The organism is Pseudomonas putida, from assembly GCF_028682455.1.
Taxonomy (GTDB): Bacteria; Pseudomonadota; Gammaproteobacteria; order Pseudomonadales; family Pseudomonadaceae; genus Aquipseudomonas; species Aquipseudomonas putida_AA.
The window spans coordinates 974486-1085024 of the sequence record NZ_JANHLD010000002.1 but is presented as its reverse complement, the minus strand read 5'-3'; the positions used below and the strand labels follow the sequence as shown (position 1 = coordinate 1085024).

Annotated in this window: 111 protein-coding genes (2 of these 111 cut by a window edge); 67 read left to right on the top strand and 44 right to left on the bottom strand. The window is 63.7% G+C overall.

The window, feature by feature from the left end:
- The 4 genes from NPS58_RS15465 to NPS58_RS15450 form a co-directional block, all read right to left on the bottom strand.
- Positions 1-706 carry the 5' portion of an SDR family oxidoreductase gene (locus NPS58_RS15465; RefSeq protein WP_274116226.1) on the bottom strand. Its footprint begins 62 nt before the window's first position, so only the first 706 of its 768 coding nucleotides appear in the window; it begins with the start codon at positions 704-706; its stop codon lies beyond the left edge, outside the window.
- Between the two features lie 22 nt (positions 707-728).
- Positions 729-1796, bottom strand: coding sequence for a phosphotransferase family protein (locus tag NPS58_RS15460; RefSeq protein ID WP_274116225.1), 1068 nt, complete (start codon positions 1794-1796; stop codon positions 729-731).
- A 196-nt stretch (positions 1797-1992) separates the two neighbouring features.
- Positions 1993-2310 carry an SCP2 sterol-binding domain-containing protein gene (locus tag NPS58_RS15455; protein WP_028941938.1) on the bottom strand — a complete coding sequence of 106 codons (318 nt, stop codon included), beginning with the start codon at positions 2308-2310 and terminating at the stop codon, positions 1993-1995.
- A 56-nt stretch (positions 2311-2366) separates the two neighbouring features.
- Positions 2367-3077, bottom strand: a complete 711-nt coding sequence (locus tag NPS58_RS15450) for a histidine phosphatase family protein (RefSeq protein WP_274116224.1) — start codon at positions 3075-3077, stop codon at positions 2367-2369.
- Positions 3078-3273: 196 nt separating this feature from the next.
- Here NPS58_RS15450 and sohB point away from each other — a divergent pair, with 196 nt between their 5' ends.
- Complete coding sequence (gene sohB, locus NPS58_RS15445; RefSeq protein WP_274116223.1) at positions 3274-4290, top strand: protease SohB; 1017 nt, start codon at positions 3274-3276, stop codon at positions 4288-4290.
- 78 nt (positions 4291-4368) lie between these two features.
- Here sohB and NPS58_RS15440 read toward each other — a convergent pair whose 3' ends face one another.
- Both NPS58_RS15440 and NPS58_RS15435 read right to left on the bottom strand, forming a co-directional pair.
- On the bottom strand, positions 4369-4863 hold the full coding sequence (locus NPS58_RS15440) for a DUF934 domain-containing protein (RefSeq protein ID WP_274116222.1): 495 nt from the start codon (positions 4861-4863) through the stop codon (positions 4369-4371).
- Positions 4847-6499 carry a nitrite/sulfite reductase gene (locus tag NPS58_RS15435; protein WP_274116221.1) on the bottom strand — a complete coding sequence of 551 codons (1653 nt, stop codon included), beginning with the start codon at positions 6497-6499 and terminating at the stop codon, positions 4847-4849. Before NPS58_RS15435 ends, NPS58_RS15440 begins: the two co-directional genes overlap by 17 nt.
- 217 nt (positions 6500-6716) lie before the next feature.
- On the opposite strand from NPS58_RS15435, the gene NPS58_RS15430 reads away from it, so the two are divergent.
- Positions 6717-7799, top strand: coding sequence for an ABC transporter substrate-binding protein (locus tag NPS58_RS15430; RefSeq protein WP_274116220.1), 1083 nt, complete (start codon positions 6717-6719; stop codon positions 7797-7799).
- A 261-nt stretch (positions 7800-8060) separates the two neighbouring features.
- Here NPS58_RS15430 and NPS58_RS15425 read toward each other — a convergent pair whose 3' ends face one another.
- The gene (locus tag NPS58_RS15425; RefSeq protein ID WP_274116219.1) at positions 8061-8279 is read right to left on the bottom strand and encodes a DUF2970 domain-containing protein; all 219 of its coding nucleotides are present in this window, start codon (positions 8277-8279) and stop codon (positions 8061-8063) included.
- 208 nt (positions 8280-8487) lie between these two features.
- Here NPS58_RS15425 and NPS58_RS15420 point away from each other — a divergent pair, with 208 nt between their 5' ends.
- On the top strand, positions 8488-9252 hold the full coding sequence (locus NPS58_RS15420; protein WP_274116218.1) for an N-acetylmuramoyl-L-alanine amidase: 765 nt from the start codon (positions 8488-8490) through the stop codon (positions 9250-9252).
- 68 nt (positions 9253-9320) lie between these two features.
- Here NPS58_RS15420 and metH read toward each other — a convergent pair whose 3' ends face one another.
- Positions 9321-13028: a methionine synthase gene (metH, locus tag NPS58_RS15415; RefSeq protein ID WP_274116217.1), complete on the bottom strand. Its 3708-nt coding sequence runs from the start codon at positions 13026-13028 to the stop codon at positions 9321-9323.
- A 156-nt stretch (positions 13029-13184) separates the two neighbouring features.
- On the opposite strand from metH, the gene NPS58_RS15410 reads away from it, so the two are divergent.
- The 4 genes from NPS58_RS15410 to NPS58_RS15395 all read left to right on the top strand — a co-directional run bounded on the left by NPS58_RS15410 (position 13185) and on the right by NPS58_RS15395 (position 17875).
- The gene (locus tag NPS58_RS15410; protein WP_274116216.1) at positions 13185-15485 is read left to right on the top strand and encodes a fatty acid cis/trans isomerase; all 2301 of its coding nucleotides are present in this window, start codon (positions 13185-13187) and stop codon (positions 15483-15485) included.
- Between the two features lie 111 nt (positions 15486-15596).
- Complete coding sequence (locus NPS58_RS15405) at positions 15597-16631, top strand: acyltransferase family protein (protein ID WP_274116215.1); 1035 nt, start codon at positions 15597-15599, stop codon at positions 16629-16631.
- A gap of 57 nt (positions 16632-16688) precedes the next feature.
- A complete protein-coding gene (gene nfuA, locus NPS58_RS15400) occupies positions 16689-17273 on the top strand; it encodes a Fe-S biogenesis protein NfuA (protein ID WP_028941949.1) in 585 nt (194 codons plus the stop codon).
- Positions 17274-17371: 98 nt separating this feature from the next.
- Complete coding sequence (locus NPS58_RS15395; RefSeq protein WP_274116214.1) at positions 17372-17875, top strand: VOC family protein; 504 nt, start codon at positions 17372-17374, stop codon at positions 17873-17875.
- A gap of 42 nt (positions 17876-17917) precedes the next feature.
- On the opposite strand, the gene NPS58_RS15390 is transcribed toward NPS58_RS15395, so the two are convergent.
- Positions 17918-18790, bottom strand: a complete 873-nt coding sequence (locus tag NPS58_RS15390; protein WP_274116213.1) for a LysR substrate-binding domain-containing protein — start codon at positions 18788-18790, stop codon at positions 17918-17920.
- A gap of 113 nt (positions 18791-18903) precedes the next feature.
- On the opposite strand from NPS58_RS15390, the gene phnD reads away from it, so the two are divergent.
- The 15 genes from phnD to ureG all read left to right on the top strand — a co-directional run bounded on the left by phnD (position 18904) and on the right by ureG (position 31769).
- A complete protein-coding gene (gene phnD, locus NPS58_RS15385; protein ID WP_274116212.1) occupies positions 18904-19773 on the top strand; it encodes a phosphonate ABC transporter substrate-binding protein in 870 nt (289 codons plus the stop codon).
- The gene (gene phnC / locus NPS58_RS15380; protein ID WP_274116211.1) at positions 19770-20567 is read left to right on the top strand and encodes a phosphonate ABC transporter ATP-binding protein; all 798 of its coding nucleotides are present in this window, start codon (positions 19770-19772) and stop codon (positions 20565-20567) included. Before phnD ends, phnC begins: the two co-directional genes overlap by 4 nt.
- Entirely contained in the window at positions 20567-21391 is an 825-nt protein-coding gene (gene phnE / locus NPS58_RS15375; protein ID WP_274116210.1) for a phosphonate ABC transporter, permease protein PhnE, read from the top strand. Before phnC ends, phnE begins: the two co-directional genes overlap by 1 nt.
- Positions 21392-21614: 223 nt before the next feature.
- Positions 21615-22706 (top strand): iron-containing alcohol dehydrogenase PsrA, encoded by a 1092-nt coding sequence (gene psrA / locus NPS58_RS15370; protein ID WP_274116209.1) that lies wholly within the window; start codon positions 21615-21617, stop codon positions 22704-22706.
- 117 nt (positions 22707-22823) lie between these two features.
- Positions 22824-24119: an MFS transporter gene (locus tag NPS58_RS15365; protein ID WP_274116208.1), complete on the top strand. Its 1296-nt coding sequence runs from the start codon at positions 22824-22826 to the stop codon at positions 24117-24119.
- A gap of 41 nt (positions 24120-24160) precedes the next feature.
- Positions 24161-25033 (top strand): LysR substrate-binding domain-containing protein, encoded by an 873-nt coding sequence (locus tag NPS58_RS15360; protein WP_274116207.1) that lies wholly within the window; start codon positions 24161-24163, stop codon positions 25031-25033.
- Positions 25034-25114: 81 nt separating this feature from the next.
- Positions 25115-25942 (top strand): phosphonoacetaldehyde hydrolase, encoded by an 828-nt coding sequence (gene phnX / locus NPS58_RS15355; RefSeq protein WP_274116206.1) that lies wholly within the window; start codon positions 25115-25117, stop codon positions 25940-25942.
- 286 nt (positions 25943-26228) lie between these two features.
- Entirely contained in the window at positions 26229-27062 is an 834-nt protein-coding gene (locus tag NPS58_RS15350; RefSeq protein WP_274116205.1) for an urease accessory protein UreD, read from the top strand.
- 9 nt (positions 27063-27071) lie between these two features.
- Positions 27072-27374: an urease subunit gamma gene (locus NPS58_RS15345; protein ID WP_274116204.1), complete on the top strand. Its 303-nt coding sequence runs from the start codon at positions 27072-27074 to the stop codon at positions 27372-27374.
- 9 nt (positions 27375-27383) lie between these two features.
- A complete protein-coding gene (locus tag NPS58_RS15340) occupies positions 27384-27701 on the top strand; it encodes an urease subunit beta (protein ID WP_274116203.1) in 318 nt (105 codons plus the stop codon).
- Positions 27698-29401, top strand: a complete 1704-nt coding sequence (gene ureC / locus NPS58_RS15335) for an urease subunit alpha (protein WP_274116202.1) — start codon at positions 27698-27700, stop codon at positions 29399-29401. Before NPS58_RS15340 ends, ureC begins: the two co-directional genes overlap by 4 nt.
- Before the next feature lie 10 nt (positions 29402-29411).
- Complete coding sequence (ureE, locus tag NPS58_RS15330; protein WP_274116201.1) at positions 29412-29891, top strand: urease accessory protein UreE; 480 nt, start codon at positions 29412-29414, stop codon at positions 29889-29891.
- Positions 29892-29912: 21 nt separating this feature from the next.
- Positions 29913-30458: a HupE/UreJ family protein gene (locus tag NPS58_RS15325; protein ID WP_274116200.1), complete on the top strand. Its 546-nt coding sequence runs from the start codon at positions 29913-29915 to the stop codon at positions 30456-30458.
- Positions 30458-31132, top strand: coding sequence for an urease accessory protein UreF (locus tag NPS58_RS15320; RefSeq protein ID WP_274116199.1), 675 nt, complete (start codon positions 30458-30460; stop codon positions 31130-31132). The genes NPS58_RS15325 and NPS58_RS15320 overlap by 1 nt, the downstream gene beginning before the upstream one ends.
- 10 nt (positions 31133-31142) lie before the next feature.
- The gene (gene ureG, locus NPS58_RS15315) at positions 31143-31769 is read left to right on the top strand and encodes an urease accessory protein UreG (RefSeq protein ID WP_274116198.1); all 627 of its coding nucleotides are present in this window, start codon (positions 31143-31145) and stop codon (positions 31767-31769) included.
- A 12-nt stretch (positions 31770-31781) separates the two neighbouring features.
- Here ureG and NPS58_RS15310 read toward each other — a convergent pair whose 3' ends face one another.
- A complete protein-coding gene (locus NPS58_RS15310) occupies positions 31782-34007 on the bottom strand; it encodes a C1 family peptidase (protein WP_274116197.1) in 2226 nt (741 codons plus the stop codon).
- A gap of 74 nt (positions 34008-34081) precedes the next feature.
- On the bottom strand, positions 34082-35134 hold the full coding sequence (locus NPS58_RS15305; protein ID WP_274116196.1) for an NAD(P)-dependent alcohol dehydrogenase: 1053 nt from the start codon (positions 35132-35134) through the stop codon (positions 34082-34084).
- A gap of 183 nt (positions 35135-35317) precedes the next feature.
- Here NPS58_RS15305 and NPS58_RS15300 point away from each other — a divergent pair, with 183 nt between their 5' ends.
- Positions 35318-36211 carry an AraC family transcriptional regulator gene (locus NPS58_RS15300; protein WP_274116195.1) on the top strand — a complete coding sequence of 298 codons (894 nt, stop codon included), beginning with the start codon at positions 35318-35320 and terminating at the stop codon, positions 36209-36211.
- Between the two features lie 61 nt (positions 36212-36272).
- Here the strand turns inward: NPS58_RS15300 and NPS58_RS15295 are convergent, their stop codons facing one another.
- Complete coding sequence (locus NPS58_RS15295) at positions 36273-36596, bottom strand: cupin domain-containing protein (protein WP_274116194.1); 324 nt, start codon at positions 36594-36596, stop codon at positions 36273-36275.
- Between the two features lie 73 nt (positions 36597-36669).
- Here NPS58_RS15295 and NPS58_RS15290 point away from each other — a divergent pair, with 73 nt between their 5' ends.
- From NPS58_RS15290 to chrA, 5 genes are all read left to right on the top strand, one after another.
- On the top strand, positions 36670-38574 hold the full coding sequence (locus NPS58_RS15290; RefSeq protein ID WP_274116193.1) for a M14 family metallopeptidase: 1905 nt from the start codon (positions 36670-36672) through the stop codon (positions 38572-38574).
- Positions 38575-38670: 96 nt separating this feature from the next.
- Complete coding sequence (locus NPS58_RS15285) at positions 38671-39651, top strand: helix-turn-helix transcriptional regulator (protein WP_274116547.1); 981 nt, start codon at positions 38671-38673, stop codon at positions 39649-39651.
- A gap of 82 nt (positions 39652-39733) precedes the next feature.
- Positions 39734-41476 (top strand): amidohydrolase, encoded by a 1743-nt coding sequence (locus tag NPS58_RS15280; protein ID WP_274116192.1) that lies wholly within the window; start codon positions 39734-39736, stop codon positions 41474-41476.
- Between the two features lie 113 nt (positions 41477-41589).
- Positions 41590-42330, top strand: coding sequence for a TorF family putative porin (locus NPS58_RS15275; RefSeq protein ID WP_274116191.1), 741 nt, complete (start codon positions 41590-41592; stop codon positions 42328-42330).
- Between the two features lie 78 nt (positions 42331-42408).
- A complete protein-coding gene (gene chrA / locus NPS58_RS15270) occupies positions 42409-43596 on the top strand; it encodes a chromate efflux transporter (RefSeq protein WP_274116190.1) in 1188 nt (395 codons plus the stop codon).
- 19 nt (positions 43597-43615) lie between these two features.
- Here chrA and NPS58_RS15265 read toward each other — a convergent pair whose 3' ends face one another.
- Entirely contained in the window at positions 43616-44086 is a 471-nt protein-coding gene (locus tag NPS58_RS15265; RefSeq protein WP_274116189.1) for a GNAT family N-acetyltransferase, read from the bottom strand.
- Between the two features lie 46 nt (positions 44087-44132).
- Positions 44133-44438 (bottom strand): DUF7693 family protein, encoded by a 306-nt coding sequence (locus NPS58_RS15260; protein WP_274116188.1) that lies wholly within the window; start codon positions 44436-44438, stop codon positions 44133-44135.
- A 77-nt stretch (positions 44439-44515) separates the two neighbouring features.
- Between NPS58_RS15260 and NPS58_RS15255 the strand changes: the two genes are divergently transcribed.
- The 3 genes from NPS58_RS15255 to NPS58_RS15245 all read left to right on the top strand — a co-directional run bounded on the left by NPS58_RS15255 (position 44516) and on the right by NPS58_RS15245 (position 48530).
- Entirely contained in the window at positions 44516-45031 is a 516-nt protein-coding gene (locus tag NPS58_RS15255; RefSeq protein WP_274116187.1) for a sigma-70 family RNA polymerase sigma factor, read from the top strand.
- Positions 45028-46002, top strand: a complete 975-nt coding sequence (locus NPS58_RS15250) for a FecR domain-containing protein (protein WP_274116186.1) — start codon at positions 45028-45030, stop codon at positions 46000-46002. The genes NPS58_RS15255 and NPS58_RS15250 overlap by 4 nt, the downstream gene beginning before the upstream one ends.
- Positions 46003-46088: 86 nt before the next feature.
- Entirely contained in the window at positions 46089-48530 is a 2442-nt protein-coding gene (locus NPS58_RS15245) for a TonB-dependent siderophore receptor (RefSeq protein WP_274116185.1), read from the top strand.
- Between the two features lie 33 nt (positions 48531-48563).
- Here NPS58_RS15245 and NPS58_RS15240 read toward each other — a convergent pair whose 3' ends face one another.
- A complete protein-coding gene (locus NPS58_RS15240; protein WP_274116546.1) occupies positions 48564-48950 on the bottom strand; it encodes a hypothetical protein in 387 nt (128 codons plus the stop codon).
- Between the two features lie 63 nt (positions 48951-49013).
- Positions 49014-49745 carry a hypothetical protein gene (locus NPS58_RS15235; protein WP_274116184.1) on the bottom strand — a complete coding sequence of 244 codons (732 nt, stop codon included), beginning with the start codon at positions 49743-49745 and terminating at the stop codon, positions 49014-49016.
- A 123-nt stretch (positions 49746-49868) separates the two neighbouring features.
- Between NPS58_RS15235 and NPS58_RS15230 the strand changes: the two genes are divergently transcribed.
- Genes NPS58_RS15230 through NPS58_RS15220 form a run of 3 tightly spaced genes read left to right on the top strand, consistent with a single transcriptional unit; the run spans position 49869 to position 52396 of the window.
- Entirely contained in the window at positions 49869-50426 is a 558-nt protein-coding gene (locus NPS58_RS15230) for a MarR family winged helix-turn-helix transcriptional regulator (protein ID WP_274116183.1), read from the top strand.
- Positions 50427-51140 carry an MOSC domain-containing protein gene (locus NPS58_RS15225; protein ID WP_274116182.1) on the top strand — a complete coding sequence of 238 codons (714 nt, stop codon included), beginning with the start codon at positions 50427-50429 and terminating at the stop codon, positions 51138-51140.
- A gap of 44 nt (positions 51141-51184) precedes the next feature.
- On the top strand, positions 51185-52396 hold the full coding sequence (locus NPS58_RS15220) for a YeeE/YedE family protein (RefSeq protein WP_274116181.1): 1212 nt from the start codon (positions 51185-51187) through the stop codon (positions 52394-52396).
- Positions 52397-52423: 27 nt separating this feature from the next.
- On the opposite strand, the gene NPS58_RS15215 is transcribed toward NPS58_RS15220, so the two are convergent.
- From NPS58_RS15215 to NPS58_RS15180, 8 genes are all read right to left on the bottom strand, one after another.
- Positions 52424-53497 carry an NAD(P)-dependent alcohol dehydrogenase gene (locus NPS58_RS15215; protein WP_274116180.1) on the bottom strand — a complete coding sequence of 358 codons (1074 nt, stop codon included), beginning with the start codon at positions 53495-53497 and terminating at the stop codon, positions 52424-52426.
- A gap of 158 nt (positions 53498-53655) precedes the next feature.
- Positions 53656-54471: a gamma-glutamyl-gamma-aminobutyrate hydrolase family protein gene (locus NPS58_RS15210; RefSeq protein WP_274116179.1), complete on the bottom strand. Its 816-nt coding sequence runs from the start codon at positions 54469-54471 to the stop codon at positions 53656-53658.
- A 458-nt stretch (positions 54472-54929) separates the two neighbouring features.
- Complete coding sequence (locus tag NPS58_RS15205) at positions 54930-55718, bottom strand: amino acid ABC transporter ATP-binding protein (RefSeq protein WP_274116178.1); 789 nt, start codon at positions 55716-55718, stop codon at positions 54930-54932.
- Positions 55719-55736: 18 nt separating this feature from the next.
- Positions 55737-56978 (bottom strand): NAD(P)/FAD-dependent oxidoreductase, encoded by a 1242-nt coding sequence (locus tag NPS58_RS15200; RefSeq protein WP_274116177.1) that lies wholly within the window; start codon positions 56976-56978, stop codon positions 55737-55739.
- Positions 56979-57004: 26 nt separating this feature from the next.
- Positions 57005-57715, bottom strand: a complete 711-nt coding sequence (locus NPS58_RS15195) for an ABC transporter permease (protein WP_274116176.1) — start codon at positions 57713-57715, stop codon at positions 57005-57007.
- Positions 57712-58431 (bottom strand): ABC transporter permease, encoded by a 720-nt coding sequence (locus NPS58_RS15190; protein ID WP_274116175.1) that lies wholly within the window; start codon positions 58429-58431, stop codon positions 57712-57714. Before NPS58_RS15190 ends, NPS58_RS15195 begins: the two co-directional genes overlap by 4 nt.
- A gap of 105 nt (positions 58432-58536) precedes the next feature.
- Positions 58537-59295, bottom strand: coding sequence for a transporter substrate-binding domain-containing protein (locus tag NPS58_RS15185; protein WP_274116174.1), 759 nt, complete (start codon positions 59293-59295; stop codon positions 58537-58539).
- A gap of 31 nt (positions 59296-59326) precedes the next feature.
- Positions 59327-60196, bottom strand: a complete 870-nt coding sequence (locus NPS58_RS15180; RefSeq protein ID WP_274116173.1) for a MurR/RpiR family transcriptional regulator — start codon at positions 60194-60196, stop codon at positions 59327-59329.
- A gap of 150 nt (positions 60197-60346) precedes the next feature.
- On the opposite strand from NPS58_RS15180, the gene NPS58_RS15175 reads away from it, so the two are divergent.
- Positions 60347-61372 (top strand): Ldh family oxidoreductase, encoded by a 1026-nt coding sequence (locus NPS58_RS15175; RefSeq protein ID WP_274116172.1) that lies wholly within the window; start codon positions 60347-60349, stop codon positions 61370-61372.
- Positions 61373-61418: 46 nt separating this feature from the next.
- Here the strand turns inward: NPS58_RS15175 and NPS58_RS15170 are convergent, their stop codons facing one another.
- Both NPS58_RS15170 and NPS58_RS15165 read right to left on the bottom strand, forming a co-directional pair.
- A complete protein-coding gene (locus NPS58_RS15170; RefSeq protein WP_274116171.1) occupies positions 61419-61853 on the bottom strand; it encodes a hypothetical protein in 435 nt (144 codons plus the stop codon).
- Positions 61854-61918: 65 nt separating this feature from the next.
- The gene (locus NPS58_RS15165) at positions 61919-62980 is read right to left on the bottom strand and encodes a hypothetical protein (protein ID WP_274116170.1); all 1062 of its coding nucleotides are present in this window, start codon (positions 62978-62980) and stop codon (positions 61919-61921) included.
- 111 nt (positions 62981-63091) lie between these two features.
- On the opposite strand from NPS58_RS15165, the gene NPS58_RS29645 reads away from it, so the two are divergent.
- From NPS58_RS29645 to NPS58_RS15095, 15 genes are all read left to right on the top strand, one after another.
- The gene (locus NPS58_RS29645; protein ID WP_366141738.1) at positions 63092-63505 is read left to right on the top strand and encodes a response regulator transcription factor; all 414 of its coding nucleotides are present in this window, start codon (positions 63092-63094) and stop codon (positions 63503-63505) included.
- The gene (locus tag NPS58_RS15160; RefSeq protein ID WP_274116169.1) at positions 63457-63684 is read left to right on the top strand and encodes a response regulator transcription factor; all 228 of its coding nucleotides are present in this window, start codon (positions 63457-63459) and stop codon (positions 63682-63684) included. The genes NPS58_RS29645 and NPS58_RS15160 overlap by 49 nt, the downstream gene beginning before the upstream one ends.
- A gap of 90 nt (positions 63685-63774) precedes the next feature.
- Positions 63775-64968 carry an aromatic amino acid transaminase gene (locus tag NPS58_RS15155; RefSeq protein WP_274116168.1) on the top strand — a complete coding sequence of 398 codons (1194 nt, stop codon included), beginning with the start codon at positions 63775-63777 and terminating at the stop codon, positions 64966-64968.
- A 249-nt stretch (positions 64969-65217) separates the two neighbouring features.
- Positions 65218-66495: a serine/threonine transporter gene (locus NPS58_RS15150; protein ID WP_274116167.1), complete on the top strand. Its 1278-nt coding sequence runs from the start codon at positions 65218-65220 to the stop codon at positions 66493-66495.
- A 164-nt stretch (positions 66496-66659) separates the two neighbouring features.
- Positions 66660-67160 (top strand): thiol peroxidase, encoded by a 501-nt coding sequence (tpx, locus tag NPS58_RS15145; protein WP_274116166.1) that lies wholly within the window; start codon positions 66660-66662, stop codon positions 67158-67160.
- Positions 67161-67359: 199 nt separating this feature from the next.
- Complete coding sequence (locus NPS58_RS15140) at positions 67360-68643, top strand: MdtA/MuxA family multidrug efflux RND transporter periplasmic adaptor subunit (protein WP_425313072.1); 1284 nt, start codon at positions 67360-67362, stop codon at positions 68641-68643.
- Positions 68640-71741 (top strand): MdtB/MuxB family multidrug efflux RND transporter permease subunit, encoded by a 3102-nt coding sequence (locus NPS58_RS15135; RefSeq protein ID WP_274116164.1) that lies wholly within the window; start codon positions 68640-68642, stop codon positions 71739-71741. The genes NPS58_RS15140 and NPS58_RS15135 overlap by 4 nt, the downstream gene beginning before the upstream one ends.
- Positions 71738-74845 carry an efflux RND transporter permease subunit gene (locus tag NPS58_RS15130; RefSeq protein WP_274116163.1) on the top strand — a complete coding sequence of 1036 codons (3108 nt, stop codon included), beginning with the start codon at positions 71738-71740 and terminating at the stop codon, positions 74843-74845. The genes NPS58_RS15135 and NPS58_RS15130 overlap by 4 nt, the downstream gene beginning before the upstream one ends.
- Positions 74842-76338: an efflux transporter outer membrane subunit gene (locus NPS58_RS15125; protein WP_274116162.1), complete on the top strand. Its 1497-nt coding sequence runs from the start codon at positions 74842-74844 to the stop codon at positions 76336-76338. Before NPS58_RS15130 ends, NPS58_RS15125 begins: the two co-directional genes overlap by 4 nt.
- A 134-nt stretch (positions 76339-76472) precedes the next feature.
- Positions 76473-76784, top strand: coding sequence for an NIPSNAP family protein (locus NPS58_RS15120; RefSeq protein ID WP_274116161.1), 312 nt, complete (start codon positions 76473-76475; stop codon positions 76782-76784).
- 151 nt (positions 76785-76935) lie between these two features.
- A complete protein-coding gene (locus NPS58_RS15115) occupies positions 76936-77661 on the top strand; it encodes an IclR family transcriptional regulator (protein ID WP_274116160.1) in 726 nt (241 codons plus the stop codon).
- 20 nt (positions 77662-77681) lie between these two features.
- The gene (gene hutG, locus NPS58_RS15110) at positions 77682-78620 is read left to right on the top strand and encodes a formimidoylglutamase (protein WP_274116159.1); all 939 of its coding nucleotides are present in this window, start codon (positions 77682-77684) and stop codon (positions 78618-78620) included.
- A 46-nt stretch (positions 78621-78666) separates the two neighbouring features.
- Positions 78667-79875, top strand: a complete 1209-nt coding sequence (gltS, locus tag NPS58_RS15105) for a sodium/glutamate symporter (RefSeq protein WP_274116158.1) — start codon at positions 78667-78669, stop codon at positions 79873-79875.
- A 112-nt stretch (positions 79876-79987) separates the two neighbouring features.
- Entirely contained in the window at positions 79988-81151 is a 1164-nt protein-coding gene (locus tag NPS58_RS15100; RefSeq protein WP_274116157.1) for a hypothetical protein, read from the top strand.
- 1 nt (position 81152) lies between these two features.
- On the top strand, positions 81153-81701 hold the full coding sequence (locus NPS58_RS15095; RefSeq protein ID WP_274116156.1) for a hypothetical protein: 549 nt from the start codon (positions 81153-81155) through the stop codon (positions 81699-81701).
- Positions 81702-81781: 80 nt separating this feature from the next.
- Here the strand turns inward: NPS58_RS15095 and NPS58_RS15090 are convergent, their stop codons facing one another.
- The 7 genes from NPS58_RS15090 to NPS58_RS15060 all read right to left on the bottom strand — a co-directional run bounded on the left by NPS58_RS15090 (position 81782) and on the right by NPS58_RS15060 (position 88633).
- Entirely contained in the window at positions 81782-83458 is a 1677-nt protein-coding gene (locus NPS58_RS15090; RefSeq protein WP_274116155.1) for an MFS transporter, read from the bottom strand.
- A gap of 210 nt (positions 83459-83668) precedes the next feature.
- A complete protein-coding gene (locus NPS58_RS15085) occupies positions 83669-84034 on the bottom strand; it encodes a VOC family protein (RefSeq protein WP_274116154.1) in 366 nt (121 codons plus the stop codon).
- Between the two features lie 70 nt (positions 84035-84104).
- Positions 84105-84659 carry a nucleotidyltransferase family protein gene (locus tag NPS58_RS15080; protein ID WP_274116153.1) on the bottom strand — a complete coding sequence of 185 codons (555 nt, stop codon included), beginning with the start codon at positions 84657-84659 and terminating at the stop codon, positions 84105-84107.
- Positions 84660-84714: 55 nt separating this feature from the next.
- Positions 84715-86274 (bottom strand): MFS transporter, encoded by a 1560-nt coding sequence (locus NPS58_RS15075; protein ID WP_274116152.1) that lies wholly within the window; start codon positions 86272-86274, stop codon positions 84715-84717.
- The gene (locus NPS58_RS15070; RefSeq protein WP_274116151.1) at positions 86271-87362 is read right to left on the bottom strand and encodes an HlyD family secretion protein; all 1092 of its coding nucleotides are present in this window, start codon (positions 87360-87362) and stop codon (positions 86271-86273) included. Before NPS58_RS15070 ends, NPS58_RS15075 begins: the two co-directional genes overlap by 4 nt.
- Before the next feature lie 69 nt (positions 87363-87431).
- On the bottom strand, positions 87432-87845 hold the full coding sequence (locus NPS58_RS15065) for a cupin domain-containing protein (RefSeq protein ID WP_274116150.1): 414 nt from the start codon (positions 87843-87845) through the stop codon (positions 87432-87434).
- 32 nt (positions 87846-87877) lie between these two features.
- On the bottom strand, positions 87878-88633 hold the full coding sequence (locus NPS58_RS15060) for an SDR family oxidoreductase (RefSeq protein ID WP_274116149.1): 756 nt from the start codon (positions 88631-88633) through the stop codon (positions 87878-87880).
- A 241-nt stretch (positions 88634-88874) separates the two neighbouring features.
- Between NPS58_RS15060 and NPS58_RS15055 the strand changes: the two genes are divergently transcribed.
- Both NPS58_RS15055 and NPS58_RS15050 read left to right on the top strand, forming a co-directional pair.
- Entirely contained in the window at positions 88875-90434 is a 1560-nt protein-coding gene (locus tag NPS58_RS15055) for a winged helix-turn-helix domain-containing tetratricopeptide repeat protein (RefSeq protein ID WP_274116148.1), read from the top strand.
- A gap of 132 nt (positions 90435-90566) precedes the next feature.
- On the top strand, positions 90567-90920 hold the full coding sequence (locus tag NPS58_RS15050; protein ID WP_274116147.1) for a DUF1428 domain-containing protein: 354 nt from the start codon (positions 90567-90569) through the stop codon (positions 90918-90920).
- Positions 90921-90962: 42 nt separating this feature from the next.
- Here the strand turns inward: NPS58_RS15050 and NPS58_RS15045 are convergent, their stop codons facing one another.
- Positions 90963-92588 (bottom strand): methyl-accepting chemotaxis protein, encoded by a 1626-nt coding sequence (locus NPS58_RS15045; protein WP_274116146.1) that lies wholly within the window; start codon positions 92586-92588, stop codon positions 90963-90965.
- Positions 92589-92727: 139 nt separating this feature from the next.
- Positions 92728-93639, bottom strand: a complete 912-nt coding sequence (locus NPS58_RS15040) for an AraC family transcriptional regulator (protein WP_274116145.1) — start codon at positions 93637-93639, stop codon at positions 92728-92730.
- A gap of 105 nt (positions 93640-93744) precedes the next feature.
- Between NPS58_RS15040 and NPS58_RS15035 the strand changes: the two genes are divergently transcribed.
- The 6 genes from NPS58_RS15035 (at position 93745) to NPS58_RS15010 (ending at position 98472) form a co-directional block, all read left to right on the top strand.
- The gene (locus NPS58_RS15035; RefSeq protein WP_274116144.1) at positions 93745-94302 is read left to right on the top strand and encodes a carboxymuconolactone decarboxylase family protein; all 558 of its coding nucleotides are present in this window, start codon (positions 93745-93747) and stop codon (positions 94300-94302) included.
- A 50-nt stretch (positions 94303-94352) separates the two neighbouring features.
- Positions 94353-95414: an acyl-CoA dehydrogenase family protein gene (locus tag NPS58_RS15030; protein WP_274116143.1), complete on the top strand. Its 1062-nt coding sequence runs from the start codon at positions 94353-94355 to the stop codon at positions 95412-95414.
- Positions 95411-96256, top strand: coding sequence for an ABC transporter ATP-binding protein (locus NPS58_RS15025; protein WP_274116142.1), 846 nt, complete (start codon positions 95411-95413; stop codon positions 96254-96256). Before NPS58_RS15030 ends, NPS58_RS15025 begins: the two co-directional genes overlap by 4 nt.
- Positions 96222-97421: an ABC transporter substrate-binding protein gene (locus NPS58_RS15020; protein ID WP_274116141.1), complete on the top strand. Its 1200-nt coding sequence runs from the start codon at positions 96222-96224 to the stop codon at positions 97419-97421. Before NPS58_RS15025 ends, NPS58_RS15020 begins: the two co-directional genes overlap by 35 nt.
- Complete coding sequence (locus NPS58_RS15015; RefSeq protein WP_274116140.1) at positions 97421-98176, top strand: ABC transporter permease; 756 nt, start codon at positions 97421-97423, stop codon at positions 98174-98176. Before NPS58_RS15020 ends, NPS58_RS15015 begins: the two co-directional genes overlap by 1 nt.
- A gap of 107 nt (positions 98177-98283) precedes the next feature.
- The gene (locus NPS58_RS15010) at positions 98284-98472 is read left to right on the top strand and encodes a hypothetical protein (protein ID WP_274116139.1); all 189 of its coding nucleotides are present in this window, start codon (positions 98284-98286) and stop codon (positions 98470-98472) included.
- A 4-nt stretch (positions 98473-98476) separates the two neighbouring features.
- Here the strand turns inward: NPS58_RS15010 and NPS58_RS15005 are convergent, their stop codons facing one another.
- The 3 genes from NPS58_RS15005 to NPS58_RS14995 form a co-directional block, all read right to left on the bottom strand.
- Positions 98477-99523 carry a class I SAM-dependent methyltransferase gene (locus NPS58_RS15005; protein WP_274116138.1) on the bottom strand — a complete coding sequence of 349 codons (1047 nt, stop codon included), beginning with the start codon at positions 99521-99523 and terminating at the stop codon, positions 98477-98479.
- Positions 99524-99618: 95 nt separating this feature from the next.
- Positions 99619-100215, bottom strand: a complete 597-nt coding sequence (locus tag NPS58_RS15000) for a DUF4157 domain-containing protein (RefSeq protein WP_274116137.1) — start codon at positions 100213-100215, stop codon at positions 99619-99621.
- Positions 100202-100756, bottom strand: coding sequence for a TetR/AcrR family transcriptional regulator (locus tag NPS58_RS14995; protein WP_274116136.1), 555 nt, complete (start codon positions 100754-100756; stop codon positions 100202-100204). Before NPS58_RS14995 ends, NPS58_RS15000 begins: the two co-directional genes overlap by 14 nt.
- Positions 100757-100846: 90 nt before the next feature.
- Between NPS58_RS14995 and NPS58_RS14990 the strand changes: the two genes are divergently transcribed.
- From NPS58_RS14990 to NPS58_RS14975, 4 genes are all read left to right on the top strand, one after another.
- On the top strand, positions 100847-101578 hold the full coding sequence (locus NPS58_RS14990) for an SDR family oxidoreductase (protein WP_274116135.1): 732 nt from the start codon (positions 100847-100849) through the stop codon (positions 101576-101578).
- Positions 101579-101608: 30 nt separating this feature from the next.
- Positions 101609-102199, top strand: a complete 591-nt coding sequence (locus NPS58_RS14985) for a 2-hydroxychromene-2-carboxylate isomerase (RefSeq protein ID WP_274116134.1) — start codon at positions 101609-101611, stop codon at positions 102197-102199.
- A gap of 105 nt (positions 102200-102304) precedes the next feature.
- Entirely contained in the window at positions 102305-102925 is a 621-nt protein-coding gene (locus NPS58_RS14980) for a LysE family translocator (protein WP_274116133.1), read from the top strand.
- Positions 102926-102942: 17 nt separating this feature from the next.
- The gene (locus NPS58_RS14975) at positions 102943-103812 is read left to right on the top strand and encodes an alpha/beta fold hydrolase (protein WP_274116132.1); all 870 of its coding nucleotides are present in this window, start codon (positions 102943-102945) and stop codon (positions 103810-103812) included.
- A gap of 111 nt (positions 103813-103923) precedes the next feature.
- Here NPS58_RS14975 and NPS58_RS14970 read toward each other — a convergent pair whose 3' ends face one another.
- Complete coding sequence (locus NPS58_RS14970) at positions 103924-104832, bottom strand: LysR family transcriptional regulator (protein WP_274116545.1); 909 nt, start codon at positions 104830-104832, stop codon at positions 103924-103926.
- Positions 104833-104928: 96 nt separating this feature from the next.
- Here NPS58_RS14970 and NPS58_RS14965 point away from each other — a divergent pair, with 96 nt between their 5' ends.
- The 3 genes from NPS58_RS14965 to ycaC all read left to right on the top strand — a co-directional run bounded on the left by NPS58_RS14965 (position 104929) and on the right by ycaC (position 107276).
- Positions 104929-105819 (top strand): pirin family protein, encoded by an 891-nt coding sequence (locus NPS58_RS14965; RefSeq protein WP_274116131.1) that lies wholly within the window; start codon positions 104929-104931, stop codon positions 105817-105819.
- An 88-nt stretch (positions 105820-105907) separates the two neighbouring features.
- Entirely contained in the window at positions 105908-106594 is a 687-nt protein-coding gene (locus NPS58_RS14960; RefSeq protein WP_274116130.1) for a hydrolase, read from the top strand.
- Between the two features lie 55 nt (positions 106595-106649).
- Positions 106650-107276, top strand: coding sequence for an isochorismate family cysteine hydrolase YcaC (gene ycaC / locus NPS58_RS14955; protein WP_274116129.1), 627 nt, complete (start codon positions 106650-106652; stop codon positions 107274-107276).
- Positions 107277-107281: 5 nt separating this feature from the next.
- Here the strand turns inward: ycaC and NPS58_RS14950 are convergent, their stop codons facing one another.
- Positions 107282-107698 (bottom strand): low affinity iron permease family protein, encoded by a 417-nt coding sequence (locus NPS58_RS14950; RefSeq protein ID WP_274116128.1) that lies wholly within the window; start codon positions 107696-107698, stop codon positions 107282-107284.
- A 111-nt stretch (positions 107699-107809) separates the two neighbouring features.
- Here NPS58_RS14950 and NPS58_RS14945 point away from each other — a divergent pair, with 111 nt between their 5' ends.
- Entirely contained in the window at positions 107810-108733 is a 924-nt protein-coding gene (locus NPS58_RS14945) for a DNA-3-methyladenine glycosylase family protein (protein WP_274116127.1), read from the top strand.
- Here NPS58_RS14945 and NPS58_RS14940 read toward each other — a convergent pair.
- The 3 genes from NPS58_RS14940 to NPS58_RS14930 all read right to left on the bottom strand — a co-directional run bounded on the left by NPS58_RS14940 (position 108730) and on the right by NPS58_RS14930 (position 109851).
- Positions 108730-108957, bottom strand: a complete 228-nt coding sequence (locus NPS58_RS14940; protein WP_274116126.1) for a DUF6555 family protein — start codon at positions 108955-108957, stop codon at positions 108730-108732. The two genes, NPS58_RS14945 and NPS58_RS14940, sit on opposite strands and share 4 nt — an antisense overlap.
- Positions 108958-109049: 92 nt before the next feature.
- A complete protein-coding gene (locus NPS58_RS14935) occupies positions 109050-109610 on the bottom strand; it encodes an ATP-dependent Clp protease proteolytic subunit (RefSeq protein ID WP_274116125.1) in 561 nt (186 codons plus the stop codon).
- 49 nt (positions 109611-109659) lie between these two features.
- Positions 109660-109851 carry a KGG domain-containing protein gene (locus NPS58_RS14930; protein WP_274116124.1) on the bottom strand — a complete coding sequence of 64 codons (192 nt, stop codon included), beginning with the start codon at positions 109849-109851 and terminating at the stop codon, positions 109660-109662.
- Between the two features lie 305 nt (positions 109852-110156).
- On the opposite strand from NPS58_RS14930, the gene NPS58_RS14925 reads away from it, so the two are divergent.
- Entirely contained in the window at positions 110157-110417 is a 261-nt protein-coding gene (locus NPS58_RS14925; RefSeq protein ID WP_274116123.1) for a DUF1652 domain-containing protein, read from the top strand.
- Positions 110418-110439: 22 nt separating this feature from the next.
- Here NPS58_RS14925 and NPS58_RS14920 read toward each other — a convergent pair whose 3' ends face one another.
- On the bottom strand, positions 110440-110539 hold the 3' end of the coding sequence (locus NPS58_RS14920) for a Yip1 family protein (protein ID WP_274116122.1). Its footprint extends 515 nt past the window's final position; the window shows 100 of its 615 coding nt (coding positions 516-615); the start codon falls outside the window, past its right edge; the stop codon is at positions 110440-110442.

The following is a 110539-nucleotide window of genomic DNA, read 5'->3' as shown; positions in this document are numbered from 1 at the left end:
TGGCCAGGTACAGCACGGCACCGGCCATTTCCTTGGGATCGGCTACGCGCTTGAGCGGGATCTGCTGCAGCGCGGTGTTGAGGATCGCATCGTTCTTGACCAGCGCCGAGGCGAACTTGGTGTCGGTCAGGCCCGGCAGCAGGGCATTGCAGCGAATGCCGAACGGCGCACATTCCTTGGCAAACACCTTGGTCATGTTGATCACAGCCGCCTTGGTCACCGAGTAGATGCCCTGGAAAATCCCCGGCGACACGCCGTTGATCGACGCCACGTTGATAATGCTGCCGCCACCGTTCTCGCGCATCAGCTTGCCGGCCTCGACCGACATGAAGAAGTAACCACGAATGTTCACATCGACGGTCTTCTGGAATGCGCCAAGGTCGGTGTCCAGTACGTTGCAGAACTGCGGGTTGGTCGCGGCGTTGTTGACCAGGATGTCGAGGCGGCCGAACTGCTCGCGGATACCGGCGAAGACCTGGCCGATCTGCTCCATTTCACCAATGTGGCAGGCAATGGCCGTGGCCTTGCCACCGGCGGCGATAATGGCGTCGGCTACTTGCTGGCAACCGTCGAGCTTGCGGCTGGAGACGATCACGTGGGCGCCTTGCTGGGCCAGCAGGTGGGCGATGGCTTCGCCGATGCCGCGACTGGCACCGGAAACGAAGGCAATCTTGCCGTCGAGGTCGAACAGTTGGGTCTTGGACATGGTTTTTTCCTTGTTGTAGTCGTCAGAGGCTGGACTTGGCAATGACCTGCAGGCTCATGTGCTCCAGCAGTTTGTTCATATGGATGAACTGGGCAAAGCGCTTGTCCTGGGTCTGGCCGTGGAAGAACCGGTAGTAGATCTGCTGGACAATCCCGGCCAGGCGAAACAGGCCATAGGTGTAGTAGAAGTCGTAGTTGTCGATGCGGATGCCGGCGCGTTGGGCATAGTAGTCGACGAACCGTTGGCGGGTGAGCATGCCTGGGGCGTTGCTCGGCTGGCGACGCATCAGTTGCACGGGGGCTGGGTCGTCGGCTTCGATCCAGTAGGCCAGGGTGTTGCCCAGGTCCATCAGTGGGTCGCCAAGGGTGGTCATCTCCCAGTCGAGCACGCCAATGATGCGCATGGGGTTGTCGGCATCGAGAATGACGTTGTCGAAGCGATAGTCGTTGTGGACGATAGCGGGCCTTGGGTGGTCGGCCGGCATCTTTTCGCGCAGCCAGGCGATGACCGCTTCCCAGCGCGGCGCATCCGGGGTCAGGGCCTTGTCGTAGCGGCTGCTCCAGCCTTCGACCTGGCGTTGCACATAGCCTTCGGGCTTGCCCAGGTCGCCCAGGCCGCAGGCGTTGTAATCCACCTGGTGCAGCTCGACCATGCGGTCGATGAAACTCTTGCACAGTGCCTCGGTCCGCTGGGCATCGAGGCCCAGCTCCGGCGGCAGGTCCGAGCGCAGGATGATGCCCTTGACCCGGTCCATTACATAGAACTCACCGCCGATCAACGACTCGTCGGTGCAGTGCACATACGCCTTGGGGCAGTAGGGAAAGCCGCTGTTGAGCTGATTGAGAATGCGGAACTCGCGACCCATGTCGTGGGCCGACTTGGCCTTGTGACCGAACGGTGGACGACGCAGCACGAATTCGCGCCCCGGGTACTGCACCAGGTAGGTCAGGTTCGAGGCGCCGCCGGGAAACTGGCTGATGCTCGGCGTACCGCTCAGACCATCGATGTGGGCCTTCAGGTAAGGGTCGATGACTGCGGCGTCGAGTTCTTCGCCGGGCCGGACCTGGGTGGACTGATCAGTGAGCGTCATGCTTTTACCTTATGATCGAAGCCAGAGATTATTGGCTAATCTAATTCTCGCGTCGGACCCGAACAAGCCTTGGCGCGTCTTATAGGCCAGCGTGTTGCAGGTCGATCAACGCCCCTGATGCCTGGAGCTAGAACGGCCAGGCGAAAAAAAACCGAAGCTGTTGAGGCTTCGGTTTTGTTCGGCATTAGCGCAGGGCTCAGGCCGGGAACAGCTCGCTGAGTTTCATCGACAGCATCATGTCGCCTTCAACGCGCAGCTTGCCGCCCATGAAGGCCTGCATGCCGTCGGTGTCGCCGCTGACGATACCCTTGAGGGTTTCGCTGTCCAGCACCAGGGTGCAGTTGGCGTCGGCGTTTTCGCCTTCCTGGATTTCGCAGGTGCCATCCTTGACGATCAGGGCGTAGTGCTTGTCTTCGTCGGTGATGTTGAAACCGAATACCAGGTCCAGACCGGCAGCGGCAGCTGGGTTGAACTTGGCTTTCATCGCTTCGACGGCTTTTGCTACATCGCTCATGGTGTGTTCCTTATTAAGTGATTGGCGTGACCTGCGAGGTCACAACGAGCCGGTGTTCATCGGTAGGTGATGAGTTCCGGCGCCTTCAACAGCTGCACATGGGCCTGGCTGTTGAAGGAAGCCAGGGCCACCTCGCGGCCACGAAACTTCAGTTGGCTGAGCGAGGTATTGATGATCTGCCAGTTCAGCTCGAACGCCTGGCTGGCAGTGATACGGGTTACGCGGTGAAGCAAGGCGGCAATGGTGCCGCCCGAGGTAAAGATTGCAATGTTGTCGTCGCTGTCTGCCTGCTCCAGCACCCGCGAAAGGCCGCCATCGACGCGATCGACAAAACCCTGCCACGACTCCAGGCAATCGCTTGGATGCTCGCCGCCGTGCCAGCGCTGGATCAGCAGGGCGAACAGGCGCTGGAACTCGCGACGGTTCTGCGCGCCGTTGCGCAGGATGTGCAGCGCTTCGGGCTCCTCGGGCAGAAGGCCGGGGAGCAGGCTGCGGATCACGGCGTCAGCGTCGAACTCGTTGAAGGCCGCGTCGGTCTCCAGCAAGGGAACATCACAGCCTGCAGTGTGCATGGCCGCCAGGGCCAGGCGTGCAGTGTCCTGCTGGCGACGCAGGTCGCCGGCCAGGCAACGGTCAAGGCGCAGGTCCAGTTGGGCCAGATGTTCACCGAGGGCTTCGCTCTGGCGAATACCCACGGGGGAGAGGACGTCGTAGTCGTCTGCACCAAAGGAGGCCTGGCCATGTCGAATCAGGTAGATGCTGCCCACGTCGTCTGCCTGCAGGAAGAATGAGCCGAGGTTAGGGCGCCGTCGACAGGCTGTCAACGGAAAAACATACAAGCGTTTGAAAAGAGCGTTTGAACTGCATTTCCGGAAATTTCCTACATTGGCAGCAGCACCGCCGCGTCGGTATGCTTGGCTATCGGTTCGCGCCACAGTGGCGCAGGCATGTTAAGGAGTTACTGTGGAGTTTCTTGCAGAGTACGCAAGCTTTCTCGCCAAGACCGCGACCCTGGTGATCGCGATTCTGATTGTCCTGTCGGCCATCGCCGGTTTGCGTGGCAAGGGCCGGCGCAAAGGTGGCGGGCAGTTGCAGGTCAGCAAGCTCAACGAGTTCTACAAGGACTTGCGCGAGCGCCTGGAGTCCAGCCTGCTGGACAAGGCCCAGCTCAAGGCGCTGCGCAAGCAGCAGGCCAAGACTGAAAAACAGCTCAAGAAAAAGCCCGAGGAAAAGTCGCGGGTCTATGTGCTGGATTTCGATGGCGACATCAAGGCTTCGGCCACCGACAGCCTGCGCCACGAAATCACCGCACTGCTGACCCTGGCCACCCCGCGCGACGAAGTGGTGCTGCGCCTGGAAAGCGGCGGCGGCATGGTGCACAGCTATGGACTGGCGGCATCGCAACTGGCGCGGATTCGCCAGGCGGGCATACCGCTGACCATCTGCATCGACAAGGTCGCTGCCAGCGGCGGCTACATGATGGCGTGCATCGGCGAGAAAATCGTCAGTGCGCCCTTTGCCATTCTCGGCTCGATCGGTGTGGTGGCGCAGTTGCCCAACGTCAATCGCCTGCTGAAAAAACACGATGTCGACTTCGAGGTGTTCACCGCTGGCGAATACAAGCGCACGGTGACGGTGTTCGGCGAGAACACCGAGAAGGGCCGGGAGAAGTTCCAGGAAGACCTGGATGTGACCCACCAGTTGTTCAAGGACTTCGTCTCGCGCTATCGCCCGCAGCTGCATATCGATGAAGTGGCTACCGGGGAAGTCTGGCTGGGTGTCGCGGCGCTGAACAAGCAATTGGTCGATGAGCTCAAAACCAGCGACGAGTACCTGAGCGAGCGGGCTCGGGAAGCGAACCTTTACCACCTACACTACGCCGAGCGCAAGAGCCTTCAGGAGCGGGTAGGGCTGGCCGCCAGTGGTTCGATCGAGAATACCCTGTTGGGTCTTTGGAGCAGGCTCGGCCGCTGGCGTTGAGTCCATCTCGTAAATGCATCGCGGGGCAAGCCCGCTCCTACCAGCCAAGGTAGGAGCGGGCTTGCCCCGCGATTTGTTTCAGCGACGACGGAACAGCGGTTGCGGTTCGTCGGTGGCGGCCTGGTAGGTCACCGAAAAGTCTTTCAGGCTTTCCAGGGCCTCGACCGGGTCTTTGTCGGCGCGCAAGGCGAAGGCATCGAAACCGCAGCGTTTCAGGTAGAACAGCTGGTCACGCAGAACATCGCCAATGGCACGCAGCTCGCCGGTGAACTTGTAGCGGTCACGCAGCAGGCGCGCATTGGAGTAGTTGCGCCCGTCGGTGAAGGCCGGGAAGTTCAGGGCGATCACCTGGAAGTGACCGACGTCGTCACCGATTTCCTCGGCTTCTTCATCGGCATCCAGCCACACACCCAGGCCGCCGTCGCGGGCCTTGAGGGCGTGGGCGTGGTCGCGCCACAGCTGCAGCGGGACAATGTAGTCGTCGCAGTTGGTCAATTCGTCGAAACTGACGTCCTTGGGCAGCAGGTGCCAGGTTTCGTCGACGATTTCGTTGTTTTTAATTATTCGCTGCATAGACGCGTTCCTTGAAGGGGTCGATGCCAATACGTTGGTAGGTGTCGATGAAACGCTCGTCTTCGGTACGTTTTTCAACGTAGACATCGATCAGCTTCTCGATCACATCCGGCATGTCGTCCTGGGCGAAAGAAGGGCCGAGGATCTTGCCCAGGCTGGCGTCGCGGCTGGCGCTGCCACCCAGGGACACCTGGTAGAACTCTTCGCCTTTCTTGTCCACGCCGAGGATGCCGATATGGCCGACGTGGTGGTGACCACAGGCGTTCATGCAGCCGGAAATGTTCAGGTCCAGCTCGCCGATGTCGAACAGGTAGTCCAGGTCGTCGAAACGGCGCTGGATGGATTCGGCGATCGGGATCGACTTGGCGTTGGCCAGGGAGCAGAAATCGCCGCCCGGGCAGCAGATGATGTCGGTCAGCAGGCCGATGTTCGGTGTGGCGAAGCCGTTCTCGCGCAGTTCCAGCCACAGGGCGTGAAGCTGGCTCTGCTCGACGTCGGCGAGGATGATGTTCTGCTCATGCGAGGTGCGCAGCTGGCCGAAGCTGTAACGCTCGGCAAGGTCGGCCACGGCATCGAGCTGCTTGTCGGTCAGGTCGCCCGGGGCAACGCCGGTCGGCTTGAGCGACAGGGTCACGGCCACATAGCCGGGCTTCTTGTGCGCCAGCACGTTACGGGTGCGCCAGCGGGCAAAGCCCGGGTGCTGTTGTTCGAGTTCGCTGAAGTCGATGTTGTCCAGCGCCTTGTAGTCCGGATCGACGAAGTGCTTGGCTACGCGGTGCACTTCGGCTTCGGTCAGGGTAGTGCTGCCGCCGCGCAGGTGGGCCATTTCGGCCTCGACCTTCTCGGCGAAGACTTCAGGGGTGAGCGCCTTGACCAGGATCTTGATCCGCGCCTTGTACTTGTTGTCGCGACGGCCGTAGCGGTTGTAAACCCGCAGGATCGCGTCCAGGTAGCTGAGCAGGTCCTGCCAGGGCAGGAACTCATTGATGAAGGCGCCGACTACCGGGGTACGGCCCAGGCCGCCACCGACCAGCACGCGGAAACCCAGCTCGCCGGCCGCGTTGTACACGGGCTCCAGGCCAATGTCATGGACCTCGATGGCCGCGCGGTCGCTGCTCGAGCCGTTGATGGCGATCTTGAACTTGCGTGGCAGGTAGGCGAATTCGGGGTGGAAGGTGGTCCACTGGCGGACGATCTCGCACCATGGGCGCGGGTCGATCACTTCGTCGGCGGCGACACCGGCGAACTGGTCGGTGGTGACGTTGCGCAGGCAGTTGCCGCTGGTCTGGATGGCGTGCATCTGCACGGTCGCCAGTTCGGCCAGGATCTCGGGGATGTCTTCCAGCGCAGGCCAGTTGTACTGCACGTTCTGCCGGGTACTGATGTGGGCGTAGCCCTTGTCGTAGTCGCGCGCGATCTTCGCCAGCATCCGCGTTTGACGCGAAGTCAGCTGGCCATAGGGCACCGCGACCCGCAACATCGGGGCAAAACGTTGAATATAGAGGCCATTTTGCAGGCGCAGGGGGCGGAACTCTTCTTCGCTCAGCTCACCGGCCAGATAGCGGCGGGTCTGATCACGGAACTGCTTGACGCGGTCCTCGATGATCCGCTGATCGTACTCGTCGTATACGTACATAGGGGTCCTGTTCTCAAGCTGCTTGCAGCTAATCGCGCGCACGGCCGCGCACTCCCAAGCGGAGCGGACGAAAGATAGCAGTTTGCGTTTATGCGCAAAAGTGATGTTTTTGCATATGAAAAGAACCATTTGGACTAAGTGAGACTGACTGGCATTTGGCCGTTCGGGGCCCGCTGGTGTTTATAATTGACGGTTTGAATGGCAGGAGCGAATCCGCATGCTCAAGGCCTTGTGCCGAAGTCTGTGCCTGAGTCTGCCGTTGGTAGCCAGTGCCCAGGGCGCGTCGGTGGTATTTCTCAATCCGGGCTATTCCAACGAAACGTTCTGGGTCAGTTATTCACGCTTCATGCAGGCCGCTGCCAGCGACCTGGGCATGGAGTTGAGCATCCAGTACAGCGAGCGCCAGCCGGAGCTGGCACTGACCCAGGCGCGCCAGGTACTTGAAGGCCCTCACCGTCCTGACTACCTGGTGCTGGTCAACGAACAGTACATCGCGCCGGAAATCATCCGCCTGTCGCGCAACAGCGGGGTCAAGCTGTTCCTGGTCAACAACGGCCTGACCCCGGACCAGGCGGCATTGATCCAAAGCCAGCCAGACAAGTACCCACCGGTGCTCGGCACCCTGGTCGGCAACGACGAGCAGGCCGGTTACCAGATGCTCACGCAGCTGATAGCACTGCGTGCCCGGCCCGGCATCACCCGACCGATCGAGCTGCTGGCTTTTTCCGGGATCAAGACCACCCCAGCTGCGCAGCTGCGCGAAAAGGGCATGCGCCGGGCCCTGGCCGAGCATCCGCAGGTGCGGTTGCGCCAGGTGGTGTATGGCGGTTGGGGCAAGGAGCGGGCCTACGAGCAGGCGCAGCAACTGTTGGAGCGCTATCCGAAGGTCGAGCTGGTCTGGTCGGCCAACGACGAGATGGCCTTTGGTGCGATGCAGGCATTCGTCGAAGCTGGGCGCGTGCCAGGCAAGGATGCGCTGTTCAGTGCGGTCAACAGCTCCCCGCAAGCCTTGCAGGCGCGTATCGATGGCCGCTTGAGCGTGCTGATGGGAGGGCACTTCTCGCTGGGTGGCTGGGCGATGGTGTTGCTGCACGACGATGCGCTGCATTTGCCGATTGATCGAGATGGGCATCGTGACCACCAGATACCGGTGCTGCAACTGATCGATCCGCAGCGGGCGCGGCGCTGGCTCGACCTGCACGACCAGGCCGACTACGGCCTGGACTTCAACCGCTTCAGCGCCGAGGGGCATTCGACGACCTACCGCTATCCGTTCCTGTCGGCGCCGGTCAATTATTAAAAAGCCCTTGCTTGAGCAAAGGGCATTGCTGGACTTAACTGCAACGGGTGACATGCATTCCCATAACCACTACAAGAGGCGATGCAATGGGAAACTCGACCAAAGCGGGTAAGAGTGACAGCAGTGTCGATGCCTGGGCGATACTCTGTCTGATCATCCTGGTAGTCGTGACCGCCGTGTACTGGGTCAGCCACCAGTGACATCACGCGATGGGTAACCATGAACCGCCCGCAGAATGGATATCTGCGGGCGGATTGCATTTCAGCGGGCGGTCAGGTGCATGGCCAGCTGTACCAGCCCCACCAATACCAGAATGAAAATCAAGGTGAACACGGTACCCAGCGCAATGAAGTGGCTGGCTTTGCCGTGGTTGAAGTCGCGGGCGCGGTTCTTGCCGGTCTGCACGCCGAACGCCGCTGCCAGGATGCTTTGCAGCATCTGCCAGAAGGTGGGGGGCTTGCCTTGGGTGGGTTCGTCCATGAGGGGCTCCGGAAAGGCGGTGTTGCTCAAAGTGTATACGCTTTGCCAGAGATTGTAGGGGGTGAAGCTCGTACGCAAGCCGTCGAAATATCACGCGTGGGTCATCGAACAAGCAGGCTTATCCAGGGTGTGAGGGAGCGGTCTACTGACCGGCCGGCAGGGATTGCCCCTGCGCTGAGTCGTACCTCCTCATCGAATGGAGCTTGTCATGCACACGATCGACTACACCAGCTACCGCGCCGTCAAGGGATTTGGCCGGCGGGTCCGCACCCTGGTCATCCATTACACGGCCGCCAATTTTGCAAGCTCAGTCGCAGCGCTTGCCGGCAACGGCGGGGTCAGCGCTCATTACCTGGTCCCGGATCCCCACGACAGCACCTACGCCGGCGCAGGGTTCGAGGGGGTGCGCATTTTCAATCTGGTCGACGAACAGGAGCGCGCCTGGCATGCCGGGCGCAGCGCCTGGGCGGGACGCAGCAACCTGAACGACACCTCGATCGGCATCGAGCTGGTCAACCAGGCCCGTGACAGCCGCGACGGCATCGTATTCGAACCTTACCTGCCAGAACAGATCGACGCCCTCGTTTCGCTTGCCTTGAACATTCTCCAGCGCTACCCCGATATCGTTCCGACCCAGGTCGTCGGCCATTCCGACGTGTCCCCGGGTCGCAAAAGCGATCCGGGTCCGCTGTTTCCGTGGGAAACGCTCTATAAGGCTGGGGTGGGTGCCTGGTATGACGAGGCTACGAAGTCCCGCCATTGGGCAGCATTCGAGGGAGGCTTGCCGACGACCCGCCAGGTCGTGGCCATGTTGGCCCAATACGGCTATGACACGGGGACAGCGTCGACCGATGCGGGGTTACGACAGTTGCTCAGGGCGTTCCAGATGCATTTTCGTCCGTCGCGTCACGACGGCATGCTGGACCGCGAAACGGCCGCGATCCTGTATGCATTGGTAGAAAAGTACGTCTAGGGCCTTACCGCATCGCGGGGCAAGCCCGCTCCTACCTTGGCCGGTGGGAGAGGGCTTGCCCCGCGATCTCAGTTTTCGTACCCCAGGTTAGGTGCCAGCCACCGCTCACTCACGCTCAACTCCTGGCCTTTACGGGCGGTGTAGCTCTGCACCTGGTCCTTGTCGACCTTGCCCACGGCAAAGTATTGCGCCTGCGGGTGAGCGAAGTACCAGCCACTGACCGCCGCCGCCGGGAACATGGCGAAGTGCTCGGTCAAGAACACGCCGCTTGGGCCGGTCTCGCCGATGGCGGTGCCATCGAGCAGGCGGAACAGGGTCTCTTTCTCGGTGTGGTCAGGGCAGGCCGGATAGCCCGGGGCAGGGCGGATGCCCGAGTACTGCTCCTTGATCAGCGCCTCGTTGTCCAGGTGTTCGTCCTTGGCATAACCCCAATACTCTTTGCGCACCTGCTCGTGCAGCCACTCGGCGCAGGCCTCGGCCAGGCGGTCGGCCAGCGCCTTGACCATGATCGAGTTGTAGTCGTCGCCCTTGTCCTGGTAGGCCTTGGCCACTTCCTCGGCACCGATGCCGGCGGTGGTGATGAAGCCACCCACGTAGTCGGTGATGCCGGTTTCCTTCGGCGCGACGAAGTCGGCCAGGGAGAAGTTGGGCTTGTTGTCCGGCTTGATGGTCTGCTGGCGCAGGTGATGAAGCTGGGCCAGTGGTTGGCCATCGGCGCCATAGACTTCGATGTCGTCATGGTTGACCTGGTTGGCCGGCCAGAACCCGAACACCGCGCGGGCGCTGATCAGTTTCTCGTCGATCAGCTTGGCGAGCATCTCCTGGGCGTCCTTGAACAGGGCCGTCGCCGCTTCGCCGACCACTTCGTCGGTGAGGATGCGCGGGTACTTGCCAGCCAGGTCCCAGGAGATGAAGAACGGCGTCCAGTCGATGTATTCGGCCAACACCTTCAGGTCGATGTTTTCCAGCACTTTGACGCCGGTGAAGCTCGGCACCGCCGGCTGGTAGCCCGTCCAGTCGTACTTGGGCTTGGCGGCAATCGACTGCTCGTAGCTCAGGCGCTCGGTGCGGGCACTGCGGTTGGCGGTGCGTTCGCGCACTTCGATGTAGTCCAGGCGAGTCTTCTCGACAAAGCCCGGCTTGAGTTCCTTGGACAGCAACTGCGTGGCCACGCCGACCGCGCGCGAGGCGTCGGTCACGTAGACCACCGCGTCGTTGCTGTACTTGGGTTCGATCTTCACCGCGGTATGCGCCTTGGAGGTGGTGGCGCCACCGATCATCAGCGGCAGGTGGAAGTCCTGGCGCTGCATTTCGCGGGCAACATGGACCATCTCGTCCAGTGACGGGGTGATCAGGCCGGACAGGCCGATAATGTCGCACTTTTGCTCGCGAGCGGTCTGCAGGATCTTCTCGGCCGGCACCATCACGCCCAGGTCGACGATGTCGTAGCCGTTACAGCCCAGCACCACGCCGACGATGTTCTTGCCGATGTCGTGGACGTCGCCCTTGACCGTGGCCATGAGGATCTTGCCCTTGGCCTCCGGCTTGTCGCCTTTCTCGGCTTCGATGAAGGGGATCAGGTGGGCAACGGCCTGCTTCATCACCCGGGCGGATTTCACCACCTGGGGCAGGAACATCTTGCCGGCACCGAACAAGTCGCCGACCACGTTCATCCCGCTCATCAGCGGCCCCTCGATCACCTCGATCGGCCGGGCGCACTGCTGGCGGCACTCCTCGGTGTCTTCGACGATAAAGGCGGTGATGCCCTTGACCAGTGCATGCTCCAGGCGCTTGTCGACCGGCAGCGAACGCCATTCTTCGTTTTCGACTTCCTTGACCGCGCCGCCGCCCTTGTAGTCGTCGGCAATCGCCAACAGGGCGTCGGTGCCTGCCGGGGTGCGGTTGAGCACCACGTCCTCGACCTTCTCGCGCAAGGCCGGCGGGATCTCGTCGTAGATCTCCAGCTGGCCGGCGTTGACGATACCCATGGTCAGGCCGTTCTGGATCGCGTGATAGAGGAATACCGAGTGAATCGCCTCGCGCACCGGGTTGTTGCCCCGGAACGAGAACGACACGTTGGATACCCCGCCCGAGGTCAGCGCGTAGGGCAGGTGGTCGCGGATGTAGGCGCAGGCCTCGATGAAGTCCACGGCATAGTTGTTGTGCTCTTCGATGCCGGTGGCCACGGCAAAGATGTTCGGGTCGAAGATGATGTCTTCGGGCGGGAAGCCCACCTCATTGACCAGGATGTCGTAGCTGCGCTGGCAGATCTCGCGCTTGCGCGCAGCGGTGTCGGCCTGGCCGACCTCGTCGAAGGCCATCACCACCACGGCGGCGCCGTAGCGCTTGCACAGCTTGGCGTGATGCTTGAAAGCCTCGACGCCTTCCTTCATCGAGATCGAGTTGACGATGCCCTTGCCCTGGATGCACTTGAGGCCGGCCTCGATCACTTCCCACTTGGAGGAGTCGATCATGATCGGCACGCGGGAGATGTCGGGCTCGCCGGCGATCAGGTTGAGGAACTTGACCATGGCCGCCTGGGAATCGAGCATCCCTTCGTCCATGTTGATGTCGATCACCTGGGCGCCGGCCTCGACCTGCTGCAGGGCCACTTCCAGGGCTTCGGTGTAGTTCTCTTCGCGGATCAGGCGCGCGAACTTGGCGGAACCGGTGATGTTGGTACGTTCGCCGACGTTGACGAACAACGAGCTGCGATCGATGGTGAAGGGCTCCAGGCCCGACAGCCGGCACGCCTTGGGGATGTCCGGGATCGCGCGGGGCGGGTACTTGGCGACCGCCTCGGCGATGGCCTGGATATGCCCGGGGGTAGTACCGCAGCAACCGCCGATGATGTTGAGAAAGCCGCTGGCGGCGAACTCTTCGACCACCTCGGCCATCTCGGCCGGGGTTTCGTCGTACTCGCCGAAGGCGTTCGGCAGGCCGGCGTTGGGGTGGGCGGAAACATGGGTGCCGGCCTTGGTCGACAGTTCTTCCAGGTACGGGCGCAGGTCCTTGGCACCGAGGGCACAGTTCAGGCCCACCGAGATCGGGTTGGCGTGGCGCACCGAGTTCCAGAACGCTTCGGTGGTCTGGCCGGACAGGGTACGGCCCGAGGCATCGGTGATGGTGCCGGAAATCATGATCGGCAGTTCAAGGCCGTCCTCCTCGAACACCTGCTGCACGGCGAAGATCGCAGCCTTGGCGTTGAGGGTGTCGAAGATGGTCTCGATCAGGATCAGGTCGGCGCCGCCCTCGATCAGGCCGCGGGTGGCCTCGATGTAGTTTTCTACCAACAAATCGAAGGTGACGTTGCGAAAGCCTGGGTCGTTGACGTCCGGGGAAATGGAGCAGGTGCGGCTGGTCGGCCCGAGGACGCCGGCAACGAAACGGGGCTTGTCCGGGGTCTCGAGGGTCTTGGCATCGGCCACCTGGCGGGCGATGCGTGCGCCTTCGACGTTCAGCTCGTACACCAGCGACTCCATGCCGTAGTCGGCCTGGGAAATCTGCGTGGCGTTGAAGGTGTTGGTTTCCAGAATATCGGCGCCAGCGTCAAGGTAGGCCTTTTCGATGGCGGCGATGACATCCGGGCGCGAGAGCAGCAACAGGTCGTTGTTGCCTTTGACATCGCTTGGCCAATCGGCGAAGCGCGTGCCACGATAGTCGTGTTCCTCGAGGCGGTAGCTTTGGATCATAGTACCCATGCCGCCATCGAGAATCAGAATGCGCTCTTTGAGTGCTTGCTGAAGTGCTTGGAAACGAGCGCTGCGGTCAGACATAGGACTACCTGGTCGGGCGAAAACAAAAGTTGCGGAATAATAACAAAGCTGCGCGGTTTTTAGACGTGTCGAAGGTTTACATGAATTTCATTCATGTTGGCACGCCGCCAGCACCGGTAGAATCGTGAAGCTTTCAATACCCAGGACATTCGGCACATGGTGCATCGTTTACTTGCCGGCGCTTTCGCCCTGTTCATCAGTGGCGTGGCGCTAGGGCAAGCCCCTCAATCGAGCCCGGCTATTTCATATACCCGGGACATCCAACCGATCTTCACCGAGAAATGCGTAGCCTGCCACGCCTGCAACGACGCAGCCTGCCAGCTCAACCTGGGCAGTGCCGAAGGCGCCTCGCGCGGGGCCTCGAAGGTACCCGTGTACCAGGGCGACCGAAGCACGGCCGTCGCCCCCACGCGATTGTTCTACGACGCCCAGGGTACGGACGCCTGGCAGCGCAAGGGCTTTTATTCGGTACTCGACAACCAGGGCAGCCAGGCCGCGCTGATGGCGCGGATGCTCGAGCTGGGCCACAAGACGCCGCTGACGCCCAACGCCAAGCTGCCTGAAGAAATCGTCCTGGGCCTGAACCGCAACAACATGTGCCCACAGCCGGGCGAGTTCGACGCCTACGCCGGCGCCCACCCCAAGGAGGGCATGCCGCTGGCGGTCACCGGCCTGACCGATGCCGAATACCAGACCCTGCAACGCTGGCTTGCCGCCGGCGCCCCGGTGGAACACGCGCCGATTCAGCCAAGCGCCAGCGAGGCCGCGCAGATCGCCGACTGGGAAGCGCTGCTCAACCGTCCGGGGTCCACCGAGGCTTTGGTCGGCCGCTGGCTCTACGAGCATTTGTTCCTGGCCCACATCCACTTTGTGGGCGGCGAGCGCGGGCACTTCTTCCAGTGGGTGCGCTCACGCACACCGAGCGGCCAGCCGATCGACCTGATCGCCACGCGCCGGCCCAACGATCCTCCCGGCACCGACTTCTATTACCGCTTGATGCCGGTGCAGGGCGTGATCGTGCATAAGACCCACATCACCTACCCAATGGGCCCGCAGAAGCTCAAGCGCGTCAAGCAGCTGTTCTACAGCGGCGACTGGCACGCCAACGCACTGCCGGGCTATGGCCCGCGCCACCGCGCCAACCCCTTCGAAACCTTCGAAGCGATTCCGGCCGTGGCCCGCTACCAGTTCATGCTCGATAACGCCGAGTACTTCGTGCGCACCTTCATCCGTGGCCCGGTGTGCCGCGGCCAGATCGCCACCGATGTGATCCGCGACCAGTTCTGGGCATTGTTCCAGGAGCCGGCCCACGACCGCTACGTGACCGATGCCGAGTACCGTGGCCAGGCCACGCCGCTGCTGGCGATGCCCGGCCAGATCGACGATGTGGGCAGCATCATCAGCCTCTGGCATGCCTACCGCGACAAGCGCAACGAGTATGAAAGCCTGCGCCGCGACACCTATGCCGACATGCCGCCGCCGAGCTGGTCGACCCTGTGGGCCGGCAACGACAATGCGCTGCTGACCATCTTCCGTCACTTCGACAGCGCCTCGGTGACCAAGGGCCTGATCGGCGATGTGCCCAAAACCCTCTGGTTGTTCGACTACCCGCTGTTCGAACGTACCTACTACCAGCTGGCGGTCAACTTCGACGTGTACGGCAACGTCTCGCACCAGGCGCAGACGCGCTTGTACTTCGACCTGATCCGCAATGGCGCCGAGGTCAACTTCCTGCGCCTGATGCCGGCCGCGCAGCGTGGGGCGATTCTCAGCGACTGGTACCAGAACAGCGGCAAGGTGAAGATGTGGCTGGACTACGAGGACATCGACACCGACACCCCGACGGCCTTGCAGCTGGCTGCCAATGATCCCAAGCGCGACTTCGGCCTGAAGTTGATCCAGCGCACCGGCAGCCTCAATGCCGCGCCCGACCCGATCAACCGCTGCATGGGCGCCTATTGCTCTCGCCCGGAAATGAGCCAGGAGTTTCGTGGCGTCGAGCAGGCCCTGAGCCGCCTGGTATCGCGCCCTGCCGCGGGCCTGAAGGTGATCGGCCAGATGCCCGAGGCGACGATGCTGCGCATCGAGGGGCAGGGCGGCCAGCGCCAGGTCTACAGCCTGATGCGCAACCGGGCCCACAGCAACGTGGCGTTCATGCTGGGCGAGGCCTACCGCTATCAACCGGGCCTGGACACCCTGACCCTGTATCCGGGCGTGCTCAGCAGCTACCCGAACTTCATGTTCAACATCCCGGCCAGCGATGTGCCGGAGTTTGTCGAAGACATGGAAGCGGCGCGCGACGACACCGCGAAGTTCGAGCGTATTGTCATGCGCTGGGGCGTACGCCGCAGCCATCCGCAGTTCTGGCAGTACTTCCATGACCTGAGCAGCTACATCCAGGAGACCGATCCGGTGGAAGCGGGCGTGCTCGACATGAACCGCTACGAGAACCTCTGAGCATCACCGCCGGGAAGGTCGGTTGACCTTTCCCGGCCTCCTGCGGTCCCACCTTGCAAGCGGCTCCGGTTCCGGCCGGGGCTTGGGTGGGATTCACAAGCAGGTGTCCGGATGCTGTTTTCGCTTCAAGCCTTGAGGGCGCTCGCCGCCTGGGTGGTGGTGTGTCACCACTTCATGCAGATCTTCTTCGACTTCCATGCCAGTGGTCCCATTGGCCAGTTCCTCACCGATCGAGGCGCCGTGGGAGTGGACATCTTCTTTGTCATCAGCGGCATGGTGATTTACCTCTCGACCCGCGACAAGGCCATCGCCCCGCAGCGCTTCCTGCTCAACCGGGCGCTGCGCATAGTACCGGCCTACTGGTTCTACACCGCGCTGATGGGCCTGTTATTGCTCACCGCGCGCCAGTGGATGCCGCACCAGGCCATCGACCTCGAGCACTTCGTGTTGTCGCTGCTGTTCATTCCGGCAGAGAACCCCGGCGGTTATGGCCAGTACCCCACACTCAACGTCGGCTGGACCCTGAACTACGAAATGTTCTTCTACCTGCTGTTCTCGCTGGTGTTCCTGGTGCGCCAGCAACACCGGGTACTGTTGGTGGCCGCCGCCTTGCTGCTGGTCAGCGAGGTGTTGACCCGGGCCGGACTGCTCAATCATTTCTATCGCAACAACATCGTCTACGAGTTTCTCCTGGGCATCGGCATCGGCGTGCTGTACCGGCGTGGCTGGATCGCTCAAGGACTGTGGCGGCCCCTGGCGATGCTGGCGACGGCGGCGGTGGCGATACACTTTCTCGATGCCTCGCGCCGCCTTCTGCACTGGGGCCTGCCCAGCGCCTTGATCGTGCTGGCCTGTGTGTCGCTGGAGCCGTACTTCAAGGGCAACCGCTTGCTCAAGGCGCTGGGTGACAGCTCCTATTCGGTGTACCTGGTGCATGTGCTGGTGCTGTACGGAGGCTGGTTCGCCAGCCAGCGCCTGGGGTTGAGCCCGTACACGGTGTTTGCCCTGTGTGTGCCCTTGATCGCCGGATTGTCCTGGGGCAGTTACCTGCTGCTGGAAAAGCGCCTGTACCGGCGCTTGAGCGACTGGTTCGCCCCACCTCTGGGGGCGCCGGTGCCTGTAACGCTTTCCCGACAAAATTACTAGGACTTTGTTCGGCGCCAAGGTTGGCGTAAACTGCCGGCAAGTCTGTGAGGAACTTCCATGAGCGCCATAACTATTACCGACGCCGCGCATGATTACCTGGCCGATCTGCTGTCCAAGCAGAACACCCCGGGTATTGGCATTCGCATCTTTATCACCCAACCAGGTACCACCTACGCCGAGACTTGCATTGCCTACTGCAAGCCGGGCGAAGAAAAGCCGGAAGACACCGCCGTGGGCCTGGCCAGCTTCACTGCCTACCTGGACGCGGTCAGCGTGCCGTTCCTTGAGGACGCCGTGGTCGACTACGCCACCGATCGCATGGGTGGCCAACTGACCATCAAGGCGCCGAACGCCAAGGTGCCGATGGTCAACGAAGACAGCCCGATCAACGAGCGCATCAACTATTACCTGCAAACCGAGATCAACCCCGGTCTGGCCAGCCACGGCGGCCAGGTCAGCCTGATCGAAGTGGTCGAGGACGGCATCGCCGTGCTGCAGTTCGGCGGCGGCTGCCAGGGCTGCGGCCAGGCCGACGTCACCTTGAAGGAAGGTATCGAGCGGACCTTGCTCGAACGTATTCCCGAGCTCAAGGGCGTGCGCGATGTGACTGACCACAGTCAGAAAGAGAACGCTTACTACTAAGGGCCTTCTTTTGCCTGGGTGGCCCTTCGCGGGGCAAGCCCGCTCCTACCGGTAGGAGCGGGCTTGCCCCGCGTTTCCGTTCAATCAGGAGGCCACGCATGCAACGCATCCAGACCATCACCCCATGCCTGTGGTTCGACCACCAGGCCGAGCAGGCCGTGCGGTTCTATATCCAGACCTTCGGCGGCTCTTCCAGAATCCTCAGCACCAGCTATTACAGCGATGTCGGCAGCGAAATCCACGGCCGCCCGGCGGGCTCTGTCATGGCCATTTCCTTCGAACTCGACGGCCAGCAGTTCAGCGCCCTCAACGGCGGCCCGCACTTCACCTTCAACGAAGCCATCTCGCTGCAGATCAATTGCCAGAGCCAGGCAGAAATCGACCATTACTGGAACACCCTCGGCGCCGACGGCGACCCGCAGGCGCAGGTCTGTGGCTGGCTCAAGGACCGTTATGGCCTGAGCTGGCAGGTGGTACCGGTGCGCTTGTTCGAGATGATCGAGGACGAAGACCCGGGCAAGGCAGGGCGGGTCATGGCGGCGATGCTGCAGATGAAAAAGATGGACCTCGCCGAACTTGAGCGCGCCTACGAGGGCGACTGAATCAGCGCCGGGACGCACGAAATGGATCCCGGTGCAGCAATCTCATGCGCAGTCTTCCCGCGGGCTCACCAGATCGAGAAACGACGAGATCACCTGGCTGTTGCGCCGCTCGGCCAGGCAGTACAGGTAGGTTTCGGTATGCACCGGGTCGCCCTGCAAGCGGATGGTCTTGATCCGGGCATCGGCGATGAACTCCGCCTCCGACACCGCACCTACGCCGATCCCGCGGATCACCGCCTCGCGCAGGGCTTCGCGGCTGCCGATTTCCATCACCACCCGCGGCGTCACCTCATGCTCTACCAGGGCTCTTTCCAGGGCCAGGCGCGTGGTGGAGCCGCTTTCGCGGTGCAGCAGGGGTTGGCCTTGCAGAGCCTGCAAGGGGATTTCATCGAAGCGCGCCAGAGGGTGGTCGACATTGGCAAACAGCACCACCGGGTGGCGGGCATACAACTGCGCGCTGAAGGCCGGGTCTTCATGCAGGCCCGCCAGCACCCCCACGTCCGTCACATAGTGCTCCAGCTCTGCCAGCACCGTGGCCGAGTTGCCGACCTTGATCGACAGGTCGATCTGCGGGTACTGGTGGCGGTAGGCATCGACCATCTCGATGACATGAAAGGGCCCGACCGCGCCGATCTTCAGTTGGCCCCGGTTGAGCTTGCCGGAGTCGCGCAGCAGGTTGAACGCCTCGAGCTCCAGCATGCCCAGTTGCTGGGCGATGGGCAGCAACTGGCGACCGACCACGGTCAGCTCGATGCGCCGCCCCCGGCGGTGGAACAACTCGACGTTGTAGTCACGCTCCAGGGCCTGGATCTGGGTGGTCACGGTCGGCTGGCTCAAGCCCAGGGCGCGGGCGCCGGCGCTGAAGCTGCCCTGGCGGGCGACGGCAAGGAAGGTGCGCAACTTTGTGGTGGACATCCATAGCTTCCATCAATGGTTTTGCGGGAAAACGCATAGTGAATTGAAGCTGTGACTGTCACGTGACACTCCTAGTGTGGAGTGACCTTAAACAACACCGCAGGACACTCCCCATGAACCCGTTCGCCAAACTGCTGCGTTTGACCGGCTTTGCCCTGTTGCCCTTGCTGGCCTGTACCCAGGCTTCGGCGCAATCGTCGTTGAGCATCGGCCTGATTCCCTCCGAAGACTCCCAGGCCATGATCGAGAGCAGCAAGCAGGTACTGGCGGACCTGGAGCGCCAGCTCGGCATGCCGGTCAAGCCGTTCGTGGCCACTGACTACAATGGCGTGATCGAAGCACTGCGCTCGGGCAAGCTCGACGTCGCCTACCTGGGCCCGTTCTCGTACGTACTGGCGCACCAGGTGGCCGGTGTCGATGCCTTCGCCGTGGCGGTGACCAAGAAGACCGGCAAGAGCGCCTACCGCAGCCAGATCCTGGCGCGCAAGGACAGCGGCATCAAGCAGTTGAGCGACTTGAAGGGCCACACCTTCGCCTTTGTCGACCCAAGCTCGGCCTCTGGCCATCTGTTTCCCAAGGCGGGCCTGGAAGCGGCAGGCTATGTGCCTGACCAGGTGTTTTCCCGGGTGATTTTCTCCGGCTCCCACGACGCCAGCATCCTGGCCGTGGCCAATCGCAAGGTCGATGCGGCGGCCGTGGCCGATCGTATCTATGCCTCCGCCTTGGCCCAGGGGCATATCAAGCCGGACGACTTGCAGATTGTCTGGTCGTCATCCGACATTCCCGAGTCGCCGATGGTCTGGCGCCAGAACCTGGACCCGGCCCTCAAGCAGAAAATCGCCGCTGCCATGGCCAATATCAAAGACGTGCCATGGGGCGACCAGGGCCAACTCAACGGCTTCCAGCCAACCACAGACGCCGCCTATGACGTGGTGCGCGAAACCGCCAAGGTCCTCGATCTCGACCTGCGGAGCATGAAATGATCCGCGTGCGCAGCCTGGCCAAGGACTACGCCGACAACGCGGTGCTCAAGGGCATCGACCTGGATATCGGCGCCGGCGAATTCGTGGTGGTGCTGGGCCAGTCCGGTGCCGGCAAGTCGACCCTGCTGCGCTGCATGAATCGCTTGGCCCAGGCCGACAGCGGCGAGTTGCAGATTGCCGGTATCGACGCCATGCGCGCAGGTCAGCAACGCGAGTTGCGCCGGCAGGTGGCGATGATCTTTCAGCACCACAACGTGGTGCCGCGCTTGTCGGTGCTCAAGAACGTGCTGACCGGGCGCCTGGGTTCGGTGTCGACCCTGGCTTCGCTGTTACAGCTGTTCAGCCGCAGCGATGTGGCACTGGCGCTCAATTGCCTGGAACAGGTCGATCTGCAGCACAAGGCCAGCGCTCGCACCGACTCGCTCTCGGGTGGGCAGATGCAACGGGTCGGCATTGCCCGCGCCCTGGCCCAGAGGCCCAAGGTAATCCTGGCCGACGAACCGGTCGCCAGCCTTGACCCCAAGACCGCCCGACGGGTGATGCAGTACCTGCGCGATGCCACCCGCGAGCTGGGTATCACCGTGGTGTGCAACCTGCACCAGGTGGACCTGGCCCGTGAGTTCGGCGACCGCATCGTCGGCCTGGCCCATGGCCGGCTGGTGTTCGACAGCCAGCGCGAGGCGCTCGACGAAGCCTGCCTGCAACGTATCTACCCGCAGGCCGAGCGCCAGTCCGATGCCAGCCAGGCCCTGCTGGCGGTGCCCTGCATGCAGATCGGTGGAGGGATCGCCTGATGAACCAGCAACCTACGCAGTACCAGTGGCTGGTCAACACCCCCGACACCCCGCGTGGCTGGATCGTCACCGGCGCCTGGGTGCTGCTGGCGGTGACATTGCTGCACTGGAGCGCCCAGGGCACCCAGTTGAGCTGGAGCGAATTGAGCAATGGCCTGCCGCAGATCGGCGACTTTCTGGCCCGCTCGATGCCGCCTGACCTGAGCATTCTGCCGCGGTTGTGGCTGCCGGCCGTCGAGACCTTGCAGATCGCCCTGTGGGGCACCTTGCTCGGTATCGTCTTTGCCGTTCCGCTGGCGTTCCTCGCGGCGCGCAACCTGCAGGGCAATCGCTGGCTGTATGCCGGCACCCGGCAAACCCTGAACGTGATCCGCAGCATCAACGAGCTGATCCTGGCCTTGGTGTTCGTCTCGGCGGTGGGCCTTGGGCCATTCCCGGGCGTGCTGGCCCTTGCGCTGCATGGGGTGGGCATGCTCGGCAAGTTCTTTGCCGACAGCATCGAAGAGATCGACCAGGGGCCGATCGAGGCCTTGCAAGCGACCGGCGCCCGGCCATTGCAGGTGATCGTGTTTGGCGTGATCCCCCAGGTGATTACCGCCTGGATCGCCGTGGTGCTGTACCGCTTCGAGGTCAACCTGCGATCGGCGACGGTGCTGGGCATGGTCGGGGCAGGGGGGCTGGGGTTTGAACTGGTCAGCAGCCTGAAGCTGTTCAAGTACCAGGAAACCGCTACCTGCATCATCGTCATCACCCTGATGGTGGTGGCCGCCGACCTGGTTTCCAGCCGCTTGCGCCGTCGCATCCAGGGCGACAGTCGCCACTGATTCACCCCTCGCTTTTCTATCTATCTCGTCTGGCGAGCCAGGGCGCGACACGGCCCGGCTTCGCCCGCGATGTACCGTTTTGACTGGAGTCGACGTTGTGCAACGGGTTACTGCCATTTCTGTTATCGGTTCAGCCAATGCAAGCCTTGAATCAATCGATTTGAGCCAAAGCGCAGCGGCCATGACTATGTCCCCAGCCAAAACAACAACAAAGGGAACCGCCATGCCTGCCTATTTCCATAACCCGGTGGCCACATGCTTCGGCAGCGGCAGCCTCAGCCGCATCAGCGACCTGACTGCGGGTCAACAGGTCGCCCTGGTGACCTTTCCCGAGGCTCGCGCCCTGGGCCTGGTCGACCAGGTCCAGACCCTGCTGGGCGAGCGCCTGTGCTACGTGATCGAAGATGTACAACCCAACCCGGACGTGGCGCAACTGCGCACCACCTACGAGCGATTCTGGGCCGAGGCCGGCGATTGCCATACCGTCATCGCCCTGGGCGGCGGCAGCGCCATCGATACCGCCAAGGCGCTGATCGTCGGTACCGAATCGGGGCAGTTCGATGAGCTGCTGCAACTGCTGGCCCTCGGTCAACCGTTCACGCCCGCTCGCAGCAAGGCCCTGATCGCTGCCCCCACCACCGCCGGGACCGGCAGCGAGGTCACCCCGTGGGCGACCATCTGGGACAGCGCCGCCCAGAAGAAGTACTCCCTGCACCTGGATTGCACCTGGCCGAAGGCGGCCATCGTCGATCCCGACCTGATGCTCACCGTACCGGCCGGGGTGACGGTGTCCACCGGCCTGGACGCACTGTCCCATGCCCTCGAGGCAATCTGGAACGTCAACGCCAATCCGCTCTCCGATACCTTCGCGGTGTCGGCCATCGAAGACATCCTCGACTGCCTGCCGCAACTGCAGCGCGACCTGGGCAACCGTGAGCTGCGCGCGCGCATGGCGCTGGCCGCGCTCAAGGCCGGCATGGCGTTCTCCAACACCAAGACGGCCCTGGCACACTCCATTTCCTATGAAATGACCCTGCGCCACGGCGTGCCCCACGGCATTGCCTGCTCCTTCTCCCTGCCGCTGGTACTGGGCCTTGCCTGGGGCCGCGACGGCGGCCGCGACCGTACCTTGCAGCGGGTGTTCGGCCCGGACCTGGAGCAGGCGCGCTCGCGCTTGCGAACCTTCCTGCACAGCCTCGGGGTCAAGACCGACTTCGCCGACTATGGCGTCGATGCCGATGAGGCCAAGGCGATGATCGCCCATGCCCTGCAGGGCGCCCGGGGCAAGAACTTCATCGGCGCCGACGCCGCCTGAAGGTCGCTTCCCAACGTTGTGGGCACCCTGTAGGGTCGCTCTGTTTCCTGTTGCACCAACCAAGAGTGCCGTGACGCGGGCCGTGGCTCGCGCTAGCGAACAAGAAAGGAAATCATCATGAATCGTGCCGAAAGTCTGTCCGGTCTGGCTGTCCCTGCATCACCGTTTCGCACCGCGCAATGGCGCATGTTGCTGGCGGCGATGTTCTGCTATCTGTTTTTCTACACCGGCAGGCAAACCTTCGGGTTTGCCATTCCGGGCATCCAGGCCGAATTCGGCCTGAGCAAGGAAACCCTCGGCTGGGCGTCCACTGCCATGCTCTGGGCCTATGCCATCGGCCAGGCCATCAACGGCAACCTGGCGGACAAGTTCGGCGGGCGGCGGATCATGAGCCTGGGCGCGGTGCTCTCGTGTGCGGCGAACTGGGTGACCAGCTTTGCCGGCGGGTTCATGAGCCTGATCCTGCCCTGGGGCGTGAACGGTTACTTCCAGGCCCTGGGCTGGGCGCCAGGCAGTCGCTTGCTGTCGAACTGGTGGAGCGCCGGCGAGCGTGGCCGGGTGTATGGCTTTTATGTGTTCGCTGCCGGGTGCGCCTCGGTGCTGTCGTACGTCACCTCCGTGGTGGTGCTGGAGGTGCTGCACCTGGAGTGGCGCTGGATCTTCCGCCTGCCGGTGCTGCTGATGCTCGCCGGTGGCATCGTGTTTTACCTGGTGGCCCGCGAGCGGCCACAGGACATGGGCTTCAAGCCCCTGGACGACACCGGTGTGGCCAACGCCGAAGACAAGGGCCATGAGGTCGGACACGAAAGCGAAGAGAGCTCGGCCCAGCGCTACAAGGCGGTGCTCAAGAATGTGCGCCTGCTGATTGCCGCGGTGTCCCTGGGTTTTCAGAACGCGGCGCGCTACGGCCTGATCGTCTGGGTACCGGTGCACTTTCTGGGCGCCGACTGGAAGTCGGGCCAGAGCTTCATCGATCCCAAGTGGATCACCGTGGCCTTGCCGGTGGGCATGGCGGTGGGTGCCCTGAGTAACGGCTGGGTCTCGGACAAACTGTTCGGCTCCAAGCGCTACCTGGCGATCATGCTCTACATGTTCCTCGGTGCCCTGACCAGCCTGTGGATGTGGAGCCTGCCAGCCCATAGCACCGTCGGCCTGGTGGCCTTGTTCCTGTGCGGCTTCTTCGTCTACGGCCCGGCCTCGAGCTTCTGGGCGCTGTGCCCGGACCTGGTCGGTGCCAAGCGTGCCGGGACCGCCACCGGGGTGATGAACTTCTCGTCCTACCTGTTCGCCGGCCTGGCCGAGCCACTGATTGGCCGGATGCTCGACACCACAGGCAATACCTCGCTGATCTTCATCGTCGTCACCGCCAGCTGCCTGTGCAGTGCGGTAGTGGCGCTGTTCGTGCGACGTTGATCATCTAACCTAGAACCGACTCCAGGAAGCAGAAGCTGCTCATGTACCAGTACCACAAATGGTTGCGTTCATTTCACGCGGTGGCCAAGACCGGCAGTTTCACCCTGGCCGCCGAGTACCTGAGTGTCGGCCAGCCTACGGTCAGCGAGCAGGTGAGCACCCTGGAGAAAAAATTTTCCGTCGAGCTGTTCCACCGCCGCGGTCGCTACATCGAACTGAGCGCGGCGGGGCACAAGCTGTTTGACATCACCCAGGGGCTGTTCGGCCAGGAGGATGAAGCGGTGCAACTGCTGCAGCGCTTCAGCCAGCGCAAGCAGGGCATGCTGCGCATTGGTGCGGTGTCGCCACCGATTGCCATGAGCCTGACCTACAGCCTGATGCAGCAGTACCCGGACATCGACCTGAACACCTCGTTCACCACCGAGGCGCAGACCCTGGAGCGGCTCTACGCCTTTGATATCGACGTGGCGATCCTGGCGCTGTCGAGCTTCGACCAGCGCTTGAGTACCCACCTGTATCGCACGGTGCCGATCCTCGCGGTGGTGCGCGACGACCACCCCTGGGCCCACCAGGAGCAGGTCAGCGTGCACGAGATCAGTGGCCAGCGCCTGGTATTGCGTGAAGCCGCCTCACGTACTCGGCAACTGGTGGAGGAAGGTTGCCAGCGGTATGGCGTGACCCTGGACTGCGCCATGGAACTCAACAGCCGCGAGGCCATTGTGCATGCGGTGGTGCAGGGCATCGGCATCGGCTTTGTCGCCGCCGTGGAGTACGCCGACCGTCCTGGCACCAAGGCGGTGTCGTTTATCGAAGCACCGTTTCATATCAGCTACTACCTGTGTTGCCTGGCGACACGGCGCAACCGTCCGATCATTGCCGAGCTGTTCGACGACTGCGCACCCCCCGGCAGCTAGGCCCGTTCAACCCTGGCCCATCGACAACGCCTTGGCTGCAAGGCGCGGCCGCTCTCATCCCTGAAAAACCGGAGAATCACCATGCACTATCAAAACCCTGAACGCCTGCAAGCGGTCGTCCTGGACTGGGCGGGTACCGTCGTCGACTTCGGCTCGTTTGCGCCCACCCAGATCTTCGTCGAAGCCTTTGCCGAGTTTGGTGTTGCCGTGTCGCTGGAGGAAGCCCGAGGCCCGATGGGCATGGGCAAGTGGGACCACATCCGTACCTTGTGCGACCTGCCGCAAATTGCCGAGCGCTATCGCCTGGTGTTCGGTCGCAACCCCAGCGACGACGACGTCACCGCCATCTACAACCGTTTCATGCCGCTGCAAATCGAGAAAATCGCCGAACATTCGGCGTTGATCCCGGGGGCCTTGCAGGCCATTGCGCAACTGCGCGAGCAAGGCCTGAAGATCGGTTCGTGCTCGGGTTATCCGAAGGTGGTGATGGATAAAGTCGTCGAACTGGCCGAGCGCAATGGCTACGTCGCCGACCATGTGGTGGCCACCGACCAAACCCCCAATGGCCGCCCGTGGCCGGCCCAGGCCCTGGCCAACGTTATCGCCCTGGGCATCGACGATGTGGCGGCGTGCGTGAAGGTCGACGATACCTGGCCGGGCATCCTGGAGGGGCGCCGTGCGGGCATGTGGACCGTGGCACTGACCTGCTCGGGCAATGCCCTGGGGTTGTCTTATGCAGGCTACAAAGCCTTGCCGCTGGAGCTCCTTGAGCAGGAGCGTGCGCGGATCGGTCGGATGTTCGAAGGTTCGCGCCCTCATTACCTGATCGACACCATCGCCGAGCTGCCGGCGGTGATCGAAGACATCAACGCGCGGTTGGCGCGGGGAGAGATGCCGCAGGCGCAGTAGGGCTGTTGGGAGCGGGCTTGCCCGGCGAGAGGCCAGTACAGCCTGCACTTTAGGCGTTGCCTGGCCAACGGCCGCTGCGGCCGATCGCGGGCAAGCCCGCTCCCACAGGTTCGGCGTGTCTGGATGATCACCTCAAACCTGCTCCTGCACATCTGGCCCGCTATGTGCTTTGTCCCCTGTATCGATTGCTGATCGATTGGTCAAACCTCGACCGCTGCACCGCAAGAACCGAGGTATGAGCGATCCATCAAGCCGGTCGGACTCCGTATTTACAGGGATCAGATGCATGACGCTTGCCCAACCACTGGACCTCACTGCCCACAGCCCCGGCTGGAGCGCCGAGCTGATGCTGCACTTCGTGCGCAGGGGGCAGAAGACCTGTATTGGTGCGCGGCGACATTTTGGTCCTCTTTTGGTGCAGCGTCCGTTCTACCCCGAGGGCGCTCCGTGCCACGTTTATGTGCTGCACCCGCCCGGCGGGGTGGTCGGTGGCGACAAATTGGTGCTCGATGTGCACCTCGCCGCCGGCAGCCATGCGCTGCTGACCATGCCCGGGGCCACCAAGTTCTACCGCAGCAACGGCCAGACCTCGACCCTCAACCAGCACTTTCACCTCGCCGCCGACAGCGTGCTGGAGTGGCTGCCCCAGGGCAGCATCTGCTTTCCCGGCGCCCGCGTGCGCCTTGAAAACCGCTTCAGCCTGGAGCCCGGCGCGCGCCTGCTGGCCTGGGAAACCCTGTGCCTGGGCCGCCCGGTGATGAGCGAACCTTTCAGTCACGGGGCCCTGGACAGCCGCCTGCAAATCGACCTGCCCGACGACCCCGGCCTGCACGAACGCCTGCGCATCGAAGGCGGCCAGCTGCAGAAGCTCGGCGGCTACCCGCTACAGGCCACCTTCTGCGCCTACCCGGCCAGCGAGGCCTTGCTCGAGCACACCCGTACGCTGATCCACGACCTGGCCATGCCGGCCGGGGCGACCTTGCTCGGCCAACTGCTGGTGGTGCGCCTGCTGGACCACGACAACCAACGCCTGCAACTCACCCTGCAGCGGATCTGGCATGCCCTGCGACCCCAGGTGGTCGGCCTGGCGCCATGCCCGCCGCGCATCTGGGCCACTTGAGAGAACGCCATGGAGCTGACCCCGAGAGAGAAAGACAAACTGTTGTTGTTCACCGCCGCCTTGCTCGCCGAGCGCCGGTTGGCCCGCGGCCTGAAACTCAACTATCCGGAAGCGGTGGCGCTGATCAGCGCCACGGTGATGGAGGGTGCCCGTGACGGGCGTACCGTCGCCGAGCTGATGAACCTGGGCCGCGAAGTACTGAGTCGCGACCAGGTGATGGAAGGGGTGAGCGAGATGATTCCCGACGTCCAGGTAGAGGCGACCTTTCCCGACGGCACCAAGCTTGTGACCGTGCATGACCCGATTGTCTAGGAGCGCAGGATGATTCCCGGAGAAGTACAGGTCGCCGACGGCGACATCGAGCTCAATGTGGGCTACACGCGGGTCAGCGTCACCGTGGCCAATCACGGCGACCGGCCGGTGCAGGTCGGTTCGCACTACCACTTCCATGAGGTCAACGACTGCCTGGTGTTCGACCGCGAGGCCACCCTGGGCTGTCGCCTGGACATCGCCGCCGGCACCGCGGTGCGTTTCGAGCCGGGCCAGGCGCGCACCGTGACCCTGGTGCCCTACGCTGGCAAGCGCGAGGTGTACGGCTTTCAGGGCAAGGTCATGGGCAAGCTGGAGGTGCACGGATGAGCCGGATTTCCCGACGCGCCTATGCCGACATGTTCGGCCCCACCGTAGGTGATCGCGTGCGCCTGGCCGACACCGAGTTGTGGGTGGAGGTGGAAAAGGACTTCACGGTCTACGGCGAGGAGGTCAAGTTCGGTGGCGGCAAGGTGATCCGCGACGGCATGGGCCAGGGCCAGATGCTCGCGGCAAAGGCCATGGACCTGGTGTTGACCAATGCCCTGGTCATCGATCACTGGGGTATCGTCAAGGCTGACATCGGCATCAAGAACGGACGCATCTTCGGCGTCGGCAAGGCCGGCAATCCCGATGTGCAGCCCGGCGTCACCTTGCCGATCGGCCCGGCCACCGAAGTGATCGCCGCCGAGGGCAAGATTGTCACGGCAGGCGGCATCGACTCGCACATCCATTTCATTTGCCCGCAACAGGTGGAGGAGGCTCTGACCTCCGGCATCACCACCTTCATCGGCGGCGGCACCGGGCCGGCCACCGGCACCAATGCCACCACCTGCACCTCCGGGCCCTGGTACCTGGCGCGCATGCTCCAGGCCGCCGATGAGCTGCCGATCAATATCGGCCTGCTCGGCAAGGGCAACGCCTCGCAGCCTGAGGCGTTGCGCGAGCAGATCCATGCCGGTGCGGTGGGCTTGAAGCTGCACGAAGACTGGGGCTCGACCCCGGCCGCCATCGACTGCTGCCTGGGCGTGGCCGAAGAGCTGGACGTGCAGGTGGCCATTCACACCGACACCCTCAACGAGTCCGGCTGTGTCGAAGACACCCTGGCGGCCATCGGCGACCGCACCATCCATACCTTCCACACCGAAGGTGCCGGGGGCGGTCATGCACCCGACATCATCCGCGCCGCCGCCTTTGCCAACGTGCTGCCATCGTCCACCAACCCGACCTTGCCCTACACCATCAACACGGTCGACGAACACCTGGACATGCTCATGGTCTGCCACCACCTGGACCCGAGCATCGCCGAAGACGTGGCCTTTGCCGAGTCGCGCATTCGCCGCGAGACCATTGCCGCCGAAGACATCCTCCACGACATCGGTGCCTTCTCCATGACTTCGTCCGACTCCCAGGCAATGGGTCGGGTCGGCGAGGTGGTGCTGCGCACCTGGCAGGTCGCCGACCAAATGAAGCGTCGTCGCGGGCCACTGGCCCCGGACACCCGCTACAGCGACAACTTTCGGGTCAAGCGCTTCATCGCCAAGTACACCATCAACCCGGCACTGACCCACGGCATCGCCCACGAAGTGGGCTCGGTGGAGGCCGGCAAGCTGGCCGACCTGGTGCTCTGGGCGCCGGCGTTCTTCGGGGTCAAGCCTGCGCTGGTGATCAAGGGCGGGATGATCGCGATGGCGCCCATGGGCGATATCAACGGCTCGATCCCGACCCCGCAGCCGGTGCACTACCGGCCGATGTTCGGCGCCCTGGGTGCGGCGCGCAATGCCACGCGCATGACCTTCCTGTCGCGCGCGGCGGTGGATCGTGGCGTTCACCAGGAACTGGGCTTGCGCAGCCTGATCGGCGTGGCCAGCGGCTGTCGCACGGTGCGCAAGGGCGACATGGTCCACAACGGCTTGCTGCCGGTGATCGAGGTGGACTCGCAAACCTACGAGGTGCGCGCCAACGGCGAGCTGCTGGTGTGCGAACCGGCCACGGTGCTGCCGATGGCGCAACGTTATTTTCTGTTCTGAAGGAGCGAACATGATTCTTTTGACCCGTCGGGTAGCGGACGCCGAGCACGTCAGTGGCACCGTCACCTTGAGTGTGGATACCCGCATCAAGAGCCGTGTGCGTGTCACGTTGGACGACGGTCGTGAGGCCGGGCTGTTCCTGGAGCGTGGCCAGTTGCTGCGTGGCGGCGAACTGCTGGCGACAGAGCAGGGCGGCGAGGTCGTGCGGGTGCTGGCGGCAGCCGAGCAGGTATCGACCGTGCGCTGCGCCGACCCCTTGCTGCTGGCGCGAGCCAGCTACCACCTGGGCAACCGCCATGTGCCGCTGCAGATCGAAGCCGATTTTGTGCGTTACCAGCATGACCATGTTCTGGACGAGATGGTCCGCGGCCTGGGCCTGCAGGTCACGGTGGAGCAGGCACCGTTCGAGCCCGAGGCTGGCGCGTACCAGAGCGCGCCGCACAGCCATGCCCACAACGACCATCCCTTCGTGCGCATCGCGCAACACTGATTCTTATACGGAGATACCCCGATGAAAACCTTCCTGGCCCTTGCCCTGCTGCTGTTCGCGGTCCCTGTGCTTGCCCATCCGGGGCACGATGCCAACCCGTTGCAGGACGGCTTGCTGCACCCGCTCACAGGCCTTGACCATCTGCTGATGCTGTTGGGCACCGGCGTGCTCGCCGCCTTGACCGGCCGGACCCTGGCGCTGCCGTTGCTGACCCTCGCGGCGATGTTCGGCGGTGCCTTGCTGGGCCATGTGTTTGGCGGGGTGATCGGCATGGAGCAGATGATCATCGGCTCGTTGCTGGTCGCCGCGGGCGCCTTGTTGCTGCCGCGTCGCCAAGTGCTGCTGGCCCTGGCCATGCCGGTGTTCGCCCTGTTCCATGGCTGGGCCCACGGCGTTGAGGCCAGCCCCGGTGCGTTCTGGATGTTCAGCGCAGGCTTTGTCAGCGTCAGCGGCCTGCTGTTGCTGGCAGGTTTTGCCGGCGGTTGCCTGCTGCGTCGCCACACCGGCCTGCAAAAAGCCTGCGGCGGTGGTTTGCTGGCCGGGGCCGCATTGGTACTGGCCGGCTGATGAACAGCGACTTGAAGCTGCTGCGCCTGCTGCAGCTGGCCAGCCCCAACTTGCCGGTGGGCGGCTTTACCTATTCGCAAGGACTGGAGTGGGCCGTCGAGGCCGGTTGGGTAAAGGGCGCCGACGGCTTTGGCCAGTGGCAGCGGCAACAGTTGCACGACACCCTAGGCTGCCTCGACTGGCCCGTGCTGGCGCGCCTCTACCAGGCGTGCCGCGATGACGATGCGCCGGCGTTCGCAGGCTGGAGCCAGTTCTTGCTGGCCAACCGTGAAACCGCCGAACTGCGCCTGGAAGAGCGCCAGCGTGGCATGGCCCTGGCCCGGCTGCTCGATGGCTGGCAGCTGTGCCAGGCGCCAGCGTGGCGGTCGAGCCTGGCCCTGAGCCAGCTCGGTGGCATGGCCTGGCTGGGCGCGCACTGGGATATCCCGCTGCGCGACCTGGCCCTGGGCCTTGGCTTCACCTGGCTTGAAGGGGCCGTGATGGCCGGGGTCAAGCTGGTGCCGTTCGGTCAGCAGGCGGCGCAGACCCTGTTGCGTGACCTGTGCGCCGAGCTGCCTGCGGTGCTTGAGCGTGCCCTTGAACTAGCCGATGACCAGCTCGGTGGCGGCCTGCCGCTGCTGGCGATTGCCTCGGCGCGTCACGAAACCCAATACACCCGATTGTTCCGATCCTGAGGAAAGCCCCATGCAAAGCTACCAGCAACCCCTGCGCGTCGGTGTCGGCGGCCCGGTCGGTTCCGGCAAGACCGCGCTGCTCGAAGCCCTGTGCAAGGCCATGCGCGATCACTATGAAATCGCCGTGGTGACCAACGACATCTACACCAAGGAAGACCAGCGCATCCTCACCGAAGCCGGTGCCCTGGCTCCGGAGCGCATCGTCGGCGTGGAAACCGGCGGCTGCCCGCACACCGCCATTCGCGAAGATGCCTCGATGAACCTGGCGGCGGTGGAGGAGCTGGCGCGCACCTTCGGCAACCTCGACGTGATCTTCGTCGAGAGTGGTGGCGATAACCTGAGCGCCACGTTCAGCCCGGAGCTGGCCGACCTTACCGTGTACGTGATCGATGTGGCCGAAGGGGAGAAGATCCCGCGCAAGGGCGGGCCGGGCATTACCAAGTCGGATTTGCTGGTGATCAACAAGATCGACCTGGCGCCCTATGTGGGCGCCTCCCTCGAGGTGATGGAAAAGGACACCCAGCGCATGCGCCCGGAGCGTCCCTGGACCTTCACCAACCTCAAGACCGGGCAGGGGCTGCAGCGGGTCATCGACTTCATTGTCGAGCGCGGGATGCTCAAGGCCGTCAAAGGCTGACGGCCTGCAGGCTCAATAGTCCAGCCACTCCAAGGGGCCGATAAGCTGCTTGCCGAGGATGCGCATGAGCACGAAGGTGAGCACTTCAATGTTGTTGTCGAAGGAGCCGTGGGTCGAGGGTATCTGTTGGCCGTCACGGGTGTTCCTCACCCGGGGCGACTGCCAGATACGCAACCGGTCGGGCTTGGTCGGCCAGTTCGCCAGCCATGTCTGAATGGCGGGCAGGGTGCTGGCATCCCATTGGTCCCGGTCGTTGGCAAAGCGCTTGTCCAGCGCGCGCGCCATGCCCAGCAGGGGTTGCTTGCGCACATCCTCCAGGGCGCGCGACACCAGGTACAGCAGCGACTTGCCATAGGCGGCGACCCCAGGCGTCGGCAGGCCGTCATCCTTTTCATTGTCATCGCTCAGCACATCGAGCCAGAGTTGATCCAGGCTCAACACGCCATTGGCATGGGCCTTGAGGTAATGCTCCAGGGCAAAGCCGGTGGAGCAGGCGGCGGCAAACAGCTCGCAACTCTGCACCTTGAGCGGTTGTGTCGTGTTCCTGCCCAGCAGGTCGAGCAGATGGCCGAGCAGGATCGACCCTGCGGAATGACCCACCAGGTGCAGCTCAAGTTTTGCACCTCGGGCCTGCAGGTCCGCGGACAGCGCCTGCAAGGCCCGGCTGACCAGGTCCAGGCCATGGCCGGGCTGGCTGCTGTCACGGGCGTTGCTGCGCATCTGCGACCAGATCCCGGTGCCCAGCACATGGGCGAGGGCCTCGATGGCGCGGTCCTTGGCCTCCGACGCCAGGTCCCCCACGCCGCTGACACGAGCATCGGTGCCGAACAGTTTGCGCAGCCAGTCCTCGGCCATGTCGGCCAGGGTTTCGCCCGGACCGGTCTTCCAGGTCATGAACAGCGGGTAGATGCCATTGGCCAGAAAATACGGCGCCAGCACCCGGATGCGCTGGATCGACTCATCTTCATTGTTCAGCCCGCCATGGGCGTACAGCACCATGCGCAACAGCTTTTTCTGCGTTTGTGCCTGCAGCCACGCCATTGGCCGCTCATGCACCACCTCCTTGACCAGCCCGGCGCGGTCCAGCGGGCCACGGGTGAAATCGGTGGGCACGATCTCTCCATCATTGCCGGTCACCAGTGTGAGCTCATAGGCCCGGGGCGTGCTCACCGGCTGGTAGCGGGGTTCGTTGAACGGGTGATCGAAAGGCCAGGGGTCGTCCACCGGATTGCCCGGTACCCGCGCCGAACGGTCAAGACCGGTCAGCGAGCGTCCGGAGCCGACGCGAAAGGCCGAGGCCACTTGATTGCGCAACCCCGACATGCCGGGCCTGGCATTGCCTGGGGCCAATAGCTGTTGCGGCACACCCAGTGCGCAGGCCCAGGCATCGGTGCCATGAATCACCCAGTCTTCATACGGTAACACGGCAAAGCCCGAACGCCCCCAGCGGGTGCCCCACGAGTTCTGGATCACGAAGCCGCGCTGGTCGTAGCCGACAATTGCAAAGGCATGGCCACCCAGCGCGCCGGGCGATTGCGCAGGCGGTATGACCGGCAGGCTGTCGAGGTTCTTCGGTACGGCGGTGGCGCGCTTGTGCATGAGGCTTTCCCAGCCGTCATGCACGGATGCCGAGACGTACACCGCGCCAATGTTCAGTATCGCCGCCTGCAGGTCGACCACGGCATTGCTGTCGACGCGGTAGTACACGCCCAGTGGCCGCCTGGCGGCGTCGGTATCCCAGCGCGGCAGTGGGCGGATGAACCCCTGGGTCGAAAATGGCCACAGTGTTTCAGTGCACACCCCGTGCTTGTGCCAGCCCTTGAGCGCGCCCCGGCAACTGGAGCCCTGGTAGTCGTCGCCCGGCCACTCGTCGTAGCGGCGGGCCAGCTCATAGAGCATGCGTGGGCTGACCGATTCGAAGGTGCCCGTGTTGCCCAGTTCAAGGTGTTGGAGCCAGAGCAAGTAGTTGACCACGCAGGCCAGGCCGAACCCGGTGCAGGCGCCCTCGTTGCCTTGATCCAGCACCAGGCCTTGGGCCACATAGCTTTTCAGGTAAATCGCCAGGTCAGTCTGCGGCGGCCAACACGGCGGCAGGGAGCGTAGCGGTGGTGCGTAGGGCAGGTCGCGAAAATCCAGGCGGTCGGGGCGGGCGTCGAACAAACGACCGGGGATCGGGGTGCGGGTGACCGCAGGTTTGGCAGGAGGGGATTTGACGGTGCCGGCTTTGGCTTTGCTCATGGCTGCTTCTCCTTGGAGAAACCCGGTTGGCTGGCAGGGACCTTGAGCGAGCCCCTGCACCTGAAGTTGTTCCTTCAGCCTTTGAGCGTAGCCATATCAATCACAAACCGGTACTTCACATCGCCCGCGATCATCCGGCTGTAGGCTTCGTTGATGTGACGGATGTCGAGCATCTCGATGTCGCAGCGGATGTCGTGCTCGGCACAGAACTCCAGCACCTCCTGGGTTTCGGCGATGCCACCGATCAGCGAGCCGGCCAGCACCCGGCGCTTCATCACCAGGTTGGCGGCGTGCAGGGCGGGGTCTACCGGCTCGATCAGGCCAACCAGAATGTGCACACCGTCGAACTTCAGGGTTTGCAGGTAGGGGTTCAGGTCATGCTGGACCGGGATGGTGTCGAGCAGAAAGTCGAACTGCTCGGCCGCTGCCTGCATCTGCGCAGGGTCGGTGGACACGATCACATGGTCGGCGCCCTGGCGGCGAGCTTCCTCGGCCTTGCTCTGCGAACGGGTGAACAGGGTGACTTCGGCGCCCATCGCCTTGGCGAACTTGATGCCCATGTGGCCCAGGCCACCCATGCCCAGGATGCCCACGCGGTCGCCGGGCTTGACCCCGTAGTGCTTGAGCGGCGAGTAGGTGGTGATCCCGGCGCAGAGGATCGGTGCGGCGCCGGGCAGGTCGAGGGCGGCCGGGATGCGCAGGACGAAACGCTCGCTGACCACGATGCTGTTGGAGTAGCCGCCCATGGTGTTGCTGCCGTCGATACGGTCCGGGGTGGCGTAGGTCATGGTCGGGCCTTCGAGGCAGTACTGCTCGAGATCGGCACGGCAGGCGTCGCAGTGCTGGCACGAATCGACCATGCAACCGACGCCGACGTTGTCGCCGACCCGGTAGCGACTGACCTCGGCGCCCACGGCGGTGACCCTGCCGACGATCTCGTGGCCGGGCATCAGCGGGTACACGGCAATGCCCCATTCGTTGCGAGCCTGGTGGATGTCCGAATGGCAGACGCCACAGTAGAGGATCTCGATGGCCACGTCGTCGGGGCGCAGGGCGCGGCGCTGGAAGGTCATGGGCGCCAGGGGCGCGGTGGCGGATTGGGCGGCGTAACCGATAGCTGTGTACATGGAGGAAACCTCGGTAAAACGTTTAAGCGGGTAAGGCTGCGCATTGTCCGCAGGGGCAGGGGCACTGCCCACCGCCATTCCTCCGCCAGTCATGCCTAAAGCTCCGGATTTGCGTGGAGCTTGCACACAGCGGCCCGCCAAGCTGCGATCATGGCAGTGTCTATTCCTCCGTCCTGGTTTTTCATGCAGCTGACCCGCCACGTTGATGCCAACGCCAACCTTTGCACCCTGATCCGCACCCTTGCCGTGCGTCCGGGCTTCGTCGACACCGCCGTGCCCCAGGTGCAGGTGCTGTCGGCCAGCAACTACGTGGCCAGCAGCCCACAGATCTATGAACCCAGCCTGATGATCCTCGCCCAGGGCAGCAAGCTGGCGCGCCTGGGGCCGCGCACCCTGGAGTACGGGGCGGGGCATTACCTGGTGCAGGCGCTGTCGGTACCGTTCATGTGCGAGACCTTCGCCACCGAACAGGAGCCGCTGCTGGGGGTATCGGTGGCCATCGACCGCATAGTGCTGGGCGAGCTGGTGCAGAGCATGGGGTTGCCGGCGGATCGGGCGATCGCGGCGCAGACGCCAGAATCGATGACGTCGGCGGTGCTCGATGACGCCATGCGTGACAGTGTCGAGCGCTTGTTGCGCTGCTTGCAGGATCCGCTCGACAGTCAGGTGATGGGGGCGGCGCGTGTGCGGGAAGTGTTGTATGTAGCCCTGCGTGGTCCGCAGGCGGGGGTGTTGCGGGCGCTGGTCGAGCAGCAGGGGCATTTCGCCCGTATTGCCGCAGCCCTGGCTCACTTGCGCGAGCACTATGCCGAGCCCCTGAGTGTCGAGGCGTTGGCGAGGTGCGCGAACATGAGTGCTTCGACCTTTCATGAGCATTTCAAGCGCAGTACGTTGCTTTCGCCGATGCAGTACCTCAAGCGCCTGCGCTTGCTCAAGGCCCAGCAGATGCTGATCGGCGAGGGGCTGGGCGTGGCGCAGGTGGCCCACCGGGTGGGGTATCAGAGCACTTCGCAGTTCAGCCGCGAGTACAAGCGCCATTTCGAGCGCAGCCCCGGCGAAGAACAACCCTACTTGTAGAGCGAGCTTGCCCCGCAAGACGATGTGACCGCCAACGTGCTATCGCCGGCCAAGCCCGCTTCTACAGGGTCCAGTGCACTGCCAGCCAGATGGTGGGTTGGGTGCTGTCGGTCCATTCGACCCGGTGGCGGCAATGGGCAGGCAGTTCGAGGCTGTCGCCCGGGCGCAAGTGCCGTTCACTCGCCTCGTGCTCCAGGCGCACGCCTGCCGAGCCGCTGAGGACCACGACCCATTCGCTCTGCGGCTGGTCATACCAGAATCCCGGCGGGCTGGTCTGGCCGAATGAGACGATGCGCTCGATGCGCAGGCCCGGGCGGCTGAGCATGTCGTCGAAGTGTTCCCGGGTGGTGTCGATGGGCAGCGGCTGGAACAGGTTGTCGAGCATGGCGATCAGACCTCTCGTCTGGCTTGGCATTGTGGTTTAAGGTGGCGTCTGCCTCTCATGATAGGGAAACATCATGAAACACCCGCTTCTGCAGCCACTCGTTGCCGCGATGCTGATGAGCGCTGGCTTGCCGGCATTGGCGGCGCTGCCCGGCGCGCCTTCCTACATAGACGATAGCGGCTACCTCGAGGCGGCCAAGCAGCGCATCCTGCCGCCGATGTTCGAACAGGCCCTGGCCAGCACCCGCTACATCGCCAATGCGGATGACCCGCTGATTACCCGGGCCGAGGCCAGCGGCTTCGACCAAACCAGCAACTACGAGGAAACCCGCGCCTACCTGACCAAGCTGGCGGCGGCCTCCGGCGGCAGTATCGTGCTGCACGATCTGCCGGAAAAAAGTGCCGAGGGCCACCCGATGGTGATGGCCATCGCGTCGCTCGAGGTCGACAAATCGCCGGCGGGGCTCAACGATTCGGGCAAGCCGACAATTTTCGTCGAAGCCGAGATTCACCCCGGGGAGGCCAACGGCAAGGACGCCATGTTCATGTTGCTGCGGGACATGGCCACGGGCGACAAACCGCTGGCCGGCCTGCTGGCCAAGGTCAACATCCTGTTCATTCCCACTGTCAACATCGACGGCGACCTGCGCCGCAGTGCCTACGGCCGAATCAACCAGAACGGCCCGCGGGAAACCGGCTGGCGGGTCAATGGGTTGAACTACAACCTCAACCGCGACTTCACCAAGCTCGACAGCGCCGAGATCCGCAACGTTGCCTGGGTGTTCAACACCTATGACCTGAGCTTCTTCGCCGATACCCATTCCACCGACGGCGCCATGTACCCCTACGACAGCTCCTATTGCCATAACGGCAACGGCTGGTCGCCGGCCAGCAGTGCCTGGATGGACACGGTGATGCGCGCGCCGGTGTACCAGGCCCTGGAAGCGGACGGCCATGTGGTGCACGAGTGCATCAGCCTCAACGACAACCAGGACCCGACCCAGGGTTACTACCCGTACCGCACCGACTACGCACGGTTTTCCAACCAGTACGGCGACATTCGCAATGTGCCGTCGATCCTGATCGAGCAGCATGCGCTGCACCCGTACCAGACCCAGGTGCTGGGCAACTACGTGATGCTCAAGAGCATGATCCAGGTGATCGGCGACCAGTCGGCCTCGCTCAGGGAGGCCATCCGCCAGGACCGCGAGCGCCTGGAAACCCAGCAGGAGGTGACCCTCACCTGGAAACCGGGCAAGGCGCAAACCACACCGTTCACCGTGGGTGACTACCGCTACGAGCAGTCGCCGATCACCGGTGCCAAGACCATTGTCTGGAGCAACAAGCCGAAAAAACTCACCGTCCCGGTCACCGGCAACACCGAGCCAGACCTGGTGGTCAAGCGCCCGCAGCAGTACGTGGTGCCGGCCCAGTGGCGCGAGGTGATCGCCCGGCTCAAGGCCCATGGCATCCAGATGACCACCCTGGACAAACCCACCGCCATGGCGGTCACCCTCTACCGCATGGACCAGGTCAAGGTGGCGGGTGGCTTTGAACCCGATCGCAGCCAACCCAACCAGATCCCCGGCTATGAAGGCCGCCTGCCGGTCAGCGGCGTGGGCAAGCCGTTCGAGCGCTTGCAGACCTTTGCGGTGGGCTCGGTGGTGATCGACCTGGACCAGCCGCTGGGCGTGCTGGCGGTCAACTTGCTGTACCCGCAAAGCCCGGATTCGTTCTGGGCCTGGGGCTTCTTCAACTCGACCCTGGTGGTGGCCGAGGAGCCTGAGGAGTACGTGATGGAGCCCATGGCGCGCAAGATGCTCGCCGAGAGCCCGGCGCTCAAGGCCGAGTTCGAGAACAAGCTCAAGGATGACAAGGCGTTTGCCGCCAGCCCCGGTGCGCGCTTGCAGTGGTTCTACCAGCGCACGCCGTTCTATGACGTGAATGCGTTCGTGTATCCGGTCGGGGCGGTCTACTGACTGATCGCGGGGCAAGCCCGCTCCTACCGGAGGAGCGGGCTTGCCCCGCGAAAAACCTCAATAACAAGGAATACCCTCGTGGCACCACAGCTGTCGATGGCAACGCTCCAGGCGTTCAATCGTTGTGTTCTCCAGTTGGCCAGCCTTGCCCGCGAGGAGGGCGGCTCGCACTTCATCGCCGATGGCCTGCAGGCCTTTCGCGAGCTGGTGCCGTTCGCCTCGGCGTGGTGGGGCGAAATGTCCGGCGTCGGGGCCAGTAGCGCGCCGCGCAGCTGGATGCACGGGCGCATCGACCTGCCGGCATCCTTTGCCAGCGAATGGCGCCAGGTGGCCGGGCTCGACAGCTTCGCCCTGGACACCCTGGCAAGGCCCGGCAGGGTACTGCGCGACAGCGAGTTCACCGACCCGGTCGAAGCGGTCAACGTGTTCGCCCGCCGCTACGACCTCTACCACCTGATGTGCATCACTTTCGAGCTGCCCGAAAGCGGGCTGAATTTCTTTGTCTGCCTGTACCGGGGCATCGACGACGTGGCGTTCGACGCCAGCGAGGAAGGCCTGTTCGCTGCATTTTGCGATCACTTGCTGCAGCTCTGGCGCTTTCAGGTACAGGACATGATCCGGGTCGACACCGGCAATGGCGCCAGTGACTTCGGGGTGACACGCCTGGACGGCAGCCTGCTGTACATCGGCGCCCGCTTGTGCGCGGCGATCGAGCGCGAAGTGCCGGGCTGGCACGGTTCGGCGTTGCCGCCCGAAGTGGTCGCGCAGTTGGCCAGGGTGCCCTGCGTGATGCGCCTGGGGCGCTGCGCGCTGACCCTCAATGCCAATGGCGAGCATGTGATCCTGTCGCTGGAGGCACCGCCACCCGGCGTGGTGCTCGCCCCCCGCGAGCGTACGGCAGCGATGCTGTTCGCCGCTGGCCATTCCTACAAGGAGATCGCTCGCATCCTGTCGTTGAGCCCGGCCACGGTGCGCACCTACCTGCGTAACTGCTATGCCCAGCTGGGGGTCAAGAGCAAGGTGGAGCTGGGTTCTGCCTTGAGGGCCGGGCATGCAGGGGGTGAAAAAACCGCCTGACCCTCCTCATTTGCGGAGGTTCGCTCTTTTGCGGCGCGCTATAGGGTGTGCCCAGCCCCGATAAAAACAAGAGAGCGTTCCAATGCAACGATTGATCCCCACGCTGTTGGCCACCACGCTGGCCATGTACTCCTGGCAGGCCATGGCCGCTGCCGACCTTGTGCTGCTCAACGGCAAGGTGTTCACCGCCGAACCTGGCCAGGGCTTGATGCAAGCGGTGGCCGTCAAGGATGGCAAGATCCTGCAAGTGGGCAGCGATGCCCAGATCGCTGCGCTGGCCGACGCCCATACGCAACGCATCGACCTCGCCGGCAAGGTGCTGATGCCCGGCATGATCGACACCCACAGCCACCCGGTGGTCGCGGCCTTCGACAGCCTTGGCGCCAACCTGCAGGACGAAGAAAAGCCGTTGCCCGAGCTTGAGCAGTGGATCCTGGCCGAGGTCGAGGCAGGGCGGGGCCGGGCTGGCGATGTCATCAGCATCGCTGGCGTCAGTTCAGCGTACTGGGAAAAAAGCCGCGAGCTGGGCCAGCTGTTCAACCAGGGGCGCTGGGTGGATCAACCGCTGGTGCTCAGCGGTATCGACGGCCATACCGGCTGGGCCAACAATGCCATGCTCAAGCGCTTGAACATCGACGCGGCACGGGTCAAGGGCATGTCGGAGCAGGACCGCAGCTACGTCGGCCACGACGCCGACTTCACCCCCAACGGCTACTTTTCCGAATCGCGCTGGGACCAGGTGCGCAGCCAGATTCCGCCGGCCAGCGAAGCGGTCATGATCAAGGCCGCCCGTGAGGCCGTGCGGATCAACAACCAGTACGGCGTCACCGCATGGATGGACGCTGCCTCGAACGCTGGCAGCGGTGACTCGCTGTTTGACTTCAAGGCCACCGAACAGAGCGTGGGGGTACTGCCGCTGTACCGTGCCCTGGCCGAGAAGGGCGAGCTCAGTGCCCACGTCGCCGCCTTGATGATCGCCAACCCCAAGAGTCGGCCCGCCGACCTTGAAGTGCTGGCCAAGGTGATGAAGCAGTTCGACGGTGTGCCCAACCTGAGCTTCCCGGGAATCAAGGTGTTCGTCGACGGCGTGCTCGAGTTCCCCGGCCAGACCGCAGCAGTGATTGCGCCCTACACCAACAGCCACAAGAACGGTCAGTTGCTGATCGAACCCGAGCACTTTGGCGAACTGGTGGCCGCCGCCGAACAGCGCGACTGGATCGTACACATGCATGCCGTGGGTGACCGGGCGGTGCGCGAGTCGCTCAATGCTGTCGAGCATGCGCGCACGCTCAACCCTACCCCCAAGGCCCACAGCATCAGCCACCTGCAACTGGTCGATCCCAAGGACTTCCCGCGCTTCAGGCAATTGGGTGTGATCGCCTCCATGCAGTTGCTCTGGGCCACCGGCGAGAGCTACACCGTCGAGCTGGTCAAGCCCTACATCAGCGCCTCGGCCTATGGCTACCAGTACCCGGCCCACTCCCTGCAAAAGGCCGGGGCGACGATTGCCGGTGCCAGCGACTGGCCGGTGTCCAGCCCCAACCCCTGGAACGCCATTGCCCAGGCCATCACCCGCAAGGGACCGCTGGGGGTGCTCAACGGCAAGGAGAGCGTCGATCGCCAGGTCATGTTCCAGGCCTACACCCTCAATGCTGCCAAGACCCTGCGCCTTGAGCAGCAGATCGGCTCGCTGGCGCCTGGCAAGCAGGCCGACCTGATCGTGCTCGACCGCGACGTGTTCAAGGTCAGCGACGACGAGCTGTTCGACACCCAGGTGCTGAAGACCTTCTTCGCCGGCAAGCAGGTGTACGCCCCCGCGTCCTGACCGCGCTTCCCGCACCCCAATACCTGCCTCCGATGCCTGGTTCCTTGCCCTGCGAGGGGCCAGGTCTCGCCTGCACGAATCTGCCCGTACACCGATAACAACAAGGGTTTCGTATGAACGCACGCACCATCTTCACCGTTGCCGGCTTGCTGCTGGCGCCACTGACCAGCCAGGCCTTGACCCTGAGCGACGACTTCAGCCTGGAGCTGACCCTGGACGCCGTCAGCGACTATCGCTCCCGTGGCGTTTCGCAGACCCTCGGCGACCCGGCGCTGCAAGCCGGCGCCACCTTGATCCACGGCAGTGGCCTGTACCTCGGCGCGTGGACCTCGAACGTCGACTACGGTTTCGACTACAAGACCCGCCAGGAGGTGGACTACTACGCCGGCTGGTACTGGCAGGCCACTGATGCCATCAGCCTGGACCTGGGCTACCTCAAGTACAGCTACCCCAAGGAAGGCCAGTTCAACATGAGCGAGGTGTACGCCATCCTCGACTTGTACGGGGTCAAGCTGGGTGCCAATTACTCGAGTGACACCCCCAACGCCTTTGGCGAAGACCAGGACACCCTGTACAGCTACCTGGGCTACAGCTTCACCCTGCCTGCCGACGTCGGCGTTGAGCTGCGCGTGGGCTACAACGACGTCAAGGACCCTGCGTTCTGGGCCACCAACGGCGACAACCGCGACGCCTACTACGAGTGGGAAGTCAAACTGACCCGGGCGTTCTTCGGGGTCACCTGGGGCTTGAGCTACATCGACACCGACCTGAAGAAAAGCGAGTGCATGAGCTGGTACGGCTATGACGACCTGTGCTCGGCCACCCTGGTGGCCAGCGCAAGCAAAACATTCTGAAAGGCGGCGGGGCACTGTAGGAGCGGGCTTGTCCCGCGATAGACTGTCGATCATCTCTACAGATCAGAAGCGCCGCGCATGCCCCGCACCCCAGCATCCAGCCCCTGGCAGGTCTTTCTCATCTTCTTGCGCCTGGGCCTGAGCGCATTCGGCGGCCCGGTCGCCCATCTTGGCTATTTTCGCGACGAGTTCGTGACCCGTCGACGTTGGCTCAGCGAGCGTAGCTATGTTGACCTGGTGACGCTCTGTCAATTCTTGCCAGGCCCTGCCAGCAGTCAGGTCGGTATCGCCCTGGGGCTGTCGCGTGCGGGCTACCGGGGCGCCCTGGCGGCCTGGCTGGGCTTCACGCTGCCTTCAGCGCTGGTGCTGATGCTGATTGCCCTGGGTGTGAACGGCTTTGGTTCTGCGATACCCGCCGGTGTGCTTCATGGTCTGCACGTGGTCGCCGTGGCGGTGGTGGCCCAGGCGGTCTGGGGCATGGGCCGCACGCTGTGTCCGGATGCCCCGCGCATAACGCTGATGCTGGTGGCTGCAGCCTTGGTGCTGGTGGTGCCTTCGCCCTGGGTGCAGGTAGGCGTGATGGTGGCGGCGGGCGTGGCCGGGCTGCTGCTGTTTGCCCCCGGCAGGGCCAGCGCCCACGAGCCGCTGCCCATCATGGTCGGCAAGCGTGCGGGTGTGTGCTGGCTGACGCTGTTTTTTGTCCTGCTGGTGGGGTTGCCGTTGCTGGCCGAACGCTGGCCGAGCCCGGCGCTGGCGATGTTCGATGCCTTCTACCGCAGTGGCTCGCTGGTGTTTGGTGGTGGGCACGTGGTGCTGCCGTTGCTGCAGGCCGAAGTGGTGCCCACGGGCTGGGTCGCCGGTGAAACCTTCCTGGCCGGCTACGGCGCCACCCAGGCAATGCCGGGCCCCTTGTTCACCTTTGCCGCGTTCCTCGGGGCCTCGATGCAAGTGGGCCCCTCCGGCTGGGCAGGAGGCCTGCTGTGCCTGGTGGCGATCTTTGTGCCGTCGTTCTTGCTGGTGATGGGGGCGGTGCCTTTTTGGGAGCAGCTGCGGCAAAACCTGAGCATGCAAGCGGCGATGCTTGGGATCAATGCGGCGGTCGTCGGGTTGCTGCTGGCTGCGCTGTATCGCCCGGTGTGGAGCAGCGCCATTCTGCGCCCGGCGGACCTGGGCCTGGCGCTGGTGGCATTGCTGGCGTTGATGCGCTGGAAGCTGCCTCCATGGCTGGTGGTGATCGGTTGCGGTGTCGCCGGCTGGCTGATGTAGCGGCGGGCTTGCCTCGCTTCTACCTGTGCAGCTCCATGTGGACAATATCGATAGGCTGTCCACCGATGCCGTGGCTGAAGAAGCCCCGGCGGCGGGTCACGAACCCGTGCTTCTGGTAGAAACCCTCCGCGTTAAGGGTCGATTCCACCTTGATCATATCGATGCCAGGCGCCTGTGCCTTGTCGATGCCGATGTGCAGCAAGCGCGCCCCCAGCCCGGTACCGGATGCCTCGGGCAGGATGAACAACCGTGTGACTTCGCCGGGCTCTGCGTCGACAAAACCGACGATTCTGCCCTCGCTCAAGGCCACGACCATGTGTCCGTGGGCGATCAACTGCTCGTAGAACGCGGGTGTTCGTTCGCCCATCCAGCCCTGGAGTTGCTCGGGGCTGTACCGGCCGTTGGCCAGGGCGTTGATCGATTGGCGGGTAACATCGAAAACCGCCTGGCCATCGCCGGGCTGTGCGGGTCGAAGGGTATATCGCTGCATCACCACATCCTTGTTGTGCATTCCAGACAGACACGCAGCCTAGCAACTATCGCTGCGGCGTGCCCAGCAACAACCGTTCGATCTGTGCCAACTCCCAGGTGCTCAACAGGCTGACCGGGTCGGTGCCATAGCGTTGCCAGGTGTCCAGCGAACCCTCGCGGCCGTCGGGGTGGCGGCAGTGCTCGCAGTGGTGCAGGCGCTGGCCTTCGAAGTCCAGCAGCAACTGCCAGCCCTCGATATCTACGCGTACCTGGCCACCGGCCAGGCGAGGGGGCAGGGGCTGCAGTGGGCGAACACCCAGGGCGGCGTCGCGCAGTTGCTGGTAAACCTCACGGGGTGTCAGGACGGGCATCTGTCATCTGTTCCTGCAGGGGGATTGTATATTCACGGTGCCATCATGATAATGAGACTAATTACCATTAGCGCGTGATGATCGAAGTGACCAGCTCTGTCGACTCAAAGGCTATCGTGGCCCATCTGTACAGCGATCATCATCGCTGGTTGCGTGCCTGGCTGTATCGCCGCCTGAACTGCCCCCATGACGCTGCCGACCTGGCACAGGATACCTTTGTCCGGGCCATGGGCAGCACGGCATTGCCGGCCCTTGAAGAGCCCCGTGCCTTTCTGGCCACGGTTGCCCGGCGGCTGTTGATCAATCTGTTTCGACGTCGTGCGCTGGAACAGGCCTATCTCGAAGAACTGGAGCGCTTGCCGGTGCAGTGCATGCCGTCTGCCGAGGACGTGTTGCTGGTGCGCGAAGCCCTGGCGCAGATCGACCGGCTGCTGGACGGACTGCCGCAACGGGTGCGCCACGCTTTTATTCTGCATCGCCTGGAAGGGTTGAGCCAACCGTCGATTGCCGAGCACCTGGGGGTGTCGCTGGCGACGGTAGAGCGTGATCTGCGCCGGGCCTTCCTGCATTGCCTGAGTGTGAGCCCCGAATGAGTAACGTACCGGTCGATCGCGCTACCCACGAAGCCGTGGGCTGGCTGCTCAAACTTGAAAACGCCCCGACGCAGAGTCGCATGCACCATGCCTTCGAGCTGTGGTTGCAGCGATGCCCGAGCCACCAGACGGCCTGGCAACGGGTCAATGCGGTGCTCGAGCAACCCCTGGCCGACCTGCACCAGGCCGAGCAACGCAACCCGGGGCAGTTGGCCATGGCCAGCCGCAGCCTGCGCACGCAGCCATCGCCTTCGCGGCGCAAGGTGTTGGGGGGAGGGCTGGCCATGCTGTTGCTGGGCTTGGGCGGTGCGGGCCTCGTGCATCGACGCATACCCCTGGGCGATGTACTGGCCGACCTGCACACCGGCACCGGCGAGCGTCGTACCTTTACTCTGGCCGATGGTTCGCGCTTGCGCCTCAATGCCCGCAGCGCCGTGGACCTGCGGTTCAATGCCAGCCAGCGCCTGGTGATACTGCGCGACGGCGAGCTGCAGGTCGAGGTGGCCGCCGAGCCCGGTCGGCCGTTCATCATCGCCACGCGCCAGGGGCAGGTACAGGCCCTGGGGACCCGGTTCATGGTGCGCCAGGAGAACCAGCAAAGCCTGGTCTCGGTACAGCAACACAGCGTGCTGCTCAGCACTGGCAGCGCCGTCCCGCTGAAGGTCGAGCAAGGTCAGGCATTTCGCTTCGACGGTGTGCGCAGTGAGGCGCTGGCGCCGTCGCTGCGCACGCGCGCCAGCTGGACCGAAGGGCGCGTGGATGTGCGCGACGAACCGCTGGGTGAATTGGTCGAGGCGTTGCGCCCCTACCGCGCCGGGTTGCTGCGCATCAGCCCGCAAGCGGCGCAGATCCGTGTGTATGGCAGCTTCCCGCTGGATGACAGTGATCGAACCTTGCTGTCGCTGAGCGAAACCCTGCCGATCCGTGTCGACAGCCTCGGCAGCTGGCTGACCCGCATTGATGTGATCTGATTTCAAGAATTTCAGCGGGAGGTGAGGGGATCCCGCGCCTGGCGTGTCCTCGTTATGGACAACAACTTCGAACGAGCCCACAGCCAATGCCCGATTCCATGATCCGCCCCAGCCTGCTGGCCCTTGCCATCGCGCTGGGCAGCAGCACGCCGATGTACGTCCTGGCGCAGGACGCGAGCGCCGTCAGCGCCACCCAGGCCTTCGATATTCCTGCCGGCGACCTGGGTGAAAGCCTGAGCCGCATCGCCCGTCAGTCCGGGCGTGTGCTGTCGGTAAACCCTGTGCTGGTGCAGGGCAAGCGGGCCGCCCCCGTCAGTGGCCAGCTCACACCGGAGCAAGCCGCCAGCCAGGCCCTGCGCGGCAGTGGCTTGCGCTTGAGCATCACCGCTGGCGGTACCTGGAGCCTTGAGCCAGCGGTGGTCGGCGATGCCGTGGAACTGGGTGCCACCCAGGTCACCGGGCAGGGCGATGAAGATGCCTGGGGTCCGGTGGTGGGCTATGTGGCCAAGCGCACCGGCACCGCGACCAAGACCGACACCTCGGTACTGGAGACACCGCAGACCATCAACATCATTACCCAGGAAGAGATCAAGGCCCTGGGCTCGCAGTCGGTGACCCAGGCCCTGCGCTATACCCCCGGTATTACCGGGGGTGGTTTCTCCGATCGCGTCGGCATCTTCGACGAACCCACGTCTCGGGGGTTCAGCCCGACGCCCTTGTACCTGGACGGCCTGCACTTGCCCTACGGGGGCGGCAGTACCGGCGGCGCGTTGCAGATCGACCCCTACCTGCTGGAGCGCATCGAGGTGATGAAGGGCCCCGCATCGGTGCTCTACGGCCAGAACCAGCCGGGCGGCCTGGTGAACATGGTGTCCAAGCGTCCTACCAGTACGCCCTTGCGCGAGGTGGTGCTGGGCGGCGGCAGCCAGGATCGTCGTGCTGCCTCCTTCGACTTTGCCGGGCCAATCGATGATCAGAGCGAGTTCCTCTACCGCCTGACCGGTAGCGGCTTCGACAAGAACGGCGAGATCGACTATGTCGAATCGCAGCGCTTCGTACTGGCGCCCAGCCTCACCTGGAACCCCAGCGAGCAGACCCGCCTGACGCTCTACGGTCACTACCAGAAAGACAATGGCGTGCCCGAGGCCCAGGGCCTGCCTGCCGTGGGCACGGTATTCGAGAGCCCCAACGGGCGGATCAAGCGCAGCCGCTTCATTGGCGAGCCGGGCGTCAACGCCTATGATCGCGAGCAGTACACCTTCGGCTATGAAGTGAGCCATGAGCTCGACGATGTCTGGACTCTCAAGCAGAACACCCGCTACGCCTATGTCGACGACCGCTACCGGGCACCCCTGCATGGCTACCGCTTCGTGACCAACCCGCAGACCGGGGTTGACGACCAGCGCTACCAGACCCGCTTCGGCGTCGACTGGGCGCAGCGCAACAAGGTGTTTGGCGTCGATAACATGGCCCAGGCCAAGTTCAACACCTTCGATGTGGCCCACACCCTGCTGGTGGGGGTCGACTACTACCACTCCAATTCCAAGTTCCTCGGCCTGTACGACCGCAACCCGCCGATCATCGACCTGTACTCGCCGGTGTACGGCCAGCCGCTGAATTTCGGCCAACCCTACGATTGGGACAATACGGTTACCCAGACGGGCCTGTATGTGCAGGACCAGCTCAAGTGGGAAAACTGGTTCCTGACCCTGGGCGGCCGCTATGACTGGGTCGAGGTCGACACCCGCCAGCCGATTGCTGGCAATTTCAGCAACGTCAAGGATGAGAAGTTCACCGGCCGGGCGGGGCTTGGCTACGCCTTCGACAACGGCTTCACGCCCTATGTGAGTTATTCCGAGTCGTTCCTGCCGTTGAGCGGCACTGACCGTGGCGGCAAACCGTTCGAGCCGTCCACCGGCAAGCAGGTCGAGGCCGGGGTCAAGTACCAGCCTCCGGGGCAGGACAGCTTCATCCAGCTGTCGGTGTACGAGATCGAGCAGCAGAACATCCTCACCACCGATGTCAGCAACCCCGGATTCAGCAGCCAGGTCGGCGAACTGCGGTCCCGTGGCGTGGAGCTGGAGGGCAAGGCCAACCTCACTGACAACCTGGGGGTGATTGCTTCGGTGTCGCGCAACGACGTGACCTACACCAAGGACAATGACGGGCGCGAGGGGCGTCACCCCGCCGGCACGCCACCGTTGACGGCGTCGTTGTGGCTCGATTATCACTTTATCGGTGACACCCCGCTGGCGGGCCTGGGCATGGGTTTGGGCGCGCGCTACGTGCGCGGCAGTGACGGCACCGACTTTGCCGACGGCAACTTCAGCATCCCGTCCTATACGGTGTACGACGGCATGATTTCCTATGACTTGCAGCAGTCGCCGCTGCGGCTCAAGGGCGTGAAGCTGCAGATGAACCTGCAGAACCTCGAAGACAAGGTGTACGTCAGCCGCTGTACCAGCGATGTGGACTGCTATTACGGAGAAGGGCGGACCTTGACGACCGAGCTGACCTACAACTGGTAACCGCTGCGCTTGGACGCCAGGCGGCCGGGGTGGTCAGGCATCGCGCAACAGGTCATGGTTATCGAGCAGCCGGTAGGCAATCTCCGGCTTGCGTTCCAGGGCCCGACGGATGGCGGCGGGAATGCTCTGCCGGGTCTTGCGGCACAGGCCCGGCAGGTCGTCGATCTGGATGGTGAAGCCACGCATGGTCCGCACTTCGTTGAAGCTTGGACTGATGTGCAGGCGAATCCCCAGGTTCTCGTACAGCTTGCGCTGCATATGCTCGAGGTCGGCCAGGTCCTGCAGGTTTTCCAGGCGTTCGATCAGGCGCTTTTCTTCCTGCCGGGTCAGCAAAAGGATGCGCATGTCCTGCAACGATTCCCGGCCGCAATCGCAAGCGCCGGGTGGGCAGGGGGAACGGGTGGGCAGGGTGGCGTTCATGACCTCCAGCATAGCAACTGTCTTGACCGGTAGGGGCGGGCTTGTCCCGCGAACGATCCCCTCCTACGGCTTGAGCTTCCAGGTCCCAGGCAGCGACAGATCGCCCGAGCTGATGTCCCAGACGCTGCTGACGCACAGCAACGGGTTGTGCAGGTCGGCATTGACCTTCAGCGCCGCCGTCACGCCGTCATAGTTGAATGTCTGCGGGAAGCCCACGGCCGCCAGTGGCACGCTGATCCGCGCGGCGTTCTTGTCCACGCTCAGGTCGTAGCCGGGGGAGTCGATGTAGATCGGCGCGCCCGGCCAGGTGGCAGGCAGCTTCGGCGTCGCCCCCTTGGGGATGTCACGCACCTTGAGTCCTCCCGGGCCGCAGCTTTCATCCTTGCTCAGCACCACCCAGTGGGAATGCCACAGGCCACCGTCGTTGTCGGTCTTGCCGTCGCGGTTTTCATCGAGCTTGGGCGTGTCGTCGAAGTCCGGGTGCGAGGTCAGGGCCAGGGCCAGGATACCGGCCTTGGCGTCGAAGCCCACGCTGCTGCTGTCCAGGCTGGTGGGCCACACATAGCTGTAGACCTCGGCGCCGGCAAATGCGCCCTTGGCGGTGGGCAGGCGACTGCCGGCCTTGCCGTCCACAAGTTGCTCGAACACCAGGTTGTCGCCTTGCTTGAAGACCCGGGTCTGGACCAGATCGAAGGCGGCCTCGGCATTGCCTTTGGCGCTGCTGATACCAGGGCTTTCATGGGCCCAGGCCTGGGTGGCCAGCAAGGTGAGGGTGAAGGCGAGGGTACGTTTCATGGGATCACTCCGGTGGTTTATGGTTTCGATTCGATACCAAATAGCCTAAGCCGATCCCAGCCTTTGTCAATATAGTTTTTATTCGATACTATCTATCGACGTCATTCATCGAGGCCAAGCGCCGTGCTATTCGACCTGTTGGAACGGCTGTCGAGCCTGACCCGCGTCTGGTTTCGCCAGCACCCGCTGCTGGCCGAGCTCCAGCCCATTCAGCTGAGCGCCTTGCTGTACCTGGCGCGCTGCAACCGTTACTCCAATACGCCGCTGGCGGTGACCGAGTACCTGGGCCTGACCAAAGGCACGGTGTCGCAATCGCTCAAGGCCCTGGAAGCCAAGGGCTTGATCCTCAAGACGCAGGCTGTGAGCGACAAGCGCAGCGTGCACCTGAGCCTGACGGAGCCTGCCCGGGCGTTGCTCGACGCGGTGATGCCGCCGGACTTCCTCGCCGCCGCTACCGCCCGCATGGGCGCCCGCGCCGAGGACCTGGAAGGCTTGCTGCTCGACCTGTTGCGCACGATCCAGCGCAACGAAAACGTACCGGGCTTTGGCCTGTGCAAGACCTGCCGCTTTCATCGCATCACCACCGACGGCGGCTTTTGTGAACTGACCCGGGAGCCTTTGGCCATGGCCGAGCGCGATTTGATCTGCCGCGAGCACCAGCTCGCCGAACCGACGGAGTAAATGCCCATGACGGCGATCCCCCTGACGCTTGATGCCGTACTCACCGGCAAGGCCGTGGCCTATACCCGGCCAGGCTCCAGCAGCGCCATCGACAAGCAGCCGCGCAATGGCGAAGTGGCCGTCACCTATCTGGGCCTGGCCGGCGACGAGCAGGGCGACCTGCGGGTTCATGGCGGCAAGGACAAGGCCATCCACCATTACCCGCGCGAGCACTACAGTGCCTGGGCGCTGGAGTTGGGCGAGCACCCTTTGCTGCAGGCCCCCGGCGCTTTCGGGGAAAACCTCAGTACCCATGGCTGGACCGAGCACTCGGTGTGCCTGGGCGACCGCCTGCGGGTGGGTACGGCGTTGCTGGAGGTTTCCCAGGGGCGCATGCCGTGCTGGAAGCTCAATGACCGCTTCGGGGTCGGGGACATGTCGCTGCGGGTCCAGCAAAGTGGCCGCACCGGCTGGTACTACCGGGTGCTGGAGGAGGGCGTGCTGCGGGCAGGGGCGATGTTCGAACTGGTCGAGCGCCCGAGCCCGCAGTGGTCGGTGGCGCGGTTGTCAGCGGTGTTGTTCGACAAACAGGTGGATGCCGATGTCCTGCGCCAATGCCTGGCGCTGCCGTTGGCGCCATCCTGGCGGCGGACCCTGGAGCGTCGCCTCGAGAAGGCCGAAGTCGAGGATTGGACGCCGCGCCTGCAGGGGCCTGGCGTCGAACGGCCCGCCTGATCGGGGTATACTCGCCGCCCGTTCTGCTTAATCCGAGTACCACGATGGGTCTTACCGTTGCTGCGGCGCCTGAGCGCCGCTTTGCTGTTCCGCTGTGCGCGCTGGCCCTGCTGCTGGTGGGCGCGCTGTTCCTCAACAGCGCTGCCGGCCTGCAACAGGTCCTGCTGCTGATCGTCGGCGCCGCCCTGGGGCTGACGCTTTACCATGCTGCCTTCGGCTTTACCTCGGCCTGGCGGGTGTTCATTACCGAACGCCGTGGTGCTGGCCTGCGGGCGCAGATGGTCATGCTGAGTGTGGCCGTGCTGCTGTTTTTCCCGGCCTTGAGCGCAGGCAGCCTGTTCGGCACGCCGGTCACCGGGCTGGTCGCGCCGATCGGGGTGTCGGTGGTGTTCGGGGCGTTCATCTTCGGGATCGGCATGCAGATGGGCGGCGGCTGCGCGTCCGGCACGCTGTTCACCGTGGGCGGCGGCAACGCGCGCATGCTGGTGACGCTGCTGTTCTTCATCATCGGCTCGGTGACCGCGACCCATCACGCCGATTGGTGGTTCGCGCTGCCGTCGTTGCCTGCCACTTCCATCGTCAAGGCGTGGGGCGTGATGCCGGCCCTGGCGGCCAGCCTTGGGCTGTTTGCGGCCATCGCCTGGCTGACCCGGGTACTCGAGAAGCGCCGTCACGGCCAACTGGAAGCGCCGGTGCAAAGCGACGTGCGTGGCCTGCGCCGCTTCCTGCAAGGGCCCTGGCCGCTGGTGTGGGGGGCGGTAGCCCTGGCCTTGCTCAACTACGCCACCCTGGCCCTGGCCGGTCGGCCCTGGGGTATTACCTCGGCGTTCGCCTTGTGGGGTGCCAAGACCTTGAGCGGCCTGGGCGTGGATGTCGGCAGCTGGGTATTCTGGCAATCGCCAGCCAATGCCAAGGCCCTGGCTTCACCGCTGTGGCAGGACATCACCACGGTCATGGACATCGGTATTGTGCTGGGGGCCTTGCTCGCTGCCGGGCTCGCCGGGCGTTTTGCACCGAACCTGAACATTGGGCTGCGTTCGCTGATCGCGGCGGTGGTGGGCGGCCTGCTGCTGGGCTACGGTTCGCGCCTGGCCTATGGCTGCAACATCGGCGCATATTTCAGTGGGATCGCCTCGGGCAGCCTGCACGGCTGGTTGTGGTTGATCGCCGCCTATGCCGGCAACCTGGTGGGCGTGCGCCTGCGTCCGTTTTTCTTCGCAGGCGAGCGGCGCCAGGTGCAGCTCAGCGGTGGCTGATGCTGTCCACCTGACGCCTGCCGGGCCTTATGGGGTGATCGCTACTTTCATCACCCCGTCTTGCTGATGGGCGAACAGCTCGTACGCCGCCTCGATGTCGTCGAGCTTGAAGCGATGGGTCACCAGCGGCTTGAGGTCGACGCTGCCGCTGCCCACCACCTCCATCAGCCGGCGCATGCGCTCCTTGCCGCCGGGGCACAGGGTACTGACGATACTGTAGTCACCCAGCCCTGCGGCAAAGGCCGACAGCGGGATGTTCAGGTCCGAGGAATACACTCCGAGGCTCGACAGCGTGCCGCCAGGGCGCAGGATGCGCAGGGCCGACTCGAAGGTCGATTGGGTGCCAAGGGCTTCGATCGACACATCCACACCCCGGCCGTGGGTCAGAGCCATGATCTGCTCCACCACATTGCCTTGCTTGAAGTCGACCACATGGGTCGCCCCCAGTTGGCGTGCAACGCTCATGCGGGCGGGGACGGTGTCGACACCGATAATGGTGGTCGCCCCCATCAGCTTCGCCCCGGCGACGGCACACAAGCCAATCGGTCCCAGGGCAAATACGGCGACGCAGTCGCCGATGCGCACACCGCCGCGTTCAGCGCCGCAGAAGCCGGTGGACATGATGTCGGGGCACATCAGCACCTGTTCATCGCTCAGCCCATCGGGAATCGGCGACAGGTTGGCCATGGCGTCCGGCACCAGCACGTATTCGGCCTGGCAGCCGTCGATGGTGTTGCCGAACTTCCAGCCCCCGGCCGGGCGGAAGCCGTGCGCGGTGCCGGGGCCGTCCTGCGAGGCGCAACCACACAGGCAGGCATAGCTGTGACCGCTGGGGGTGATGGCGCCGGCGATCACGCGCTGGCCTTCCGTGAAACCCTGGACCTGGGAACCGAGTTTTTCGATGATGCCCACTGGCTCGTGACCAATGGTCAGGCCCTTGGCGACCGGGTACTCGCCGCGCAGGATGTGCACGTCGGTGCCGCAGAGGGTGGTGGTGGTTATGCGCAGCAGCGCATCGGAAGGGCCCACGTCGGGAATGGGCTTTTCATCCAGAACAATGCGATTCTTTTCGACGAAGATTGCCGCTTTCATGCGGGACATGGCCATTTCTCCTGAACAGGTATGCGTGGCTGGGTCGTGCAGTCTTCGGTCAGGGTGCGCGTGTTGGGCGGGGATTGCTATTGATGGGGATCATTAAAAAGCATCGCGGGGCAAGCCCGCTCCTGCAATAGGAGCGGGCTTGCCCCGCGATGTTTGCATCAGGCGGCGGAGCTAAGCTTCTTTACCCCTGAAACCTTGGCCACTTGCTTGCGGCAGGCTTCACCGAAGGCCTCGAACATCTTCACGGAGTCCGGGTTCTTCGCTGCTTGCCATTCCGGGTGCCACTGAACGGCGAACAGGAACGGCGACAGGCTTGGAGCATGGATTGCCTCGACCAGGCCGTCTTCGGCGCGGGCCAGCGGCTCGATGCCCTTGCCCAGGTTTTTCAGGCCCTGGCCGTGCAGCGAGTTGACGCGGATCTCGTCGGTCCTGAGCAGCTTCTGCAGCCAGCTACCTTGCTCGATGCGCACGCTGTGGACAGCGCTGTACTGCACATCGACCGGATCTTCCGGGTTTTCCCGGTGATCGTTGAAGCCAGGCTCGGCGTAGACCTTCTGGTAGATGTCACCACCCAGGGCCACGTTGATTTCCTGCATGCCACGGCAGATACCGAAGATTGGCAGGCCGCGGGCGATGGCGAGCTTGACCAGCGGGATGTCGAACAGGTCGCGGTTGCGGTCCTGGCCCTTGCCCGGGGTTTCGTTCTCCTGGCCGTACAGGGCAGGGTCGATGTTGCTCCCGGCACCGGTCAGGTACACGCCATCGGCCATGTCCAGGTAGGTTTCCAGGTCTTCGATACCGCAGCAGGTCGGAACCAGGACCGGTACGCAACCGGCGTGTTCAACCAGCGGGACGATGTATTTGTGGGTCATGACCTGATAATCGTGACCTTTGCGCTCCTGGGAGCCCATGGTCATCAGGACGACGGGTTTGCGAAGGGTTTGATTCTTATTGCCAATGTTGCTGTTGGGCATATGTCACCTTGGGACAGGCGCGGCCTGTCATTATTGTGCAGGCGCGCAATTGAAACCTGGGCGCTACCTGAGGTTTCGAGCACTGCCGGAACGCCGCGCTGGGCCAGCATTTCCGGTCGAAACCTGTCATACAGCTTGCCAGAGCCGTTTAATATGTCAAACGACTTCAGATTGCGCAGGTGAAGGCTCTCATTGCGTTGGTGCAATTTCAGGGCTGCAGGCCAGGCAAGGCGGTATTACAGCGGTTCTTGTAGTTGATTATTATTGACAGCAGTTGCAGAGGGGCCTGCGAGCAAAGCTGGGGCCGGGGCTCAACTCGATCGTCGGGGGGGAGGGGATTAGTGGTGCGGTGCCGACTTTCAGCATCGGCTTGATCAAGTCGAAAATGCATCCGCAGTAAGCTGAACGCGGGGCAAACCCGCTCCTACTGGAGCGGGTTTGCCCCGCGGTTGCATCGGTCAGTGCAGGATCTGCGCAAGAAACCCCTTGGCCCGCGCACTCTGCGGGTTGTTGAAGAACGCCTCGGGGCTTGCATCCTCGATGATCTGCCCGCCATCCAGGAACAGCACGCGTTCGGCCACTTGCCGGGCAAAGCCCATCTCATGGGTCACGCACAGCATGGTCATGCCGGTGTCAGCCAGTTTCACCAGCACATCCAGCACTTCGGCGACCATTTCCGGGTCCAGCGCCGAGGTCGGCTCGTCGAACAGCATGATCTTGGGTTTCATGCACAGCGCCCGGGCAATGGCCACCCGTTGCTGCTGGCCACCGGAAAGCTGGCTGGGGTATTTGCCGGCCTGATTCTCGATGCCCACCTTGTTCAAGTAGAACCGCGCACGCTCCTCGGCCTCCTTGCGCGACAGGCCGCGCACAGTCATGGGCGCCAGGGTGCAGTTGTCCAGCACGCTCATGTGCGGGAACAGGTTGAAGTGCTGGAACACCATGCCGATTTCACTGCGCACCTGGCCCGCTTCACGGGTGGTCAGGGCAAGGTCGGTGTCGTTGACCCGGATGCTGCCGTGCTCGGCGATCTCCAGGCGGTTGATGCAGCGAATCAAGGTGGACTTGCCCGACCCCGAAGGCCCGCACAGGACGATCCGTTCGCCCTCGCGCACGTTGAGGTTGATGTCGCGCAGTACATGGAAGGCGCCGTAGTGCTTGTTCAACCCCTCGATACGCACCACGACTTTGCGCGGGTCGGTTTGCGGGGCAGGGTGGCTGGAAGCAAGGCTCAGTGAAGCGGTCATGTTGTTATTCTCCCGCGATCAATTGAAGCGTGCCGCGCTGTAGGGCGCAGGGTCGGTGAAGGTGCGTTCGCCGGTCATCATCTCGGCCAACAGGCGGCCGCTGACCGGGCCCAGAGTCAGGCCGTGGTGGGCGTGGCCGAAGTTGAACCACAGGCCCTTGTGCCGAGCGGCCGGGCCGATGACCGGGCGCATGTCGGGCAGGCAGGGGCGTCTGCCCAGCCAGGGTTGGGCGTCCAGGCGCTGGCCCAGCGGAAAGATCCTGCGGGCAAGGGTTTCGCAGCGCTGCAGCTGGATTTCGTTGGCGGCATCGCTGCTGGCAGCGAACTCGATGCCGGTGGTCAGGCGAATGCCCTGGGCCATGGGCGCCAGTACATACCCGCCCTGGCCATCGCAGATCGAGTGCTTGAGCTGGGCGCCGTCGCGGCCCTGGTAGTGCATGTGGTAGCCGCGCTTGATTTCCAGCGGAATGCGGTAGCCCAACGGCTTGAACAGGTCGCCCGCCTGCGGGCCAAGGGCGACGACCACCTCTGGCGCGGTGATCGGGCCATGGCGGCTGCCCACCTGCCATTCGCTGTCGATCTGGCGCAGGGTGCGGGCATCGCCGTGGATGAACTGGCCACCGCGCTTGACGAACAGGGCTGCATAGCCACGGGTCAGGGCACCGGGGCTGGTGACGGTCTTGGGGTCGAGCCAGTGGATGCCGCCGACCACGCCGTCGGTAAGATCCGCTTCACGTGCCTGCAGTTGCGCGCGATCCAGAATCTCGTAGCCCAGGCCGTATGGCTTGAGCGCATGGGCGTCGGCCTTGGCCCTGGTGAAGGCGGCGTCGTTGCGAAACACCTCGATCCAACCGTTGGCCTTGACCAGTTCGCCCAGGCCTGCGGCTTCGATCAAGGCGTCGTGTTCTTCCACGCAGCGCTCCACCAGGGGCAGCATGGCCCGGGTCGCCACGGCGAGGCCCGCGGCGGAGGAGTTCTGCCAGTACTTGAACAGCCAGGGGGCGATCTTCGTCACGTGGGTCAGGCTGTAGCGCACGTCGGACTGACGATTGAGGCCGTAGCGCAGCAGGCTCGCCAGCTCCCGCGGGAAGGCATAGGGAATGACGCTCGAGCGTTCGATCAGCCCGGCGTTGCCATGGCTGGTGCCGCTGCCCGGCTCGTCGCGGTCGATAAGGATGACCTTGCGCCCGCGGGCCTGCAGGTGAAGGGCCGTGCTGACGCCGACGATCCCGGCGCCCAGAACGATGGTTTGACAATGCATTGGAACGGTCCTCACAGAGCAGGCAATCAGCGCAGGTGGCGGCCCAGTCGGGCTTCTATGTGTTTGAGGCTGCGGCGCACGATCTCGACGATCAGCAGGTAGAGCACGGCGGCCCACAGGTAGATCTGGAAGTCGAAGCTGCGCGAGAAGGCAAGCTTGGTCACGCCCATCAGGTCGTAGATGGTCACCAGCGAAGCAATTGCACTGGCCTTGATCATCAGGATCAGTTCATTGCCCAGCGGGCCGATGGCGATGATCAGCGATTGCGGCAGGATCACCTTGAAGAAGGTGGTCGAGCGCTTGAGGCTCAAGGCCTTGGCTGCTTCGTACTGGCCCGGGGCGACCGCCAGCAGGCTGCCGCGAAAGATTTCGGCCTGGTAGGCTGCGGTGTTGAGGGTGAAGGCCAGTACCGTGCAGTACCAGGCGTCGCGAAAGAACCACCACAGGCCGACGTCCTGCCAGAAGCCCTTGAGCGAGCCCAGGCCGTAGTACAGCAGGAACAGCTGGGCCAGCAGTGGCGATCCACGGAAGAAGTAGATATAGCCGGCGCTGAACCGCTGCAACAGCACGCTGTTCGACAGCCGCGCCAGGGCCAGCAGCATGCCCAGCAGGGCGCCCAGGGTGAAGGAAATCGCCACCAGCTTGCCGGTCACCAGCAGGCCGTCGATAAAGCGCGGGCCATAGCGTTCCAGCAGGTCGGGATCCAGGACCAGGGCCAGCAGTTGATCGAAACTCATGTCCGGGCACTCCGCAGATGGCGACTGAAATACTGCTCGATGTACACGAAGACCCGGCCCGACAGCGCCGAGAACAGCAGGTAGCCCAGGCAGGCGACGCCGTAGAAGAACATCGGTTCCTTGGTGACGCTGACCGCAAGATTGGTCTGGCGCATCAGGTCGACCAGGGAAATGGTCGAGACCAGCGAGGTGTCCTTGAGCAGCGACAGCCAGTTGTTCGACAGCCCCGGCATGGCGATACGCACCAGTTGCGGAAACACCACCTTGCGAAAGGTCGTCGCCTTGCTCAAGCCCAGGGCCTGGGAGGCCTCGTACTGCCCTTTGGCGACGGTCTTGAAGGCGCCCAGCCAGATCTCGCTGGAGAAGGCGGCGAAGACCAGGCTGAAGGCAATCATCGCGGCCAGGAAGGTATTGATCAGCACCTCGCCTTCATAGCCCATCGCGGCGAGGATCTTCTGCGCGGCGATCTGGCAGCCGTAGTAGATGATCAACAGGGTGAGCAGTTCGGGCAGGCCACGGAACACCGTGGAAAATACTGTGGCCACGGCCCGAGGGAAGCGCTTGGGCGAGCGTGCCATCAATGCGATGCCCAGGCCCAGCGGCAGGCCGATGGGCAGGCAGGCCAGCGCCAGGGAGATGGTTACCAGGGCGCCGGCCAGCAAGGCCTGGCCCCAGCCGCCACTGGCGAAAGATAACAGGGACAATTGTTCGAGCATGGGCGAACCCTCTCGCAGGAAGAGTGAGCGGTACAGGCGGTGGGGGTTTCGCGGGGCAGGCCCGTTCCCACAAACGCTGTGGGAACGGGCCTGCCCCGCGATCGATCACTGGTAGATATCGAAGTCGAAGTAGCGACTGGCGATCTTCTGGTAGGTGCCGTTGGCGACGATTTCGTCCAGGGCCTTGTTCAGGCGCTCGCGCAGGGCGCTGTCTTCCTTGCGCACGGCGATCGAGGCGTCGGCCTTGGTGCCGTTGACGTCGCCGAGGATCTTGCAGCAGTCCTTGCCGGCCTTGCCCAGCCATTCGTGCAGGGGGAATTTGTCGGCGATCACACCGTCCAGGCGCCCGGCGGCGAGGTCGGCGTTGGCTTCATCGAGGGTGGGATAGAGCTTCACGTCGGCACCGGCCTTGCCATAGACGTCTTCGGCGTAGATGGCCTGGGTGGAGGACGCCTGCGCACCGACCGTATAGCCCTTGAAGTCGGTCTGCGCATCGCTGATCTCGCTGTCCTTGGGCACGGCGACCGACAGCGGGGTCTTGTAATAGTGGTTGGTGAAGGCAATCTTCTTGCGCCGCTCCTGGGTGTCGATCATCGAGGCCACCACCGCGTCGTACTTCTTGGCCATCAGCGCCGGGATGATCCCTTCCCAGTCCTGGGCGACCAGGGTGCACTCGACTTTCATCTGCTCGCACAGGGCCTTGGTGATATCCACGTCGAACCCGTGCAGCTGGTTATCCGAATCGACATAGTTGAACGGTGGGTAGGCACCTTCAGTGGCAATCTTGAGGGTCTCGGCCTGGGCCGAAGTCATGCCGGCCAGCAGCAGGGCGCACGCACCTGCAAAGCGGATAACGGGTTTCATGTCACACCTCGATCTGTTGTTTGCACTCTTGCTATTGTTTGCTCGCTGACGTGTAGCCAACGAATTCGTTGTGTAGAGCGGCAGTTGCTTCCAAGCGTTTTTCAACATCCGGTCCTAGCTTCTTGCAGACCTCGTTGACCATCAGGTGTACCCACGACAGCATCGTCGCGGTGGACTCCCAGAACAGATTGAATTCGGTGGGGATACGAAACACCTCATCGGCGTTGGCATCGGCCCAGTCACAGAAGGTGTCGGTAACCAGTGTTACCGGGATGCCCGCCTCGCGGGCCTTGCGGCACAGGGTCAGGGCATGGCGTGAATAGCGGCGCGCCTCGAACACCACCAGGGCGCTGTCGGCCGGGTCGCTCAGCAGCACGTCGCCAAAATGCCCGGCGCTGCCGTCGACCACCTGCACGCCATCGCGCAGGTACTGCAGCAGGTGGGTCATGCACAGGGCGATGCCGCGCTCGGTCTGAAACCCGGCGACAAACACCTTGCGCCGCTGTGCCAGGCGCTGGCTGACGGTTTGCCAGGCCTCGGTACGGCTGTATTCATAGACCCGCACCAGCGCCCCGACTTCCTGCTCGAGGCTGCGGGCGACGCCGGCAGCATCCTTGCCATGGTGTTGGCGGAATTCTTGCAAACGATCACCGACCAGCCAGGGACCATCGCCCAGGTCGTCCTTCAGATCGTGCTTGAGGGCCTTGAGGTGCTCGTAGCCCAGGGCACGGCAGAACCTGCCGACGCTGGATTCGCTGACGCCGATTTTCGCCGCCAGGCTTGCCGAGGTTTCGAACGGCAGGTCGGTCAGGTTGGCGAGCATGTAGCTGGCGATCTTGCGCCCCGAAGCGGCTGCGTTATGCAGGCTGTTTTCCAGGCGTTGCTTGATCGGTTGGCTCACGGGCGATTCTCGGAGGCGGTTGCACTTGGAAACAGAAAATGAATGTTTTCTGTCATCAAGTCAACATTTGACAGTTTGCTGTCACTGCGCGAGAGTTCCCGGCATTGCCCAGCGCTGCAGCCCATACCAAATCCAATAAGGGAGCTTCAGATGTCCGCACGCCCCGACACTGCTGTCACGCAAATTGCCTTTGCCGACTTGCAGGCCTTGTTGCACCGGATCTTCGTTCAAAATGGCACCAGCGATGCGGTGGCCGCCAGCCTTGCCTACAACTGCGCCAGCGCCCAGCGCGATGGCGCTCACAGTCATGGCGTGTTTCGTATTCCCGGCTATGTGTCGACCCTGGCCAGCGGCTGGGTCGATGGCCAGGCCGTACCGGTGGTGACGGACGTAGCCAGCGGTTTTGTGCGCGTCGATGCCCAGGGCGGGTTCGCCCAGCCCGCCCTGGCAGCTGCCCGTGAGCTGCTGGTGAAAAAAGCCCGCAGTGCCGGAATCGCGGTGCTGGCCATTCACAACTCGCATCATTTCGCCGCGCTCTGGCCCGATGTAGAGCCCTTTGCCGAAGAGGGGCTGGTGGCCTTGAGCGTGGTCAACAGCATGACGTGCGTGGTGCCCCACGGCGCTCACCAGCCGTTGTTCGGCACCAACCCGATTGCCTTTGCCGCGCCCTGCGCCGAGAGCGACCCGATCGTGTTCGACATGGCCACCAGCGCCATGGCCCATGGCGATGTGCAGATCGCCGCGCGCAAGGGGGAGCAGTTGCCCGATGGCATTGGCGTCGACAGCCAAGGCCAGCCGACCCGTGATCCGCAGAAGATTCTCGACGGTGGCGCTCTGCTGCCCTTTGGCGGGCACAAGGGCTCGGCACTGTCGATGATGGTCGAGTTGCTGGCCGCGGCATTGACCGGCGGCAACTTCTCGTTCGAGTTCGATTGGTCGCAGCACCCCGGCGCGAAGACACCCTGGACCGGGCAATTGATCATCGTCATCGACCCCGCCAAGGCCGAAGGCAATCACTTTGCCGAGCGCAGCCGGCAACTGGTGGAGCAGATGCGTGCGGTGGGCTTGAGCCGCATGCCCGGCGAGCGACGTTTTCGCGAGCGCGAGGCCAGCGAGCAGGAAGGCGTGAGCCTGACGGTGCAGGAGCTCGAGCAGTTGCAGGCGATGGCAGGGTAGGCCGGATGAAACCGCCCCGGGCCGCCACACGGCCCGGGGCGAACACCTACAGCTTGAACGCGTCGTACACGCCGATACTGCTGGCATGATCGACGTGGGCCTTGCGGTAGTGGCAGCACTCCTTGCGATTGTTGGTATTGCCGCCAAAACCGGAGGCGTTCTTGATGACTTCGTACTTGGTGGTGCCCTTCCAGGTCACGATCCAGTTGATACGTCCCGAATAGTCGAACTCCGCGTTCCTGGCATCGAGCTGGCCGAGAAAGTCGCCGATGTCTTCGAGCGTGTCCTTGTACATGAACATCACTGTGTTGGGATATTCATGGTCCATTTCCTCCACGCGCGCCTGCAGCACGATCCCTGCGCGATGGATGACCGCCTTCAGGTCGTCGTCGACCACCGGCATTTCCACGAACGGCATGATGCCGTGATCGCCCAAGGGGCGAATGTGCTTCACAAAAAAATCGTCGGTCAGGTTGTACATGTCCGTGTCCTCACGGCAGCCCTTCGGGGGCTGCCTCCTTGCAAGTGGATTGATCGACAGGCTGGTCAGCGCTGAAGGTCCTGGGCCGACGTCTTGCCCGGCCATACGCCGGTCATCTGGATTTCACGGCTGCCGGTCAGCCACTGGCCCAGCGGGCTCGGCCAGCTGAAGCTGTAGTTGTCACTGTTCATCACCCCCTTGAACTTCACCTGGGCACTGATGTTGGTGGCGTTGAGTGGGATGTTGCCGACGGTTTTCGACAGGCCGCCACTGAGGCTGAACGACTGGTGCTGCTTGCCGGTGGGCGTGTCGTAGTCGAGGGTGATGTCGGTGATGTAGGTACAGCCGGGCTTGTTGTTGAACAGGATCTGCAGCCCGCCCAGGCGGGTGATCCAGTTGGGGATCAACAGGTCGCCGTCGAACGAGGCGAAGGTGTAGGCGATCGGGATCGGCTGGCTGGCCAGCGTGCTGGCCTTGTCGGGCCACAGGTGCTGGTCGACGCTTTTGGTCTGGTTGGTCGACACGTAGGAGCCCTTGGCGTCGGCACTGGCCAACAGGTCCTGGACACCGCCCACGGAGCCTGTGACCGAGAACGACGAGCTGTTGTCCTGGGAGCCGACGTTGAGCCCGCTGGTGGCGTAGATCACGCTGGTGACCACCCCGAACCCCTGGGCGATGCCGTTGCTCGAGGCCATGCTGACGCGCCCCGCCTGGTCCTTGAGCCATTGCAGGGTCTGCGGCTGGGTCAGCACCGTGAGGTCGGCCAGGTACGACTCCGAGGCGATACCAAACTCCGAGGCGATGGAGCCGGTGGAGGCGAAATCCCACTTCACTTCCGTGCCGGCGGTGATCTTGGTGCCGGTTTCAGGGTCGGTGGCCGAGCCGTCCAGGGTGACGCTGCTCTGGGTGCGCTTGACATTGCTCGACGACAGTTTCCATTGGTTGGGAGCATTGCGCGTGCTGATCGTCAGCCCTGGCGCTTGCTCCTGCACCAGGGTGAAGTCGCCATTGTCGGGAGACACAAAGCCGACACAGCCAACCTTGAGTTTCTGGTCGAGGGTCCAGTTGCCCCAGTACGCGGCGCGGCCGTTGCGGATCAGATCGGTAAACGAGCGGTTCCAGTTCATGGTGTGCATTCCTTTTCCATTGAGTGAGGCCGAGCAGCGACTCGCGGCGACATTCCCTGCCGCCGACCACCGGGTTGAAAAACGTCGGCAGCTGAATGATCTATCCGTCAAATGGGTAGGAACATTCGGCAAATGCGGTATGCAAAAAGGCCTGGTTGCACCCGGCTTGACAGGGGTAGGGCAGCTCCTAGGCTTGGATTTCAGGCGCGGCAAGCCATCGCGCGGCAGCGAACAGTTCAAGGATCGAACATGCGATTGAGCGACCGGGAATCCGAAGTGCTTTCGTGGGTTGCGCGTGGATTGACTGATCGGGAAGTTGCCCAGCGGTTGTCCATCGCGCTGTCCACGGCGCGCAAACACCGCGAGAACCTGCTCGCCAAGCTCGAGGTCGGCAGAGCCAGTGCGCTGGTGGCGCGCTACCTGTGCCTGGCCTCAGCCCCGACCTTGAGGGCGGGCAGCCAAGGTTGCCGACGCCGTTGTCTGCACGTGAACAGCACGTGCTCGGCTGCCTGGCCCAGGGGCTGAGCGACAAGCAGGTTGCCCGTGCGCTGGGTATCAGCGACCAGACCGCGCGTACTCATCGACGCAATATGCTCGACAAGACGGCGACGGCGAATGTCTGTGCGCTGCTGCACCTGGCCTTCACTCAAGGCTGGCTGCCCTGGCCGTGCAGGGACCACGGCGTGCAGGAGCGCACAGATTAGTTGCACCAACGGACATGTTGCTTCGGCGCGGCTACAGGTATCCTCGGCACAGTCTTTTTCGATTTGCCCAGACCCAAGGAGCTGCACGCTGTGTTCAAACATGTCGATGCCTATGCCGGCGATCCGATTCTGTCCCTGATGGAGACCTTCAAGGCCGACCCGCGCGCCAACAAGGTCAACCTGAGTATCGGCCTGTATTACGATGCCGCAGGCGTGGTTCCGCAACTGGCGGCGGTTGGTGAAGCCGAGCGACGCATGGCCGGCCAGCCTCACGAAGCCTCGCTGTACCTGCCGATGGAAGGCTTGAACGGCTATCGCCAGGCCATCCAGGCGCTGCTGTTCGGCGCTGAGCATCCGGCCGTGCAGGGCGACCGCGTGGCCACCGTGCAGACCGTCGGCGGTTCCGGCGCGCTGAAAGTCGGAGCCGACTTCCTCAAGCGCTACTTCCCGCAATCCCAGGTATGGGTCAGCAATCCGACCTGGGACAACCACCGGGCGATCTTCGAAGGCGCGGGTTTCACCGTCAACACCTACCCGTACTTCGACCCGGCCTCCCGCGGCCTGGACTTCGACGGTATGCTCGAGACCCTCAAGACCCTGCCGGCCAACAGCATCGTCCTGCTGCACCCGTGCTGCCACAACCCGACCGGGGTCGACCTGAGCCAGGCGCAATGGCAACAGGTGATCGAGGTGGTCAAGGCGCGCAACCTCATCCCGTTCCTGGACATCGCCTACCAGGGCTTCGGCGAAGGCCTGGTCGAAGACGCCTATGCCATTCGCGAAATGGCCCGCGCCGGTGTGCCGTGCCTGGTCAGCAACTCGTTCTCGAAGATCTTCTCGCTGTATGGCGAGCGGGTCGGGGGCCTGTCGGTAGTCTGCGACGACGCCGATACCGCCCAGAGCGTGCTGGGCCAGCTCAAGGCCACCATCCGCCGCAACTACTCCAGCCCGCCCAACTTCGGTGCGCAACTGGTCGCGGCGGTACTTGGCGATGTCGCGCTCAATGCCCAATGGGCGGCCGAGGTCGAGCAGATGCGCCTGCGTATCCTGGACATGCGCCAGGGGTTGGTGGATGCCCTGGCAGTGCTGCTGCCGGGCCGGGACTTCAGTTTCTTCCTGAGCCAGCGCGGGATGTTCAGCTACACCGGCTTGAGCGTCGAGCAGGTCCGTCGCCTGCGTGACGAGTTCGGTGTGTACCTGATCGACAGCGGCCGGGTATGCATGTCGGGCCTGCGCCCGGACAACCTGCAGCAAGTGGCCGAGGCGATTGCCGCCGTTCAATAAACCGTGTGTCGGAGCGGGCTTGCCCCGCGATAAGGCCAGCCCAGGCAATACAAATGCACTGGTTGTACCTGCCTCATCGCGATGTAAGCCCGCTCCAACGTAAAAGGTGCAACCGCTCCTCGGTCAAGACTTTGCAAGTGCAACCAATGGGCGCACAATCGCGCCCCTCTTTGTATGGTTGAGCTACGGTGAAGCCTCTGGTTCGCTGTTCTCAGCCCTGTTGCAGTTTGCGAGTGGAGTTGCACCCGGATGAACGAGCAGGCCCAAGGCGTTGAACAACGCTACGAATCGACCCCAGTTGCCCTCGGCAGCTGGTCCCGTCAGGACACTACCTGGATGCTGGGCCTGTTTGGCACAGCCATCGGCGCCGGAACCCTGTTCCTGCCGATCAACGCAGGCGTCGGTGGCTTCTGGCCCCTGCTGATCCTGGCGCTGCTTGCCTTCCCCATGACCTACTATGCCCACCGCGGGCTGACCCGCTTCGTGCTCTCCGGGCGCGAGGGGGCCGACATCACCGACGTGGTTGAAGAACACTTCGGTATCCAGGCCGGTGCCTTGATCACCTTGCTGTACTTCTTTGCCATCTTCCCGATCCTGCTGATCTACAGCGTGGCGCTGACCAACACCGTGGGCAGCTTCATGCAGCACCAGCTGCACATCGAGCCGCCACCGCGCGCCGTGTTGTCGTTCGTGCTGATCCTGGGCCTGCTGGCTATCGTTCGCTGCGGCGAGCAGGCCACCGTGAAGGTCATGAGCCTGCTGGTCTACCCGTTTATCGTCGCCCTGGCATTCCTGGCGGTGTTCCTGATTCCGCATTGGAGCGGCGGTATCCTCACTACCGCAACCGAGGTGCCGTCGGGCGCTGCATTCCTGCACACCCTGTGGCTGGCCATTCCGGTGATGGTGTTCTCGTTCAACCATTCGCCGATCATCTCGGCCTTTGCCGTCGACCAGAAGCGCCGCTATGGCGTGAATGCCGATGAGCGCAGCGGCCAGATCCTGTGCCGCGCCCACTTGCTGATGGTGGCGATGGTGATGTTCTTCGTGTTCAGTTGCGTACTGACCCTGACGCCGGCCCAACTGGCCGAAGCCAAGGACCAGAACCTGTCGATCCTTTCGTACCTGGCCAACCACTTCAGCAACCCGACCATCGCCTTTGCCGCGCCGCTGATCGCCTTCATCGCCATTGCCAAGTCGTTCCTGGGCCACTACATCGGCGCCAGCGAAGGCCTCAAGGGCTTGATTGTCAAGAGCGGCAAGCGTCCCGGCGCCAAGGCCCTGGACCGCATGACCGCCGCGTTCATGCTGGTGATCTGCTGGATCGTCGCGACCCTTAACCCAAGCATTCTGGGCATGATCGAGACCCTGGGTGGCCCGGTGATCGCCGCGATCCTGTTCCTGATGCCGATGTACGCTATCCGCAAGGTACCGGCCATGCGCAAATACAGTGGGCAAATGTCCAATGTGTTCGTGGTTGCCGTAGGCCTGGTGGCGATCTCTGCGCTGGTCTACTCGCTGCTCAGCTAAGGCCGGCAAGGCTGTCCGAAAGCAGGATTGTCTGCTTTCGGATGGCTGATTTGTCCACAAAAATTGTCTGGCAATGCAACAATTTATCCTTCCCCCCATAGGTGTCCTGGCACTTTCATGATTAACTTTGGTCCTTTACTCACCCCCGCATAAGGACTCAGCTCATGGCTCAAGTGACACTTAAAGGCAACCCGGTTCAGGTCAAGGGCGATCTGCCGAAAGTCGGCGCCCAGGCGCCAGCGTTCTCCCTGGTTGGTGCTGGCCTGGCTGACGTGACCCTGGCAAGCCTTGCCGGCAAGCGCAAAGTGCTGAACATTTTCCCAAGCGTCGACACCCCTACCTGCGCCACCTCGGTACGCACCTTCAACAAGAAGGCCGGCGAGCTGAACAACACCGTGGTGCTGTGCATCTCGGCCGACCTGCCATTCGCCCAGGCGCGCTTCTGCGGCGCTGAAGGCCTGGAAAACGTCCAGAACCTGTCCACCCTGCGTGGTCGTGAATTCATCGAGAACTATGGCGTTGCCATTGCCGACGGCCCACTGGCTGGCCTGACTGCCCGCGCCGTGGTGGTGCTGGATGAAAACGACAAGGTGCTGCACGCCGAGCTGGTTGGCGAAATCGCCGACGAGCCGAACTACGATGCAGCGCTGGCTGTATTGAAGTAATGCTTTGATCGCGGGCTTGCCCCGCGACGCTGTATCAATTGCAAAGAGTTGTTGCGGCCTGGACCTTGTCCAGGCCGTTTTTATTTAAACTTCATCGTCTTACCAACGTAAGCCAAGGTAAATTGCCGGTAAAGGCGCTTTGCTTATCTGTCTGCAGTGCTTATCGTTCAGCCTCCTCAAAAGAATTCCTATCCGCACAATGGTCGATCAACCGATGCTTTCTCGTTCCCGTTCCCCTCGTCGCTGGCTTGTCGGCCTGCTGATCCTGCTGCTGGTCGCCGGCCTGTGCTGGTGGCTGTGGCCGTCGCCAGCCGCCCACAAGGCGGCCGGTGCACCGGGAGGCAAGGGCGGGCGGCCCGGGTTCGGTGCCTTCGGTGGACCGGTACCGGTGCGCGTGGCACCGGCCACGGTGGGCGACTTCCCGGTTTACCTCAAGGCACTGGGCACGGTCACGGCGACCAACACGGTCAATGTGCGCAGCCGGGTCGCCGGTGAGCTGGTCAAGGTCAACTTCCAGGAAGGGCAGAAGGTCAAGACCGGCGATCTGCTCGCCGAAATCGACCCGCGCAGCTACCAGATCGCCTTGCAGCAGGCCGAAGGCACCCTGGCGCAGAACCTGGCGCAATTGAAGAACGCCCAGATCGACCTGGAACGCTACAAGGGCTTGTATGCCGAAGACAGCATCGCCAAGCAGACCCTCGACACCCAGGTGGCGCTGGTCGGCCAGTTCCAGGGCACCATCAAGACCAACCAGGCGGCGGTCGGTGATGCCAAGCTGAACCTGGACTTCACCCGTATCCGCGCCCCGATCTCCGGGCGCCTGGGCCTGCGCCAGCTCGACGTCGGCAACCTGGTGGCCGCCAATGACACCACCGCCCTGGTGGTGATTACCCAGACCCAGCCGATTACCGTGGCGTTCACCTTGCCCGAATCCGAACTCAACACGGTCCTTGCGCGCTACCGCAGCGGCGCCAAGCTGCCGGTGGAAGCCTGGGACCGGGGGGATACCCGGCAGCAGGCGGTAGGGGTGTTGCGCAGCCTCGACAACCAGATCGACACCACTACCGGCACCCTCAAGTTCAAGGCCTTTTTCGAGAACCAGGATGAAGCCCTGTTTCCCAACCAGTTCGTCAATGTGCGCCTGCTTGCCGACACCCTGAAAGACGTGGTGCTGGCACCTTCGGCGGCGATCCAGTTCGGTACCGACGGCTCGTTCGCCTACGTCATGGAGGGCAACGACAAGGTCCGTATCCGTCCCCTCAAGCTCGGGGTCAGCGATGGCGACAACACGGTGATCACCGAAGGCCTGGCCAAAGGCGACCGGGTGGTGCTCGAAGGCACTGACCGCCTGCGCGATGGCAGCGATGTAGAGGTGGTCGACGACAGCTCGCAAGTACCCGTGACGCCCGGCCAGCACCTGCAAGGCCAGGATGCCAAGGACGCTTCCGTGACCAAGGGCACCCAGGGCAAGGCCGGCGCATGAACCTCTCGCGGCTGTTCATCCTGCGCCCGGTGGCGACCACACTGAGCATGCTGGCCATCGTGTTGGCGGGCCTGATCGCCTACAAGATGCTGCCGGTGGCGGCATTGCCCCAGGTCGATTACCCCACCATCCGGGTCATGACCCTCTATCCGGGTGCCAGTCCCCAGGTGATGACCAGCGCGGTCACCGCGCCCCTGGAGCGTCAGTTCGGGCAAATGCCCGGGCTCACCCAGATGGCTTCCACCAGCTCCGGCGGGGCCTCGGTGCTCACCCTGCGCTTCAGCCTCGACATGAACATGGACGTGGCCGAGCAGCAGGTGCAAGCGGCCATCAACGCCGCCACCAATCTGCTCCCTACCGACCTGCCGGCCCCTCCGGTGTACAACAAGGTCAACCCGGCCGATACGCCGGTACTGACCCTGGCCATCTCGTCGCAAACCATGCCGCTGCCCAAGCTCAACGACCTGGTCGACACCCGGGTTGCACAAAAGATCGCCCAGATCGGCGGCGTCGGCATGGTCAGCATCGCCGGCGGCCAGCGCCAGGCGGTGCGGATCAAGGTCAACCCCGATGCCCTGGCCTCGGCGGGCCTGAACCTGGCCGACGTGCGCACCCTGATCGGCGCTTCCAACGTCAACCAGCCCAAGGGCAACTTCGACGGCCCGACCCGGGTGTCGATGCTCGATGCCAACGACCAACTGCGCTCCCCCGAGGAATACGCCAACCTGATCCTGGCCTACAACAACGGTGCACCGCTGCGGCTGAAGGATGTTGCCGAGATCGTCGACGGCGCCGAAAACGAGCGCCTGGCGGCCTGGGCCAACCAGAACCAGGCCGTGTTGCTGAACATCCAGCGCCAACCGGGAGCCAACGTCATCGAGGTGGTCGACCGGATCAAGGCCATGTTGCCGTCGATCACCGACAACCTGCCGGCGGGCCTGGACGTCACCGTGCTCACCGACCGTACCCAGACCATCCGCGCCTCGGTCAAGGACGTGCAGCACGAGTTGCTGATCGCCATCGCCCTGGTGGTGATGGTGACGTTCGTGTTCCTGCGCCGTTTCAGCGCCACCATCATTCCCTCGGTGGCCGTGCCGTTGTCGCTGATCGGCACCTTTGCCGTGATGCACCTGGCCGGGTTCTCGATCAACAACCTCACGCTGATGGCATTGACCATCGCCACCGGTTTCGTGGTCGACGATGCCATCGTCATGCTGGAGAACATCTCGCGCCATATCGAGGAGGGCGAGACGCCGATGCAGGCGGCACTCAAGGGCGCCCGGCAGATCGGCTTCACCCTGATCTCGCTGACCTTCTCGCTGATCGCCGTACTGATCCCGCTGTTGTTCATGGCCGATGTGGTCGGGCGGCTGTTCCGCGAATTTGCCATCACCCTGGCGGTGGCCATCCTGATTTCCCTGGTGGTGTCCCTGACCCTGACACCGATGATGTGCGCTCGCCTGCTCAAGCGCGAGCCCAAGCCTGAAGAGCAGAGCCGGTTCTACCGCGCCAGCGGCGCCTGGATCGACTGGATGATCGATTACTACGGCCGCGGTCTTACCTGGGTACTCAAGCACCAGCCGCTGACCTTGCTGGTGGCGGTGGCCACCCTGGGCCTGACCGTGGTGCTGTACCTGGTGGTGCCCAAGGGCTTCTTCCCGGTGCAGGACACCGGGGTCATCCAGGGGATTTCCGAAGCGCCGCAATCGGTGTCGTTCACGGCCATGAGCCAGCGCCAGCAGGCGCTCAGCGCGATCATCCTGCAGGACCCGGCGGTGCAGAGCCTGTCATCCTATATCGGTGTCGATGGCGATAACGCCACGCTCAACAGCGGCCGCTTGCTGATCAACCTCAAGCCCCATGGCGAGCGCGACCTCACGGCAGCCCAGGTGATCGCCCGCCTGCAGCCGGAAGTCGACAAGCTGATCGGCATCCGCCTGTTCATGCAGCCGGTGCAGGACTTGAGTATCGAAGACCGGGTGAGTCGCACCCAGTACCAGTTCAGCCTGTCGTCGCCGGATGCCGAGCTGCTGGCGCAATGGAGCGGCAAGCTGGTCGATGCCCTGCAGCAGCGCCCGGAACTCACCGACGTGGCGAGCGACCTGCAGGACAAGGGGCTGCAGGTGTTCCTGGTGATCGACCGCGACGCCGCCAGCCGCCTGGGCATCAATGTCGCCGACATCACCAACGCACTGTACGATGCCTTTGGCCAGCGGCAGATCTCGACCATCTACACCCAGGCCAGCCAGTACCGTGTGGTCCTGCAGGCGGATGCAGCGTCGACCCTGGGCCCGCAAGTGCTGGAGCAGATCCACGTCAAGACCAGTGAAGGCGGGCAGGTGCGGCTGTCGAGCCTGGCGCGCATCGAACAGCGCCAGGCACAACTGGCGATCGCCCATATCGGCCAGTTCCCGGCGGTGATGATGTCGTTCAACCTCGGCAAGGGCGTGGCCCTGGGCGACGCGGTCAAGGTGATCGAACAGGTACAGCAGGACATTGGCATGCCGGTGGGGGTGCAGACCCGCTTCCAGGGCGCGGCCGAAGCGTTCCAGGCTTCGCTGTCGAGCACCTTGCTGCTGATCCTGGCGGCGGTGGTGACCATGTACATCGTGCTTGGCGTGCTCTACGAGAGCTACATCCATCCGGTCACCATCCTCTCGACCCTGCCGTCGGCGGCGGTGGGCGCCTTGCTGGCGCTGATCCTGAGCGGTAACGACCTGGGCATGATCGCCATCATCGGCATCATTCTGCTGATCGGTATCGTCAAGAAGAACGCGATCATGATGATCGACTTCGCCCTGGAGGCCGAGCGCAACCAGGGCGTCGACCCGCAGACTGCGATCTACCAGGCGGCGCTGCTGCGCTTCCGGCCGATCCTGATGACCACCCTGGCGGCGCTGTTCGGCGCCATCCCGCTGATGCTTGCCACCGGCTCCGGCGCCGAGTTGCGCCAGCCGCTGGGCCTGGTGATGGTCGGTGGCTTGCTGGTCAGCCAGGTGCTGACGCTGTTCACCACGCCGGTCATCTACTTGTACTTCGACCGCCTGGCCCGTCGCTGGCGCCGTCAGCCTGACACCGTGGTGCAGGCCCAGCCATGAATCTCTCCGCGCCTTTCATCCGCCGGCCGGTAGCCACCATGCTGCTGAGCCTGGCGATCATGCTGCTGGGCGGCGTCAGCTTCGGCCTGCTGCCGGTGGCACCGCTGCCGCAGATCGAGTTTCCGGTGATCGTGGTCCAGGCCAACCTGCCCGGCGCCAGCCCCGAGGTCATGGCCTCGACGGTGGCCACGCCGCTCGAGCGCTCCATGGGGGCGATTTCCGGGGTCACGACGTTAACCAGCAGCTCCAGCCAGGGCTCGACCCGGGTCATCCTGGGCTTTGACCAGGGCCGTGATGTCGACGCAGCGGCGCGCGAGGTGCAGGCGGCCATCAACGCATCGCGCAACCTGCTGCCCAGCGGCATGCGCAGCATGCCCACCTACAAGAAATTCAACCCCTCCCAGGCACCGATCATGGTGCTGGCGCTGACCTCAAGTGTGCTGCAGAAGGGCCAGCTCTATGACCTGGCCTCGACCATCCTGTCGCAGAGCCTGTCGCAGGTGCCCGGGGTAGGGGAGGTGCAGATCGGCGGCAGCTCCCTGCCTGCGGTGCGCATCGAGCTCGAGCCGCAGTTGCTCAACCAGTACGGGGTGGCCCTTGACGACGTGCGCCAGACCATCGCCAATGCCAACCAGCGCCGGCCCAAGGGCTTTATCGAAGACGGCCAGCGCAACTGGCAGGTGCAGGCCAACGACCAGCTGGAAAAAGCCAAGGACTACGAGCCCCTGGTGATTCGCTACCAGGATGGCGCAGTGCTGCGCCTGAGCCATGTGGCCAAGGTCAGCGATGCGGTGGAAAACCGCTACAACAGCGGCTTTTTCAACGACCAGCAGGCGGTGTTGCTGGTCATCAACCGCCAGACCGGCGCCAACATCATCGAGACGGTGAACAAGATCAAGGAGCAATTGCCGGCCCTTGAGTCGCTGATGCCGGCCAGCGTCAAGCTGGACGTGGCCATGGACCGCTCGCCGGTGATCACCGCGACCCTCAAGGAAGCCGAGCATACCCTGATCATCGCCGTGGTCCTGGTGGTGCTGGTGGTGTTCCTGTTCCTGGGCAACCTGCGCGCCTCGCTGATCCCGACCCTGGCGGTGCCGGTGTCGCTGGTGGGCACCTTTGCGGTCATGTACCTGTGCGGCTTCTCCCTGAACAACCTGTCGCTGATGGCGCTGATCCTCGCTACCGGCCTGGTGGTCGATGATGCCATCGTGGTGCTGGAGAACATCTCCCGACATATCGACGACGGCGTGCCGCCGATGCGCGCCGCCTTTCTGGGGGCCAAGGAAGTCGGCTTCACCTTGCTGTCGATGAACCTCTCGCTGGTGGTGGTATTCGTCTCGATCCTGTTCATGGGCGGCATTGTCGGTTCGCTGTTTCGCGAGTTCTCCATCACCCTGGCGGCAGCGATCATTGTTTCGCTGGTGGTCTCCCTGACCCTCACGCCGATGCTCTGCGCACGCTGGCTCAAGGCCCATCCCGAGGGCGAGCAGACCCGTCTGCAGCGTTGGAGCGAGCAGCTCAACCAGCGCATGATGGCGGGCTACGCACGCACGCTGGACTGGGTGCTGCGCCACCGGCGCCTGACCTTGCTCAGCTTGCTGGTGACCATCGCCGTCAATATCGCCCTGTATGTGGTGGTGCCCAAGACGTTCCTGCCGCAGCAGGACACCGGCCAGTTGATGGGCTTTGTGCGCGGTGACGACGGCCTGTCGTTCCAGGTGATGCAACCGAAGATGGAAATCTACCGCCGCGCCCTGCTCAAGGATCCGGCAGTGCAGAGTGTGGCCGGCTTCATCGGTGGCAACAGCGGCACCAACAACGCCATGATCCTGGTGCGCCTCAAGCCGATCAGCGAGCGCAAGGACTCGGCGCAGAAGATCATCGAGCGGTTGCGCAAGGAAATGCCCAAGGTGCCAGGCGGGCGGTTGTTCCTCATGGCCGATCAGGACCTGCAGTTCGGCGGCGGTCGCGACCAGAGCACTTCGCAGTTTCTCTATACCCTGCAGAGCAGCGAGCTGTCGGCCTTGCGCGAGTGGTACCCGAAGGTCGTCGCGGCCTTCAAGGCGCTGCCGGAACTCACGGCCATCGATGCCCGCGATGGCGGCGGCACCGAACAGATCACCCTGGTGGTCGATCGCGAGCAGGCCAAGCGCCTGGGCATCGACATGAGCATGGTGACGTCGGTACTCAACAACGCCTACAGCCAGCGGCAGATCTCGACCATCTACGACAGTCTGAACCAGTACCAGGTGGTGATGGAGGTCAATCCCAAGTACGCCCAGGACCCGCGCACACTGGAGCAGGTCCAGGTGATTACCGCGGACGGGGCACGGGTGCCGTTGTCGACCTTCGCCCATTACGAGAACAGCCTGGCCGACGATCGCGTCAGCCATGAAGGCCAGTTTGCCTCCGAGAACATCAACTTCGACGTTGCCGAAGGCTACAGCCAGGACCAGGCCATGGCGGCGGTCGAGCGAGCAGTGGCCAAGGTCGGCTTGCCCGAAGACGTGATCGCCAAGGTGGGCGGTACGGGCGATGCCTTTGCCAAGAGCCAGCAAGGTCAACCGTGGATGATTCTGGGGGCCTTGCTGGCGGTGTACCTGGTGCTCGGCATTCTCTATGAGAGCTACATCCACCCGCTGACTATTCTCTCGACACTGCCTTCGGCCGGGGTCGGGGCCTTGCTCACCCTGTACGTGGTCGGCAGCGAATTCAGCCTGATCTCCCTGCTCGGCTTGTTCCTGTTGATCGGCGTGGTGAAGAAGAACGCGATCATGATGATCGACCTGGCCCTGCAACTGGAACGCCATGAACACCTGAGCCCGGAGGAGTCGATCCGCCGGGCCTGCCTGCTGCGCCTGCGGCCAATCCTGATGACGACACTGGCGGCCATCCTCGGCGCCTTGCCGCTGTTGCTCAGCCATGCCGAAGGCTCCGAGATGCGCCAGCCCCTGGGCCTGACCATCATTGGCGGGCTGGTCTTCAGCCAGGTCCTTACGCTCTACACCACCCCTGTGGTCTACCTCTATCTGGACCGCCTGCGCCATCGTTTCAACCACTGGCGCGGCGTGCGCACCGATGCTGCTTTGGAAACCCCGCTATGACCCGACGTCCGACCCTTTCCAACCGCTCGCTGCAGCTGCTCGGCGCCCGTGGCTCACGCTTGCTGGCAAGCGGCCTGTGCCTGGCCATGCTCAGCGCCTGCACCCTGAGCCCGGACTACCACCGGCCGGAAAGCCCTACGCCTGTGCAATTCAAGCATGCGGCCGGCTGGAGTCAGGCCAATCCGTCGGATGCCCTGGCACGCGGTTCCTGGTGGGAGCTGTATGGCGATGCGCGGCTCAATGACCTGGTTGCCCAGCTCAACGCCAGCAACCAGACCGTCGCCCAGTACGAAGCCCAGTACCGCCAGGCCCAGGCCCTGGTGCGCAGTGCCCGTGGCGCACTGTTCCCAAGCCTGGACCTGAACGCTGGCAAGACCCGCTCGAGCCAGGGCACCGGTAGCTCCAGCTCCAGCCTGAGCAACAACAGCAGCGGTATCCGCGACACCTACAGCACCACCCTGGGCGTGAGCTGGGAGGCCGACCTCTGGGGCAAGCTGCGCGACGGCCTGGCGGCCAACGAAGCCAGTGCCCAGGCGAGCCTTGCCGACATGGCGGCCATTCGCCTGAGCCTGCAGTCGGAGCTGGTGCAGAACTACCTGCAATTGCGGGTCATGGATGAACAGAAGCGCCTGCTCGAAGCCACCGTCGAGGCCTACCAGCGTTCGCTGACCATGACGCAGAACCAGTACCGTGCCGGCGTCTCCGGCAAGGACGCGGTGGCCCAGGCGCAAACCCAGCTCAAGACCACCCAGGCCGACCTGATCGACCTGGTCTGGCAACGCGCCCAGTTGGAGAACGCCATTGCGGTGCTGTTGGGCAAGGCGCCGGCAGACTTTGCCCTGGCCGACAGCCAGGACATCCCGGCGCTGCCCGACGTGCCAGTGGCGCTGCCCTCGCAGCTGCTGGAGCGGCGTCCCGACATCGCCTCGGCCGAGCGCAAGGTCATGTCGGCCAACGCCAGCATCGGCGTGGCCAGGGCGGCCTACTACCCGGACCTGACCCTGAGCCTCAATGGCGGCTACAGCAGTAGCAGCTTCAACGACTGGATCAGCCTGCCGAACCGCTTCTGGTCGGTGGGCCCGCAGTTGGCCATGACCCTGTTCGATGGCGGCCAGCGTTCCGCCGAGGTCGATCGCACCGAAGCGGTCTACGACCAGACCGTGGCGCAGTACCGCCAGGCCGTGCTCGACGGCTTCAAGGAAGTGGAAAACTACCTGGTGCAGCTCAAGGTCTACGAAGATGAAGCGCGGATTCGCAGCGAAGCCCTGGACTCCGCCCGCGAGTCGTTGCGCCTGACCAACAACCAGTACAAGGCGGGCTTGATCGCCTACCTGGACGTCGTCAACGTGCAGACCACCGCCCTGAGCAACGAGCGCAGCGTTCTCAACCTGCTGCAGGGCCGCCTGGTGGCGAGCGTGCAGTTGATCGCCGCGCTGGGCGGCGGGTGGGATGCGCAGGCGGCGTTTGCCGAGGCGCCTGAAGAGGATTACTGATCGACCCTGTTCGCGGTGAACCGGATGACGGGCGTGGGCTTTCCAGCACCTGGGTGCACGCCCAGGCTTTCACTGCAGCGGGCCAACTGCGAGGATAGGCGTTTGCAACCCTCCACTAACAAGGAAGCACGCCTATGGTCACCTGCTATCTACGCTACGTCCTGGACCCTTGCAAACTCGTCGAGTTCGAACACTACGGCAAACTGTGGATCCCCTTGGTGGAGCGCTTTGGCGGCCAGCACCACGGTTACTTCCTGCCCAGCGAAGGCGCCAACAACATTGCCCTGGCAATGTTCACCTTTCCAAGCCTTGCCGAGTACGAGCGCTATCGCCAGGACTCCATGAACGATCCTGAATGCATTGCGGCATTCCAGTACGCCCAGGACACCCGGTGCATCCTCAGCTACGAGCGTTCGTTCTTCCGGCCGGTATTCGGCAAGGATTGATACCCCTGCGCCGCAGCCATTCGTCTGCGGCCTCTTGTCCAGGTGTGCCAGCACACCCTCCGTCGACTTTAATCAATAAAATTCCCACTCAGTGGGAATCCTGTTTCACTCCCTGGGAAAACTCTGTGCACCATGTTCGCAAGGAGCACACATGAACTACACCACCCCGACCGATCGCCTGCTGCAGATTCTCGTTGCCCTTGGCCAGGCCAATGAAGCCTTGTCGGCCAAGGAATTGAGCCTGCAGTTGGCGCAACCCTTGAGTAGCACCTACCGGCATCTGAAGACGTTGCTGCGCTGGGGGCTGGCCGAGGACAACGGCCACGGTCGCTATCTGCCAGGGCCTGCCTGCCTGCAGTTGGCGAAGAAGTTCGATCGCCAGGCGCTGTTGGTGTCGCTCGCCCAGCCCGAGCTCAAGCGCCTGGCAGAGCTCAGCCAGGAAAGCGTGGCGTTGATGGTGCCAAGTAACGGCCAGGCCATTTGCATCGAATTGTTCGACAGCGTGCAGCCACTGCGTTGCTGCTACCAGAAGGGCCTGGCCCAGCCGCTGTTGGTCGGCGCCTCGGCGCGGGTGCTGCTGGCACACATGGAGCCCGAGCGCTGCCAGGCGATCCTTCATGAGCATGGCGTGGATGCCGAGGGTTACGAGCGGTATCGCCAGAGCTTCATCCCCATTCGCGCCCAGGGCTACGCCGTGAGCCTGAGCGAAATCGACGACGGTATCTGGGGTGTCAGCGCCCCGGTCCTCGACAGCCGTGACCGCCTGCATGGGGCGATCAGCCTGATGGCCCCGGCGTTTCGCGCCGAGCACAACAGCGAGCGCCTGACTCGCTGGACCCGTGAGGTCGCCCTGCGCGTAGGTGCGCGGCTGGACTGAATCAACCTGGAGTACCCCGCATGACTGCAAATCTTGCCATGCCTCTCTGGCAGGGCCGTATCGATGCTGGCGAAGGATCGTTGGCGCTGCGCTGGCACCAGTGGGTGCAAGCCTACAGCCGCGCGCAACCACCCGGCACAACGCTGGTCGGGCTGGCCTGTGACGAGGGCGTTACCCGCAACCAGGGCCGCAGTGGTGCGCGCCAGGGGCCTCCGGCCCTGCGCAAGGCCCTGGCCAACCTGGCCTGGCGTGGCCAGCGCCCCCTCTATGACAGCGGCGACGTTGTCTGTATCGGGACTGACCTGGAGGGCGCGCAACTGGCCTATGCCAAGCGCGTCAGCCAACTGCTCGAACAGGGCCATTTGCCCCTGGGCCTGGGTGGCGGTCACGAAATTGCCTATGCCAGTTTCCTCGGCCTCGCCCAGCACTTGCGCAGCCAGCACCCGGCGCCACGCATCGGCATCCTCAACTTCGATGCCCACTTCGACTTGCGCCATGCCGAGCAAAGCAGTTCCGGCACGCCGTTCCGGCAGATCGCCGAATACTGCCAAGCGGCGGGCATGAGCTTCGACTACTGCTGCCTGGGGGTGAGCGAGCTGAACAATACCCAGGCCCTGTTCGACCAGGCGGCGCGCTTGAACGTGCGCTATTGCCTGGATCGACAAATGCAGCCCTGGAACATCGTTGCCATCGAAGCCTTCGTCGACGAATTTCTCGACGGCATCGACCACCTGTACATGACGCTGTGCCTGGACGTGTTGCCGGCAAGCCAGGCCCCGGGGGTCAGCGCGCCGTCGGCCCACGGTGTCGACCTGATGGTGGTCGAACATCTGGCCAGGCGCGCCAAGGCCAGTGGCAAGTTGCGCATGGCCGATATCGCTGAACTCAACCCGGGCCTGGACCAGGACAACCGCACCGCGCGGATCGGCGCGCGGCTGCTGGCAAGCCTGGTCGACTGAGCCGCTTACATCACTAATCCAAGTATAAAAACAAGAGTGCTTAACCATGCTGACATTGCAACTCGATGCACTGACTACCGTTGCCCTGGCGCTCCTGCTGCTGGCGATGGGCTCACAACTGAAAAAACACAGCTACTGGCTGCGCCAACTCTGTGTACCGGCGCCGGTGATTGGCGGCTTCGGCTTCGCCCTGGCGGTATGGCTGCTGCGTGACCAGCAACTGCTGGACATCAAGCTCGATACCGCGATGCAAACGCCGCTGATGGTGGCGTTCTTCACCACCGTCGGCCTTGGCGGCAGCCTGGGCCTGCTGCGCCAGGGTGGCAAGATCCTGTTCATCTACCTGGGCGCTTGCTGGGGCCTGGCCCTGTTGCAGAATCTGGTGGGTGTCGGCATGGCCAAGGCGCTGGGCATCGACCCGTTGCTGGGCATCATGGCCGGTGCCGTGTCGCTGGAAGGGGGCTTTGGTGCGGCGGCCGCGTTCGGGCCGATCGCCGAAAACCTGGGTACGGTGGGAGCGACTACGGCGGCCCTGGCCTCGGCGACCTTCGGCATGGTTGCTGGCGGCCTGCTCGGCAGCCCGGTGGCGCGCTACCTGATCGACCGCAAGAAGCTGGTGGTACAGGCCGACAAGGTCGACACCCTGCAAGCCCTGGAAAAAGCCAACGAGTCGCCGAGCGTCACCCTCGACGCCCCGGTGTTGCTGCGCCTGCTGACCTGCATGCTGGTGATCATGGTGCTGGGCTTCTGGATCGGCGATGCCTTGAAGGCGCACCTGGGCATCGTCCTGCCGGTGTACGTTGGTGCGATGTTCGTCGCCATTATCCTGCGTAACCTCAACGACCGCGCCCGGGTGATCGAGATTCCCGACAACGCGGTCAGTACCCTGGGGGACATCAGCCTGGGCATGTTCCTGACGATGGCGATGATGAGCCTCAAGTTCTGGGAGCTGGAACAACTCGGCCTGCCGCTGCTGGTGATCCTGGTGGTGCAGGTAGTGATCATGGTGTTGCTGTGTATCTTCGTGCTGTTCCGCCTGTTCGGCGGCAACTACGACGCGGCGGTGCTGTGCGCTGGCTACATGGGCCATGGCCTGGGCGCCACGCCGAACGCGGTGGCCAACATGGGCGCCATCTGTGACCACTACAAGGTGTTCTCCTATAAGGCCTTCATCATCGTACCGCTGTGTGGCGCGGTGCTGATCGACATCGTCGCGCTGCCGCTGATTACCTGGTTCATCAACGCCTTCAGCTGACGCTGGCAAAGGTCATTGATCCCTGCTGGCACTTTGCCTTGCCTGCTGGCATGCTCTCGCCCAATGGACGGCAGGCGAGTGCGTGCCGTGGGGTGGTCATGGAGAGCAGGCGTTGAGTGCAGAGAACAAGGCCAGGGCGGCACAGCTGAGTGTGCTGAACAAGTATGGCGTGCTGGCGGATTTCTCCGCGTTGCAAGAGGCCCAGTTGGACCGGGCGCTGAAGGGACCCGTTTCTTCGAAGGCTGCGCAAGGCATGACCTTCGCCAAATGGTGCGACCAGTTGCTGGGGCAGGGGGCGCGGGTACCGGTGGCCAGTTTTGTGGCGACGCCGGGGCAGACCCAGCTCAGTCGATTGTCTGCTACCGCTGACCTGGCCAAGAGCCTCAAGGCTCAGGAAAAGCAGCATCGAACCACCGTCAAAGGCTACCAACAACAGATCGAGCAACTGCAGGCCGAACTCGAGGCGTTGCGTGGCGAGCAGGCGAGCGCAGCCATGCCGGTGCAGCCATGGTCCCGCGAACTGCCTGCACAGCTCAGCTTCTGGTACTTCGAAACCTGTGAGCACTTGCACGAAATCCTCTGGGACATCCACGAAGTCGAAGGGGCTTTTTTCGAGCACCAGGGGCAGTTCAATCGCGACTACCGCCGGCGTATTGGCGAAATTATCGGCCAGGCCCTGTCTCACCTGGATATGTTGGGCTTCACGCTCGATGTGCAGTTGCAGGAAGTTCCAGGCAAGGCAGACAAAAGGCCTGCACCGGCGCCTATCGAGCTGTACCGCAGCCAGCCTCGCGAAGACGACGACCAAGGCCAGCAACGCTTCGAGTTCGTGGTGCAGGGTGTGCAAGCCGACGTCATCGAGGCTGCCGGCAATTACCTGCACCCTGAACGGGCACGACTGCAAATCGAAAAGCACAGCCGCTTTTCCTGCCGGGTCGATGTTGCCATCAGCCGGGCGCATGCCCTGGCCGAGGACGATGTGTTCCACCTCTCGTGCTACATGCACAAACTGTTCGAAGCCATGGCCCGTGCTGGCGACAAGCGCCCACGGGGCAGCCTGCGCGAGAAGGTGATCCTGTGCCTGCTGCTCTCGAGGACAGCACCTTGCACTACCGCCAGGCACCCTCGGGCAGGTGCGCTGCCTCGTCTGCAGGGTACTTTCTACCGGGGCATCCCTGCGCCCCAGGCCATCCGGCCGGGTGCGGAATCGGATGTCTCGCCTGGGAAAATCGTCGAGCACCTGTTGCACCTCATGCATATTCAGGGAGGTTACTGAGATGGCGCTGCACACGTACCACATCGCCGAACACAAACACCGCTACGCGGCCTGGGCGGCGAGCCGTGCCGCCAGTACCAAGACCTGCCGCTTCGATGTGATGACGGGCAAGACGATTATTGAAGCGGTGGGCCTGCACCAGTTGCTGGCCGATCCGTTGCTTTTGCCGGAGCCTGGCCAGATCGATATCGTCCATGCCCGCTGGTGCACGACGGCCATTGAAGTTGCCGCGGCCAAGGGGCTCAGTGGCTTCGGCCATGGCGTGGCAGCCAAACTGATCAACGTGTATCTCAAGGGTGCTTTTGTGTGTGGGGGCCAGGAGTTGCATCCGCATGTGCAGGCGCTGCACCCGCCGATTGATGCACTGCTGCTCGATGAGCTCTATCAGGGTGATGTGGGTGGTTTGCGCAAAATCTGGTCCGTTGCACGCAAGCAGCGTTGGTCGAAGTTCGATGCCGGCCAGTACCAGGCTGTGATCGATGGCATTCGTGTTGCGCTCGATGGCCAGCCGTTGTGGCGGGTCGAGGCGTACTGGCGAGGGTATCAGTAGTCGGTAGCCTTGCATCACTGGGCAAGCCCGCTCCCATATTCACTCTCGGTGGGAGCGGGCCCCGCGATCAGGCCGCTGGTTCAGATCTGATTGATCTCGCGGTCCTTGGTTTCCGGCAGGAAGAAGGTGCCCAGGATGGCCGTCATCACCGCGATGACGATGGGGTACCACAGCCCGTAGTAGATATCCCCGGTCGCCGCCACCATGGCAAATGCCACCGTCGGCAGAAAGCCTCCGAACCAGCCGTTGCCGATGTGGTAGGGCAGTGACATCGAGGTGTAGCGGATACGGGTCGGGAACAGCTCCACCAGCCACGCGGCAATCGGGCCGTACACCATGGTCACGTAGATTACCAGGATGGTCAGCAGCAACAGCACCATGGGGTAGTTGGTCTTGGCCGGGTCGGCCTTTTCGGGGTAGCCGGCATTCTTCAGCGCCGTGCCCAGGGTAACGGCGAAGGCATCATTCTGGACCTTGAAGTCGGCGGCCGGCATGCCGGTGCCCTCGAAGCTCTGGATCACGTTCTCGCCAATGCGTATCTGCGCGACGGTGCCCGGTTCAGCCTTCTGGTTTTCGTAGGGAATGGCCCGTTTGGCCAGCACGCTCTTGGCCAGGTCGCAGGAGCTGGTGAATTTGGCCTTGCCCACCGGGTCGAACTGGAACGAGCACTGGCTGGGATCGGCAATTACCGTGACCGGGTTCTTCTCCTGGGCAGTGAACACGTCGGGGTTACCGTACTGGGTCAGCGCATGGAAGATCGGGAAGTAGGTGAGGGCGGCGAGGATGCAACCGGCCATGATGATGCCCTTGCGGCCGATGCGGTCGGACAGGCTGCCGAACAGGATAAAGAACGGCGTGCCGATCAACAGCGAGCCTGCAATCAGCAAGTTGGCGGTTTGCGGTTCGATCTTGAGCGTCTGTAGCAGGAAGAACAGCGCGTAGAACTGCCCGGTGTACCAGACCACCGCCTGGCCTGCCGTGCCGCCGAGCAGGGCCATGATCACGATCTTGAGGTTATCCCAGCGGGCAAAGGATTCGGTCAGCGGTGCCTTGGAGGCCTTGCCTTCGGCTTTCATTTTCTGGAACACCGGCGATTCGCTCAGTTGCAGGCGGATGTATACCGAGACAATCAGCAGCAGGATCGACAGCAGGAATGGAATCCGCCAGCCCCAGGCCTCGAAGGCTTCAGTGCCCAGGATGGTGCGGCACGCCAGGATCACCAGCAGCGACAGAAACAGCCCAAGGGTCGCGGTGGTCTGAATCCATGAGGTGAAGTAGCCGCGCTTGCCTTGCGGTGCATGCTCGGCCACATAGGTGGCGGCGCCGCCGTACTCACCGCCCAGCGCCAGGCCTTGCAGCAGCCGCAGGGAGATCAGGATGATCGGCGCCGCTACCCCGATGGTGGCGTAGCTGGGCAGCAGGCCGACAATGGCGGTGGAGACACCCATGATCACAATGGTGATCAGAAAGGTGTACTTGCGTCCGATCATGTCACCCAGGCGGCCGAACACGATGGCGCCGAAGGGGCGAACGGCAAAGCCTGCGGCGAAGGCCAGGAGGGCGAAGATGAAGGAGGTGGTTTCATTCACGCCGGCGAAAAAGTGCTTGGCGATGATCGCAGCGAGGGAGCCGTAGAGGTAAAAGTCGTACCACTCGAACACGGTCCCCAGGGAGGAGGCAAAAATGACCTTGCGCTCCTCCCGCGTGATCCCGCGTTTGGGGGCGCTGCCTGAAGTTGTGTTGTCGATTGCCGCCATGAGTCTTCTCCGTCTTGTTCTTGTAGGCCGGAGCACCTCATCGATAGTGCCGCACCCAGGCCCTGGGGCTGATGTCTGGACTACTGATCGCGCAGATTGTGAACACATGCTGAAGCATAATCAGGTTTGAGTAGATATCCACTCGGGGGTGTCGGCTTGCCCCGCGATGGCACCTGCGATTGCACACGTGCTGCAAGGGCCTCTCACCGATCAATCCACCGGGTTGCTCGACGACCATACGGCCAGTTCATAGCCATCCGGGTCGATGAAGTGAAAACGCCGCCCGCCCGGGAACGAGAAGGTCTCGCGGCTGATGATGGCGCCCGCCGCCCTGAGCCTGGATTGGGTCTGCTCCAGGTCATCGGCGTAGAGGATCACCAGCGGGCCGCCGGGGCGAACGGGTTCGCCCGTGGTGAAGCCGCCGGTGAGCCGACCGTCGCTGAACTCGGTGTAGCTCGGGCCGTAGTCAACGAAGTGCCAACCGAATGCATGGCCGTAAAAGGTTTTGCTGCGGCTGATGTCGCCGACATTGAACTCGATGTTGTCGATCTGGCGGTCTTTGCCTTTTGCGCTCATGGGGCTTCCTTGAGTTGCTTGTAGGGGTGGGGTCGGGGGCTATGGATCGTATCGCGGGGCAAGCCCGCACCTACACGCGCTGCAGCCAGGGCCAGCGGGATTGGTAGCTGCCGGCCTTGGCGGCGAACAGGTCCGGTTGCGGGTTGTTGGGGTTGATCCGCAGCAATCCGTGCGCCACATCCTCCAGGCCGAAAGGCGCATGGACTTCGCCGGTGGTTGGGTCCAGGGCAATGCAGGTCCCGGCAATCAGGTAGCGGTCGACTCCGTCCCTGGCCGACTGCAGCTGCGGGTAAGGCCTGCCGAACCGTTCTCCATACCACAGGTGTACCCGTGCCTGATTACGTACCTCGACATTTGCCCCAAGGTCATGGAAAAGCCGCCCGGCGCGCTGGATCACCTCATCCTCGGCTTCCCAGGACAGGTCCGGGTCGAAGTAGAACACGTCGTAGTCCTTGATGCCCCAGCCAGGATCCTGCTGTGCCTGGTGGTTCCACACCGCCTGGAACAGGCAACCCGCGGTGAGCAGGCACTGATTCACCCCAAGGGCAGGCAGGCGGGCAAGGATCTCGGCGTTGATCGGGTTGGTCATGGCAATGCTGACAAGTGCATCGGCGGTCAATGTCATGGGCACTCCTGTGCAAGGGGAAGGTCCTGGCACACGACAATAGCGCAAAGCGCGGCTATGGGTGACCTGGGGCTGTAGCCTTGGCGTGTCTTGCAAACATGATCTTGATCATCACCAGCACCGGAGCCGCCACCGCAAACAGCAGGGCAACCGCGACAAATGCGGTGTCGAAGGCGATCACCAGCGATTGACCCGACACCACCCGTCCCAACAGGCTGGTCGCAGCCCGGCCCGCAGCCGCCGCATCCATGCCTTTGCCGGCGAGCAGGGCGGTCGTGGTTGCCAGGCGCTCGATCAGGGCAGCGCCACCGGGGGTGACGTGGGTGCCCAGGACCACGGCATTGTCGACGGCACCATGGTCGATCAGCGTCTGTAACCCCGCCACGCCCATCAAGCCACCCAGCTGTCGCCCGGTATTGAACAGGCCAATGCCGTTCGCCAGGTGTCGACGGGAGAGGTCGCTGAACGCAATCAACGTGATCGACAGGAACAGGAACCCCAGGCCCAGGCCACGCCACAGAACGGCTGCCATCATGTCGTCGCTGCCACTTTCGCTGGTCGAGCCCGACAACATCCACATCGCCAGCATGATCATCAGGATGCCAAAGGGCACGGTGGCGAACGGCGCCACCCGGCGTGCCTGAAACAGGTAGGCCGACACCAGCAGCCCGGCGCAAAATACCGCACCGCTGGGCAACAGCAACAGGCCGGCATCGGTGGGGGTGAACGCGAGCACCGAGAGGGCGAATGCCGGGATCAGGTACGCGCTGCCAAACAGGGCGGCACCGGCAACAAAACTGACAATAAAAGCGAACGCAAAATCAGTGGATCTGAACAGGGTGAAGTCGAACAACCGCTTATCACCGGCCAGCAACTGCTGGCCAAGAAACGCCAGCAAGGCAGCTGAGCCGATCATTGCCAGCCAGAGGATGTGCGGCGCTTCGAACCAGTCCCAGCGGCTGCCCTGGCTGAGTACGTAGGTAATGCAAAGCAGGGCGGTGGACATCAATGCACAGCCGATCCAGTCAAAAGGCCGGGCGCGGCGAGCGCTGGGCACGGTCCGGTCGGCGAGCAGGAGCAGTCCGGCGGCCATCAAGGCAAGGGGCACCACACTGAAGAAGATCCAGGCCCACGACTGGCTATCGAGTAACCATCCTTGCAGGGCGGGTGCCAGGGTGGCGGGGGCGACAACGGCGCCCATGGCGAACAGGGCTTGGAGCACCGGCTGGTGGGCGCGGGCATAGGTGCGAAAGATGATGGCCTGTCCTCCCACCAGCACGGTTGCACCGGCAAGGCCTTGTACCGCACGAAGCACCACCAGCATCTCCAGTTGCGCGGTCAGGGCAGCCATGGCGCATGCCAGGCCCATCACCAGGGTGGCCGCCAGGATGACCTGGCGCGGATAGAAGCACCGGAGCCACCAGGGCGCGGTCATGAAGCCGATCAGCTTGAACGCCGTGTAGCCGATGTCCAGCCAGGCAAACTCATCGGGTGTTGCGTAGGTATCGCCGATGATGTCGCCGCGGCCCAGCCCCAGCACGGTGCTGGCGATTGCTTCGGTGAGCGCTGCGAGCACGATACCGGCGAGCAGCAGGACGCTGCCCGCCCGGTTCACGAGCCACCCCCAAGGGCTACCTCGACCCGCGCCGAGAGGCCCGGCACGATGCGTCCGGGCAGGGGATTGCTGGCAAGGCGGATCTTCACCGGTACCCGCTGTACCACCCGCACGAAGTTGCCGGTGGCGTTGTCGGTGGGCAGCAGACTGAAGGCCGAACCGCTCCCTGGTGCGAAGCTGTCGACCACCCCTTGCAGTGCGTCGTCGGGGAAGCCATCGACAGTGATGCGTACACGCTGCCCGGGCTGCAGCTGTTCCAGCTGGGTTTCCTTGAAGTTGGCCACTACCCACACGTCGTGCACCGGGACGATGTCGAGCAGGGCAACGCCGGTGGTCACGTAGCGCCCGACCCGCACCTGGCGATTACCGACGATGCCATCCACAGGTGCCCGCACTACCGTGCTGTCCAGGTCGATCCGGGCCAACTCCCGTGCGGCCTCTGCCTGCATCACGGCGGCCACGGCGGCCTCGCGCTGGGCCACCCGCACGGCAATGGTCTGCTGCTGCGCCTCGACTGACGCCGAGGTTGCCGACACGCTTGCCTGGGCCCTGGAGCGTGCCGCACCGGTTTCGTCGACCAGGGCCTGGCTGACCGCGTTGCTGACGATCAGCTTGCGGCTGCGGTCATGAGTCTTGCTGGCCAGGTTCATGTCGGCGGCGGCCGAACGGTGCTGCGCCTGTGCCTGGCGAATCAGGGCATGCTGCAACCGGATCTGCGCGTCTATGTGGCTCAAGCGCGCCTGGGCTGCACTGACATTGGCCTCGGCCTGGGCCAGGTGCGCACGGTAGTCGCGGTCATCGATCCGAAACAGCACATCCCCGGCGCGCACGGCCTGGTTGTCCCTGACCTCCACCGTGGTGACATAGCCCGCTACCTTGGCGGCAAGCGAGGTGACATCGCCGCGTACATAGGCGTTGTCGGTCGAGGTGCTGGCATCGCTGAACGCCACTGCCCAGCCACCGGCCAGCACCGCCAGGGCGCTGGCGCACAGCAACAGGCCGGCGGCCTTGCGCTTGCGCAGGCCTGGCGTTGCAGGCACCACCTGGGCACCGGGGCCGTTGTCGACACTGCTTGGGGGGGCGTTCATGTTCGTGTGTCCTGTGCAAGGCCTTCGTCCTCGACAAACCTTGGCTGGCGAGGGCGAAGGCGGGTGGGGTCAGGGCTTGACCGGCTTGACCAGCTCCTTCTCGCTACTGTCGAGCACGAACACCGCCAGTAACCGGGCAGGTTCCGTGGCGCTGGCGTTGGCGCTGACGGCGTGGAAGGCACCGGGCTCTTCGACGAAGTGTTCCCCGGCCCGATAAACCTTCTCAGGCGCGTCGCCGACCTTGCTGCGCACCGCGCCTTCAAGCACCGTCGCATAGATGAAGGCCGATTTCGGATGCAGGTGGGCGGGGGAGGCGCCACCGGGGGCATATTCCACCAGCACACCCTTCATGCTCTTGCCCGGTACATTGGGCAGGGCACGGTCGAACACCACGGTGACCTTGCCCGGCTGCGGTTCGGCGGCCCAGGCAGTGCTGACGGCCAAGGCCGCAAAGGTAGCGGCAAGTACGATTCGGCTAAACATGGCAAAACTCCTTTTCAGGTCGGTGGGTAAACTCAGCGTCCGGCCTGGGCCGCGAGCCAGTCCTCGAAACGGATTGCGCCAAGGCGCGGGTTGCCGCTGCCCGGGGTCAGCGACTGATCGTCGAGCTCGGAACCGAAGTAGCGGGCGTGGACGTCCGGGATCACCTTGCGGCTGTCGTCGGTGGCGCGGAAGAAGCGGCGCACCAACTCGTCCATCGGCATGGCCTCGGGGCCTGCGACTTCTGCCGTACCGTTGAGCGGTGCGGCCAGGGTCACGTCGGCCAGGGCCGCCACCACGTCGTCCGAGGCCAATGGCTGGATCAGCGCCGGCGACAGATAGACCTCGTCACCCACGGTGGCCGACTCGGCGATGCCGCCGACAAATTCGAAGAACTGGGTGGCGCGCAGGATGCTGTACGGCATGCCGGAGGCCTTGATCAGGTTCTCCTGGGCGACCTTGGCGCGAAAGTAGCCGTTCTCGGGTTGCCGCTCGCAGCTGACGATCGACAGCGCCACGTGATGGCGAACCCCGGCGGCGGCTTCGGCTGCCAGCAGGTTGCGGGTCGAGGTTTCGAAGAACTCCAGCACGGCCTGGTCGTCCCAGGCGGGGGCGTTGGCGACGTCTACAACAATGTCGGCGCCATCCATCGCCTCGGCCAGCCCCTCACGGGTGATGCTGTTCACACCGGTATTGGGGGAGGCGGCGAGCGCGTCGTGGCCGCGCTGGCGAAGGGTGTTCACAAGTTTCGAACCGATGAGGCCGGTGCCTCCGATAACGACGATCTTCATGGTGCTTCTCCGCGTGCCGACGGCAACCATTGCTGTCGATGTACAAAGCGTGCGCCACCGGGCCTGGGAAGTCCTTGCGCGGGCCTTGGGTTTGTCTTCGGCCTCGCTTGGTTTTCTGTCCAATTTCACTGGCAGCCTTGCCGGACGGTGCAGCGGCCGGCAGGCTGCCGTATTATCGAAAACACCCACCAACACCCGCTCGGACACGGAGTCGAGAGCACTCGACCAAAGGATCCGCACCTTGCAATTCGTGTTTGAAGACTACGTGCTCGACCAGCAGCGCCGGGAGCTGACCCTGCGTGGGCAGGCCGTGGCGGTCGGCCCCCAGGTGTTCGACCTGCTCCTGCAACTGGTCAGCAATGGCGAGCGTGTGGTGAGCAAGGAGGAGTTGCTCAAGGCGGTATGGGGCGAGCGGATCGTTTCCGAATCGACCATCACCAGCCATATCAATGCGGTGCGCAAGGCCATTGGCGATACCGGCGAGGAGCAACGCCTGGTGCGTACCGTCGCGCGCAAGGGCTATCGTTTTGTCGGCCAGATCAAGGTCGAGGAGGGCGATCCGCCGGGCCTCGACTCACCGGCACCGACCATGGTGCTGGCACTGCCAGACAAACCTTCGATTACCGTGCTGCCGTTTCACAACCTTTCCGGCGATGCGCAGCAGGACTATTTCGCCGACGGCGTGGTGGAAGACATCATCGCGGCCCTGTCGCGGTTGCGCTGGCTGTTCGTGATTGCCCGCAATACCAGCTTTACCTACAAGGGCCGGGCAGTGGACGCGCACGACGTCGGCCAGGAACTGGGTGTGCGCTACGTGCTTGAAGGTAGTGTGCGCAAGGCCGGCAACAAGGTGCGCATCACCGGGCAGCTGATTGACGCCACCACCGGTACCCACCTGTGGGCCGAGCGTTTCGAAGGCCTGCTCGATGACATCTTCGAGTTGCAGGACCAGGTCACCGAAAGTGTGGTGGGCGCCATTGCGCCCCAGCTGGAGCGGGCGGAAATCGAACGGGCCAAGCGCAAGCCGACCGACAGCCTGGACGCCTACGACTACTACCTGCAGGGCGTTGCCAAACTGCACAACGGCACCCGCGAAGCCATCGAGCAGGCGCTGGCGCTGTTCTACAAGGCCGTCGAGCTTGACCCCGAGTACGCCTCGGCCTACGGCATGGCTGCCTGGTGTCACTTCTGGCGCAAGTTGAATGGCTGGATGAACGAGCGAGCGCTGGAGATTGCCGAAGGCACGCGCCTGGCGCGCCTGGCGGTGACCCTCGGCCGGGATGATGCCGTGGCGCTGACGCGCGGTGGGCATGCCCTGGCCCACCTGGCCGGTGACGTCGATGGTGGCATTGCCTTGCTCGACCGGGCGCGGCTGCTCAACCCCAACCTGGCACCGGCCTGGTACCTGGGCGGAATTTTGCGGGCATTCCGGGGTGAGACCGATGCCGCCATCGCCGACCTTACCCATGCGGTGCGCTTGAGTCCGCTGGACCCGGAAATGTTCAGGATGCAGATCGGCATGGCCCTGGCGCAGTTCTTTGCCGGGCACTTCGACGCCGCCTGCACCTGGGCGGAAAAGGCCCTGGGCAACCTGCCCAACCTGCTGGCGCCGGTTGCCCTGGCGGCGGCCAGCTATGCGCTCGGTGGCCGGATGGACAAGGCGCAACAGGCCGCCGCGCGCCTGCGCCTGCTGGACCCGTCGATGCGCGTGTCGACCCTCAAGGAGTGGTTGCCGATTCAGCGCCCCGAAGACTTGGCGCGGTTTGCCGAAGGGCTGCGATTGGCAGGATTGCCGGAGTAGGAGCGGGCTTGCCCCGCGTAAAACCCGATACAGCCAGCCCTGCCGTTTGTCGCCGATCGAGCAGCCTTGTCGATTCCCAGGCCCGCAGATCGACTACTGGGCAGACCACCCCCCAACGCAGGAGTAATCACCATGGCTTACGTAGAAGGTTTTGTACTCGCAGTTCCTACCGCCAACCGCGATCAGTTCAAGCTGCACGCCGAAAAGGCGGCGGTGGTGTTCAAGGAGGCCGGTGCCCTGAAGGTCATCGAGTGCTGGGGCGATGATGTGCCGGACGGCAAGGTCACTTCGTTCCCCATGGCCGTGAAGTGCAAGCCGGATGAAACGGTGGTGTTTTCCTGGATTCTCTGGCCCTCGCGCGAGCAGCGCGATGCCGGCTTCAAGCAGGTGATGGAGGACCCGCGTCTGCAGCCAGACCAGAATCCGATGCCCTTTGATGGGCAGCGGATGATTTTTGGCGGGTTCGAGGTGTTGGTGGATGTTTGAGGGCTATTGCGGGGCAAGCCCGCTCCCATAGCGCGGTCAGGGTCAGACCCTGAATCGCCCCACCAGCCCGGTCAGCTCCTGCGCCAGCCGTGACAGCCCCTGGCTGGCTTCCCGGGTTTGCTGCGCCCCCGACGCCGAACGGCTCGACAGTTCGCGGATGTTCAGTAGGTTGCGGTCCACTTCGCGCGCCACCTGGGCCTGTTCTTCTGCAGCGCTGGCAATTACCAGGTTGCGTTCGTTGATTTCGCCAATGGCGCTATAGATGCCTTCGAGCACCTGGCCCGAGGCCTGGGTGATGTCCAGGGTCGACTGGGCGCGCAGGGTGCTCGATTGCATCGAGGTCACGGCCGCTTCGGTCCCTTGCTTGACGCCCGCGATCATCTGTTCGATTTCCTGGGTCGATTGCTGGGTGCGGTAGGCGAGGGTGCGTACCTCGTCGGCCACCACGGCAAAACCTCGCCCGGCCTCGCCGGCGCGGGCAGCCTCGATTGCGGCATTGAGGGCCAGCAGGTTGGTTTGCTCCGACACCGAACGAATCACCTCCAGTACCTGGCCGATGTCGCGAATCTGCCCGGCCAGTTGCTGCAGGCGCTCACTGCTGGTCTGCACGTCACTGGCCATGGCGCGAGTACCGTCGAGGTTCTCGCCGACCTGCTGGCGGCTCTGCTCGGCCAGTTGGTTGGAGGCATTGGCCGCCTGCGAGGTGGACACGGCGTTGCGCGCCACTTCTTCCACTGCCGTGGTCATTTCGGTGACGGCGGTGGCGGCCTGTTCCAGCTCCTGGTCCTGCTGGCGCAGGCTGTGGGTGCTCTGCTCGGTGATGTTGTCGAGCAGCTGGGCCGCCTGGGCCACTTGCGCGGCATAGGCGGTGAACTGGGCCAGGGTGGCACGCTGGCTTCTTTGCATGTGGGCGAGGTTGGCGAACAGCTGGCCGATCTCGTCGCGGGTGGTGACTTGTACGGTGACGCTCAGGTCGTCCTGGGCAAAGCGCTGGAAATGCCCGCTGGCCTCCAACAGAGGCCGCAACACCCGGCGGGCGATAAACCCCCAGCACAACACGGCCAGCAACAGGGTGACCACCACCAGGGCGACGCTCAGAACCTTGGCAGCCTGCAGGCGACGGTCGGATTCGAGCATGATCTGCTGGCTGCGCTCGCTCAACGCGGCCACCAGTTGCTGACGCAAGGCCTGCAGGCGGGCCATGGCATTGCCGGCAGCGGTGTTGACGCCAAAGTAGCGCTGCAGGTCGTTCAGGCGCATCGCTTCGCGCTGGCCGGCCACTGCCTGGGCGTAGGTATCGAAGGTGCGCTGAAGGTCCACGGCCAGGGCGTTGAACGCAGGCTCCCGGGCGTTGGCGACCAGTTCGGCGAACAACCCCCGGCTGTTGTCGATCAACTGCTCGGACATCGCCATGCGCTTGTTGGCGCTTTCGCTATGGCCACCGCTCTGCTCGATGAAACCCGACGACACATTGGCACTGGCGCGGATCGCCATGAGCAGGGCGTTGTTCAACCGGTCGGACTGGTGTGCGGTCTGGTCCAGTTCAGTGATCTGCTGGTCGCTGCCCACCGCCGCGTACCAGGCGCTGAGGGTGGAAAACAGCAAGGTCAGGGTGAACAGCGACAGCACCCAGAACATGCCGGTGCGGATTTTCAAGTCGGCGAACATGCAGGCAGTACTCCTTTGTAGTTGTTATCAGCGCCACCCAGTGCCGGTAATCGGCACCGGGTGGTCTGCTATCGGAGCTGCCGCACGCGGACTTGAGGGCCGAAATCCGCTTGTGTTCGATTACCGCACGATGATTGCGTCAGCGCCCCTCATGCTGGCGTCGGTAGGCGCCGGGCTGCACGCCCATGGCTTTGCTGAAGGCGCGAGTGAAGGCGGCGATGGACTGGTAGCCGACAGCGGCGCACACCTGCTCGACCGTGTTGTGGGCCTTGAGCAACTGGCAGGCGTGGCGCATGCGCAACGCCAGCAGCACTTGCCCCGGTGATTGCCCGGCCAGTTCGCTGAAGCGCTTGAAGAAGGCCGAGCGTGACAGCCCCGTGCAGGCCGCCATGCTTTCCAGCGGCCAGGGGTGTTCGGGATGGGCGATCAGTTGTTCGACCAAGGGGGTGAACTGCGGGTGGCGGGCCAGGGCCACCAGGCCGTTCATGTCGGTGTTGCCCTGGACCTGTTGGCGCAGCACATAGAGAAACAGCAAGTGGCTCAAGCGCTCAAGCAAGGCCGAGGAGGGCGCGGGCTGGCGCTGGCATTCGGCAAGGATCAGCTCGAACAGCGCGGTGGCGGCGCTCAGGGCCGGGTCGCCGGCGCGCAGGATGATCCACTCGGCCAGGCCTTCGATGATCAGCGACGACAGGCCAGGATGAAAATGAAAGAACCCGCACACCAGGCCCACGCCATCGCTGGCGTCGGCATCCAGGGGCAGCATGGTCATGCGCGGCTGGGTGCGGGCGTGCTCGCTGTCAGCGGTATCCGACAATCGATAGGGCAGGTCGCGCAGCAGGAACACCGCGTCACCGGTTTCCAGGGGAATGGCCTCTGGTTGGCCCTCGATGTGCAGCCAGCAATGACCCTGCACGATCAGGTGGAAACTGGCCCGTGCCAGGCCCTGGGTGCTGGCGTGCCAGCCACCGCAATATCGCCCCACATGGAACAGCGTGGCGTCTAGCTCAAGGCTTTCTAATAACCAATCGACAACTGGGCTGGATGAAATCATCTAATGGAAAGACTCAGAAGCAAGTAATAGCGACTCTAGAATATGGAAGGTATTTCTTATAACCAACAGACTTGCGGCACACCCTAGTATGCAGGAGTCCACTCCATGTCGCGCGTCACTCTACACACCTTGCAAAGCGCCCCAGAGGCTGCTCGCCCGTTCCTCGAAAACGCCCAGAAGAACTCCGGGTTCATTCCCAACCTGCTGGGCGTACTGGCCAACGCCCCGGCGGCGCTGGAAACCTACGTGACGGTTTCGGCCCTCAACGGCAAAGCCGAGCTGAGCCTGGCCGAGCGTGAAGTGGTGCAACTGATCGCCGCCACCAACCATGGCTGCGACTTCTGCGTGGCCGGTCATACCGCCGTCGCCCTGAACAAGGCCAAGCTGCCGCAAGAGGTGGTCGACGCCCTGCGTGCACGCGGCGAACTGCCGCAGGAAAAACTCGAGGCCCTGGCCGCGTTCACCCGTGAAGTGATCGCCACCCGTGGCAACGTCAGCGATGCCGGCTACAACGCCTTCCGTGAAGCAGGCTACAGCGAAGGGCACGCACTGGAAGTGATTCTGGGTGTAAGCCTCGCGACGCTGTGCAACTTTGCTAATGTGTTCGCCCAAACCCCGCTCAATGACGAGCTGAGCAAGTACCGCTGGCAGCCTTCGGCATAACGAAACAACGGCGCCAGTGTTCACTGGCGCATTTTTAAAGGAGTAAACCCATGCTCGATCCCGCATTCGCTCAGTGGCTCGACGCCCAGGCCGAAGCGCTCGACCAGGGTCAGTGCGACCCGCAGGCCGTGCTCGGCCAACTGGCGTCGGCCCAGGTGCTGCGCGTCGGCATCGACCAGAACCTGGGCGGTAGCGGTGGCACTGTTGCCGACGCGATCGAAACCGTGGCCCAGGTGGCCAGCCATTCCCTGGCGGCGGCGTTCGTGTTCTGGGGCCAGCGCGCCTTCATCGAATACCTGCTGCAAAGCCCCAATGCTGCCTTGCGCGAGCGCCTGTTGCCACAATTGCTCAGCGGCGAGCTGGCGGGGGCCACGGGCCTGTCCAACGCGATGAAATTCCTGTCGGGTATCGAGGCCCTGCAGGTCAAGGCGAGCCCGGACGCCGGGGGCTGGAACCTTGACGGTCGTCTGTATTGGGTGACCAACCTGCGCAAGGGCGGCTTTGTGGTGGCAGCGGCCATTGACGAGGAGGGGGCCGCGCCTTTCGTACTGGCGATTCCCGACAGCGCTGGCGGGCTGACCCGCTCTGACGACCTGCAACTGATGGGCCTGCAGTCGAGCAACACTGCAGCGCTGAACTTCGAACAGGTAGCGGTGAGTCGCGACTGGCTGCTGCACGAGAACGCCAAGCAGTTCCTGCCGGCGGTACGTCCTGCGTTTCTTGGCTTGCAGTGCGGCATGGCGATTGGCTTGGCGCGGCGCTCCTTGAGCGAAGTCGCGGGGCACTTGCAAGGGGCTCGCTCGCTCCTGGCCGAGGCCTTGAACGTGCTGAACGAGCGTCTGCAGAACACCGTGCACGAACTCAAGCAAGGCGTGCTCGATGGGCGCTTCCTGGCGCAGCCTGCGGCCTTGTTCAAGTTGCGCATCCTCTTGGCCGAAACCGCTGCCGACGCCGTGCAGCTGGAACTGCAGGCCAGCGGTGGCAAGGCTTACCTCACCGCCTTCGGTGCAGGCTTTGCAAGGCGCTGGCGAGAGTCGGCCTTTGTGCCGATCGTGACCCCAAGCCTGGTGCAACTGCGCGCCGAGCTGCACCGCCAGGCGTCGGCAGCATGACCGAGGTGTTGCTCGAAGCCCGCGGGATCGGCCTCGGCTACCCGCGCGAACAAGGCTGGCAAAGCGTGCTGGAAGACTTCGACCTGCAACTGGCGCCCGGGGAGGTAATCACCATCCTCGGCCCCAGCGGGGTCGGCAAGTCGAGCCTGCTGCGCGTGCTGGCCGGGTTGCAGCAGGCGCGCGCCGGCAGCGTCAGCCTGCTTGGCGAGCCCCTGCAGGGGCCGCATCCGCGGCTGGCTGTGGCCTTCCAGGACCCCAGCCTGCTGCCCTGGCTGAACCTTGAGAACAACGTCGCCTTCGGCCTGGACTTTGCCCGTCAACCCAAGCTGAGCGCCACCGAGCGCCGTGCCCGCATCGACCACGCCATCGAGGCGGTGGGCCTGCAGCACGCCCGCGACCAGTACCCGGCGCAGCTCTCCGGTGGCATGGCCCAGCGCACCGCGCTGGCCCGCTGCCTGGCGCGCCAGCCCCAGGTGCTGCTGCTCGACGAGCCCTTCGGTGCCCTGGACGAAGTCACCCGCGCCGACATGCAGCAACTGCTGTTGCAACTGATCGCCCGGCACAACACCGCGGCGGTCCTGATTACCCACGATATCGACGAAGCCTTGCTGTTGTCCGACCGGGTACTGCTACTGGGCAACCACCCGGCGCGTACCCTGGGCCAATGGCACATCGACCTGCCGCACCCGCGCGAGCAGCGGGTCGAGGAGCTGGGCGCGCTGCGTATCGACATCCTCAAAACCCTTCGGCGGGCCAGCCGCACCGAACCCACTCCTGAACCTTTGCCGCTGCCGTCGGAGACTGCCCATGTGCCTGGACGACTTCACCCACACTCGTCGTGACTTCATCAAACTCAGCGCCTTGCTCACGGCAGGTGGTGCCATGCCGCTGCTGAGCAGCCTGCAGGCGCGCGCCGCCAGTGAACCGGATGCGCCGGTACGGATCGGCTACCTGCCGATCACCGACGCCACCCCTCTGCTGGTCGCCCACAACAACGGCCTGTTCGAGGCCGAAGGCATCAAGGCCGAGCGCCCGGTGCTGCTGCGCAGCTGGGCGCAGGTGATCGAGGCGTTCATCTCCGGGCAGGTCAACGTCATCCACCTGCTTTCGCCGATGACCGTATGGGCACGCTATGGCAGCAAGGTCCCGGCCAAGGTGGTGGCCTGGAACCATGTGGGCGGCTCGGGCCTGACCGTGGCGCCGGGCATCACCGAGGTCAAGCAATTGGGCGGGCAGACCGTGGCGATTCCGTTCTGGTACTCGATCCACAATGTGGTGGTGCAGCAACTGTTCCGCGACCATGGCCTGCAACCGGTGTCCAAACCCGCCACGGCGCAGATCGCCGCCAACGAAGTCAACCTGCTGGTGCTGCCGCCGTCCGACATGCCGCCCGCCCTGGCCAGCAAGCGTATTGCCGGCTACATCGTGGCCGAACCCTTCAACGCCCTGGCCGAAGACTTGAAAGTGGGCCGGGTGCAGCGCTTTACCGGTGACATCTGGCGCAACCACGCCTGCTGTGTGGTGTTCATGCACGAGCATGATTTGAACAACCGCCCGGAGTGGTCGCAGAAGGTGGTCAATGCCATCGTCAAGGCCCAGCTATGGACCCGCGATCATCGCGCCGAGGCCGCTGCGCTGTTGTCCAAGGCCGGTCCCAACCGCTACACCCCGCATACCCCGCAGGTGCTGAGCAAAGTGCTGGCACCGTCTGCCGACGACCGCGCGGCCTATATCGCCAGCGGCGCGATCGAGCATGCGCAGTGGGACGAGAAGCGCATCGACTTCCAGCCATACCCGTTCCCCAGCTACACCGAAGAGCTGGTGCGCCGCCTGCAGAACACCCTGATCGAGGGCGACAAGGGTTTTCTGGCCGGGCTTGACCCGCAGCACACTGCCCGCGACCTGGTCGATGACCGTTTTGTACGCAACAGCATCGAGGCGCTGGGCGGGCTCAAGGCGTTCGGCCTGCCGGACAGCTTCGAGCGCAGCGAGGAGTTCGCGATCTGATGGGCAAGCATGTGGTACATGGCGCTCTGGGCGCTGCCGGTTTGCTCGGCTTGTTGCTGGTGTGGTGGCTGGGTGTGCACCTGTTCGGCGAGGCCGATGGCCTGTCGGCGCGCTTCTCGCCCCAGGCCACCTTGAACAGCCTGGTCGAGCTGCTGGGCCAGACAGAGGTGTACGAGCATGTGTGGGTGAGCCTCAAGCGCATCCTCATCGGCCTGTTGCTGGCATTGCTGATCGGCGTGCCGTTGGGCTTGCTGGTGGGCAGCTACCGCCACCTCGAAGCGGCGACCACACCGGCCTTCCAGTTCTTGCGGATGATTTCGCCACTGTCGTGGATGCCGGTGGTAGTGATGCTGATGGGTGTGGGGGACCAGCCGATCTACTTCCTGCTGGCCTTTGCGGCGCTCTGGCCGATATTGCTCAACACCGCCGCCGGCGTGCGTCAGCTCGACCCGCGCTGGTTGCAGTTGAGCCGCAGCCTCAGCGCGACGCGCTGGGAGACCTTGTGCAAGGTGATCATCCCGGGGGTGCTGGGGCATGTGTTGACCGGCGTGCGCCTGGCCATCGGCATTTTGTGGATCGTCCTGGTGCCGTGCGAGATGCTCGGGGTGAGTGCCGGGCTGGGTTATTTCATCCTCGATACCCGCGACCGGCTGGCCTACTCGGAGCTGATGGCCATGGTGCTGCTGATTGGCGTGCTCGGCTACATGCTCGATGCACTGGCGCGTGGGCTGCATCGGCGCTGGGTGCATGCCTGATACCGCCATCGCGGGGCAAGCCCGCTCCTACTGATACAGAACGTGTAGGAGCGGGCTTGCCCCGCGAGCGGTCTATAGTGAAGGCACATCAGCCTTGGTACATCGCTATGGACCTGATCAGTCGAGAACCCTGGTGGCGCGAGCCGCCCAAGCCCGGTCAGCGCGAGCAGGACCTGCACTGGGGTTATCTGGAAATCTACAAGGATGGCCACGCCGTGTTCGTCGACCAGCGCCCCAGTGACAGAGAGCTGGCCGAGCGCAAGAGTTGCCGCAATTTCCCGAAGGCCGAGGACTAGCGCGTTATTTGCGGGCTTCGAGAATCAGGTTGAAGGGTGTTTCTGTCGCCCGCCTGAAGTGACTGAAACCAGCCTCCAGGAACACTGCCCGCAATCGGGCTTCTCCCGCCTGGGCTCCCAGCCCCAGCCCGACTTCCTGCGACAGCGAGTTGGGCGTGCAGATAAAGGTGGACGCTGCGTAGAACAACCTGCCCACCGGCGTACTGTTTTCATCGAGGCTGTCGTTGGCGTAGGGCTCTACCAGCATCACCGTACCCTCGGGTTTGAGCGCCTGGTATGCATGGCGCGCGGCACCTACCGGGTCGCCCATGTCATGCAGGCAATCGAAAAAGCAGATCAGGTCGAAATCATGGCCGGGATAGTCCTTGGCACTGGCCTGGAAGAACTGTGCGCGTTCCGCCACGCCACCTTCGCCAGCGCGCTGGTTGGCCACTGTGATCGACGGGGCGTGGTAGTCGAAACCCAGAAACTGCGAGGCCGGGAAAGCCTGGGCCATGATCACCGTCGAGGCACCGTGGCCGCAGCCAATGTCAGCGACCTTGGCGCCGGCCTGCAGTTTATCGACCACGCCTGCCAGGGTCGGCAACCACTCGGCCACCAGGTGCGCACGGTAGCCAGGGCGAAAGAACCGCTCGGTGCCGCTGAACATGCAAGGGTGGTGATCGCCCCAGGGCAGAGCACCGTCACCGCGCATGGCGGCCACCAGCTTGTCCTTGTCGTGGTAAAGGGCGGCAATTACCGAGGCGCCGCCGGCGACGTACACCGGCGAGTCTTCGATGGCCAGGGCCAGGGCCTGTTCCTCGGGCAGGCGGAAGCGTCCCTCGTGGTGTTCCATGTAGCCCGATGCCGCCTGGGCGCTGAGCCATTCGCGCAGCAGCCGGGCATTGCAGCCGGTCTTGTGCGCGAGCTCGTCGGGGGTGATGTATCGGCTGTCGGCCATGGCCCGGTACAGGCCCAGTTCATCGCCGAGGATCAGGTTGGCCAGCAGGGCGGCGGCGCCCATGTCGTTGACCAGCTTACCCATGAAGTCATTGAGCTTGGCTTCGTCCATTGCGTGTTCTCCTGCAAGAAGTCCAACGTCAACGGGGTCGTCGCAGCAATCGGCAACCTCGGGCCATTTCCCGTGGGGGGACTTTTAAGTGTAGTTCAGCGCGCCTGCCCGGAAGCCCGCTCGCGCAGGGCTTTGCCGACCCTGGCCTGGATCTCGTAGGCCGGTGCCTCCACCGCGTCGAAGTCGCGGCTGTAGCGCCGGGCGAACTCATCCACGCCCCATTGCTGGTACTGCTGCACATGGTGCAGCTCGTGGGCCCAGAGGGCGACGTTGTCCTGGGCGTCGGCCTCGTTGCGAAAGACGATGATGTCGATCAGGGTCACGGCATTGACGTCGGGGTTCTGCAGCACCGCGTTGGCGCTGTCCAGGGCTTGCTGGTCGCCGACCTTGTAGCGTGCGGCATCGAGCACCTGAAAATCGTAATAGGGTTCGAGCTGGGCACGGATGTGCAGCGGAATCGGCAGCACCGTGCCGGCCGCGGCGGTATTGCGCGCCTGCTGCAGGGCCAGGGCCATGGAGCTGCTGGCCATGCGGCCAAGGTCATCGAGCACGGTGCCGGCCTGGCCCGGGTCGAACGGTGAACAGATGCAGGTACCCAGGCAGATCTCGTACTGCCCCTGTGGGCAGGCGGCAAGGGCGTTGAGGGGTAACAGCAAGGCGAGGCCGAACCACAGGGCACTACGGCTGTTCATGCAGGACCCCGGCAAGGAACCCGCGGGAGGCCTGGAGCACTTCCTGCTGGCTGCCTTCGCTGGCCAGCATGCGCGCAATCACCAGTGCGCCTACGCATTGGCTGAGCAGGGCCCAGGCCAGTTTCGGGTCTTCCAGGGTTTGCGCCCAGGCCTGCTGCAGGGCGCACAGCCAGTGTTCGGCTTCTTCACGCACGGGCAAGGGGGCCTGGGCGATTTCGGCGCCCAGCGCCGGAATGGCGCAACCGCCTTCGCGGTTGTGCACATGGGCCAGGCTCAGGTACTGGTCAAGGCAACGCTCGAGCCGCTCGCGGTTCATCGGGTGCTGGGCCATCGGGCTGTGCGACAGCTCGCGACGTACCACTTCGGTGAACAGGTCGTCCTTGGAGGCAAAGTGGTTGTAGAAAGCCCCGCCGGTCAGGCCGATGGCTTTCATCAAGCCGGCCACGCCGGTGGCATTGAAGCCCCCGCGCTTGGCCAGGGCGCCGCTGCTTTCCAGCAGTTTTTGCCGGGTTTGTTCCTTGTGGGTAGTGGAGTAGCGCACGCTAGCGGTTCCCGTGGTGTGCCTTGACGAAGCCAGGATCATAGCATAGCGTTCGTTAACTAAATGATCGTTTACCAATGGAGGCGACAGATGACCCAGGGCAAGAAGGTGGTGCTGGTGGTGGGGGCCGGGGATGCGACCGGCGGGGCGATTGCCAGGCGTTTTGCCCGCGAGGGGTATGTGGCCTGCGTGACCCGGCGCAGCGCCGACAAGCTGCAGCCGCTGGTGGACGAAATCCGTGCCCAGGGCGGCGAGGCCTATGGATTTGGCTCCGATGCACGCAAGGAGGAAGAGGTGGCGGCGCTAGTGGAGCAGATCGAGAGCAGCATCGGTCCGATCGAGGCCTTTGTGTTCAACATCGGAGCCAACGTGCCGTGCAGCATCCTTGAAGAGACCGCGCGCAAGTACTTCAAGATCTGGGAGATGGCCTGCTTTGCCGGATTCCTCACCAGCCAGGCGGTGGCACGGCGCATGGTGACCCGCGAGCGCGGCACCCTCCTGTTCACCGGTGCCACCGCCGGCCTGCGCGGGGCCGCCGGCTTTGCCGCCTTTGCCGGTGCCAAGCATGGCATTCGTGCCCTGGCCCAGAGCATGGCCCGTGAGCTTGGCCCGCGAAACATTCATGTCGCTCACGTGGTGGTGGATGGCGCCATCGACACCGCGTTCATCCGCGACACCTTTCCCGAGCGCTATGCCTTGAAGGACCAGGACGGCATCCTCGATCCTGCGCACATCGCCGACAGCTACTGGTACCTGCATAGCCAGCCGCGCGATGCCTGGACCTTCGAACTCGACCTGCGCCCGTGGATGGAACGCTGGTAAGTCCCCTACAACAAGAAAGGAACCCGTGACATGAGCAAGACCCTCGAATTCTTCTTCGACCTGGGCAGCCCGGCCAGCTACCTGGCCTGGACCCAACTGCCCTGCCTGTGCGCCCGTCATGGGGCGCAGCTGGTGTATCGGCCGATGTTGCTGGGCGGGGTATTCCAGGCCACCGGCAACGCGTCGCCGGCCATGGTGCCGGCCAAGGCCCGCCATGTGTTCATCGACATGCAACGCTTTGCCCGCCGCTATGGCGTGACCCTGGCGTTCCCACCGGGCTTTCCCATCAATACCCTGCACCTGATGCGCGGCGCGGTGGCCGTGCAACTGCACCAGCCGCAGCGTTTCGAAGCCTATGTCACGGTCATGTTCCAGGCCCTGTGGGTACAGCAGCGCAACCTGGCCGACCCTGCGGTCGTGGCGGCGGTGTTGCAGGAAGCAGGGTTTGACCCTGAGCAGTTCCTGGCATGGACGGCCGATGCGGCGGTCAAGGCGGCGCTGAAGGAGGCGACGCAAGAGGCGGTACGCCGAGGCGTATTCGGCGCCCCCAGCTGTTTTGTCGGCGAGCAGATGTTCTTCGGCCAGGACCGCCTGGATTTCATTGCCGAGGCACTGGCGTAAGCAGGACAGTCAAGTGTAGCGGCATTATTTTTTCCAACTGTATGGTTGGGGCAGGGCGGTGCTCCGTTAGTGTCATTACAGCCCTGACCCCTTGGAAAGCCTGCCATGCTCAGCTCACTCGACCTGATAACCGCCTTCGTGCTGTTCGCTTTCGTGTCCTCGATCACCCCGGGGCCCAACAACACCATGTTGCTGGCTTCCGGGGTGAATTTCGGTGTCCGCCGTTCGATTCCCCACGCCCTGGGTATCAGCGTGGGCTTCATGGTCATGGTGCTGGCGGTGGGCTTTGGCCTGGGCGAGGTGTTCAAGGCCTATCCGCCGATCTACACGGTATTGCGCTACGTGGGCGCGGCCTATCTGTTGTACCTGGCCTGGAAGATCGCCACGTCCGGGCCGTTGTCGGTCAGCGATCCAGAAAGCCGCAAGCCGTTGGGCTTCTGGGGAGCGGCGGCGTTCCAGTGGGTCAATCCCAAGGCCTGGGTGATGGCGGTGGGGGCGATCACCACCTACACACCGGCCCAGGGCTACGTCACCAACGTGATCGTCATCGCCACTGTATTTGCCTTGGTCAACCTGCCCAGCGTCTGCGTGTGGGTGATGTTTGGCAGCGCCTTGCGCAGCGTTTTGCAGAAGCCGCGCTGGTTGATGCTGTTCAATGTCCTGATGGCCGCGCTGCTGGTGATATCCCTGTACCCGCTGCTCTTTGTAGAATCGAGCTTTTCCTGACAAGAGCAAGCGGGCACATGCAGTTGATTCCCTGGTCCCATGACACAAGTGCCGGCTTTACCTTGCGCGGCTGGCGCTCACCTGCCAGCGGCAAACCGCTGCTGCATTTTCTTCACGGCAACGGTTTTTGCAGCCTGGTGTACCAGCCTTTGCTGGCACGCCTGGCTGACCACTTCGACCTTTGGTTGTGCGATGTGCAAGGCCATGGCGACAGTGACCACGGCGGCCCGTTCGTGGGCTGGAACCGCACGGCGGAGCTTGCCATCGAGGCCTTCGAGGCCGGTCGCGGCGAGTATGGCGAGGTTGCGCGGTTCGCCGTCGGCCACAGCTTTGGCGGAGTGCTCACGGGGCTGATCCTGGCGTTGCGGCCGCAATTGTTCCAGCGGGCGGTGTTGCTGGACCCGGTGTTGTTCAGTCGCAGGATGATGGGGCTGATGGGGGCTGCCCGGCTGGTGGGTCTGCACGAGCGTCATGCGTTGGCGCGCAAGGCGGCCACCCGGCGCAGCCACTGGCCGGATCGTACGGCGGCGCGGGCGTCACTGGAAGGTCGCGGGATCTTCAAGGGCTGGAGCGAGACTGCGCTGCAGTCGTATATCGAGCATGCCATTGGTGATTGTGGTGAAGGGGTGGTGCTCAAGTGCCGGCCGAGCCGCGAGGTGGAAATCTTCAGTTCGTTTCCGCGGCGGATGTGGGCGTCGCTGACTCGGGTGCAGACGCCTTGCCTGGTGATTTATGGCGAGGATACGTATCCGTTTGTACCGCAGTCGGTGCAGCGTTGGGCGCAGGGTAATCGTCAGGTGACGGCTGTCCAGGTGGCGGGTGGGCATTGCTTCATGCAGGAAGATCCGGCCGCCTGCAGCGAGCGTGTGCAGGCGTTCCTGTTGTAGTCGGATGGCCCTTCGGCGGGAGCGGGCCTGCCCGTGATCGGCCGCACAGCGGCCGTAGGCCAGGCAACCCCGAAAGTGCAGGTTGTGTCGGCCTCTGGCAGGGCACCAGCATCAGGTGATGCCACTGGCTTCAAACTCCGCCGCCAGGAAGTCCAGCAAGCTGCGCACCGACGGCAGCAGGCCCCGCCGCGAGGCGAACACTGCATGCACCACGCCGCACTCCGGCGCCCAGTTCGGGGTTGCGCGCACCAGCCTGCCGGCATCGATGTCGTCGCGTACCACCACCAGCGGCAGGTGCACCACGCCCACGCCGGCAACCGCCGCCTGGCGCAGTACCACCAGGTCATCGGTGACCAGCCTCGGGGTGTGGCGGATGCTCGCGCTGGCACCGTCCGGGCCCAGCAGGTTCCATTGATAGTCCCGTTGCGGATTGCCCCAGTGCAGGCTCGGCAAGCTGCTGAGGTCGGCCGGTACCGGGCGCTCCGGCAAGTGCTTCATCAGCTCGGGCGCGGCCACCAGGTGCTGGGTGCTGCGCGCCAGTACCTTCATCACCAGGTCGCTGCTTTCCAGCGGCGGCACCCGCACGCGCAGGGCGATATCAATGCCTTCCTGGATCAGGTCGACATGCCGGTTGGTGCTTTCGATGTGCAGTTGCACCAGCGGGCACTGGACCATGAAGCGGGTCAGCATCGCCCCCACCCAGAAATCCAGCAAGGCTGTCGGGCAGCTCAGGCGTACCACGCCCTGGGGCTCGGCGCGGTTGCGCTCGATCAGCTCGGCGGCACCCTCGGCTTCCACCAGCATCGCCACGCAATGGCGGTAATAGGCCTGGCCGATTTCGGTGACCGAAAAGTGCCGGGTCGAGCGCTGGATCAGGCGCACCCCCAGGCGCTCCTCGAGGCCGGCGATACGCCGGCTGAGTTTTGACTTGGGCATGTCCAGGGCGCGGCCAGCGGGGGCAAAGCCGCCGTGATCGACCACCTGGGCAAAGTAGTAAAGGTCGTTGAGGTCTTCCACCAGTGTTCTCCATATGGAACGCTGAAGGCAGTTTAACTGATCTACCGCGAATGTCGTTGCGCTCGTAAGGTATATCCATACACGAGAGGAGGCATTCTCATGAAAAAGATCCAAGGCGTTTACAGCAGCCCCAATCCCCATTGGGTTGGCGATGGCTTCCCGGTTCGCAGCCTGTTCACCTACGACAACCTGGCCCAGCACATCAGCCCGTTCCTGCTGCTGGACTACGCAGGTCCTCACGACTTTACCCCGACCACGGCGCGTCGTGGCGTAGGCCAGCACCCTCATCGCGGTTTCGAGACCGTGACCATCGTTTATCAGGGTGAACTGGAGCATCGGGACTCCACCGGTGCCGGCGGCCTGATCGGTCCGGGCGACGTGCAGTGGATGACCGCTGCCAACGGCATTCTCCACGAGGAGTTCCATTCCCCGGCGTTCGCTGCCCAGGGCGGGACCCTGGAGATGGTCCAGCTGTGGGTCAACCTGCCTGCCAGGGACAAGTCGGCCCCGGCCGGCTACCAGACGCTGCTGGCCAGCGACATTCCCACCGTGCCCCTGGGCGCCGGCAGCGGCAGCCTGCGGGTGATCGCCGGTGAGTACCGCGGCCACAAGGGCCCGGCCCATACCTTCTCGCCGATGGATGTCTGGGACCTGCAGCTCAAGCCCGGCGCTCCGCTGCGCCTGCCCAGCGCGTCAGGGCGTAGCACGGCATTGGTGGTGCTGCGCGGCTCGGTGCTGGTCAACGGTGAGCGTGCGGTAGGCCCGGCGCAGCTGGTGCTGTTCGATCGTGCCGGTGACGAGTTGTTGCTTGAAGCACAGACCGAGGCGCTGGTCCTGGTGCTCAGCGGCGATCCGCTGGATGAGCCGATCGTGGGTTACGGCCCGTTCGTGATGAACAGCGAAGCCGAAATTGCCGAGGCGTTCGAGGACTTTCGGGCCGGTCGATTCGGCCAGATGAACGGCCCCAGCGGTCCGCGACACGACAGCTAGTCTCATTAACCCGAAGGTCGCCCGCCAGGGCGGCCATCGACCCGGATTGCGAGCACGACTTGCAATCTTTCCTCAAGGAGAATGTGTCATGAGTACATTTGCCAACGTTGCCAATTTCAATGGCCAGGTCCCGCGTATCGATCCTGAAAACGCTGCGATGCTGCTGATCGACCACCAGAGTGGTTTGTTCCAGACGGTCAAGGACATGCCCATGACCGAGTTGCGGGCCAATGCCATCACCCTGGCCAAGGTCGCCAGCCTGGCCAAGATCCCTGTAATCACCACCGCCTCCGTCCCCCAGGGCCCCAACGGTCCGCTGATTCCGGAAATCCACGAAGCCGCGCCGCACGCCAAGTACGTCGCTCGCAAAGGTGAAATCAACGCCTGGGACAATCCCGAGTTCGTCGCAGCCGTTGAAGCCACCGGCAAGAAGCAACTGATCATCGCCGGCACCATCACCAGCGTGTGCATGGCCTTCCCGAGCATCAGTGCCGTCAATGCCGGCTATCAAGTGTTCGCCGTGATCGACGCCAGCGGCACCTATTCGAAAATGGCCCAGGAAGTGACCCTGGCCCGTGTGATGCAGGCCGGTGTGGTACCGATGGACACCGCAGCCGTCTGCTCGGAAGTGCAGCGCACCTGGAACCGTGCGGACGCTCAGCAGTGGGCCGAGGCGTATAGCGCGGTGTTCCCGCACTACCAACTGCTGATCGAGAGCTACCTCAAGGCGCAACAGGTCGTTACCGAAAACGAACAACTGGATTCTTCGCGCTGATCCCGCAGGGCCGGGGCCATAGGGGCACCGGCCAACCTTCGCAAGGAGTTAGACCATGAGCAAACCCTACGTCCGCCTGGACAAGAACAACGCCGCGGTCCTGCTGGTCGACCACCAGACCGGCCTTCTGTCACTGGTGCGTGATATCGACCCGGACAAGTTCAAGAACAACGTGCTGGCCGTTGGCGACCTGGCCAAGTACTTCAACCTGCCGACCATCCTCACCACCAGCTTTGAAACCGGTCCCAATGGCCCGCTGGTACCCGAGCTCAAGGCACAGTTCCCGCAAGCCCCGTATATCGCCCGGCCCGGCCAGATCAACGCCTGGGACAACGAAGATTTCGTCAAGGCGGTCAAGGCCACCGGCAAGAAACAACTGATCATTGCCGGCGTGGTGACTGAAGTCTGCGTGGCCTTCCCGGCGCTGTCGGCCCTGGCCGAAGGTTTTGAAGTGTTTGTGGTGACCGATGCCTCGGGTACCTTCAATGCCCTGACCCGTGACTCGGCCTGGGATCGCATGTCGCAAGCCGGGGCCCAGCTGATGACCTGGTTCGGTCTTGCCTGCGAGCTGCACCGTGACTGGCGCAACGACATCGAAGGCCTGGGCACGCTGTTCTCCAACCACATCCCCGACTACCGCAACCTGATCACCAGCTACAACACCCTCACCAACGGTAAATAAACCGTTCACTGCTCTGCAGCCGGGCGCTCACGGCGTCCGGCTGCAGTGTCTTGTTCAGGCTCCGGGGATTCGTCACCTTCAGCGCCGATGTCTCGATATTCTTGCAGCAACGTCTTCAGTTGCCGTGCATCCAGGTCGTCAAGATTGAGCATGGCGTTGTGTGCAGCTTTAGTGGCGCGCAACAGCTCGTCGATCTTCAGGTGCAACACGTCGTTGTCGCGGTTCTGGGTGTTCTGGATCAGAAAGACCATCAGGAAGGTGATGATCGTGGTCGAGGTATTGATGATCAGCTGCCACGTGTCGTTGTAGTCGAACCAGGGGCCGGTGGCCGCCCAGATGACGATCAGCACCAACGCGAGTACGAACGTGTGAGAGCTACCGGTGTGCCGGGACATGGCCTGGGCGAAGCGTTCGAATTTCATGGTCGCGATTCCACCGAGATTCCACGGGATAGTTACGGAATAGACCTCGGCGCGTGCGGGAAATTTTTTGTAACATCACCTTCGCTATTCAATTCACGGCGGGCGCGTCCGATGACCCCGAGCACAGCTCTTCATGCCTACCGCAGCAGCGTGCGCGGCCAACCCAGATTGACGGTCTGGCTCAGCTACCGCGCGCCATACCATTGGCCGTCGATGCTGGGGTTTCTGGCAGTGCGTTCGATCTCCGGGGTGGAGGTCACGCAGGCGGGGGTCTATCGGCGTACGGTAAGGGTCGGTACCCGCCAGGGTATCGTCGAGTGCCGGCCGGCGAGAGGGCATCGTCTGGCGCTGAGCGTGTACGGGCTTGACCGACGTGCGTTGCCGGGCCTGATCGCCCGGGTGCGGCGGGTGTTCGACCTGGATGCCGACCCCGCCCTGATCGAACGGCAATTGGCCCGGGACCCGCTCATGGCCCGGCTGATTGCCGCGCGTCCGGGGTTGCGCGTACCGCGTGGCTGGGACGCGTTCGAGCAAGTCATGCGTACCGTGCTCGGCCAGCAGATCAGCGTGGCCGGAGCCATGACCCTGGCGGCACGCCTGGTGGCGCGCCACGGCCAGCTCTTGTTGGCCACCCACGCTGGCGAACCGCGTCTTACCCATGTGTTCCCGGCAGCGAAGGCCATTGCCCATGGCGACCTCACTGGCCTGGGCATGCCCGGTTCCCGGGCGGCGACCTTGTCGGGCATGGCCCTGGCGATGCTCGACGATCCCCACTTGTTGCGTGCCGATGCCGACCTGCAGGCCTGGGTGCAGCACCTGTGCCGGCTGCGTGGGATCGGGCCGTGGAGCGCACAGTACCTGGCCTTGCGTCAACTCGGCGCGGCCGATGCCTTTCCGCTCGGTGATGTAGCCCTCGCCAAGGCGGTACGCCTGCTGGAAAGCGCCGAAGTGCAACTGGCCGACCGCGCCCTGGCCTGGCGCCCCTGGCGGGCCTACGCGGCCCAGCATCTCTGGGCGTCGCTGGCAGGTGCTTAGCTGGTCTGGCGCCAGGTCACCGCGGTGATGCCATAGCGCTCGGCCAGTGGCTTGCTGACTTTCTTCACCTGTTCCCGACCATAACGGCCAATCCTGCCAACACCCGCGTCGCAACTGGCCCAATGCCAGGCTTCGGCGTTGTCCATTTTCTCTGCACGGATGATGAAAGACTTGGGAGTGCCATGCAGTTGGTAGTCGATCACGAAGAGTTTTGCGTCGTTCATGGTGCTTTGACGATCCTTTCAATGCAGTCGCTGGGAAAATCCTTCTACTGCAATGACTGAGTCTTGCCGTGGCGAAAAGATTCAATCGGATTTCAGTCTTCGCCGCTGATCGTCAGGTGCCGAGCGTCCTTGTCGAACACCACCTGCTCCAGGCGGTGGGCGATGCCACAGGCCAGGGAGTCATAGGCGGGAATGACTTTCTCTTCGGCCGACAGGCACTGGAAGATATCCAGCTTGCGTTCGGCCTGCAGGGTCTCCAGCTCGAAGATGCGCACGTAGCGTTCCAGGTCGTTGTTCAGGCTCGACAGGTACTCGCGCAGGCGCGAGTGGTCTACCGCGCTCTGGCTGAAGTGCCAGGTCATGGGGTGGATCAGAAAGCGCGAATGCGGCGCGGCAATCCTTACGCCGGCGGCCAGGTACATGATGATGCCCATCGATTCGATGTTGCCGGCGTTGACTGCCCAGACGGGTACCGGCAAGGACTTGAGAAAGCTGTAGATCGAAAATCCGAAATTGGTGCTGCCACCGGTGGTCGACAGGTACAGCAACAGCTGGCTGGCACCCTCGTCGATGGCTTGCAGACAGCGGTCACGAAAACGCTCGGTGGTACGCTGGTCGATCTGGCAATGAAAATGAATCACCTGCTGACTCATCGGCGCGCCTCAAGACCGACGCACCAGAGGTGCGCCGGTCGCTCGTCTATCAGCTACGGCCGCCGCCACTTGGCTTGCGGTCTGTCTTGTTGCCCATTCCGGGCTTGTCGCCCATATCCGGTTTACGGGTCTGGCCCCCTGCGGTACCACCGGAGGCCTGGCCGCCTTTTTTGCCGGCGTCGGAGGCTTTCTGGCGATCGTTGGCGAAGTTCCCGGGGTTGGAAGTATCTTTGTTAGCCATGATGTGCTTCCTCACTGTGCTATGGAAGTGCAAGGCTGATGCCTCACACTCGTTGGGCGACAGCACGACTGACAAAGTTTGAAATTTATCCGCTCCCAGATGACGAACGGTTGGCCCCGGCCACTCATCGCCAGCCCAAGCTTTTGCGTTGAACTTCGTTGAGGTTACCGGCTTCTTTTCAGATAGACCTCATGTGATTGCCGGGGTACATGAGGCAAGCGGCAAAGCATCATCAATATCAATTGGCGTTGGCAAACCTGGCGGTGGTAACTGAGAAGTCGGGCTTTCCGACACGAGGATCGACCATGTCACTGATTGGCGTTTCCACCCTTGAACTGCGCCAGCTGATCGAGCAGGCGTTTTTGCCCGAGTGCTGTGAAGTCACCTGTACCGATGGCCTCTGGCTGACGATACGACTGGGGCAGGGCGACGACCTGATCGTCACCGAAACACGCCTCGACAGCCTGACCACCTGCCACGACCTGGCGACCCTGGTGGCCCAGGTGCGCGAGGAACAGCGTCTGGGGCGCAGTCACGCCGGCCTCAAGCCCAGGGCCACCGCCTGAGCCCGAGGCGCGTGCGCCCGGTTCAGCCCAGGGCTGCCGGGCGCATGTACTCCGGCTCCAGCACGTCGAACCAGAACAGGATCATCGACACCAGGATGGTCACCAGCACCAGCAATCCCACC

Excerpts from the sequence above, each read along its gene's own strand:
- phnD (WP_274116212.1), top strand. The coding sequence starts at position 18,904 with ATGAACCCGTTCGCCAAACTGCTGCGTTTGACCGGCTTTGCCCTGTTG.
- NPS58_RS15235 (WP_274116184.1), bottom strand. The coding sequence starts at position 49,745 with ATGAAACGTACCCTCGCCTTCACCCTCACCTTGCTGGCCACCCAGGCC.
- NPS58_RS15425 (WP_274116219.1), bottom strand. The coding sequence starts at position 8,279 with ATGGACGAACCCACCCAAGGCAAGCCCCCCACCTTCTGGCAGATGCTG.
- NPS58_RS15290 (WP_274116193.1), top strand. The coding sequence starts at position 36,670 with ATGAAACACCCGCTTCTGCAGCCACTCGTTGCCGCGATGCTGATGAGC.
- NPS58_RS15185 (WP_274116174.1), bottom strand. The coding sequence starts at position 59,295 with ATGAAACCCGTTATCCGCTTTGCAGGTGCGTGCGCCCTGCTGCTGGCC.
- NPS58_RS15395 (WP_274116214.1), top strand. The coding sequence starts at position 17,372 with ATGCAACGCATCCAGACCATCACCCCATGCCTGTGGTTCGACCACCAG.
- NPS58_RS15245 (WP_274116185.1), top strand. The coding sequence starts at position 46,089 with ATGCCCGATTCCATGATCCGCCCCAGCCTGCTGGCCCTTGCCATCGCG.
- NPS58_RS14950 (WP_274116128.1), bottom strand. The coding sequence starts at position 107,698 with ATGAAATTCGAACGCTTCGCCCAGGCCATGTCCCGGCACACCGGTAGC.
- NPS58_RS15000 (WP_274116137.1), bottom strand. The coding sequence starts at position 100,215 with ATGAACAGCCGTAGTGCCCTGTGGTTCGGCCTCGCCTTGCTGTTACCC.
- NPS58_RS15280 (WP_274116192.1), top strand. The coding sequence starts at position 39,734 with ATGCAACGATTGATCCCCACGCTGTTGGCCACCACGCTGGCCATGTAC.
- phnX (WP_274116206.1), top strand. The coding sequence starts at position 25,115 with ATGCACTATCAAAACCCTGAACGCCTGCAAGCGGTCGTCCTGGACTGG.
- nfuA (WP_028941949.1), top strand. The coding sequence starts at position 16,689 with ATGAGCGCCATAACTATTACCGACGCCGCGCATGATTACCTGGCCGAT.
- NPS58_RS14940 (WP_274116126.1), bottom strand. The coding sequence starts at position 108,957 with ATGAACGACGCAAAACTCTTCGTGATCGACTACCAACTGCATGGCACT.
- NPS58_RS15135 (WP_274116164.1), top strand. The coding sequence starts at position 68,640 with ATGAACCTCTCGCGGCTGTTCATCCTGCGCCCGGTGGCGACCACACTG.
- NPS58_RS15300 (WP_274116195.1), top strand. The coding sequence starts at position 35,318 with ATGCAGCTGACCCGCCACGTTGATGCCAACGCCAACCTTTGCACCCTG.
- NPS58_RS15250 (WP_274116186.1), top strand. The coding sequence starts at position 45,028 with ATGAGTAACGTACCGGTCGATCGCGCTACCCACGAAGCCGTGGGCTGG.
- NPS58_RS15150 (WP_274116167.1), top strand. The coding sequence starts at position 65,218 with ATGAACGAGCAGGCCCAAGGCGTTGAACAACGCTACGAATCGACCCCA.
- NPS58_RS15295 (WP_274116194.1), bottom strand. The coding sequence starts at position 36,596 with ATGCTCGACAACCTGTTCCAGCCGCTGCCCATCGACACCACCCGGGAA.
- NPS58_RS15360 (WP_274116207.1), top strand. The coding sequence starts at position 24,161 with ATGTACCAGTACCACAAATGGTTGCGTTCATTTCACGCGGTGGCCAAG.
- NPS58_RS15165 (WP_274116170.1), bottom strand. The coding sequence starts at position 62,980 with ATGAACTGGAACCGCTCGTTTACCGATCTGATCCGCAACGGCCGCGCC.
- NPS58_RS15010 (WP_274116139.1), top strand. The coding sequence starts at position 98,284 with ATGGACCTGATCAGTCGAGAACCCTGGTGGCGCGAGCCGCCCAAGCCC.
- NPS58_RS15025 (WP_274116142.1), top strand. The coding sequence starts at position 95,411 with ATGACCGAGGTGTTGCTCGAAGCCCGCGGGATCGGCCTCGGCTACCCG.
- NPS58_RS15195 (WP_274116176.1), bottom strand. The coding sequence starts at position 57,715 with ATGAGTTTCGATCAACTGCTGGCCCTGGTCCTGGATCCCGACCTGCTG.
- NPS58_RS15455 (WP_028941938.1), bottom strand. The coding sequence starts at position 2,310 with ATGAGCGATGTAGCAAAAGCCGTCGAAGCGATGAAAGCCAAGTTCAAC.
- metH (WP_274116217.1), bottom strand. The coding sequence starts at position 13,028 with ATGTCTGACCGCAGCGCTCGTTTCCAAGCACTTCAGCAAGCACTCAAA.
- NPS58_RS14975 (WP_274116132.1), top strand. The coding sequence starts at position 102,943 with ATGCAGTTGATTCCCTGGTCCCATGACACAAGTGCCGGCTTTACCTTG.
- NPS58_RS15005 (WP_274116138.1), bottom strand. The coding sequence starts at position 99,523 with ATGGACGAAGCCAAGCTCAATGACTTCATGGGTAAGCTGGTCAACGAC.
- NPS58_RS15090 (WP_274116155.1), bottom strand. The coding sequence starts at position 83,458 with ATGGCGGCAATCGACAACACAACTTCAGGCAGCGCCCCCAAACGCGGG.
- NPS58_RS15045 (WP_274116146.1), bottom strand. The coding sequence starts at position 92,588 with ATGTTCGCCGACTTGAAAATCCGCACCGGCATGTTCTGGGTGCTGTCG.
- NPS58_RS14990 (WP_274116135.1), top strand. The coding sequence starts at position 100,847 with ATGACCCAGGGCAAGAAGGTGGTGCTGGTGGTGGGGGCCGGGGATGCG.
- ureC (WP_274116202.1), top strand. The coding sequence starts at position 27,698 with ATGAGCCGGATTTCCCGACGCGCCTATGCCGACATGTTCGGCCCCACC.
- tpx (WP_274116166.1), top strand. The coding sequence starts at position 66,660 with ATGGCTCAAGTGACACTTAAAGGCAACCCGGTTCAGGTCAAGGGCGAT.
- NPS58_RS15170 (WP_274116171.1), bottom strand. The coding sequence starts at position 61,853 with ATGTACAACCTGACCGACGATTTTTTTGTGAAGCACATTCGCCCCTTG.
- phnE (WP_274116210.1), top strand. The coding sequence starts at position 20,567 with ATGAACCAGCAACCTACGCAGTACCAGTGGCTGGTCAACACCCCCGAC.
- NPS58_RS15215 (WP_274116180.1), bottom strand. The coding sequence starts at position 53,497 with ATGTCCCGCATGAAAGCGGCAATCTTCGTCGAAAAGAATCGCATTGTT.
- NPS58_RS15305 (WP_274116196.1), bottom strand. The coding sequence starts at position 35,134 with ATGTACACAGCTATCGGTTACGCCGCCCAATCCGCCACCGCGCCCCTG.
- phnC (WP_274116211.1), top strand. The coding sequence starts at position 19,770 with ATGATCCGCGTGCGCAGCCTGGCCAAGGACTACGCCGACAACGCGGTG.
- NPS58_RS15070 (WP_274116151.1), bottom strand. The coding sequence starts at position 87,362 with ATGAACGCCCCCCCAAGCAGTGTCGACAACGGCCCCGGTGCCCAGGTG.
- NPS58_RS15030 (WP_274116143.1), top strand. The coding sequence starts at position 94,353 with ATGCTCGATCCCGCATTCGCTCAGTGGCTCGACGCCCAGGCCGAAGCG.
- NPS58_RS15190 (WP_274116175.1), bottom strand. The coding sequence starts at position 58,431 with ATGCTCGAACAATTGTCCCTGTTATCTTTCGCCAGTGGCGGCTGGGGC.
- NPS58_RS15080 (WP_274116153.1), bottom strand. The coding sequence starts at position 84,659 with ATGACATTGACCGCCGATGCACTTGTCAGCATTGCCATGACCAACCCG.
- NPS58_RS15205 (WP_274116178.1), bottom strand. The coding sequence starts at position 55,718 with ATGACCGCTTCACTGAGCCTTGCTTCCAGCCACCCTGCCCCGCAAACC.
- NPS58_RS15440 (WP_274116222.1), bottom strand. The coding sequence starts at position 4,863 with ATGCAGCGAATAATTAAAAACAACGAAATCGTCGACGAAACCTGGCAC.
- NPS58_RS15220 (WP_274116181.1), top strand. The coding sequence starts at position 51,185 with ATGGGTCTTACCGTTGCTGCGGCGCCTGAGCGCCGCTTTGCTGTTCCG.
- NPS58_RS15285 (WP_274116547.1), top strand. The coding sequence starts at position 38,671 with ATGGCAACGCTCCAGGCGTTCAATCGTTGTGTTCTCCAGTTGGCCAGC.
- NPS58_RS15210 (WP_274116179.1), bottom strand. The coding sequence starts at position 54,471 with ATGCCCAACAGCAACATTGGCAATAAGAATCAAACCCTTCGCAAACCC.
- NPS58_RS15255 (WP_274116187.1), top strand. The coding sequence starts at position 44,516 with ATGATCGAAGTGACCAGCTCTGTCGACTCAAAGGCTATCGTGGCCCAT.
- NPS58_RS15265 (WP_274116189.1), bottom strand. The coding sequence starts at position 44,086 with ATGCAGCGATATACCCTTCGACCCGCACAGCCCGGCGATGGCCAGGCG.
- NPS58_RS15035 (WP_274116144.1), top strand. The coding sequence starts at position 93,745 with ATGTCGCGCGTCACTCTACACACCTTGCAAAGCGCCCCAGAGGCTGCT.
- NPS58_RS15390 (WP_274116213.1), bottom strand. The coding sequence starts at position 18,790 with ATGTCCACCACAAAGTTGCGCACCTTCCTTGCCGTCGCCCGCCAGGGC.
- NPS58_RS14980 (WP_274116133.1), top strand. The coding sequence starts at position 102,305 with ATGCTCAGCTCACTCGACCTGATAACCGCCTTCGTGCTGTTCGCTTTC.
- NPS58_RS29645 (WP_366141738.1), top strand. The coding sequence starts at position 63,092 with ATGGGTAGGAACATTCGGCAAATGCGGTATGCAAAAAGGCCTGGTTGC.
- ycaC (WP_274116129.1), top strand. The coding sequence starts at position 106,650 with ATGAGCAAACCCTACGTCCGCCTGGACAAGAACAACGCCGCGGTCCTG.
- NPS58_RS15430 (WP_274116220.1), top strand. The coding sequence starts at position 6,717 with ATGCTCAAGGCCTTGTGCCGAAGTCTGTGCCTGAGTCTGCCGTTGGTA.
- chrA (WP_274116190.1), top strand. The coding sequence starts at position 42,409 with ATGCCCCGCACCCCAGCATCCAGCCCCTGGCAGGTCTTTCTCATCTTC.
- NPS58_RS15340 (WP_274116203.1), top strand. The coding sequence starts at position 27,384 with ATGATTCCCGGAGAAGTACAGGTCGCCGACGGCGACATCGAGCTCAAT.
- NPS58_RS15460 (WP_274116225.1), bottom strand. The coding sequence starts at position 1,796 with ATGACGCTCACTGATCAGTCCACCCAGGTCCGGCCCGGCGAAGAACTC.
- ureG (WP_274116198.1), top strand. The coding sequence starts at position 31,143 with ATGCAAAGCTACCAGCAACCCCTGCGCGTCGGTGTCGGCGGCCCGGTC.
- NPS58_RS15020 (WP_274116141.1), top strand. The coding sequence starts at position 96,222 with ATGTGCCTGGACGACTTCACCCACACTCGTCGTGACTTCATCAAACTC.
- NPS58_RS14960 (WP_274116130.1), top strand. The coding sequence starts at position 105,908 with ATGAGTACATTTGCCAACGTTGCCAATTTCAATGGCCAGGTCCCGCGT.
- NPS58_RS15175 (WP_274116172.1), top strand. The coding sequence starts at position 60,347 with ATGTCCGCACGCCCCGACACTGCTGTCACGCAAATTGCCTTTGCCGAC.
- NPS58_RS15200 (WP_274116177.1), bottom strand. The coding sequence starts at position 56,978 with ATGCATTGTCAAACCATCGTTCTGGGCGCCGGGATCGTCGGCGTCAGC.
- NPS58_RS15325 (WP_274116200.1), top strand. The coding sequence starts at position 29,913 with ATGAAAACCTTCCTGGCCCTTGCCCTGCTGCTGTTCGCGGTCCCTGTG.
- NPS58_RS15060 (WP_274116149.1), bottom strand. The coding sequence starts at position 88,633 with ATGAAGATCGTCGTTATCGGAGGCACCGGCCTCATCGGTTCGAAACTT.
- NPS58_RS15365 (WP_274116208.1), top strand. The coding sequence starts at position 22,824 with ATGAATCGTGCCGAAAGTCTGTCCGGTCTGGCTGTCCCTGCATCACCG.
- NPS58_RS14925 (WP_274116123.1), top strand. The coding sequence starts at position 110,157 with ATGTCACTGATTGGCGTTTCCACCCTTGAACTGCGCCAGCTGATCGAG.
- NPS58_RS15040 (WP_274116145.1), bottom strand. The coding sequence starts at position 93,639 with ATGATTTCATCCAGCCCAGTTGTCGATTGGTTATTAGAAAGCCTTGAG.
- NPS58_RS15065 (WP_274116150.1), bottom strand. The coding sequence starts at position 87,845 with ATGTTTAGCCGAATCGTACTTGCCGCTACCTTTGCGGCCTTGGCCGTC.
- NPS58_RS15085 (WP_274116154.1), bottom strand. The coding sequence starts at position 84,034 with ATGAGCGCAAAAGGCAAAGACCGCCAGATCGACAACATCGAGTTCAAT.
- NPS58_RS15050 (WP_274116147.1), top strand. The coding sequence starts at position 90,567 with ATGGCTTACGTAGAAGGTTTTGTACTCGCAGTTCCTACCGCCAACCGC.
- NPS58_RS15095 (WP_274116156.1), top strand. The coding sequence starts at position 81,153 with ATGGCGCTGCACACGTACCACATCGCCGAACACAAACACCGCTACGCG.
- NPS58_RS15115 (WP_274116160.1), top strand. The coding sequence starts at position 76,936 with ATGAACTACACCACCCCGACCGATCGCCTGCTGCAGATTCTCGTTGCC.
- NPS58_RS15320 (WP_274116199.1), top strand. The coding sequence starts at position 30,458 with ATGAACAGCGACTTGAAGCTGCTGCGCCTGCTGCAGCTGGCCAGCCCC.
- NPS58_RS15350 (WP_274116205.1), top strand. The coding sequence starts at position 26,229 with ATGACGCTTGCCCAACCACTGGACCTCACTGCCCACAGCCCCGGCTGG.
- gltS (WP_274116158.1), top strand. The coding sequence starts at position 78,667 with ATGCTGACATTGCAACTCGATGCACTGACTACCGTTGCCCTGGCGCTC.
- NPS58_RS15225 (WP_274116182.1), top strand. The coding sequence starts at position 50,427 with ATGCCCATGACGGCGATCCCCCTGACGCTTGATGCCGTACTCACCGGC.
- NPS58_RS15275 (WP_274116191.1), top strand. The coding sequence starts at position 41,590 with ATGAACGCACGCACCATCTTCACCGTTGCCGGCTTGCTGCTGGCGCCA.
- NPS58_RS14935 (WP_274116125.1), bottom strand. The coding sequence starts at position 109,610 with ATGAGTCAGCAGGTGATTCATTTTCATTGCCAGATCGACCAGCGTACC.
- ureE (WP_274116201.1), top strand. The coding sequence starts at position 29,412 with ATGATTCTTTTGACCCGTCGGGTAGCGGACGCCGAGCACGTCAGTGGC.
- NPS58_RS15345 (WP_274116204.1), top strand. The coding sequence starts at position 27,072 with ATGGAGCTGACCCCGAGAGAGAAAGACAAACTGTTGTTGTTCACCGCC.
- NPS58_RS15015 (WP_274116140.1), top strand. The coding sequence starts at position 97,421 with ATGGGCAAGCATGTGGTACATGGCGCTCTGGGCGCTGCCGGTTTGCTC.
- NPS58_RS15420 (WP_274116218.1), top strand. The coding sequence starts at position 8,488 with ATGCACACGATCGACTACACCAGCTACCGCGCCGTCAAGGGATTTGGC.
- NPS58_RS15405 (WP_274116215.1), top strand. The coding sequence starts at position 15,597 with ATGCTGTTTTCGCTTCAAGCCTTGAGGGCGCTCGCCGCCTGGGTGGTG.
- NPS58_RS15240 (WP_274116546.1), bottom strand. The coding sequence starts at position 48,950 with ATGAACGCCACCCTGCCCACCCGTTCCCCCTGCCCACCCGGCGCTTGC.
- NPS58_RS15130 (WP_274116163.1), top strand. The coding sequence starts at position 71,738 with ATGAATCTCTCCGCGCCTTTCATCCGCCGGCCGGTAGCCACCATGCTG.
- NPS58_RS15140 (WP_425313072.1), top strand. The coding sequence starts at position 67,360 with ATGGTCGATCAACCGATGCTTTCTCGTTCCCGTTCCCCTCGTCGCTGG.
- NPS58_RS15310 (WP_274116197.1), bottom strand. The coding sequence starts at position 34,007 with ATGAGCAAAGCCAAAGCCGGCACCGTCAAATCCCCTCCTGCCAAACCT.
- NPS58_RS15120 (WP_274116161.1), top strand. The coding sequence starts at position 76,473 with ATGGTCACCTGCTATCTACGCTACGTCCTGGACCCTTGCAAACTCGTC.
- NPS58_RS14945 (WP_274116127.1), top strand. The coding sequence starts at position 107,810 with ATGACCCCGAGCACAGCTCTTCATGCCTACCGCAGCAGCGTGCGCGGC.
- psrA (WP_274116209.1), top strand. The coding sequence starts at position 21,615 with ATGCCTGCCTATTTCCATAACCCGGTGGCCACATGCTTCGGCAGCGGC.
- NPS58_RS15435 (WP_274116221.1), bottom strand. The coding sequence starts at position 6,499 with ATGTACGTATACGACGAGTACGATCAGCGGATCATCGAGGACCGCGTC.
- NPS58_RS14930 (WP_274116124.1), bottom strand. The coding sequence starts at position 109,851 with ATGGCTAACAAAGATACTTCCAACCCCGGGAACTTCGCCAACGATCGC.
- NPS58_RS15260 (WP_274116188.1), bottom strand. The coding sequence starts at position 44,438 with ATGCCCGTCCTGACACCCCGTGAGGTTTACCAGCAACTGCGCGACGCC.
- NPS58_RS14965 (WP_274116131.1), top strand. The coding sequence starts at position 104,929 with ATGAAAAAGATCCAAGGCGTTTACAGCAGCCCCAATCCCCATTGGGTT.
- NPS58_RS15410 (WP_274116216.1), top strand. The coding sequence starts at position 13,185 with ATGGTGCATCGTTTACTTGCCGGCGCTTTCGCCCTGTTCATCAGTGGC.
- hutG (WP_274116159.1), top strand. The coding sequence starts at position 77,682 with ATGACTGCAAATCTTGCCATGCCTCTCTGGCAGGGCCGTATCGATGCT.
- NPS58_RS15125 (WP_274116162.1), top strand. The coding sequence starts at position 74,842 with ATGACCCGACGTCCGACCCTTTCCAACCGCTCGCTGCAGCTGCTCGGC.
- NPS58_RS14985 (WP_274116134.1), top strand. The coding sequence starts at position 101,609 with ATGAGCAAGACCCTCGAATTCTTCTTCGACCTGGGCAGCCCGGCCAGC.